Raw genomic sequence first — 82,306 nt, 5'->3', positions numbered from 1 at the left:
CGGCGATCACGTCGATGCCGATGCTGGCTTCCAGCTCTGGCTCAGGCTCAGGCTCAGGTTCTGGTTCTGGCTCTGGTTCAGGCTCTGGTTCAGGCTCTGGCTCTGGCTCTGGCTCAGGCTCTGGTTCAGGCTCTGGTTCAGGCTCTGGTTCAGGCTCTGGTTCTGGCTCTGGTTCTGGCTCTGGCTCTGGCTCTGGTTCTGGCTCTGGTTCTGGTTCTGGCTCAGGCTCAGGTTCTGGTTCTGGCTCTGGTTCCGGTTCAGGCTCTGGCTCAGGCTCTGGTTCCGGTTCTGGTTCAGGCTCTGGTTCTGGCTCAGGTTCTGGTTCTGGCTCCGGTTCTGGCTCAGGCTCTGGCTCAGGCTCAGGCTCTGGTTCAGGCTCTGGTTCAGGCTCTGGTTCAGGCTCTGGTTCTGGCTCAGGTTCTGGTTCTGGCTCAGGCTCTGGCTCAGGCTCTGGCTCAGGCTCAGGCTCTGGTTCAGGCTCTGGTTCAGGCTCTGGTTCAGGCTCTGGCTCTGGCTCTGGCTCTGGCTCTGGCTCTGGCTCTGGCTCAGGTTCTGGCTCAGGTTCTGGCTCTGGTTCTGGCTCTGGTTCTGGCTCAGGCTCTGGCTCTGGCTCTGGCTCTGGCTCTGGCTCTGGCTCTGGCTCTGGCTCTGGCTCTGGCTCTGGCTCTGGTTCTGGCTCTGGTTCTGGCTCAGGCTCTGGCTCTGGCTCTGGCTCTGGCTCTGGCTCTGGCTCTGGCTCTGGCTCTGGCTCTGGCTCTGGCTCTGTACCAGTTTCAGTTGAGTCCTCCTCAACTGCTGCAAAATCAGGGATAAAGGTTTCGGTATTTAATGTAGTATCTGCCGTAATGTCGGTGCTGTAACCTGCATCAGGCAAAACTTCATTGCCATCACGAGTCAGCGTACTGGCACTGCTACTGCCATCCGTTGGGTTTTCACCTGCCGCGGCAGCTGGGATTAGACTGATATCTTGCTCAGATAAGAGCGCTTGCTGAATGGCTTCAATTTCAGCGGCTAAACCAGGATCAAGCGATGGCTCCTGAGGTTGCTGCCACGCAAGCAGCGACTCACCATTGATGGAGGCACCTTCCTCATAGAATAATTGAGCATCAACAGGGATCTGCTGACCGAGCGACAAAAGCTCCAAATCTCCATTTGGCTGCTTAAGCCAGACATTACCGCTAACAGAGACAACAACAACCGGTTCGACGGTAATCAACTGCTTTAACATATAAATTCCTTTTTACTACTGCACTGCCGCACTGCATATCGGCAAATTGTGCGATAAAATGGCGATAAAATCAACAAGGCTGTCATAAGCTATTTTAGTTTAGCTGCTATGAATAACCTTAGCGGAAGTCATGAGCCCCTAAAGAAATAGTGCTAAAGCTTTGATTTTGATGAACCAAGACGATTGGTTGTCAAAGTACCGCGCACGGTCTGCGGATAATCAGGCGCCAACTGCCACTTGGGCCGGATTGGGGTCAGTGGCAGTTCTCGTTTTCGTGCCACCAGCAAGTAACTGCTGCCAAAAGCTTTGGCAAGCAAAGTCCGCCAACGACTGGCAGAAGGGACATTACCCAGCAAACTGGAGGCATAAAAACGCTGCTCATCAACCACTTCAAAGCCAAGCAAATACAACCAGTCTTTCAAGCGGGACAAGGTAAAAAAGCGACCATTCCACGGCGCCTTATGCCTGACCCAGGGGTTGAGCTTCATCAAGCCAGCCAGACTTACCGGATTAAAGCCGCTCAGCAGCAGATAACCATCGGAGCGCAACACCCGGTGTACTTCACGCATCAGATGATGGGGATCACTGCAAAATTCATGCGCATGACACAACAAGACGGCATCCACACTCAAATCAAGCAACGGCAAAGCATCGGAGTTGGCTTTCAGCTGGCACTGGCTTGCCTTGATCCCCAGGTGAATATGATGCTTAATAGGACTGGACTGGGTGTCAAGCTGACAACTGAGATCCCCGACCTTTAACAAGTAGTAGCCGAAAATTTGAGGCCACCAGGCAGCCAATTTCGACTCCGTCGCCGCACAGAGTGCCTCCCCTTGCGGGATTTGTTGCCAACTAGCTGGCCCCTTGCGGTTGCGGGCACTTAAGGCGGGTTTCATCTGTGCTTGTTCCCTGAGCGGCATTCGACTTCACATGAGTATACCAGATGAACGCAGAGAATCTGACCATCAGCCCTATCCCCATCTTTCAGGACAATTACATCTGGTGTCTGACTCGGCCCAGTCAGGCCGCCATGGCCGTGGTTGACCCTGGCGATGCAGCCGCGGTGATTGATTTTGCCACCAGCAATGCAAAAACGCTGAGCACCATTCTGATCACGCATCATCATTGGGATCACACCGACGGCATTGCCATCCTGAAACAAAAGTTTCCCGAGGCGAGGGTAATTGGCCCGGCTTATGAAGCAGCAAAAATTGAAGGCCTGACCGAATTGGTTGAGGATGATGACAGCATTGTACTGCCCGAACTGGAGCTTGAACTGCAAGTTTTGCATGTCCCAGGTCACACCCTCGGTCACATTGCTTATTATCAGGCTCCCAGGCTATTTTGTGGCGATACCTTATTTAGCGCAGGTTGTGGCCGTTTATTTGAAGGCAGCCCCGAGCAGATGCATCAGTCGTTGCAACGGCTGGCACAATTACCGGATGACACCGAAATCTACTGCACCCACGAGTACACCCTGGCCAACCTGGCTTTTGCTCGCGAAGTAGAGCCGACCAACCAAGCCGTAATCGCCGCACAGGCAGAGTGCAGACAACGACGCAACAATCAGTTGCCAACACTACCAAGCACCTTGCTGCATGAAAAAGCCATCAATCCATTTTTACGCTGCCAAGAGCCTGAGTTGCAAACCAAATACGGTACCGAGAGTACTGAAGCGACCTTTGCAGCACTGCGCAGCGCTAAAGACCAGTTTATACCCAAGTGACCTCAAGATGCAGGCTTCAGCGGGAGATAAAAGCGCTTTAGGCAAGGCAGATGTTGGAAGCTTTGGTGGTTCCAAATCGACAACAGCTAACGCGGCATAAAGCGCTTTTAGCCCCGCCCTGCGGGAGCCTCTGGGCGCTTCCACTGCGGTGTTACCCTGGCTAGCAAGGTGGTCGACATTGCGTCGCCAGGGTGCCTTGCATTGAAAGCGCCCAAAGGCTCTGAAACTCGCACCTTGAGGTTACTTGGGTATAAATCCTGACTTGCAATCAAATGCTAACGAGGTAACATGCTCTCTGGTTAAAAAAATGACAGGATCTTTGCATGAAAGTACGCGTTCTCACCTTGGTTGCCTCGACCTTCTTAGCCGGTTGTGCCACGACCAACTCGCTAACCACTGAGACAGAACCAGTCCGTGAAACGCCCTCGGCTACCAAAGAGCAAGCCGCCAATGCAGAGCTGATCGCAGCCAGCTTACTTCAGCTGAAAACAACAGCAAAGGACAACAAACCAACCCCGCTCGATCCCACCAAGGTCGATGATGTCTGGCAGCGTATTCAGTTGCAACTGACGTTTGAAGTGCCTCAGCACCGCGCTATTGCCGAGCAGCGTAACTTTTTTGCCCGCAACCAAACCTATTTGGACCGAGTCGCTACTCGGGCTGAGCCTTACCTTTATTACATTGTGCAGCAGTTGGAAGAGCGGAACATGCCACTTGAGCTGGCCTTGCTGCCCATTGTCGAAAGCGCATTCGATCCCTTCGCCTATTCGCATGCCCGGGCTTCAGGACTTTGGCAATTTATGCCTGCCACCGGTCAGCGCTTCGGGTTGCAGCAAAACTTTTGGTACGATGGGCGCCGTGATGTCATCGAGTCAACCCGAGCGGCGCTGGATTATCTGCAATTTTTACACGACCGGCTGGAAGGCGACTGGCTAAATGCTATTGCAGCATACAACTCAGGTGAAGGCCGGGTACTCAGAGCCATCCGGCACAACAAAAGTCGCAACCTGCCAACCGATTTCTGGTCACTGCAGTTACCTCGTGAAACCACTGCTTATGTGCCCAAATTACTGGCATTAGTCGACCTTGTGCGGCAGCCTGAGACCTATGGCATCGCCTGGCAAGCAATCCCTAATCAGCCGCAAATTGGCATTGTCGATATTGGCCGACAAATTGACCTGGCCGTTGCTGCCGATCTGGCAGGCTTAACTCTGAATGAACTGCATGCACTGAATCCGGCTTTTAATCAATGGGCAACCGATCCCGATGGCAACCACCGGCTGGTGCTGCCACTGGACAACAAACCTCAGTTTCGGGAGCAACTGGCAAAGACCCCAACCGACCAATGGTTGAGCTGGCAACGCCACACCGTGGTCCGCGGAGATACACTGGGCGCCATTGCCAGACGTTACCAAACATCGGTAGCCGCCATACAGCGTCTTAATGACATTAACGGTCATACCATTCGTGTTGGCCAGCATCTGCTGGTCCCGGTATCGGCCAAGAATGCCGACGCTTACCAGCTTAGCCAGCCTGGCCGAGTGGCCCAAGCTCAGCAACGCACCCCAGCGGAACAACGGGTTCACTACACGGTCAAAGCAGGAGATACTTTGTGGGATATCAGCCGGGCGCATCAGGTCTCGGTAGCCAACCTGGCACGCTGGAATGGCATGACCGCCCGGGATCCCATTCGACCAGGCCAGCAGTTGGTGATTGTACAAAGTCAAGGCAACACGGTCCCAACCGCCTCTCAAGGCGTGACCCGTACCATCAATTACCGGGTCCGTCGTGGTGATTCACTGTCCCGTATCGCCCAACGTTATCGGGTTCGGGTAGCCGATATTTTGGAATGGAACCAGCTGAGCCTTGACCAACACTTGCAGCCTGGCCAACAATTACGTCTGCTGGTAGATGTCACTCAGTCCTGATAGGAGGACTCCATGAGAGTCTGGCTCATTGCACTGCTACTGTTCAGCACCCATGCCCTGGCACAGTTTGATGTGACCGGCTCGGGGATTGCGTATCTGAAAGATGGCAGTCACCAGACCTTTGATTTTGGTTTTACCTACACCCGCAAAGACGGCCAAAATGTGTTTATTGTCGGCCGTCAGTCGGTCAATGTGCCTTCCGTTCCCCAGCTCTACTCCGTCGCATTGGTACTGCATCACGAGCAGTTTGTCTGGGCGACGGATTTTATTAATCAGCCCTTGATTGGTTTTGAATTGATCATCGGCAAGCATCAAGTCAAGCTGTATCAGGAAGATGGCCTGGCTGCGCCGGGCAGCTACGTCATTGAAATTGATGGGGTGCGCCATCAGTTTGTCCGCGGTAGAAACATTGGACAACTCGACTTTAACCTGAACGATCAAGGACTCGAGAGCATCACCCCACGCGGTTTATTACGGCCTGGCCGTTGAAGGAAAAGGACTAACGCTCGTCCTGCAGCTGCAGCCTAGGAATAGAGCCCCAAAGCACGCAAAGCAGTGGGGCCAGCCAATGAAACCACCAGTGAAATGAAATGCTGTATCCCTGCCACCAAGAGACGCCAACCGCCAGCCACTGCAGAGCAATGCCAGCAACACCGATAAAAAACAAGCTTCGGTTTAGCCAGCGCTTTGGAAAGCGCGGGATCCAGTTACTGTGCATCCGGCTGTGCTTCCGGGGCGGCTTGCTGAAAAGCGTCCAGCTGGTTGCAATGCTGGTAAATGGCCATCATCACGGGGTAAGGCGACATATCCAACTGAAAACGCAGTGCATTGTAAACCTGCGGCACCAGGCAAAGATCGGCCAGTGATACCTTGTCACCGATACAAAACTTCCCTGCAGTCTCAGCCAGGCGCTGTTCCAACGCCTGAAAGCCCATCGCCAGCCAATGATGGATCCACTCGGTTTTTTGTTGTTCCGACAGCCCAAGCGGCCCGGTCAAATACTGCAACACCCGTAGGTTATTGAGCGGATGAATATCGCAGGCAATATCCAGGGCCAAAGCCCGAACCTGAGCAGCTTGAGCAGCATCCGCAGGCAGTAATGCGGGTTCAGGGTAACGGGCATCCAGGTACTCCAGAATCGCCAACGACTGGTTGAGCGTGAGTTCTTCATCGACCAAGGTAGGTACCAGCTCGGCCGGGTTCAAAGCCTGATAGGCTGCCTGGTGCTGTTCGCCACCGTTTTTCACCAAATGTACCGGGATCGATTGGTAATCCACCCCTTTTAAAGCCAGAGCAATACGAACCCGATAAGCCGCCGAAGAGCGCCAATAACCATAAAGCTTCATTGTATTTCCTTCATGCAAAAGAGCTGCCGAAGCAGCTCTTTGATTGGATGGACACTGCCAGGCGCTTAGCCCTGATAGCGATACTCTACCACCTGCTGGTCGATGGTGCCAAAGATACTTTGGCCCTGAGCATCCTGCATTTCGATGCGAATGCGATCACCAAACTTCATAAAGCTGGTACTCGGCTTGCCGTCGCGAATGGTTTCAATCATTCGAATTTCGGCAATGCAGCTGTAGCCAACACCACCCTCGGAAATCGCCGTACCATAATCGGTGCCTTGCTTGTTCGATACCGTGCCCGAACCAATAATGGTACCCGCACAGAGTGGACGGGTTCTGGCGGCATGGGCAATCAACTGACCAAAGTCGAATGTCATATCCACGCCGGCATTTGGCTTTCCGAACGCCACGCCATTGTAGGTGGACAACAGAGGCAAATGCAGTTTGGCATCCTGCCAGACGCCTTCGAGCTCATCCAGTGTCACCGCCACCGGGCTAAAGCTGGACGATGGTTTGGACTGGTAAAAGCCGAAACCTTTGCCAAGTTCATTGGGGATCAAACCACGCAAAGACACATCGTTCACCAACATCACCAAACGAATACGTTCACGGGCATGCTCGGCGGGAATTCCCATCGCAACATCGTCGGTAATGACCGCCACTTCACCTTCAAAATCGATGCCGTACTCTTCACTGGCCACTGGAATAGGCGCATGAGGTGGCAAGAACGCATCCGAACCCCCTTGGTACATCAGCGGATCCGTCCAGAAGCTGGGTGGCATTTCCGCATTGCGGGCTTTACGCACCAGCTCAACATGATTGACATAAGCACTGCCATCAGCCCAGTGGTAAGCACGGGGCAGTGGCGATGCGCACTGCGTCTGGTCAAATGGCTGGCTGCCCGCTGCAGTACCGGCATTCAACGCCTGATAGACTTCTTCGGCCTGAGGTGCTTTTTCCGACCAGGCATCCAGCAGCTGTTGCAAGGTGGTCGCGATTTGCGGGATAGCGACACAGCAGGTTAAATCACGGCTTACCAGCACCAGCTGACCATCACGGCCAGCGGTATTTAATGTTGCAAATTTCATCAATAATCCTTTGTCATACGCCTTAACGGCTGCTCAATAGCTTACTTCACCTGCCAGCTGTTGACGTAGGCCGGGTTTTCGGTACCCAAAGCCGCCTCGCCAATTTCCAGCGCATCGCGGGTATCCAGCATCACCGCCACTTCGTCGGTGAACTTTTTGCGGTACTCCTGCCCAGCCTGAAAGGCTTTCGGATGCGGGCCATGGGTAAAACCGGCCGGATGGAAAGTCACCATGCCTTTTTCGATGTTATCGCGGCTGAAGAAATCGCCGGCATGGTAAAACAGCACTTCATCGTAGTCATCGTTGTTGTGGTAGAAAGGTACTTTCAGTGCCCCCGGATCACTTTCAATCGGCCGAGGCACAAAGGTACAAACCACAAAGCGCTGTGCTACAAAAGTGGTGTGCGCCGAAGGTGGCAAATGGTAGCGATGGCTCATCAATGGGCGAATATCGCGCCAGTTGATCCGCATCACCGCCAAATCACCGTGCCAGCCCACCGCATCGAGTGGGTTGTAGGGGTAGGTCACTACCGAGGTCTGGCCATGACGCTTGATCTGCACCTGCCAGCTTTCTTCTGAGTACTGGGCTTTGAAGGCCTCGTTGATTTTCGGCGTATCCAGCATCGCTGGGTCGAAAATCGCATGATTTCCTACCAGACCTTTTTCAGGCAACTGGTAAGAGTCGTTGGTGGCTTCAATCATCAGCAACAACATGGGGCTTTTGGGCTCCAACCGCCACATGGTACTGCGTGGAATCACCACGTAATCGCCTTCGACAATTTCCAAATGACCGTAATCGCAGTACAAGTCAGCACTGCCCTCGTGCACAAACAACAGCTCATCACCGTCGGCATTACGCACCAGATACGGCATCGTATCATTCAGACGCCAGGTACGCATTTTGCAGTGCGCATTGTGCAGCAATAAGGGCACTTGCCAGGGCGATTCCACCTGGTTTTCACTCAGTTGGTTTAAATCAAACAGGCGGGGACGCAAAGGCCCCTGCCAATCGCTCCAGCCGGTCGGGGCATGGCGATGATGGAAATGCGTTGCCGGACCAAAAAAACCACTCCGGCCGGTTTCGCGTTCATAGATCGCTTGTTCCGGAAAGTCAGCGTGCGCCTGACGCGACACATCGCCCTCCCGCAGCGGAAATGAGGCCCATTTACGCATCGGCTAACACCCCACGTTGGATTTGATCTTCTTCGATGGACTCGAACAAGGCTTTAAAGTTGCCCTCACCAAAGCCTTCGTTGCCCTTACGCTGAATAATTTCAAAGAACACCGGGCCAATCACAGTTTTGGTAAAAATTTGCAGCAAAATGCCATCTTTCATCGGCGCACCATCGATCAGGATCCGCAGCTCACGCAATTGGTCCAAGTCTTCCGTGTGCCCTTCAACCCGGCTATCCACTTTGGCGTAGTAGGTATCTGGCGTTGGCATAAAGTCCATGCCCCGCTCGCGCAGTGTCCGAACCGTCTGATAAATATCTTCGGTGGTCAGAGCAATGTGTTGAATGCCTTCGCCATTGTACTCACGCAAAAACTCTTCGATTTGCGACTTGTCGTCGGACGACTCGTTGATTGGAATACGAATTTTGCCGCAAGGCGCCGTCATGGCACGGGACACCAGGCCTGTCAGCTTGCCTTCGATATCAAAGTAACGAATTTCACGGAAGTTACCGATTTTCTCATAGAAACCGGACCAGACATTCATATTGCCACGCATGACGTTGTGCGTTAAATGATCCAGCACTTCCAGACCCACTCCGTGCTTTGACATCTCGGTTTGCCAGTTGTCGTAGTACTTAAAGTCGATGTCGTACACCGAAGAGGCACCGTAGCGATCAACAAAATACAGCAGGCTACTGCCAATGCCATATACCGCAGGGATATTCAGCTCCATCGGACCAATTTGGTTTTTGTACTCTTTGGCACCATTGGCCAACGCATGCTGCAAGGCTTTGGCTGCATCTTGCACTCGAAACGCCATGGCACAGACGCTGGGGCCATGCTTACGGGCAAACTCTTCTGCCTGAGAATTCGGCTGCGCATTGATGATAAAGTTGATATCGCCTTGCTTGTACAACCAGGCCTCTTTTGAGCGGTGCTTCGCTACTTCGGTAAAGCCCAGGCCATGAAACAGATCCTTCAGCTTTTGGATACCTTCCGCATCGGCCGCGGTGTACTCAACAAACTCAAAGCCATCTGTTCCCAAAGGGTTAATCACATCTTGCATACGACATCTCCACGTTCTGATTATAGGCTTGGGGGCAGTGGCCTTTGTCATTAAGGCGGCTGCCAAATCCCATTTGGCGCTATCTTGCTTTAGTTTGACCCAGTTGAACATCCACCGTCATTTTCCAGCGGATTTCAGCTTCAAGCAAAAACCGTAAACAATTCAGTACAAAGAACCGCTATTGGAAGGTCTATACAAGAGAAAGCCAGCAGCCGGACGCAGCTGCTGGGCTGGAGTATCGTTTTACGCACAAAGTGGCATTAAATTTTTACAGTCTTGCGATTAATGCCGTAATCTCGCAGTTTATTCGCCACTGCTGTATGGCTAAGCCCCAGTTTTTTAGCCAATTGCCGCGAACTTGGGTAGGCTGGGTAAAGTTTACGCAGCAAGCTGGCCTCAAAGCGTTTGACGGCCTCGTCCAGGGTGCCATCAAACTCCTGCTCCAGATAACCAAAGTCGCTGGTAAAGCTGGGCAGTTGCAAATGCTCTTTATCCAGTTGGTAGCCCTCAAGCAGGGTGACCGCACGGTACAGCGCGTTTTCCAGCTGACGCACATTGCCCGGCCAGGGGTAACTTTGCAGAAACTGCACGCAACTCTCACTGAACCTGGGCGCTTTTCGCCCAAGACGAGCCGCAAAGCGCGCCACAAAGTGCTCGCTTAGGGGCACAATGTCTTGTTTGCGCTCACGCAGCGCAGGCAAGGCCAGCGTAAAGACATTCAAGCGGTAGTACAGATCTTCACGGAACTTGCCTTCCTGCACCATGGCAGGCAAATCTTTTTGGGTGGTGCAAATCACCCGTACATCCACTCTGACTTCGTTTTCATCGGCAACCCGGCGAAACGACCCATCCTGCAAAAACCGCAGCAATTTGGTTTGCAACTCCCGCGACATCTCGCCGACTTCGTCCAGAAACACACTGCCGCCATTGGCTTGCTCAAAAATACCTTTTTTGCCTTGGGTGGAGCCGACAAAGGCATTGGGTCCATAGCCAAACAACTCCGACTCGGCCACATTGTCTGGCATCGAAGCGCAGTTTACGGCCAAGAAAGGTTTCCCTGCCCGGCTACCCGCAGCATGACAAGCCCGTGCCAGCAGCTCTTTGCCAGTACCGGTTTCGCCGGTGATCAGCAAGGGGCCATCCAGCAGCGCCATCTTCTTTGCTTCACGAATGACTTTGCGCATTTGCGGGCTATGCGCCTGCAAGGTTTGAAAGCTTTCCTGATTGCCTTTATTAAAGGCCAGCATGTGCTGGCCCAGCCGGCTTTCGGATTTCAGGTTGATGACCGCCCCGGCCAGGACTTCATGGCCGTTTTCATCTGGCACCATCACCGGCAGTAAATCGGCAATAAATGGCTTGCCCTGAATTTCAACCCGGCGGGTCTGCGCCAACACATCATCACTTTCCAGCCAGCGCATAAAATTAAAGCCCTTTACCAGCCCCGGCAATGGCTCGCCCTCTATCGCCTTGCGTTCCACTTCCAGGGCTTCTAAGGCGGCATCATTAATCACACTGACCACAGCTTTGGTATCAATACCGATAATGCCATCAGGCAAGGTTTTCAGTAAGGTAGTCAGTTCATTCTGATGGCGCTCCGAGGGCATAAAGGCTGTGGTTTTCACATCACTCACGCCGGTAATACGGCGAATTTTGGCCATCAACTCCTGAAATTGCTCGAAATGAATACTGGGAAAAGAAACGAACATCCGGCCTGTGGCGCCGTCGACTTCAATGCCGCGCAAGTCCAGTTGATAGCTCACCAAGATATTTAAGATTTCCTGAGCAATGCCCAGTCTGTCCTGACAATGTATTTCTAGCCGCATAGCAATGGCGTACCTCACACTCTGTTCATGCCTGCATCATACGCGAAATGGCTCAAGCTAGACCAGTTCTTTTGTAAAGAATTATGAACGAATTGCTATAACTCATTGCATTTGCCATAGTAGCAAGTACCCCTATCAGTACCGGAACGCTATGGAAGCCAATATTTTTACGCAAGTTTTTCTGCCAATTGCGCTGATTGTCATCATGCTGGGCATGGGATTGTCACTGAAACCAGTACACTTTACCCAGTTATGGCAAACACCAAAACTCGTCCTGACCGGGCTTTTCATGCAAATGCTGGCCATTCCAGCCTTGGCCTTTCTGTTGGCGTACCTGCTGCAACTGCCACCAGAGCTGGCCGTTGGTTTAGTATTGATCGCGGCCTGTCCGGGCGGTCCAACCTCCAATCTAATCGCCCATCTGGCGCATGCCGATACCGCTCTATCCATTAGTCTGACCGCGATTAGCAGCTTGCTGGTGATCCTGAGCCTACCGCTGATGGTTAATCTGGCTTCCTCACTTTTTCTGGGCGAAGAGCAGTACGTTGCACTTTCGGTGCCACGCACTGTGTTGCAATTGCTGGTCATCATTGTGCTACCGGTTTCATTAGGCATGTGGCTACGCGCCCGCTGGCCAGCTCTATCAAGGCGCTGCCAGCAACCGTTCAAATGGCTGTCGTCTTTCTTCTTAGTGGCTGCGGTTGTTGGTGCTTTGTTGCAGGTGCTCAATCAATTGCTGGGCTTTTTTATCGCCATTGGCATCGCGGCTCTGCTGCTGAACGCTTTGAGCATGCTGGCAGGCTATCTGGCGGCACGCAGCATCGGTTGTCACGGCCCTCAGGTGCGCTCTCTTACCATCGAGGTGGGCATTCAAAATGGAACCCTTGGCATTGCCATTGCGACATCACCACTGCTGTTAAACAACAGTACCATGGCAATTCCATCGGCAGTTTACAGCCTGATTATGTTTGCTTCAGGTGCCCTGATGATCGGTTGGGGGCTTCGAAAAAAACAGCCATAAAAAAGCCCGGAGTAGCCGGGCTTTTGCAACAACATCGCCTGTTAACCTTTAAGCGGCAAAAGCGCGATCAATCAACAAATGCAGGTAGTTGTAATGATTGCGGCTGCTTTCTGCTGCCCGGCGCGGTGCCGATAAGCTGCGAATAGCACGCAGTTGAGCTACGGCTGCCGCCTGACTCAGATGATCGTAGTCGGAATCATCCTCCAGCCCGGCTATGGCAATCAATCGATTGACGTATTCGACCTGCAAGTTCTGACTCAAGCTGGTTAAATCGCCCTGGAAAATACCCGTTGTTAAATCCGCCAGCATCTCGGTCAAGCTGTATTCATTGCCATAAAGCGCGGTATCGGTCATGCGCTGCAAAACCTGAGGATGCAACAGGTGATCCAACACATTGCGCTGCATCGTCAAGATCATCCGATGAGGCTGTGGATCTTCGTTGTTGCCCCAATGGTTGAAGCCACGGCGCTGCGCTTGCATGTAGGACAACACGGGCTGCATGCTTTGCAAAGTATCTGGCGCGAACACAAACTGATTCAATGCCTGCATGGCTTCACGCTGAGTTGCTCTTGGTACTGGGGTGTAAGGACGTACGCTGTCATGTTGCCCAACAAAGTCACGCTCTACATAAACACCACCAACAAAGCGGCTGACCACATTGGCCTGACCTGCGTACTGACCAAACAGCATATTGGCACTGGTAAAAACCCGTTGATGCGATTGATCAGCCATGCGCCCTTTTTCCAGCAACTGGGTAAACTCGTAATTGACCCGCTGCCAACGATCTTTGGCATAAGCAATCGGCTCTGAAGTCATGGCACCAATCATCACCCTTGGGTCAATGTGCCGTCCCGCTGCCCGCATATCGTCGGCATCATTACCAAAAGCCAGCTCTGGCTGGTGTGAACGACTTAAGATGGCACTCAGGCGGGCTTCTTCCGCTTCAGCATCGGCCAGGGCCGGTGAGTAGCCATACTCGATGGCCCAAATATCGTAAGGGCCTGGCTTATAACTGTAGAAATCACCTTGCGTAACGCCGACAGGTGCAATGTTCACCGGGTTGTAGTCCATTACAGAGCCGGACAAGACCCCTTGGGTCAGGGAAGCATCATGCACCTGCTGATTGCCCCACAATCCGTGCGACCGCATGTTGTGATTCAAACCCAGGGTATGACCAACCTCATGCATGATCAAATGGCGCAAGGCTTGCGACAAGATAGGATCCTCAGCAATGTTGTCGTACATCCGCTCATCGGAAGCCAGACGTGCCATCAGGTGGCCCATTTGCACTTTGTGTCCAAAGCTGCAATGCATCTGCAGCTCTTCGCCCTGACCAGCCTCTTTCAGCGCTGCACTGCCAGAGAACAACTCACCTAAAGTCCAACGATTGGATAAAAAGACAAACTCCAGCATGATGTTGGAGCTGATGATTTCGCCTGTTTTCGGGTTTGCCAAAGAAGGGCCATAGCCACCGAAAGGTGGGCGTGGTGATGAGGTCCAGCGCAGCACATTGTAATTGACGTCACCTGCATCCCAGTCCGCATCATCCGGCTGCTCTTTCACCACGATGGCATTCTTAAAACCAGCTGCTTCAAAAGCAATGTTCCAGTCTTCAACTCCTTGCCGGATGGTATCGCGCCACTCATGAGGCGTGGTATTTTCAATCCACCAGACAATGGGTTCAACCGGCTCGGACAAGGCTGCGCTTGGATCTTTTTTCACCAGATTCCAGCGATTAATCACATCGCCCCACGGCGTCCACTCCGGGTTGGTCATTTGATCAAATTGCTGTGTGAAGTAGCCCACTCTGGGATCATCTCGCCGAGGCTGGTAGCCATTGTCCGGCATGGCAATGAAGGAGTGCTGCAGACTGATGGTGATGGTACGCGGATCGGTAATGGCTGGAGAGCCCATCACCACAGGTTCATCGTTCGTGAACACATAATCCACCACCACGTCCATATTGCGCTCATAAAGGCGCTCGCGCGCTATCCGCGAACGGTCGCTATTCAAGTTCCCCAGCGAAAAACGTGGCCCGGTTTGATTCGGATTCGCCCAAGGCGTGATCCGGTGCAGAGCCTGACTTTTAAATAAAGGGTCGGCTTTGACTAAAATTCGGCCATTGTCATCAGCTTCAATATCCAGCACAGCCAGCAGAGCTTCGCTTCGATTGGCCTGGGCAGCACGACTCAGTGGATTGTTGGGATCAAACACAAAGCGTGGATTCCAGCTCACCACTTCAATTTTGTTAAAATGCCGCCGAAACTCTATCAGGCGTGTCTGGCGAAAATTGCCACGAAAATGCCCGGCCTCTACCACCCCATCCATGGTCTGGGCATGGTAAATAAAAGGTGTGTTGAGCTGAGATTCGTCCAACGATAAGTGGGTGGCACCTGTTTTCATGTCCCGGTAAAAATTAAACAGGCCTTGTTGCGCCTTCAGCTCTGCGACCAGCTCAGTGTAGCCTTTCTCCGCTTTATCATCGTCATTGCTGTCGGCCAGTGCCTGAGGAAGCATCAAGCTGGTAGCAATCAGGCTGGCCAGGGCACAGCGGCGGAAGGTGCGAAAAGGGGTTCTAGTCATGTTGTTAAGTCCATTAAAAACAATCACAATTCAAAAGTTAAAAGATCACTTTTCCCGACATTAATTGAAATAGCAGGGTTCAGCATACAAAAGTGATTTTCGAAGATAAGACGTTAAGCTGCAAGCAGAAAATTGTTAGTATGGCTGCAGAGGCCTTTAAGTACGAAAAAACCGCAGACATTTAGCCTGCGGTTTGCTTGCATTACTCAGCCAATAAGGCGTCCGTTTTGGCGGCACAAATGAAGTCGTTTTTATGTAAGCCTTTAATGGAGTGTGACCACCAGGTGACGGTCAGCTTGCCCCACTCCAACAACAAGGCCGGATGATGGCCTTCAGCTTCCGCCAATTCAGCCACTTTGTTGTGAAACGCCCAGGCTGATCTGAAGTTTTTAAATTTGTAGCTGCGCTCCAGTTGCAGGATGCCGTCCCGTACTACCGGAGTCCAGTCCGGGATTTGCCGCATTAATACCGGCAATTCATCGTCGGAAACTTTAGGCGCATCGGCACGACATGCCTCACATTTTAAGGTGGTTAATTCTGACATGCAGTCCTCTCTAACTTGCTTGTTTTTGTTTAGGCGGAAACTTGGGAGCATGCAAACCAAGCGCTTTGGCTTGTTGCACCAGTGTCATCAAATCCAGCTGTGCAATATCGAACAAATCGTGGATGTGGTTGATGGTAAAATAAATGGGCTGCATGATGTCAATGCGATACGGCGTTCTTAGCACATCCACCACATCAAGCGGCTTGCGCTCAGGCGTATCCGACTCCAGTGCATAAATGGTTTCACCCGGAGACGATAAAATACCACCGCCGTATATCCGCAGTCCGTCCGGCGTTTGCAGCAAACCAAACTCAATGGTAAACCAGTACAGTCTGGCCAAATACACTCGATCTTCTTTGCTGGCAGCCAAGCCAAGTTTGCCGTAAATGTGGGTGAACTCGGCAAAATCCGGATTGGTTAGCATGGCGCAATGGCCAAAAATTTCATGAAAAATATCCGGCTCTTGCAGATAATCGAACTCTTCGCGCGAACGAATAAAGGTCGCTACCGGAAAGCGCTTGTTGGCCAACAGCTCAAAGAAGCGATCAAAACTGATCAAAGCCGGCACTTCGGCACACTCCCAGCCGGTGGACGCCCGCAGCACCTGGCTCACTTCTTCCAGTTGCGGAATGCGATCGGTCGGCAATTGCAGCTTTTCCAGGCCAGCCATGTACTCATCGCAGGCTTTGCCTTCGATGCAGCTTAGCTGACGGCTAATCAGCTCGTGCCAGATTTGATTTTCTTCGTCCGTCCAGGCAATCACACCATGCTCGTCGGACTGCTTCGAAACATAGTTGCTTGACTTACTCATATAGACCCTGTTGTATGTATTTATAGCGGGAACATGCCCTGGTAACTGGGACTCATGCTAGTCGAAATGCGTTCGACTGTTAATCGGTCAGCCGCAACTTGCCTCGCTTAAAATCGTAAAGATACCATTACACCGACTGCCGTGGGCTATGGCTTTCGTTAGCTGGCCCGAAGTTGGTGCTGCTGCATCGCGGTCAAAGCCTGCTCCAGATCGGCCACAATGTCCTCGACCTGTTCCAGCCCTACCGAAACCCGAATCAAGCCATCACCGATGCCTGCCATCGCCCGCTCTTCGGGGGTATAAGGACTGTGCGTCATCGACGCCGGGTGTTGAATCAGCGACTCGGCATCGCCCAAGCTTACCGCCAGACTCAGCAACTGGCATTGATTAATGAAAAAACGGCCATCGTCCAAACTGCCATGCAGTTCAAATGCCAGCACACCACCCGCGGCTTTCATTTGCTTGCCTATAAAACGATGGCCCGGGTGATCGGCCAAACCTGGGTAATAGACCCGGGCAATGGCCGGATGCTGCTGCAGGAACTCAGCAACCCGCTGCGCATTCTGACAGTGACGCTCCATCCGCACCGCCAGGGTTTTCATGCCGCGGATAATCAACCAGGCATCGTGCGGGCTGATGGTGCCGCCAATATCCTTTAAGATGGTTAATTTGATCTGCTCAATCTTCTCGCTGCTGGATACCACCAGGCCTGCCACCACATCACCGTGGCCATTGAGGTACTTGGTGGCGCTGTGAATCACCACATCGATGCCAAAGTCCGCAGGACGCTGCAATAACGGGGTTAAGAAGGTGTTGTCAATCACCGAGATCAGCCCATGCTCTCGGGCAAAGCTTGCCAGAAACTCCAGGTCGAGCACCACCAGATTGGGATTTATCGGGGTCTCAGCAAAGAGCAACTTGGTGTTGGGTCGCAGCGCCGCTTGCACCGCCTGATGATCCGTCATATCGACAAAGCTGACGTCGATACCAAAACGGGCAAACTGATGGCTAAAGAGTGCAAAGCTGCAGCCATAGACCGCCTTGCTGCAAATCATATGATCGCCTTGCTGCAAGAAGCTTAAGGTCGCAGCCGACACCGCTGCCATCCCGGTTGCGGTGGCTGCGCCATCCTCCATCCCTTCCAACGCAGCAATTTTCAACTCCAGCTCACGGGTGGTTGGGTTGCCCAAACGGGTATAAATGTAGCCTGCCTCCTCTCCGGCAAAGCGCGCCGCGCCTTGCTCAGCATTATCAAAAATAAAAGTAGAGGTTTGGTACAAGGGGGTCGCCAGACTGCCATGCTCGTTTGAGGTCTTGCCTGCATGAATGCAAAGGGTGGCGGCGGATTTGGAGATACTGCGCATAAGTTTAATTCAGTGCCAGGTAAAAATGAATGCATTACAGATAGCAGAATTTAACCGGATTGGAAGCAAGCCAGACGGCTTGCTGTCCGTTACGCGACAGCAAGCCTTAGATCATAGTGTCAAGCTAAGTTCACAGCTTGTTGAACTCGCGATTCAACTGAAAGGTACTGGAGGTAACATGACGCTCGATATCACGCAACCGCAGCTCCAGGCTGTTAAACTTATGACTCAAATGCTGCAGGGCTTGCTTGGGTGGCTCACCTTTTTGCCAAACCTGTGTTTTCACCTCGACACTGTCGTCCCCCTGCCCGTTCGATACAGCGCCAAAACTGGCTTCATGCTTTGATTTTTTTTCCAGCACTATCCATCCAGCAAAATACAACACCAACACAAAGGATCCCATCCCAAGAAAAAGTGCTGCCAACGTAATGATTCGAACCAGCCAGTTTTCAATGCCAAAGTAATCGGCCACTCCGGCACAGACACCGGCAATTTTGCCATTGCGATCATCACGCAATAAGGGTTTCCGAACACTAGTCATGACGCTGTCTCCAACGAGGGCTTTCGGCATCCAGAATCGCTTCCAGCGTTTTAATGCGCTCAGCCATTTTATCCGCTTTCCGGGCCAGCTCATTGAGCTGGCCTAATTCCTGCTCGGTCAGTCCCTGGCCGATTTTATTTTTGCTGCGGTAATGCATGATGACCCACAGTGGTGCCACAAAGATCATAAATAAGATCATTGGCACAAAAATCATTTCATTAATTCCCATCACAGGCTCCTAGCACACTTAATTCGTTTTCTTACCGCTCTGACTGGCAACCCGAGCTTTCAAAGCGGCCAGCTCATTGTCGATTTTGTCCTGCGCTGCCAGTTCAGCAAACTCGTCTTTCAGGGTCTTTTTGCCCAAGTCAAACGATTCAACCTGAGCTTCCATTGAGTCAATTTTTTGCTCATAGCGTTCAAACTTGTGCATCGCATCATTCAGTTTGTCGCTGTGCAGGGTCTTTTTAACATCCAACCGGCTGGCAACCGTTTTCTGCCGCATTAACATCGATTTTTGCCGCGCCTTGGCATCGGCAAGCTTTTCTTGCAACTGCCCGACTTCATGCTGCAGCTTGCTGATGTGTTCGTCCAGCTGTGCAATATCGGCTTCCACGCTACTGACCTGTTCGGCAGCCTTCTCACGCTCTACCAAAGCCGCCCGAGCCAGATCTTCCCGCTCTTTGGACAATGCCAACTCCGCCTTAGTTTGCCAGTCGTTGACTTCATCGCTCAGACGATTCAGTGCACGCTGCAATTCCTTTTTCTCAGCAATGGTTTTGGCAGATGAAGAGCGAACCTCAACCAGGGTGTCTTCCATTTCCTGAATAATCAACCGAACCATTTTTTCCGGATCTTCAGCTTTGTCCAGCAAAGCATTTAAATTTGAATTTACAATATCGGTAAAGCGACTGAAAATACCCATGGTGATAACCTCATACAGTAATTGGGATACACTCTAATTCATTCACAATCCTTGCCACTTTTTTGATTATTGTAACCCTTTGATTTGTTTTTATTTTTAAATAGTTCAAAAAGAGCTTTGGCCTGGCTCTATAATGAAATACACTATTATTTGGTCATTTTCACTAAAGTCTTCTTATGGGCAGAGCACAACAACAAGACAATCTCATCGGCCAGTCCAACAGCTTTCTAACGGTGCTGGAGCAAGTGTCGCAAGCGGCCCCGCTGAATAAACCTGTCCTGATCATCGGTGAGCGCGGCACCGGCAAAGAGCTGATAGCTGCCAGGCTGCACTTTTTATCTCAACGCTGGGATCAAAACTACCTGACATTGAACTGCGCTGCTTTGAATGAAAACCTGCTGGAAAGTGAGCTCTTTGGCCATGAGGCCGGAGCTTTCACCGGCGCCAGCAAGCGTCATGAAGGGCGTTTCGAGCGGGCCAATGGCGGTACCTTGTTTTTGGATGAGCTGGCCAACACACCCAGCCTGGTGCAAGAAAAGCTACTTCGCGTTATCGAGTATGGCGAGTTTGAGCGAGTCGGCGGCAGCCGTCCGGTCCGGGTCGATGTCCGACTGGTTTGTGCCACCAACGAAGACTTACCTGCATTAGCCGAGCAAGGCGAGTTTCGTGCCGACTTACTGGATCGGCTGGCATTCGATGTGATTACCCTGCCGCCGATGCGCGAGCGACGGGAAGACATCTTGCTGCTGGCCGAGCATTTCGCCATCAATATGGCGCGGGAATTGGAATTCGAACTCTTCAGTGGTTTCAGCGAAAAAGCCAAGCGCACCTTACTGGATTACGACTGGCCCGGAAATGTCCGGGAGCTCAAAAATGTGGTGGAGCGCAGTGTTTACCGCACCAACAACCCCTATGTGCCGGTGCACGACATACTGTTGGATCCGTTTGAATCCCCTTTCCGCCCGCAGCAACGGGTGAAAACGCGCGATCGTCAACCGGCCAGCCTGCCACAATCAGCAAGGGCCCAAGCAAATGACACAGCCTCCGAGCCTCAGGTGCAGGCTGTCCCCGCTATTAAGCCAGACCAGCCGGTCGACTTTAAAGCCCTGTCGCAGCAGTTTGAAGTGGATTTGTTGAAACAAGCCCTGGCAGCCTGCCAGTTTAATCAGAAAAAGACAGCAGAGAGTCTTGGCTTAACCTATCATCAGTTGCGTGGCTACATGAAAAAATACCAGTTACTGGATAGCCAACAGGATGCGCATGCTGAAGCTAAGCCTTAAAAACGCTCCTCTCATCAGTCTACTTTGCTGGCTCGGCACCGGTTGCCAGCCAGAGATGCCGGCTGAAGTTCGTTCCGGTCTGGTCTACTGCAGTGAAGGGGCACCGGAAACATTTAATCCTCAGTTGGTGACTTCCGGCACCACCATTGATGCCACCAGCCGTCAACTGTTCGACCGGCTGCTCGATATCGATCCAATCAGTGGTGACTTTGTTCCGGCGCTCGCAACGCATTGGGAGGTGCGGGAAGACGGTTTAAGTTACACCTTCTATCTTCGGCCTGGAGTTCAGTTTCATACCACCGATTACTTTCGACCCAGCCGACCACTGCGCGCCAGCGACGTGCGTTTTAGCTTTGAACGGATCATGCAAATCGAGCACCCTTTTCACCGGATAGGCGGTGGTGATTATCCCTATTTTCAAACTGTCGACTGGGGCAACCGGGTCAGCCGTATTGCCACACCGGCCGAAGATCAGGTGGTGTTTTACCTGCGTCAGCGCGATAGCTCTTTTTTATCCAACCTGGCCACCGACTTTGCCGTGATTCATTCAGCAGAATACGCCGAGCAGTTGCTGCAGCAGCATCAACCTCAACGACTGGACAGTCACCCCATTGGCACTGGGCCTTTTCGCTTTCGTGAGTACCGCAAAGATGGCTTTATCCGTTACTACCGGCACAACGACTACTGGGGAACTCCGAGCCAATTGGAGCAGCTGGTGATTGACATCGAGCCCAACAACGCCAAACGGATGGCCCGCTTGCTAACGCACGAATGCGACATCATCGCCTATCCTCGGATGTCGGAGCTCGAGCTGATTAGCCAGCGACCAGACATTAAAGTTCAGCAACAAAGCAGCCTGAATGTGGGCTTCTGGGCTTTTAACACCAGTCGGCCACCTTTTAATGATGCCCGGGTAAGGCGCGCCCTGGCGATGGCTATCAACCGGGATGCTATTTTGCAATCCGTTTATTTTGAGCAGGCACAAAACGCCAGCACCTTATTGCCGCCAAGATCCTGGGGCCATCACCCAGAAATTGCACTCCCCTCCTATGACCCGGACGCAGCGCGACAGCTGTTATCGGAGGCGGGCTTTCCTTACGGTTTTGCCATGACCATCTGGGCCATGCCAGTCCAGCGTTTGTACAATCCAAATGCCACCCGTATGGCAGAAATGATGCAGGCCGATTTGGCCCGTATTGGCGTCAGAGCCACGATTGTGAGCCTGGAGTGGAATGCTTTTCGTCGTCAATTGCGACTTGGCGAACACGACTCTGTCCTGCTGGGCTGGAATGCCGACAATACCGATCCGGACAACTTCTTCCGGCCTTTGCTCAGTTGCAATGGTGTAGAAAGCGGCACCAATCGTGCTATGTGGTGCGATCCCGCTTTTGATGCCTTGCTTGGTCAGGCCTTACTCACCGATGACCGATCCATACGTCGTAGCTACTATTGGGCAGCCCAGGAATACCTGGCAGAGCACTTGCCACTGCTGCCACTGGCCCATGGCAAACGCTTCCAAGCCATCAATGCCCGGGTGGGAGGTATCACCATGAACCCCTATGGCGGCATTGATCTCTCCGGAGCTTTTTTACGTCAGCCTGAGGGCGCTCCATGATCTGGCACTATTTGATCCGCCGTTTATTTTTGCTGTCCTTTGTTTTTTTTGCCTTGACGTGTTTTGCTTTCAGTCTGGGCTACTTGTTTCCGGGCGATCCTCTGGTCAACTTCAGCGGCATTAGCCAACCCGATGATGAACTGTTGCCAATACTGGTGCAACAATACCGTTTGGAGCAGGGCTATTTGCAGCAATACCTGGCATTTTTACAACGCATCTTGCAGGGCGATTGGGGCTTATCCCTGGCCAGTCAGCAACCGGTGTTGCACGAAATTATCCGGGTGTTTCCTGCAACTCTGGAGTTGGTAAGCTACGCCCTGTTTATTTCATTTGTGCTGGGCGTGCCCCTCGGGCTGATCGCCGCCATTAAGGCAAATCACTGGACCGGCCGCGCCATCTCCAGCATTGCTTTGCTGGGCTATTCGCTGCCAATATTCTGGTGGGCTTTGTTGATGATCATGCTGTTCAGCATCGGTCTTGGTTGGCTGCCAACCTCAGGCCGGATCAGTGTGCTGTACGAAATCCCCGTGACAACCGGCTTTATGCTGCCGGATATTCTGATGTCTGGCCAAACCTATTGGCAGGCCGCACTGCAGGATGCCATCCGCCATTTGTGGCTTCCCGCTTTTGTGCTGGCGACCTACCCGACAACGGTGATGATTCGCTTTACCCGCGACGCCATGTTGTCCGTCTGGCAACAAAGCTACATTAAAACCGCCAGAGCCAAAGGCCTGAGCCGCAGTCAGGTACTGTACCGACATGGCCTGCGCAATGCCATGCTGCCAGTACTGCGCCAGCTGGGTTTGCAATTTAGCACCCTGGTCACTCTGGCCATGATCACTGAACTGATTTTTTCCTGGCCTGGCATTGGTTTATGGCTGCTTGATAGCATCAACCAACGCAACTACCCTGCGATCCAGGGGGGACTGCTGGTCATATCCAGTCTGGTGATTCTGGTGAATATTCTGCTGGATATTCTCTACACCCTGCTCAACCCACTAGCAAGGAAGCAGGTCCATGGCTAAGTTTCAATGGTTGCAACAAAAAGATGAGCTTGGGCCACTGAGTCAGCTCTGGCATAGCTTTCGGCAACAGCATGCTGCGGTGCTGGGTTTAATTCTGTTTGGCTTTTTTGCCTTAATCGCGGTATTTGGCCCACTGATCACGCCTTATGATCCTTACCTTCAAAACCCCGATGCAGTGCTGCTTCCTCCCTCCTGGGATGATGCCGGTGATGTCCGCTACCTGCTTGGCACCGACGATCTGGGTCGGGACCAGTTTTCCCGTTTAATCAAGGGTGCCAGTTACACCTTTGGCATTGCGTTCATGACGGCTCTGGGGGCTTTGCTGCTTGGCTTCCTGCTGGGAGTACTGGCAGGCATGAGCAAAGGGTTTAGAGCCAGTGCCTTTAATCATGTGCTGGATCTGGCTCTCACCATCCCGTCCTTGTTGCTGGCCATTATCATTGTTGCCATTTTAGGGCCTGGTTTAGTCAATACCATTTGGGCCATTATGCTGGCGCTGCTGCCTCAGTTTGTCCATGGGATCCGCAACAGCATCTTGCAACAGCTGGAGCAGGACTATGTCATTGCCTACCGGCTGGATGGCGCCAATAACTGGCAAATTTTACGCTATGTGATTCTTCCCAATACCTGGGAGCAGCTGACCGTACTCTTTAGTATGGCACTCTCGACCGCCATTCTGGACATCGCGGCTTTGGGCTTTCTCGGTTTAGGGGCCCAATCGCCGGCGGCCGAATGGGGGCTGATGGTGGCTGAAGCGCTGGATTTAATCTATTTATCTCCCTGGAGCATCGCGCTGCCAGGCTTGCTGATTTTTGTGGCCGTGCTAAGCGTCAATCTGGTGTCAGATGGCCTTAGAACCGCCATGCGTAAACGACAGGAAAGCTGATGGTACTGTTGGATATTCGAAATCTGACGCTGGAGTTGGAAACCAGTCAGGGGTTGATCCGCGCCGTTGACCGGGTCAGTCTCAGCCTGCGGGAAGGTGAAATCCGAGGCCTGGTCGGCGAATCCGGCTCGGGCAAAAGCCTGATTGCCAAAGCCATCGTTGCGGTGTTAAATCAACGCTGGCGCATTAAAGCCGACCGCTTTCACTGGCGCGGTGAGGATTTGTTGCAACTGCCTTTTGATCAGCAGCGCCGTATCATTGGCCGTGATATTGCCATGATTTATCAAGAGCCCAGCAAATGCCTGGATCCGACCGCAACCATCGCCGAGCAATTGCATGAATCCATACCGACCGATGGCTTGCCGGGAAACTGGTGGAGCAAGGGACGGCACAAGCGCAAAAAAGCCATCGCTTTGCTGCACAAGGTAGGGATCAAAGAGCACCAGGCCGTGCTGGACAGCTACCCTTACCAGTTATCGGAGGGGGTCTGCCAGAAGGTGATGATCGCCATGGCCATTGCCAAGAGCCCTAAACTCTTGATTGCCGATGAACCGACCACAGCACTGGAAGCCTCGACCCAGGCGCAGCTGTTCCGCTTAATGGGCAGTCTAAACCAGTTAAAAGGCATGTCAGTCTTGCTAATCAGCAATGAGCTCGATAGCATCGCCCGGTACACCCACCGTTTGTCGGTGCTGTATTGTGGTCAACTGGTAGAATCCGGCGATACAGCCAGAGTACTGGCGCAGCCTCTGCACCCTTATACCGATGCACTGATTAAAAGTGTACCTGAGTTTCAACCGGACTTGCCGCCGAAAAAACCGCTGTTTGCATTGCCCGGCAGCATCCCGACCCTACAGCATTTACCCGTCGGCTGTCGACTTGGCCCTCGTTGTCCCAATGCCCGTAAAGAGTGTGTTCATACCCCGGTATTAGAACGCAAACAGCACCACTATTTCAGCTGCCATTTCCCATTGCAGTACAAGGAGTCACGATGAGCCAGTTGCTGCAAGTGGTCGATTTGTGTAAGAGTTACCGCAAACAACTGGGATTGTTTCGTCAAACCCGCGTTCAGGCATTGGATCACATCAATTTTACGCTAAGCGCTGGCCAGACATTGGCCGTGGTGGGTGAAACCGGTTCGGGCAAAAGCACCCTGGCCAAGCTGCTGGTTGGCATTGAGCAACCGGATGATGGCGAAATACGTTTAAGTGGCCAGGCAGTGACCTTGTCCAACTACCGCAAATACAACCATGTGATCCGCTACATGTTTCAAGATGCCGAACGGGCATTAAACCCCAGCCAAAAAGTAGGCGCCATGCTGGATGACGTGCTGCGATTTAGCACCGTGCTCGATCGTCAGCAGCGGCAACAACGCATTTTGCAAAGCTTGCAGCAAACCGGCTTGTTGGATGAGCACATCAACTTCTTCCCGCATATGTTTTCCGCCGGCCAGTTGCAACGGGTAGCGCTGGCCCGAGCGTTGATTCTGGAGCCGAAAATTTTAATTCTGGACGAAGCTCTGACCGTGTTGGATCCGACCGTACGGGCACAAATTGTCAATTTGCTGCTTGAGCTGCAGCAGCAACAGGGCTTGTCTTACTTGCTGATCAGCAAGAACCTGCGGTTGGTACGGCACATCAGCGATCATTGTCTGGTACTGCAGGATGGACGGGTGGTGGAAGAAGGGCCGACCGAGCAACTGCTCGATCGGCCGCAACATCCTCATACCCGCAAGTTGATGGGATTAAGTTAGTGCTCTAATCCGCTTCGTTGTAGGTTTCAAGGTTGGTCGCCATGGCCATGGCGGCATTGCGGGTCTTAGCACCGTCACTGCGCTGCTGGTCCAGGCGGTTCAGGTAGTCTTGATCGATGTCGTTGGTCACATAAACGCCATCAAACACCGAGGTCTCAAAACGCTTGATGTCCGGATTGACCGAGCGTACAGCCGCAATCAAATCCTCAATGGACTGGAAAATTAAGCCATCAGCGCCGATGTTCTGGCAAATGCTGTCAACATCGTGGCCATGTGCAATCAGTTCGTTGGCCGATGGCATATCGATGCCATAGACATTTGGGAAGCGGACTTCAGGAGCGGCAGAAGCAAAGTACACCTTTTTCGCACCCGCATCTCTGGCCATTTCGATGATTTGCTCGGAGGTAGTACCACGCACAATGGAGTCATCCACCAGCAGCACATTCTTGCCTTTAAACTCCTGCTGAATGGCATTGAGTTTGCGACGGACGGATTTTTTGCGTTCGACCTGGCCCGGCATAATAAAGGTACGGCCTATGTAGCGGTTTTTCACAAAGCCCTGCCGGTAAGGCAAACCAAGCTCATGCGCAATTTGTAAGGCTGCATCATTGCTGGTTTCAGGAATTGGGATCACCACATCGATGTCCAAATGAGCCCATTCCCGTTTGATTTTTTCACCAAGCTTGGTGCCCATCGCAACCCGGGACGCATAGACGGAAATGTTGTCAATGGTCGAGTCCGGGCGGGCAAAGTAAACGTACTCAAAAATACAAGGGCTGTAGCCTGGGTTCTCTGCACATTGCTGCGTGAACAACTCACCCGACTCGGTGATGTACACCGCTTCCCCCGGATAAACATCCCGCATCACGGTAAAGCCATCGGTATCCAGCGCAACACTTTCCGATGCCACCATGTACTCGGTCCCGGCCTCAGTTTCACGCTTACCAATCACCAATGGCCGGATGCCATTGGGATCGCGAAAGGCCACCAGACCATGACCAATGATCAAAGAAACCACGGCATAACCGCCCCGCACCTTGCGGTGAACTGCGGCTACGGCCTTGAACACATCCTCGTTACTGAGCAATAAGGTGTTGCTTTGCGCCAGCTCGTGGGCAAACACATTGAGCAGAATTTCAGAATCAGAAGTGGTATTGATATGACGACGAGCACGGCGGAAAATCTCTTCGGTCAGCTGCTCCGAGTTGGTCAGGTTGCCATTGTGCGCTAAGGCAATACCAAAGGGACTATTGACGTAAAACGGCTGCGCCTCAGCGGTACTGGATGAGCCCGCCGTCGGGTAACGTACATGGCCAATGCCGATATTGCCGGACAAGCGCAGCATATGGCGAGTGTGAAAGACATCTTTGACCAGGCCATCGGCTTTTCGAAGCCGCAGGGTGTTGTTATCCACCGTTACAATGCCGGCGGCATCCTGCCCCCGGTGTTGCAACACCGTCAGGCCGTCGTACAATGCCTGATTGACCGGATACTTACCAACAATACCAACAATACCACACATGGAATTTTCCTCGCCTGAGACTTAAGGCTGTTGCATAAAACTCGAATGATTCTGCAAATAGTCGAAGAACCACTCAATGATAAAACGAAATTCAGGGATCAGCAGGGACTGTTGCCACCAGTCGGTGTTGGCTGCGGCGGTGAAGGCATCGACAAAAAACAACACAGCACTCACCAGCAGCACCCCACGCAGGGCACCAAAAATTAAACCGAGTAGGCGGTCTGTGCCCGATAAACCGGTGGACTGCACCAGTTTGCTGATCAAGAAATTGACCAAAGCACCTAAAATCAACGCACAGACAAAAAGAATAGCAATGGCCAGCGCATTACGCAGCAGCTCATCGTCCAGGCTGGTAAAGTACGCCGCCAGATAGGGGTAATAATAACTGGCAATAAAAAAGGCAAGGATCCAGACCAGCAGCGAGACGGCTTCTTTGACAAAACCGCGCACCAGACTAATCACCGTAGAGAGCGCGATGATTGCCAAAATGACAAAATCAATCCAAACCATGAAAATCCAAAGGATGTCTGATCACGGCGCGCATTCTACCAAAGTCACCTGCCCTTGCCTAATTATTTTCCAGCGGCTGGTAACTGGTCACCACCAAACGGTCATCCCGGGCGATGGTTTTTAACTCGTCCAGCCGTTGCTCCAGTGCGTCACGCCGCAGATCAGGCCCAACAAAGACACTGGTCAGAACTAGGCCCTGGCTGTTGGTCACCTGACGGGTGTAGGTCCGAAAGCCTGCGGCACCCAAACGCTGTACCAAGTCTTCCGCATTCTGTGCCCGGCCAAAACTGCCCACCCGCACCGTCCAGGCCCGCTCTGTCAAAGCCGAAGTAGGCAAGTCATCGGAAGATGCCGTATTCTCCGCAACCGGTCTAGTGACCTCGGTTGCCTCATCGCCGACCGTCACCTGAGCGTAGGCTTGTGATGGCAGCGTCTCGCTGCCATCAGACGGGGTGCTATCGGACACAGCTTCTGCATCGCTGGGGACCTTATCCACTTCGGGGGCTGTTAATGCATTATCGCGTCTGGCCTGCAGCGCAGCGCTGTCCAGCAACTGTTGCTCCTGCACGCCCTGAAACTCCGGCCTGGCCGGGATCTGCTCAAAATCATCTTTCAGTACCTGCTTCTCGCCATCCAGCAGATCCGGTAAAAACACCACAGCCGCAATCATCAGAATGCAGGCGCCCAATAGACGCTGTTTAAAAGCTCGTGTCATCTTACCTCCGGTTGGGCAGTGCTCTGTTCCAGTACCGCTGACACAGTAACAAAAGAGCCGAATACCAGCAATAAATCATCGGCCGCCAAGGACGCTAAGCTCTGGCGGTAGCCGGTCGCCACATCCGGGCAACGGAAAACCCTGGCCGTCGCAGGCAAAATCTGCTGCAGCATGGTGGCATCGGCACCACGGGGAGCAGGCAGCGGAGACAGCACCCAGTGATCGACCCACGGCAACAAGGCATCCAGCGCGCCGGTCTGAACTTTATCCTTCATCATGCCACAAAGCGCAATGACCCGCCGGTAACCAGGCCGCAGTTGCGCCAGGCGATCAGCCAAATACGCAATGGACTGAGGATTGTGCGCGACATCCAGCAACACAGCAGGATCTTGTTGCAGCAATTGCATCCGACCCGGCAAGCTGACACTGGCCAGGGCACGGCGCAGCAATGCCTCGTTCGGCAGACGCTGCAACTGCTGCAAAGCCATCAGTGCTGTGGCCGCATTTTGCAGCGGCACCGGCAACAGTGGCAAGCCATGAAAAGCCAGGGTCTCACACTGCCAGTCCCAGCCATCCTGCTGGCACTGCCAGCGGTAAGCACTGCCAGCTCGCAGCAATGGAGCCTGTAGCCGCTCAGCGACGTCAAGCACGCTGGCAGGCAAGGCTTGCTCGGCCACCACTGCCACCTTGCCCGGTCGAAAAATACCGGCTTTTTCCCGGCCAATGGCTTCGCGATCTGGCCCCAGCCAATCCTGATGGTCCAGGTCGATGGTGGTCAGAATACTGAGATCCGGCTCGACAATGTTGGTTGCATCCAAACGCCCACCTAAACCGACTTCAATCAAGGCAAAATCGGGTTCCTGAGTTTTGATTAGATAAAAAGCGGCTAGCGTGGTGAATTCAAAATAGGTCAGTTCAATGTCAGCGCGCAATTGCTCAATAAAGCGCAGTGCTTCAACCCAGGCGCTGTCCGGTGCATCGCTGCCATTGATGCGCAAGCGCTCGTTAAAACGCAGCAAGTGCGGTGAGCTGTAGACAGCAACGGTGAAGTCCTGAGCCAGCAACAGCTGCTCCATGCAACATGCCGTGGTGCCTTTGCCATTGGTGCCCGCAATCAGCACCACCTTGCCAGGCAGTCGGGAAAGCTCAGCCCGATCGGCGACCTGACGGACACGATCCAGGCCCAACTCAATCTGATGCTGCGGATGCTGTTGCTCTATAAAGCGAAGCCAATCGTCCAGGCTTTGGCACGATTGGCTGGTAAGGGAGGTTAAGGTGCTCATAAATCCCTGAGCAGTTGGGTTACTCCTGGTCGGGAGTTGGCAACTGCATAAATTTAGCCACAAGTCGGGCAATTGTATCGCGCATTTGGCGGCGGTCAACAATCATGTCAATGGCACCATGATCCAGCAGGAACTCGCTGCGCTGGAAGCCCTCAGGCAATTTTTCCCGCACGGTTTGTTCAATCACGCGGGGACCGGCAAAACCAATCAATGCCTTGGGTTCACCAATATTGATATCACCCAGCATCGCCAAACTGGCGGAAACACCGCCCATGGTCGGATCGGTCAGCACGGATACATAAGGCAAGCCCTGCTCGCTCAGCTTTGCCAGTGCCGCGCTGGTTTTTGCCATCTGCATTAACGACAGCAAAGCCTCTTGCATCCGGGCACCACCACTGGCAGAGAAACAAATGTACGGGACGCGATGCTCAATGGCGTATTCCACACCTTTGACAAATTTAGCGCCAACCACCGATGCCATCGAGCCGCCCATAAAGTTAAATTCGAAAGCAGAGGCCACCACTGGCATGCCTTTTAACTGACCGTGCATCACCAGCATGGCGTCTTTCTCATTGGTGTCTTTTTGTGCGGCAGTGATGCGGTCTTTGTAGCGCTTGCTGTCTTTAAACTTCAGCAGATCCTGCGGCTCAAGATCAGCCGCCAGCTCAGTAGCGGTATTGGCATCAAGAAACATGGTCAGACGATCACGAGCGCTGACCCGCATGTGGTGATCGCACTTCGGACACACCCCCAGCTGCCGATCCAGATCCGCCTTGTACAGTACGGCATCGCAGGCGGTACACTTGGTCCATACGCCCTCAGGAATATTGCGGCGTGCAGAGGTCGAAGTTCGGGGAAGGATCTTTTCTAACCAACTCATATCGATTCCTATCGGCTTTCGGCTTTAAACCACAAAGCCTTACTTATTTGAGGTTAAATGCACCGAAATTCAGAAAAACGGTGGCTATTAAAGCATAAAAACGGCGCATGTTAATATAAAAAACTGGTCTTAGTAGTCAGTCCAGTTGAGCCGGTAGAAACAATGGACCTGGCGCACTAACCGGCAAGGCATACTCTGCCGGGTAGTCTACCGCGACCAGATAAAGACCGCCAGCTTTGGCCGTTGCCGCCGCCTGATTCCGGTCTTTAGCTGCCAGCAATGCCGCCATCCAGTCCACCGGCTGCCGTCCCATGCCAATCTCAAGCAAAGAGCCGGTAATGTTCCGCACCATATGATGCACAAAGGCATTGGCCTTGATATCCAGCACCACAAAATCGCCCAAACGTTGCACTTTCAGATGGTGCACGAAACGATTGGGGCTTTTTGACTGGCATTGAATGGCTCGAAAAGCACTGAAATCGTGCTCGCCCAGCAAGCATTGTCCGGCCTGATGCATCAAGCCAGCATCCAGCGGCTGATGATAATGGCTGAGGCCGGCTTGCAAAATCGCCGGTCGGTACGACTGATTTAAAATAATGTAGCGGTAGCGCCTGGCCGTGGCTGAAAAGCGGGCATGAAAATCATCCGGCACTTGCTGTGCCCAGCGCACTGCAATGCCCGCAGGCAAATGGCTGTTGGTCCCCATGATCCAGCCTTTAGCCGAGCGCTCGGCTTGAGTATCAAAATGCACCACCTGACCCGTTGCATGGACACCGGCATCAGTTCGGCCAGCACACTGGGTCAGGATGGGCTCGTTGGCGACTTTGGACAATGCCTGTTCCAGGTGCTGTTGCACACTGGGGACCTCTTGTTGCCGCTGCCAACCGTAAAAGGCAGAGCCATCGTATTCAATGCCTAGGGCTATTCGCATGCCATTCTCTTACCGATAAAGAAAACCAGGTCGGATCCAGGATCCGACCTGGTTCAGGACGAAGTCAGCTAAGTATACCAAGCTGTGGCGTTGCTGCCCAGAGGCGCGGCTTCGAAGTCCAGGCTAGCTTCCAGATTGCAACTGTCTGACCGAGTCTTTAATCGCATCCGGCGCGTCGGAGTTCAGCACTTCTTTAATCAGTTGGTCGGCACTGTCGTGGTCGTCGATTTCCAGATAAGCCCGGATCAAGTCCAGTTGAGCACCATAGGTGTCGTGTTCTTCATCCAGGCCACTCTGCTCTAACACCTGTTGGTAGTCATCATCCAGCTCAAAACCTAAATCCAGCTCACTGTCGCTGTCGGCGCGAGCGCTGGCTTTCTCCAACAATTGGTCGATATCCTGAAAGTCATCATCCGATAGGTCGGCTGCTTGCTCCTCACTGACAGCGGTCGCTGCCGAAGCCTCTGACTCGCTTTGATTGGCCACGCGCTCCGCCATTTGCTCGAGTTCAGACAGCAAATCATCAAAATCGGCTTCATTCTCATTGCCGACCAATTGCTCTTCCGGCTCATCGGCCAGCAGTTCTGCCTCGTCCTGCTCATCCAGTAAGCTGTCGTCAAAGACATCTTCTGCAGCCTTAGCAGACTCAACCGCTTGCTCTGGTTGCAATGCTCCGTCCTCGCCCGCCAGAGGATCCTGTTCTGCCTGCTCATCGTTATCCGAACGCTTATCGGATGGCAAATCCGCAGACTCCGCTAGCTCATTAGCAACTTCATCGGCCAACTGGACCTCAGGCTCCGATGCATCCTCATCGCTCTGCTCCATGTCGTCGTCACTATCCTGGCTTAGAACATCACCGTCGATGGCATCATCAAGCTCCAGCTCCGGATAGCTATCAAGAACCTCACTCGGATTTTCAACTGAGCGGCTTGCAGCACTGGGTGGACTAACTGACTCGTCATCCTGCTCTGACAGATTGGGAGCCTCACTCTCATCAGCCATGGCATCGGCCGGGAAGTCATCCTCCAACTCGGCGAAGTCTTCCAGGTACTCGGCTTCGGTGGCTGCCTCACGCTCCAACGCCTGCTCTTCGGAAAGCGGCGCTTCCTGCTCGCTCAACACCAAATCCTCGTCCAGCGGCTCGGTGAGCATCGCTTCCATCAGTTCGGGATCTGGCTCTGGTTCTGCTTCAAGTCCGGCCTCAGGTTCTGCTTCGAGCTCAGCTTCAGGCTCTACTGCAAGCTCAGCTTCAGGCTCTCCTTCCAGCTCTGCTTCAGGCTCTGCCTCCAGCTCTGCCTCCAGCTCAGCTTCAGGTTCTGCTTCCAACTCTGGTTCGGGCTCTGCTTCCAGCTCAGCTTCAGGCTCTGCTTCAAGCTCTGCCTCCAGCTCAGTTTCAGATTCTGGCTCTACTGCATCCACTTCGGTCAGCTCATCCATGTCAGCAAGGGCCGTTTCAGCCGGTTCCTGCAAGGTTTCCTCCACCAAACTTTCGGCAAAGGCATCCAACTCAGAGCTGTCAAATTGAGCAGCTTCATCCGGGTCCAGCTCGGTTTCATTGCTCTCAGCAGCCAGATTGCTGTCCTCAGCGACTTGATCCAACAGTGCATCCGCAAAATCTTCGGGGTCCTCTGTATCGCTAAGCTCCGCTTGCTCAGGAATATCGTCTTCTGGGATATCCAGTTCAATTTCTTCGAGCAGTTCATCGTCAAAATCGTTGGCAACGGCTGCGCTTTGCTCAGTGTCGTCATCGGCTTCATTAAACAAAGAATCCAAATCGGTGCCCGACAAAATATTATCCGGATCAAACTCGGCTGCCGTTTCCGTATTGTCATCCTGATCAACATCGGCCAGCAAATCATCATCTGGCAAGGCATCGTTGTCGGTTAAGGCATCATCCGCCAGCAACGAATCGTCATCCAGCAGAGCATCATCGAGCAAATCATCCTCATCAAGCGCATCACTGTCACTGCCAACACTGCTGTCATCCAACAATATATCGTCATCAAGCAAGTCATCGCTTAAATCGACCGGAGTGTCATCCACGTCGTCATTGAAGGCATCATCCAGCAAGGAGTCATCCAGACTAAATAAGGAATCATCAACATCCATGTTGTCATCCACCTCGGGCAGTGGTGACTGATAGCCCGCTGTCGCTAAAGGCTCTGAGGTGGCTGCTTGAATGGTTTCCTGCGCTTTTTTACTGCGTCGTTTAATCCAGAGTAAAAAGCCAAGCAAAATACCTAAAGCAGGCACAGAAGCGGCCAGGGCCCAGAACACCGGACTGGTAAGCAGACGCTGGGCAAAGCCACTTTGCTGCGCAGCTTCTATCTGCTCGGCCTGTTGCAGCGCCATCCACTCGGCTTGCATGCGCACCATCTGCTCCAGCTCACGCTGCAAGGCATTGTCTTCTTCCATCTGAGCTTTCAGCGCATCGAGCTGCTGCTGCACGGCATCCAGTGTCTCTTTCAGCCCCTGGTTCTCCACCATGATGCCTTCGACCAGTAACATCGACTCACCAAAACGATGCCGTAGTTGCTGCAGTTGTTGTTGCTGTTCTTGCTCCAGTTGAGCCAATTGCTCTTGCAGCGCCTGGCTGGCAGCCGCGGTCGCCGGCTGTGCTTCTGGAGTTTGAGTTGGCGGAGTGCGGCGAGCCCAGCTTTGGTCATCGGCACTGGATTTTTGCCGGGCTTCCGCTGGATCGACCGCGCGAATTTCCCGCAATGAGGGTACATCCAGCATGGCGCCGGTACGAAGATGATTGAAATTATTATCCAGAAAAGCGTGCGGGTTTTTCAGGTAAATGGCATACATCACCTGATACATGTCGGCCCCTTCGGGTCGCACCTGTTGAGCCAGACGCCACAGGGTATCGGTTGGGGTGATGGGGCCTAACTGTTGCACCCGGCTTTGTTGATCCAGTGCTCTGGGCCCCCGAATGCTGGTACTGCTATCCGCCGCTGCCGCCAACGCCGGAAAATTGACAAGACAAATTAGAAAAAATAGTCGCCAGAGCTGCATGTATGCTTCCTAATCCAACCGGTACTCACCGGAAACCGCCAGGGAACAGCAGTTCCCCGACCGCAATGGTCTGATGGCCATCGCTTACTGAATCGTTCAGACAGAATTTACATCAATTCTATGCAAACAACATTCCATCTTGTCTTTATACCCAAGTGACCTCAAGATGCGAGTTTCAGAGCCTTTGGGCGTTTTCAATGCAAGGCACACTGGCGACGCAATGTCGACCACCTTGCTAGCCAGGGTAACACCGCAGTGGAAGCGCCCAGAGGCTCCCGCAGGGCGGGGCTAAAAGCGCTTTATGCCGCGTTAGCTGTTGTCGATTTGGAACCACCAAAGCTTCCAACAACTGCCTTGCCTAAAGCGCTTTTATCTCCCGCTGAAGCCTGCATCTTGAGGTCACTTGGGTATAACGGCACTATAAAGCAGAACTTAAATCACTGCCAGTCGAGGGCGCTCATCCCAGACAAAAAACAAAGCCGACCCAGGGCCGGCTTTTATACCTAAGTATATGGATAAAACACCGAAGCTCGCAGGGCCAGGCGCTAAACTTTGTGATTACAGATAATCCCGAATCAAATGCTCCGCAATTTGGATGCTGTTGGTGGCAGCCCCCTTACGAATGTTATCGGCCACTACCCAAAGATTTAACCCGAGCTCATGCGATAAATCTTTTCGGACCCGTCCAACAAAGACCTCATCATGCCCGGCAGCATGGCTGACCTGAGTTGGGAAGTCTTCATTCTGCTCCAGCAACACCACGCCAGGGGCATTGGCCAACAGGGCTTTGGCCTGCTCAGCATCCAGCGGTTGTCGGGTCTCAATGTGTACCGCTTCAGCATGGCCGTAAAAAGCCGGTACCCGTACTGCTGTGGCATTGACCGCAATGCTGTCGTCACCAAAAATTTTCTGGGTTTCCCAGTGCATCTTCATTTCTTCTTTGGTGTAGTCGTTGTCTAAAAAGACATCGATTTGCGGGATCACATTAAACGCAATTTGACGACTAAACTGACCTTTTTCTTCAATCGGACGGCCATTCATCAATTGCGCAGTTTCATGCGCCAGCGCTTCCACGGCTTGTTGGCCGGCGCCACTGACCGACTGATAGGTGGCGACATTGATCCGGCTGATGCCTACCGCATCGTAGATCGGCTTTAAGGCCACCAGCATCTGAATGGTGGAGCAATTCGGGTTGGCAATGATGTTGCGGTTGCGAAAATCGGCTAAAGCCGCGGCATTGACTTCCGGCACCACCAATGGAATGTCGGCCTCATAACGGTAATGCGAGGTATTGTCGATCACCACACAGCCCGCATCGGCGGCTTTGGGTGCATACAAAGCTGACACACTGCCACCGGCGGAAAACAAACCAATTTGAGCCTGGGTCCAGTCAAAGCTTTCGACATCCAACACCTTTACTTTTTTGCCGCGAAAATTAACCGTGTTGCCAGCAGATCGGCTGCTGGCCAAAGGGAATAACTGATTGACCGGAAAGTCACGCTGTTCCAGTAATTCGATTAAGTGCTGACCAACCAGGCCGGTTGCACCCAGGACGGCAACATTGTACTGCTGAGCCATGGCATTTTTCCTCTTCGTTAGGGGCGGCTAAAACCAGTTTGATACAGCCAGTCGGGCACGGCGGTACCTCGCAACTGCAAGGAGCTGCACTCGCGCCGGGCCGGGTAATGCTTTCTGAGCCAGTCAAACCCTTGCTTTTGAATGTGATGACGAAACAAAGCGTCATCGCGTCGCACATCATATACCAATCTGAACAGGTTTTGGACATCTGGAAGCCCAAAATTTTCGGTTATTTGCAACGATTGAATGGCTGGTTGCGGGCAAAAGTCGCTTAACTGGTACACCGCTGGTCGTTGCAGCTGCTGACAAAGCTGCTGATACAGCATTTCGGTGCCCCTGGCCTTGCCTTCGATGCTATGGCCAGCAATGTGAGCCGTAGCGATATCCAGGTAGGGCAACAGCGGCAATAAAATGGTCGGTTCCTGCTCCCAGACATCCAGCACCAGCGGGCGGCGGTGCCCAGCCTCCGCCTCGGCCAATAAAGCCTGGTTGTCAAACACCGCACCGCGGCAGGCATTGATTAACGCGCAGTCCGGCTTGATTTGTTGCAATCGTTCGGCATTGACTAAGTGCCGGGTGGCATTATCACCGCTTTGGCAAAGGGGCACATGGAAACTAAGTACATCGGCTTGCTGCAACAAGACCTCCAGTGGCTGATGGGCAAAATCCGGCTCCTGCCTGGCACGCAGCGGATCGCACAACAACACCTGACAACCCATCAGCTGCAACAGCTCGGCCAATGGCTGGCCAATATTGCCCACCCCAACGATACCAATCGTTTTGTCCTGAAGCTGCCACTGATAACGCTCTGTCAAATGAAACAAACTGCTCAGCACATACTCCACCACAGCCCTGGCATTGCATCCGGGCGCATTGTGGAAGGCGATACCAGCCCGCTGCACATAGTCCTTATCGACATGATCGGTGCCAATGGTGGCTGTCCCTATGAAGCGCAGTGATCTGGCCTTTGCCAGTAACGCTGGATCCACCCGGGTGATAGATCGAACCAGCAGGACATCGGCATCGGCAAGCTGCTCAGGCTGCAGTTTACGGCCAGAAAACAGCCGAACCTCCCCAAAGTCGGCAAAGAATTGCCGGGCATAGGGCATGTAGTCGTCGGCATAAATGATCACGGAAAGGCGCTCCTGACACAATGAAACAATAGACAAAATGAAACAATGAAAAACAAAAAACCACCGACTAGCGGTGGTTTTATACCCATATAGGGTCACCGACGGTTATTCTAACCCTGGTAGCGTTTCATCACCAGAGTAGCATTGGTGCCACCAAAGCCGAAGCTGTTCGACATTACGGTGTTCAGCTCCCGCTCTGTCGTTTCAGTGATGATATTCAGGCCCGCGGCCGCTTCATCCAGTTGCTCGATATTGATGGACGGTGCCACAAACTGATGCTTTAACATCAGCAGGGAGTAAATCGCTTCATGCACGCCAGCGGCGCCCAGCGCATGGCCGGTCATGGCCTTGGTGGCACTGATGGCCGGAGACTGGCCGGCGAACACTTCCTGAATCGCCGCCAACTCTTTGACATCGCCTACCGGCGTGCTGGTACCATGGGTATTGAGGTAGTCGACCGGACCATCCAGCTGCTGCATCGCCATTTGCATGCAGCGCACTGCGCCCTCTCCGCTTGGGGCTACCATATCAAAGCCATCCGAGGTGGCGCCGTAACCGACGACTTCGGCAATGATGTTAGCACCACGGGCCAGCGCGTGCTCCAGCTCTTCCACCACCACCATACCACCACCACCGCTGATGACAAAACCATCGCGATTGGCATCGTAGGTACGGGATGCTTTGTCCGGGGTTTCATTGTACTTGGTCGACAGAGCGCCCATGGCATCAAACTCCATCGCTAGGGTCCAGTGCAGCTCTTCACCGCCACCGGCAAAGACCACATCCTGTTTGCCCAACTGGATCAATTCGACCGCATGGCCGATGCAATGCGCACTGGTAGCACAGGCCGAGCTGATGGAATAATTCACCCCTTTAATTTTAAAAGGCGTCGCCAAACAGGCCGAACAAGTACTGGCCATGGTTTTCGGCACCGCATAAGGCCCTACCCGCTTGACGCCTTTTTCCCGCAGGATATCCGCCGCTTCCACCTGGGTTTTCGAGGAAGCGCCACCGGAGCCTGCCACCAGCCCAATACGCGGATCGGAAATTTGCTCAGCAGTGAAACCAGCATCGGCCATGGCTTCTTGCATCGCAAGATAAGCATAGGCGGACGCATCGGCCATAAAACGCATGGCTTTGCGATCAATCAAACTGGCAGGATCAATTTTCAGGTTGCCCCAGACCTGAGAACGTAATCCCAGGTCGGCAAACTCTTGCGAGAAGGTAATGCCTGAACGACCAGCTTTAAGCGATGCCAATACTTCCTGCTGATTGTTGCCAATGCTGGACACAATGCCCATGCCGGTGATAACGGCTCTTTTCATGGTTTACTCCTGTTTCGGTACTCGCAGTACCGACCCTGATTGCACTATAATTGCTGGCTATTCTACGAATTTTTGCCGGTCAAGTGGTCCGCTTTCAGCGAACACCTGTACACTGACCGCTATTTTGTCGCCTTGCCAGCAAAACTACAAGCCCATTTTGCTTGAGATACGCAGTCAGAGGTAGGCTATCAGAGGTAAAATGAAGGCTGTACAACACGCTAGAGTTCATTTTAATGAGCAAGGCACACCGGTTGCCGAGCAATTCGATGACGTTTATTTTTCCAACGACGGCGGTTTGGCAGAAACCGACTACGTGTTTTTACAGCACAACGGCCTACCGGATCGCTGGCAGCAGCACCCAGCCGCATTTTTTCACATTGCCGAAACCGGTTTTGGTACCGGCAGCAACTTCCTGCTGACCTGGCTGCGCTTTCGCCAATTCCGCCAGCAGACACCGAAGGCTTCCTGCCAGCGGCTGTACTTCACCAGTTTTGAAAAATTCCCGCTAAACTTGGCAGATTTAAGCCATGCCCTTGCGGCATTGCCTGAATTGACCGTTCTGGCGCAGGCACTGCTTGCACAGTACCCGGCACCAACACCTGGTTGTCATCGGCTGGTGTTTGATGAAGGGACTGTGGTGCTGGATCTCTGGCTGGGCGATGTGCTCGAAAACCTGCCGCAGCGCGACGCCCGAGTTGCCGTCGATGCCTGGTTTCTGGACGGCTTTGCTCCCAGCAAAAACCCGGATATGTGGCAAGAAGCCTTGTTCGTCGAATTAACGCGCCACAGCACCACAGGCACCACGGTGGCCACCTTCACCGCAGCCGGCATCGTCAAACGGGGTTTGCTTGCCGCGGGCTTTGAGGTGCAAAAAGTGAAAGGATTTGGTCGCAAGCGTGACATGTTGACCGCCCGCTTTGCTGGTCAAGCTTCAGAGACTCAAGCACAACCGACCCAAGCTAAAGATACGGCCGCTGCCGCTGAATTCAGCATTGTCGGTGGTGGCATCGCCGCCATTTGTTTAACTCTGGCTTTGCTACAAAAAGGAGCCCGGGTGCAGCTCTTTTGTGCCGATGCGCAATTGGGATTAGGGGCGTCCAAAAATCGCCAGGGCGCCCTTTATCCAAATCTGCATGCAGAAATGACGCTGCCCAGCCTGATTCAGGCCAGCTGTTTTGGCTTCTCACGCGCCTTTTTTACCCGCTGGCAGTCTTGCTTGGACTTTCCGTTGGATTGGTGTGGCGTGCTGCACCAGGCCTGCACTTCGCAGCTGCAAAACCGGCTGCAGAAATTGGCGCAGCACTGGCCTGCGGCCTTGGTGCAACCGCTTGATGCCGACAGCGCCAGTCGCTGTGCCGGGCTATCGCTGCCGTTTGATGCTATTTGGTACCCCAATGCTGGCTGGCTTAGCCCACAGCAGTTTTGCCAGACGGCAGCAGCCTGGTTGACGGAGCAACCAGGCTGTCGTATTCATTACCACTGGCCGGTCGAGCGGCTGGAAAAAAACGCAACTGGTTGGCTACTGCACAGCAGCAAGCATCCGACACAGCAGGTCGACCAACTGATTATCGCTGCAGGCGCGCAAAGCAATGCCTTGCTGCCGGAGGCGCCCTTACCACTGCGGGGGATCCGCGGCCAGGTCAGTTATGTTGAGTCTGCATCACTGAGTGCTCTTAAAACCGTGCTGTGTCATAAAGGCTACATCACACCAGCCTGGCAAGGGTTGCAGGCCCTTGGGGCGACGTTTGACCGAAGCCGCAGCACCGATGAATGGCTAGCGGCTGATGATGCCGCCAATCTGGAGCTGGCCCAGCAGAGTCTAGAGCAACCTGGTTGGCTCCAAGGGCTATCGGTAGTGGAGTCCAGAGCTGGCGTCCGGGCCACAGTACCAGACCATTTCCCACTGTCAGGCCAATGGCACAAGGCCGACCAAAAGCTGCAGGTACTCACTGGGCTTGGCGCGCGAGGACTGCTGTTTGCACCACTGTTGGCCGAGGCCATGGCCGCAGATTTGCTGAAAGAGCCCAGCCCTTTGCCCAAAAACTGGCAGCAGGCCTTGCATGCCAGCCGTTATCAGAGCTAAGGTAATACAACAGCTGCACTTTTTTAACTGCAGCATCGCTCAGGAGAATTGCCAATGACGAATACTGTGCGCCTGATCCTGGCCGAGGATGACGTTTTTTTATGCCAGCTGCTGCAGCTGCAATGTGAGTCGCTCGGCGCTGAGGTGGTTGCCGTCGCCAATGGCGAGGACGCGGTTCGCCTGGCACTAAGCTATGACTACGATGTGCTGCTGATGGACATTCAAATGCCAGTCTGCGATGGCATTCAGGCCATGACGATGCTGCGTCAGCTCGGTTACGAGCGCCCCATCTACGCCATGTCTGCCGACAAGGTAGACACCACAGGCTTTACTGCTGTGCTGACAAAACCGCTGCAAGAGACAGATTTACGAGCTTTGTTGCAACAACATCAACCCAAAGCACCAACCGAGCTGGTGGTTGCGCCGGAGCTGCGGCAGCAGTTTATAAACAGTCTGACCGACCTGCATCAGCAGATGCAGGCCAGCTTTGAGCAGCAAAACTGGCAGGAGCTGCAACGACTCAGTCATAAGTTAAAAGGCTCAGCCGGCAGTTTTGGCTACCCTGCCATCAGCGAGCAGGCCGATCAACTGCAAGCAGAACTCCAGCATCGTGCCTCCGCCACAGCGATAGAAGCACTTCTCAGACAACTCTTTGCCTTGTTGTCGGAGGTAAACGATGGCTGAGCGCAAAATTCTACTGGTGGATGATGTCGACTATACCCGGCAGCTGCTACGCAATAACATCATGGCGATATGCCAAAGCGGTAAGGTGAAATACAAAAGCTTTACCTTTTTCAACGCCAGCAAGGCCTCGGCAGCCATGGACTTATTCAGCCTGCAATTGCCTGGCATCGTTTTTTTGGATATAGAGCTGCCAGATGCTTCCGGCCTGGAGTTGCTAAAGAAGTTTAAGGCCCTGAAGCCGGATTGCTTTGTGGTGATGGTCAGTGGCGTCAGCACCCTGGATAACGTCAAGCAGAGCATCGCCGATGGTGCCGCCAGCTTTATCGTCAAACCTTTTACCGGCGACAAGATTTTAGCCGCTTTGCGGTTGTACGAACGATACAAGGAAAGCTGATGCAGAAGAAACTGGCAGCTAATCAAGACTGGTGATAAGCTTAAAATGATTTGCCCGACTAGTGGCCACTGTACCCGCTTGATAAACATAGGAAAAATGCATGCGCACTTTCAAGTTACTGCTTAGCCTGAGTCTGCTGATTTTACCGGCATCCATCGCTTTTGCTGCGGTCGATTTCAACCAGTGGCCAAAGCCAGCCGATGCCAGAGAGTTCGCTCGTTTGGATGACAAACTGCCGGCCGTGCTCAGTTACTTTAGTCGTGAAAGCCAACAGCAAATAAAGCAACTCTATCTGGAACAGTTGGGACAACCGCTGACCGAACGTAACCGCTATGGTCAACTTGAACTGCATTACCACAGCAGCGGCCAACACGGCGAACAAGTGCTTCGGATTATTATCTCAGAACAGAGTGACTGGCGTCAGGTCGACTTAATGGTGCAAGCACGCCACGACTAAGGCCGATTCATCTGCACCACCACCCGACGGTTGGTTGCTCTGTCCTGCACCCGTTGGTTCGGCGCCACATTTCGGCGCTGGCCAAAGCCTTCAACTTCAATGCGCTCTTCCGGCAAACCTGCCTGTACAAAAAAGCGTTTTACTTTCTCAGCACGTCGCACCGAAAGCTCTTCATTCATCCAACGCCCGCCCCAGGTGTCGGTATGCCCCTGGATCTGCACCACTTCGATGGCATCGTCGTGCTTCAGGTATTCGGCGATGGCCGCTAAGCGCCGTCTGGATTCCCGGGTTAACTGATCGCCGCCCACTTCATAGCTCAGCACCGTAAAAGCAATGTCATCAAACTGATACGGCAGTAAATTGGCGATGCACTGATTAAACGCCTGATATACAGGTGGAAACTGCACCGGATTCAAACTGGCCACCACCTTGTTATCGGGCCGGTACCAGTCCGAAAAATAAAAAGTCGGCTGATAGCCCCGCTCCAGCTCATGCAACATGGCCCAAGCCGACTCTTTGGGCAAGTCGCCATCAAACTGTTTCAACAGGCGCATATTGGTAATAGCCCGCGGCTGCTCGCCCGGACGCCAGCGCGGTGGTAACGACAGCACTTCGGCCAAATCGTAAGCATCCGGCTGTTGCAGCATTTTTAACTCAAACCACAAATCGCTGGCCTTGCCTGCTTCACTTAAGAATACCGCTTCACCAAAGCCTGGGATAGGATGGCTGATTTCACAGCGCAGAGGGTTGTTGTGCTTTAAATGCCACTCCGACTGCTCCAGAGCGGCAGAATATTGCCGGATATAACTTTGCCCGGCAGACAACAGTGAGCTGCACAGCAGTAAAAACAGCATGAAGGGCCAAGACCGCATAAGGCAAAACCTCTGGAAACCAATCTGACTAAATTGCTAGCAAACACCATGCCGGGACGAGATCTGCCCGTCGTTTTTTGGCATACTAGGTCTTTCATCATAGCAGGCAACTTCATGACACAACCAACTTCTTTGCTGGCACAACGCTTTCGGGGTTACTACCCGGTGGTCATTGATATTGAAACAGCCGGTTTTAATGCCAGCACCGATGCCCTGCTGGAGATTGCCGCCACCTTGGTCACCATGGATGAGCAAGGACAGCTAAAGCCCCTTCAAACCTTGCATTTTCATGTCGATCCTTTTGTGGGTGCCAACATCGAAGCCAGTGCCCTGGCCTTTAATGGCATTGATCCATATCAGCCATTGCGCGGCGCCGTGCCGGAACGTGAAGCCATCACCGAGATTTGCAAAGCCGTGCGCAAAGCACAAAAAGCAGCCGGCTGCCAACGCTCGGTTATCGTGGCGCACAACGCCGCTTTTGATCAAGGCTTCTTCAATGCAGCTTGCCAACGGATCAACTTAAAACGCAATCCCTTCCATCCGTTTGTTTCTTTTGATACCACCAGCCTCTCTGCCCTGGCGCTGGGGCAAACGGTGTTATCCAAAGCCTGCAAAGCAGCGGGCATTGAGTTCAACGACAAAGAAGCACACAGCGCCCTGTACGATACCGAGCGCACTGCCGAGCTTTTTTGCTACATCGTCAATCGCTGGCAGCAATTAGGAGGCTGGCCCCTGACTGCTCCGATCACTGAAAACGAAACAACTTCAGCCTGAGCAAAGCGAAACAGCGGTTTCGTCCAGATTTTTTTTGTGTATGATAAAGCAGTTTTGTCCGACTAAGGTGGAACAGACTGCTCTGAACACACCTTGCAGGGGAACACGGCGCACGCTTACCCCATAAAAATTATAAGGAAACACTATGTCCACACCACAAGCCGCTCCTGCTGAAAAGCAGAGCTTGCTCAATCGCGCGCTCAATGCGATTGAAGTCGTTGGGAACAAACTGCCCGATCCGGCCATTTTATTTGCCCTGTTAATGGTCTTTGTCTGGGTAGCCTCCTGGTTGCTGTCCGGTGTTAGCTTCAACGAAGTCGATCCCAGAACCGGTGAGTCCATTCAAATCGCCAACTTGCTGGCAGGCAGCTCCTTAACCGAGTTTACCTCACGCATGGTCAATACCTTTGTGACCTTTGCCCCCCTGGGCATTGTGCTGGTGGCCATGCTGGGTTTAGGAGTCTCGGAGCACACCGGTTTTATCAACGCTGGTTTGCGCTCCATTTTGAGTGTCACCCCCAAAATGTTGCTGACACCGGTGTTAATTGCCGTTGGTGTCCTAAGCCATGTAGCAGTGGATGCCGGTTATGTGCTGGTTATTCCGTTGGGTGCGGTCATTTTTTACGCCGCGGGTCGCCACCCTCTGGCGGGTATTGCCGCCGCTTTTGCCGGGGTGTCCGGTGGCTTTTCAGCAACCTTCTTTATTCCATCCAGCCTCGACCCAATGCTGGCCGCATTTACCCAGGAGGCCGTCAATTTATCGGCTCATCCAGCCGCTGCCGATCTGGTCATTAATCCACTGAATAATTATTACTTTACCACCGCCTCAACATTCCTTGTGGTGCTTGTCGGCTGGTACCTGACCGATAAAGTAATTGAACCGCGTTTGAAAAACACCGAAGTGGATGCCGATGCCGCCGACTTGCCGGTGATGGATGAATTAACCAAGCGCGAGAAAAAAGGCTTGGCCTGGGCTGCCTTTTCGATGGTAGCGGCTTTCGTCCTGCTGGTTGTCTCTACCCTGCCCGAAGGATCCGCCTGGCGCGCCAGCTCAGGCGAGCTGGCGGTCGCTGCCGCACCGCTCATGCAATCCATTGTGTCGCTGATTTTTATCTTTTTCCTGATACCGGGCGTGGTCTATGGCTATGTCGCCGGGACTGTGCGCAGCCACCGTGATATCGTCGAGGGCATGAGCAAGGCCATGAGCGGCATGGGCTACTACATTGTAATGGCATTCTTCTGTGCTCAATTCATTTATGCCTTTGGCCAGTCCAACCTGGGCGCCTTAATGGCGATTAAAGGAGCCAACTGGTTAAAAGAAATGGCATTCCCAATGGGCTTTACCCTGATTGGCATTGTGTTGCTGACCGGTTTTGTCAACCTGATGGTCGGCTCAGCCTCTGCCAAGTGGGCTTTGATTGGTGCCATTATGGTGCCGATGCTGATGGAACTGGGAGTGTCACCGGATTTAACCCAGGCGGCCTACCGGGTAGGTGATTCCAGCACCAACATCATTACGCCATTGCTGCCTTACTTTCCACTGATCGTGGTATTCTGCCAGAAGTATGTGAAGTCCAGTGGTATTGGCACTCTGATCTCCCTGATGCTGCCCTTTACCGTCGCCTTCCTGATCTGCTGGACAGCCTTCCTGCTGATGTTCTGGGGGCTGAATATCCCACTGGGTATTGGCGCCAGCCATAGCTTTCCAGCCAATTAAGCCCACCTTGCACCACAAAGCCCCATCATTTTTTGATGGGGCTTTTTTTAACCTCATTCCGTGTAAAACAGCATGCAGTGCTATTGCCTAAAAAACGAACTGATATCCTTTAAGAAACCCCGAACGAACAACAATTAACCATTTAGCGCCCACAAATTAAACAACCAATGATTTATGTGTCATATTTTTTAACACGCGAGAAAAGGGAAACCTCTTATCAAAACCTAACTAATTGATTTAAAATGGAAAAATAAATAATTGTTCGCGGCATGATTTTTGCTAATGGTGATAGCTGTTTGTCTGAGATTACCGCACGCTCGTTGTAACTGCCTTACAGCTTCACGGGCTAAGGTTAGAACAACTCTATCAGGCAAACCCTGGACTTGCTGACCCATGGCAAGTGATTTTGTAATTTGATATGGACGTATAATTTATGAAGAAGTTACAAGCTGCATTGTTGGCAGCAGGTCTTATCGCGGCTGGCTCAGCTCAGGCATCCATCATTTCTCACGAGGCCTGGAATGATCACGAAACTACAGACATTGAGCAATCCCTTTCTTTCGCTCAGTTTGATGCATCACTGGGTAGCTTAACTTCTGTTACTCTGAATCTGCTGGGTGAGTCCATCAGCTCTACCATTCTTGAAAACCGTGCAGCCAACGGGCAGACGTTCCGTTACACATCCGAGCTAGAGTTCACCTTCAACCTGGCAGGCCTGGATAACGTCATAGATCTACCGGATCCAGCTTTTACCACCACCTTGGCAACCACCAATGGCTCTACCAGCCTGGGCCATGGCGAATCTCTGGATCTTGGTACCACTGTAGACAATGGCGTTTTTAGCCTGATTCTAACGTCAGCTGCTGATCTGGCTCTTTTTACTGGCGGTGATCACTTTAGCGTGAATTGCAGCACCCTTTCTATTTCAAGCTTCGCTGGCGGTGGCGGCAACATCGACACCAACCAGACAACTACCGGGGCTTGTGGTGCCGAAATCGTATATACGTACTCCACACCCACAGCAGAAGTCTCAGAGCCTTGGAGCCTGTGGTTGTTCGGTGCCGGTCTGTTTAGCTTTGCAGCCATGCGCCGCTTCAGCTAACAGCTGACACCCCACGGCTTAAACCCGCTTCGGCGGGTTTTTCTATACCCTAGTGCTCTTTCCAGTTAATTCCGATGGAATCCGTCATAATTAACTGGAAAGAGCACTGGTTCAACTCTGCATTGCCGAGAATACACTCCATCAGCCGTCTGCTTTTTTTACAACTTCGCCTAACCCCGCCCAAAAAAAATAGATAAGCACTTAATAAACTTAGTATTAATTTAGCGGCATCTTAATTGCATTGATTAATGCAACTTTAGCCCCACAGTTTGATTTGAGGTGTAACATGCGTATCAAAGGATTTGTACGTGCCGCAGCATTGAGCTTATTGCTCACCCCCTGGCTTGCATTAAGCTCAACCATCCAATGTTTTGATGCTGGAGACAGCAGTTTTGCAGGCAATACCAGCAACGCCTGGGTCACCAGCAGCAAACAGTATGGTGCCAACGAAAATGAGTTCGTCAACGAAAACAACACCATCCGGTATGCTGCAGGTTGTTTAGGTGCCTACAGTGGCAACACCAACCCAACCCCGTCGCTGAACCTTGGCTATGCTGGCGATGGCTTATTCAATGGCGCCCTACAAACCGGTGGCCAAGCCGATGAAACCTTAACCAGCGGGTTAAATGAGTGGTGGAAAGATGGTGCATTCAAACCAGAGCTGCAAGGCTTGCAAGATCCCAACAACCCCGTTGATCCGGGCTGGATTTACCTTGGCAAGCAGGAAATGAATGAGTGCTACGACCTAGAGGGTAACAAATCAACCTGTGCTGGAGCCACTGAATACGCCATGATTGGTGGAGAAAACGGCATCAATGCTGGTTTACTGGTGGATTTTGGTATGACTTGTGGAGCGACCGGTTGCAGCTACGGTTCATGGTTTTTAAATCCATTCTTTGATGTCCCGGAAGCGATAGCGCCCATTATTGGCACCAACTACTTTACCCAGTTTGCTTTGGTCTTCAAAAGCGGTACCGACCTAATCACGTACAACTTTACCCTTGATAGCCTGGAGATAGATCCATCCACGGTCGGTTTTGGCCTGCGTCCATATACTTTTACCGGCGGCTTCGACACCAGCTCGGTATTTATGAACTCACAAGGTGTAGGACAAGATATTTCCCACTTTCAAATTTATGCCTTGGATCCAACAGGACCGAACGAGGTGCCTGCTCCTGCTACCTTGGCTATTTTAGCTGTAGGCTTACTGGCACTGCGTTTATACCGTCGCTAAAGTCGGATTTTTTTACAGCCCCATCAAAACCCGCTTCGGCGGGTTTTTCTTTGGGATTGAGCTGCAAATTGATACCATAGCTTCAGGTTTTTTTAGCGATGGCAGGCAATGCGAATTCCACGGATTTTTGTTGATCAACCCTTAAACCTGACAGAGCTCGAGCTGCCCGATGAGGCTGCCGCGCATGTCGGTCGCGTTTTGCGGATGCAAGCAGGTGACGTCCTGCAACTCTTTAATGGCGATGGCCACAACTACCAAGCCAACATTCTTGCCAGCAGCAAAAAATCGGTTCGGGTTGAGATCACTTCGCAGCAGCCTAACCCAACCGAATCCGGGCTTTGGTTGCATCTGGGACAAGTGATTTCGCGGGGCGATCGGATGGACTTTGCCATTCAAAAAGCCGTGGAATTGGGCGTCAGTGCCATCACGCCACTGTTTTCAGAACGCTGCGGTGTTAAGCTGGACGGCGAACGGCTGGAAAAAAAACAGCTGCAATGGCAAAAAATCGTGTACTCTGCCTGTGAGCAATCCGGTCGAAGCATGGTGCCTCAGGTGCTGCCGGCTCAAACATTGCCCTCCTGGCTGGCAGAGCCGACAAAAGATCTCAAGCTCACCTTGCATCCCTGGGCAAAAGACACCATTAAGACATTGGCCCCCTGCAACAAAATCCGGCTGATGATAGGCCCGGAAGGTGGCTTTAGCGACCCGGAAATGACTGCGGCCACTGCTGCTGGCTACCAGGGAATTCAACTTGGTCCCCGGGTCCTTCGTACCGAAACCGCAGCACTCACGGCCATCAGCGCCTTGCAGCTGCAATTTGGCGATCTCGCCTGAGGAAGCTATGACTGCACCCATACTAGGCATCGTGATGGATCCCATTGCGGACATCACCATCAAAAAAGACACCAGCTTTGCCATGCTGCTGGAGGCCCAGCGCCGTGGCTACACCATTCATTACATGGAGATGGCGGACTTGTACCTGCTGGAAGGGCAGGCCCGCGCCAGAAGCCGATTGCTCATGGTCGAAGAGGATCCAACCAACTGGTACCAGTTTGGTCAAGAGCAGGATATTGCGCTGGCTGAGCTGGATGTCGTGCTGATGCGTAAAGATCCCCCCTTTGATACCGAGTACATTTATGCCACCTACATGCTGGAGTTGGCAGAGCAACAAGGCACCCTGATCGTCAACAAGCCGCAGAGCCTGCGCGATGCCAATGAAAAGCTCTATACCAGCTGGTTCAGTGAACTCACCCCCACCACCCTGGTCAGCCGTAACAGCGCACGCCTAAAAGCATTCTGGCAGCAGCATCAGGATGTGATCATTAAACCGCTCGATGGCATGGGTGGCGCTTCGATATTTCGCTTAAAAGCCGATGATCCCAATGTCGGTGTGGTGCTGGAAACACTGACCGCCCACAACAGCCGTTACGCCATGGCACAGACCTTTATTCCCGCCATCAAAGATGGGGATAAACGCATTTTGATGATCAATGGCGAGCCGGTGCCTTATGTGCTGGCCCGGATCCCGGCGCAAGGGGAAACCCGTGGTAACCTGGCGGCCGGTGGTCGGGGCGAAGTCCGACCGCTGAGCGACAGTGACAGAGTCATCGCTGAAGCGGTTGGACCGACCTTGAAAGCCAAAGGCCTGATTTTTGTCGGCCTGGATGTCATTGGTGATAAACTGACTGAAATCAATGTCACCAGCCCAACCTGTGTGCGGGAAATTGAAGCCGAAGCACCGGTGCAAATTACCAGCTTGCTGTTTGACGCCATTGAGCAACAGATTGACAGTCGCAAGCCAGCTTAAGGAGTTCGCCATGAGTAGCTTTGAGCACCACTTTTTAATCGCCATGCCATCCCTGCAGGATCCGTTTTTTCATCGCAGTGTCACTTACATTTGCGAACACAATGACGAAGGTGCCATGGGCATTGTGATCAATCACCCGCTCAAAGCCACCATTGGCGATCTGCTGCAGCAGCTTGATATCGAGTACGATGCCAACAACCCGATTGCCGAGCGTGCGGTGTGCGCCGGTGGCCCGGTGCAGGCCGATCGCGGCTTTGTGCTGCACAGTGCCCAAGCTGGCTACATGAGCAGCATGACACTGGATGATGCGCTGATGATCACCACTTCCAAAGATATCTTGCAGCGCCTGACCACACCGGAAGGCCCGGAAAAATTTCTGCTGGCACTGGGCTACGCCGGCTGGGTTGCAGGTCAGCTGGAACAGGAAATCGCTGACAACTCCTGGCTGGTGATCCCCGCCGATCCCGCCATCATTTTTGATATGGCGCACGCCTACAAATGGGAGGCTGCCACCAAAAAAATGGGCATTGAAGCCTGGCAGCTCACCGGTGATGCAGGGCATGCCTGATGAGCCAGTCCAAACACCGCTCCGTTCTCAGCTTTGACTACGGCACCAAAAGCATTGGCGTTGCCATTGGTCAGGAGTTGACCGGCAGTGCCAGCCTGTTGCCGGCTTTAAAAGCCCGCGATGGGATCCCAGACTGGAGCCAGATAGAAAAGCTACTCAGTGAATGGCAACCGGATCTGCTGCTGGTGGGCCTGCCGCTGAATATGGATGGCACTGAGCAAGACTTTACCGTCCGTACCCGCAAGTTTGCCAACCGGCTGCATGGCCGCTTCGGCTTACCGGTTGAGCTGCACGACGAACGCCTGACCACCGCCGATGCCAGACAGCAGCTGTTTGCCGAAGGCGGTTTTCGCAACCTGAGCAAAGACAAAGTGGACAGCGTCTCGGCGGCGATAATTTTTGAGAGCTGGTATGAAAACAAAGCCTGACAATCCCCTGCTCAAACCCGGTTACTACCAGCATTACAAAGGACACTACTATCAAGTGCTGGACGTTGCACGGCACAGTGAAACCGAAGAATGGCTGGTGATTTACCGGCCTCTTTACGGCGATGGTGGGCTTTGGGCTCGCCCTTTGGCGATGTTTTGTCAGCAAGTCAATATTGAGGGCACTGAACAGCCCCGCTTTCGCTACCTGGGTCAGACGTTGCCAGCCTAGCATTGCAGCAGCTCCATTCATTGACACCGATTCGAATAACCGTTGTTGTCGCAGCAATAAAAACAATGGCTTCCAGCTCCCCACCAAGATCTGTACAAAATACCATCAAAATATCTGATCCAGCGCAAAGCAAAAACGCCATTTTTTGCTATACCTGTTAGTCTCGGTATCAGCGAATCCTACGGCGACATCCATTATGGCAACACAACATCCAAGGTTAAGCTGTGTCATTCTGGCAGGGGGACAAGGCAACCGCCTTCGCCCTCTAACCGCCAGTTGTGCCAAACCCGCCATTGCCTTTGCCGGCCACTACCGGGTGATCGACTTTGTGGTCAGCAACTGCATTAATTCCGAGTGCGATGAAATTTGGGTGCTGGGTCAGTATCAGGTCGATGGCTTGCACCATTACCTGCACCATCAGTGGTCCAAACACCGCTGCCCGGCCGATATGCACCTGGTGAAAACCCGGGATACACAATTGCAAGGCACCGCAGGAGCCATTTACCAGCAGTTGCAGCAACTGGAACACAGCTTAGCGACCCACCTGCTGGTGCTAAGCGCCGACCACGTTTACAAGATGGATTTTCGTCCGATGCTGGAATTTCACCTGGCAAAAGATGCCTGCATGACCCTAGCAGCCATGCCGGTACCACTGACGCTGGCATCGCAGTTTGGGGTATTGGCGATGGATGACCAGCAGCGTCTGACGGCTTTTTACGAGAAACCCTCCATAGAAAAAATCCGCCACCTGGCCGATGCCAATGGCATGGTGCTGGTCTCCATGGGCAATTACTTGTTTAATCGCTCGTGTTTATTTAACGCCTTGCTGGACGATGCTGAGCAGCCATTATCCAGTCATGATTTTGGCAACGACATCATCCCCAATCTGTACCGGCATGAGCCTGTGTACCTTTATGATTTTTCCAGTCACCTGATCCCCGGGGAAACCAAGCCATACTGGCGCGATGTCGGGACCCAGGATGCATTTTTCCAGGCGCATATGGATTTGCTGGGGCCAAACCCGGCAGTCCGGCTGCACAACGAACACTGGCCCATCTTTGGCAAAGAGCCGGTCGCTCCAAGCTATGTCGCCGGCTCTGCACAAAGCAGCATTCAAGGCAGCTTGATCGGTGCCGGTTGTGAGCTCTCAGCGTGCAGCATCCGTCATTCGGTGATTGGCAGCCACTGCCGCATCGAGGCCGGTGCCGAGCTCGAAGACTGTGTGTTGATGGGTCATTGCCATGTTGGGGCAGGCTGTCAATTAAAGCGGGTTCTGCTGACTGAACAGTGTGTGTTGGCACCGAACAGCCACATTGGTTTCAATGCAGGGCTGGATAGTCAAAGCTATCAACGCTTGCCCTCGGGACTGGTGATTGTCAGTGCCGGGCAGCCCGGCGTGCAGCGGTTGGATGCGCTGCACTAAAACAGCTGAGGGCAGCTTAGAGCGGCAGACTAAACGGATGCGTGCTGGCGGTACCACTCGCCCAAAATCAACGCCACAGCCACACTGACATTCAGCGACTCAACCTGGTTGGTTCCGGGGATGCGCAGCAGTTTATCCGCTTGGCGCGCGACATCTTTGGACACTCCGAACATCTCCTCACCAAACACCATCACAGCCTTGGCCGGCAAAGTTGTTTGGTACAGGGACTCGCCCTGGTGACTGGAAGTGCTCATCAGCTGATACCCGGCTTGTCGACATCGCTGCAAGGCTTCGGGCAACTTTTCACAATGCACCGCCTGGACAAACTCAGCCCCTCCGGCTGCGGTACGCACCGCCGAACCGGAATAGAGCGGCTGCGATTCAGGCAACAGCACCGCTTTGATGCCAAAGTGGGCGCAACTGCGCACTATAGCCCCCAGGTTGTGCGGGTTACTAACCCCATCCATCGCCAGGATCAAGTCGCTTGCCACATCCTTTTGCTGGCGAAGGTAACGGTGCAGACTCAGCGACTCGGGCTGCTGCACCAGCATCACCATGCCGCCATGGTGCTGACTGCCAGCCAGTTTATCCAGCTCGGCATCCTCCACCAGGTGGTAGGCTTTTTTGGCTTTGGCCAGATACTTCATCATGACCGCACATTTCGGTGCCTGCTGCGGATTCAGATAGAGCCGGATAATGGCTTCCGGTCGTCTGGCAAACAGCACCTGACAGGCTTTTTCACCATAAATTTTTTGCTCGGCCGCTCTCGGCGATACTACCCGCTCTGGCGCTGCTTTCGCTGTTCTGGCGGCAGCTGGCTGAGAAGGCCGCTTGGCTTTTGGAGAGGCTTGTTTGCTGGATTTATCGGCCCAGGGTTTTGCGCTCTTTGCCCGGTTTGGGCGGGCAGCAGGACGTTTGGAAGAGGGGGCGCCGGACATAAACAACCTTGCGATGCATAAAAAACGGTATTGTAGCAGCTGGCATGACAAAAGAACCAGAACAGAGTATGCTGTTGCCCCTTTTTCTGACGGCGCTTTGTTATGCTTAGTTACCGCCATAGCTTTCATGCAGGCAACTTTGCCGATGTGCTTAAACATCTGGTGCAGATAGCCATTCTGGATTACCTCAAACGCAAAGAGAAGCCGTTTTGTTACCACGACACCCACTCTGGCGCCGGGTTTTACAGCCTTAGCTCTGAGCACGCCAGCAAGACCGGCGAATACCAAAGTGGCATTGGGGTTTTGTTCAACCAGCCTTTGCCGACCGCGCTGGAAGACGGACCGGCCGGTCATTACTTGCGGCTGGTGCAGCACTTAAACGCCGATGGTGAACTGGAGTTTTACCCCGGTTCGCCGTCAATAGCGGCTCAGTTGCTGCGCCCACAGGACTCACTGCAACTGACCGAGCTGCACCCCAGTGACTTCTCGCTGCTGTCACAGCATCTGGCAAAGCGTAAACACTGCCGGATTGAAAAAATGGACGCCTGGGCGGGCATCAAAGCCATGCTGCCACCACTGGCCAGACGCGGCCTGGTGCTGATCGACCCGCCCTATGAACTCAGCCACGAGTACGACGATGTGGTCCAAGGCTTAACCCAAGCCTTAAAACGATTTGCCAATGGCTGCTATGCCATCTGGTATCCGGTGATAGACCGCCGCCATGTCGAACACTTTGTGCAACAAATAGCAGCTTTGCCGGTTAGCAACTTGCTGCGTATTGAGTGGTGCCCCAAAGCCGACAGCGAGGGCTTTGGCATGACCGGCAGTGGCATGCTGGTGATCAACCCGCCCTATCTGCTGGCCGAGCAATGCCGGGCCTTTCTGCCCTGGCTGCAACAGCAATTGGGGGATGCAGGCCCAGCCCAGGTGACTCAATTAATTGCGGAGGCATAAACCCATGCGTATTTTATTGGCACTTTTTGTGTTGCTATTTTCCGGCGCCAGCCTGGCATTCGGCCAGATTGGCCACCGGATGATTTGTGATTTGGCCTATGAACAGTTAAGCCCGGCACAGCAAAGCCGGGTGGATGCCCTGCTGGCACACACAGAGTTCGACAGTTTTGCGCCGGCCTGCGTCTGGGCCGATCGACTGCGTGGACAAGAGCAGTACGACTTCGCACGGCCCCATCATTACGTCAATATTGGCCGGGACGACCAGGTCATTACCATGGAGCACTGCCCGGATTATGGCTGCGTGCTGTCGGCCATCCAGCACCACTTTGCCTTGTTGCAGCAAGACAGCGAATCGGCCAAAGCCGCCGAATCGCTGAAATTTCTCAGCCATTTTGTCGGCGATCTGCACCAGCCACTGCATGTCGGCTACGATTTTGATCGCGGCGGCAACGACACCGGTGTGATCTTTATGGGGGAAGTCCGCAACCTGCACGGCATCTGGGATACCAGCATCCTGCTGCAACTGGGCTTTCGCGATTATCAGGCCAGCATCGACCGGCTACGGCCTCGGCTCAACGACAGCAATCTTCAGCAGTGGCAGCAAGGCGATGTGCTGGACTGGGCCAACGAGTCGGTCCAAATCGTCAAGCAAATCTATGCCGAGCATGTGCCGGGCAAGCATTTGGATGAGCGCTATGCGCTGCGCCACCAGAACACCATTGAAACCCGGCTGCTGCAAGCTGCTGCGAGGCTCGCCTGGTTGCTGCAGCAACTTTGGCCAGAGGCTGAGATCAATTAACCTGCCAAACCAGACCCAAACAATGCCCTGCCCGCCTTGTTTTGCGGGCAATGCAACACCTGCTCAGTAGCCCGAATTGCCAACACCTGCCCCGTTGACGCCAGCTCCAACTCCACCCATTGTGAGCCGTAAGGCTGGATGCTTTGTCCCAGCTGCAATTGAGCCACCAGCTCCTTGCTCAGATTCAATTGCAATTCATCGCACATCGTCAATTGCCAGCTGCTCTCATGCTGCTGCAAAAGCGCCGTTCGGGTATGAATGGCTTGGCCTCGCTGTAACTGTTCTTGCTGACGCTGCCACAGTTGCTGCAACCGATCCTCACGAGCTGCCTGCTGAGTGAGCACCGATCTGGGCTCTGCCAACCGGTGGTACTGCACCTGTCGGTAATCCGAACTTGCCGCCAACTCAATCTGGTAGAAGTCTGAGGTGGGTGACCATGGCATCCAACTGAGCAACAGCAGCATGGCAGCGCAGCCCACCACCAGCTGAGAAAGTTGCCACCAGCTACTCCAGCTGGCAGGCCGCTTGTCCCTGGCTTCGCATTCGGCCAGCAGTTGACGCTTCAAAGCAGCAGGCATCCTATGCTTTTGTTTCGCCTGTTGGTACAACGACTGCATCTCGTCACACTCTGAAGATGTAGGCTTATTCATTGTGCTCTCCCAGGCGCGCTTGCAAAAAACGACGGGCATAGCGCAGCCGGCTTTTCACGGTTTCGTCCAATTCGTTGGTAATACTCGAAATTTGTCCCACCGAAAAGCCCTCCAGCTGCAACATCAATGCCTCACGCTGCAGGAAAGGCAACAGTCGCAATGCCTGCTCAAACCGTTGCTGCCGCGCAACCGGACAAACAGCTAAACCCTGCGACTCTGGGTGTGCTAACTCATCTGGGCAAATCAGTGATTGCCAACGCTGCTGCCGTTTTAATTCATCCAACAAGGCGTTTCGGGCAATACTGAACAGCCAGGTTTTAAAGCGGCTATCTGCCCGGAAACTGTGTCGTTTCTCCATCACTTTCAACCAGGTTTGCTGGCAGATATCCTGCGCCAGAGCTGGATCGGACTGACGCAGAATAAAGTGGTAAAGATCATCACCGCAATGTTGAATCAAACCATCCAGCCATTTCGAGGCACCCGTCTTCTGATAGTGCTGCATCAGTTGATCCGGACATAAGGTGCCAGCCCAGCTCAGGGGGATCGACAGCATAGGCACACTCCTCTTACCAGTCTGTATTTTCAGCTTAGTTGGCATCCAGCGTAAAATCGAGCTGGACCTGGAGATTGGTTTGGCGAACAGCACGGCCATCCACCAGCTTAGGCTGATAGCGCCAGCGCCGCAGAGCGCGCATCGCTTCACGATTAAAGATGGTCGCAGGCTCAGCGGCTATTACTTCGACATCTTGCACCTGGCCGCTTTCATCCACCGAGAAACGCAGTTGCACCCAACCGGAGATCCCTTGTCGTGCCGCCTCAACCGGGTAACGTGGCTCAACCCGTACCATGGGGGTTGCCGCAGCATCGCGAATTCCTAACCCGGACTGAACGACTGGCTCGCTGTGCAACCCATCCAACTGAAGCCGGACTCCCGGCGTCATGTCCAAACCCGTATCAACCGGCTCGCTGCTGAGCGACATCCTTTCAGGCTGCACCAGCTCGGGTGGAGGCGTTAATCTTGGACGTGTAATGGTTGGTGTGTCATCCGGTGTTTGGTAAACCCTGACTGGCGGCACAGGTGTCGGCTCCGGCCGGGCAGCCGTCGGCGCTTTCACCAATTGGTGCATCATCACAAATAAAGCAAAGGTAACAGTGGCAGCCGTTAAAGCGCTACTGACCAGGCGCGTCAGAGGCAAGGTGGACCATGCAGCTGGGTGTGTGCTTTCCATAAACAACTCCTGTATCGTGCTTGTAGTAGTTAGACGATGCAGGAGCTTATGCAGGGTTAAATTTTTTTAGACTATTTATCCAAGGCTCTAACGGATCCAGCCCTGATGAATGCGTTTGAAGGTATCGGTTCCGGCACATTCCAACCACTCAAAAGCCAACATTTCACGATTAATGATCACAGCACCAGCTTGCTGCAGCCGGTTAAGGGCTTGTTGTTTATGGATGGGATCGCGTGAGCCCACCGCATCGTCAACCAGATAAACCTGATAACCGGCTGCAATGCAATCCAAAGCCGTTTGCAGCACACACACATGGGCCTCGGTCCCCAACAGAATCAGCTGTTGGCGCTCCAGTTCAACCAGCCGTTGGCGGACAGCCGTTTCTTTGTAGGCACTGAAATGCATTTTTTCCAGCACCGCATCATCGGGCAACAGCTCCGCCAGGACCGGCACCGTATGGCCTAAACCGGCCGGGTATTGCTCGGTCGCCACAATCGGCACTTCAAGCTGCAGCGCAACTTGCAGCACCCAGGCCGCTGAATTTTCCACCTCACGGCCATCGGCAATGGCCGGTGCCAGCCGCTGCTGAATATCAATCAGCAGCACCAGACTTTGATCGCGGTTTATCAGCATAACGTTCTCCTTGCAGCAAGGCGTTCATCCTGACAAAGTGAGCCGCTTTTTGCCAGCAGACCTTGGTCTAAGAAATCTTTGGGCTTTAACTCTGACCGCGCCACTGGGCAAAGCACTCGGATTCGTCTTTGTCTTTATTCAGCAGCAAGCGGGCCAGTACCTTGTCGGCTTCACCGCTCTCGGCCGCTAAGCCAATCCAGGCTTCAACGTAATCGCCATCGGCAAGTGCCACCGGATACAACTCTTCCCAGCTGTCGTCGGGTGTTTTTAAATCGACAAAACCGCGGCTCAGATGCTGCTGTTGGTACTCGGTATAATCGGCCGCGCTCAGGTTGTCGGAGGCCAGCTCTTCAAAGATATCAAAGGCATGGTCGCACAGCTCATCCAGCGACCACTGTATGTTATCTGACATGATGATGTTCCAAAGAATTTCGCTAACGCTATGATAGCAAGTTTCCCACCAAGACACAGCCTGATACTATAGGCGCATTGTTATTGCTTCGATAAACCCGATGACCTGCACTCAGCCTGACGCCAGCTCTTTGTACCGCTGCCCACTTTGCACAGAGCCGCTTACCCCTGAACCAAGTGAGCCAAGACAAAGTTCCTATCGTTGCGTGAACCGGCATCACTTTGATGTGGCCAAAGAAGGCTACCTCAATCTGTTGCCGGTGCAGCACAAAAACTCGAAACAACCGGGCGACAGCAAAGCCATGTTGCAGCAGCGCCGGCAGTTTTTGCAATCCGGCGCCTATCAACCGCTGGTGCAGTGTCTGGTTGAACAGCTGCAGCATTTAAAGCCCAGCTCGCTGCTGGACTCCGGCTGTGGTGAGGGCTATTACAGCGGTTGCCTGAAGCAAGCGCTGCCCGAGACAGCGATCGCTGGCATGGATATTTCCAAAAGCGCCATTCAACTGGCCGCCAAACGCTACCCAGAGATTGCCTTTAGCGTCGCCAGCGCCAAAGCTCTGCCCTACCAGGATGCCCGCTTTGATGCCATGCTGGTGTTGTGCGCGCCCTTTGAGCTGGATGAAGTCAAACGCTGCCTACGCTCTGGTGGCCAGCTGCTGTTGGTGACCGCCGCCCCAAACCACTTGCTGCAATTTAAACAAGCGATCTATGATAGCGTCCGACTGCACAGCGACCGTATCCCCGAGTTGAATGGCATGCAGCATCAAGATCGTCAGCGTTGTTCTTTTATGCTGGAGCAGCTGGGCGCACCAAGCTGGCTCAGCTTACTGGAGATGACTCCCTTGGGCTGGAAGCTGAATGACGAGCGCAAGCAACAACTTTGTCAGAGCTTGACGCAACTGCAGGTCGATTTCTATATTGATAGCTACCAGTATGGATCCTAATGGTCATCACCATCGTAGTCAGTACCATGCAACGAAACAGGAGCAAGATGTGAGCACCCCCCGTCTTTTAGGCTTTGCCGGAATCTTACCTTTTTACCTGAGCCTGGCTGCGGTATTGATGTGGCCGCAAAGTCAGCTGGCGTTGGTTTCGCTGATTGGCTATGGCGCTGTGATTCTGAGCTTTCTGGGAGCCGTGCATTGGGGCATGGCGATGCAAGAGCCGGATCAGACCCAGGCCGGTCGCAGTTATGTCTTCAGTGTGGTACCGGCGCTGCTGGGCTGGCTGGCCTTTATTTCGCCCTACCAACCGGCGCTGATTGTGCTGGCTGCTGGCTTTGGCTGGGTCTGGTTGCGCGAATACCAAAAACCACCTAGCTTGATGCCGGCCTGGTACCGGCAGCTGCGCGGCGTCCTGACCGCCGCCATCTTGCCGGCACTGATTATTGGCGCTATTTTTAGCGGTTAATCTTCAGAGGTGAGCAGCTCACTCAGCTGCTCGGTTTCTGCCAACTGGATGGCATCAAAGACTCTTGACCAAAAGAAGGTGCTGAGCTCGCTGACAATGTTGCTCTCGGCGTTCAGCAAAATTACCAGCCCCACCTGACGATCACGCGAATAGGCCACATCGGCCCGAAACCCCCGCACCCAGCCACCGTGGTAAACCAGCTCTTCGTCACCAAACTGATACACCCGCCAGCCCAGCGCATAATGCGCATCACGGATAAACTGCCGCCAGTGGCCACGCCTTAGATCCCGCACAGTCCGTACCCGCTTGTCGGTGATGGTGGCCAACACGTGCTCTGGCATCACATCCGGATAATGGCCCAGCTGAGCCATCACCCAATGGCTTAAATCCATTGCACTGGCATTGATACCGGCCGCCGGCGCAAACCGATAATAGGTGGGAAGTACCGTGCTCTGATACCAGCCACCTCGCGCCCTTACATGCGGCATGGCTTTGTTTTCGGTGGCCATAAAAGGCTCCATACCAACCGAAGCGGTTGGCATCTGCAAGGGATCAAAAATAAGCTCCTGCATCAGGGTGGCGTAATCTTTTTGCGTGGTTTGCTGCACTATGGGTTCAATCAAACTAAACAGCACATTTTGATAGCCATAACACTGGCCTGGGGTACACATTGGATCGAGCTGACGAAAGTGCGGCAAAATACGCTCAGGCAGCACATTGGCTTCAATCATGTTGTCGTAGGCATTGGGCATGACACCAGTGGTTTGAGCCAACAAATGCTCGACCTGCAAGGCTTTGCTGTAACGGGCCGAGCGAAACGAAAAGTCCGGCACATAATGGATCACCGGATCATCCCAGTTGAAGTAGCCTTGCTCCGCCAGCACAGCCGCCAAACCAGCGGCAAAGGTTTTGGAAACCGAAGCGATACGAAACAGAGTAAAAGGGTCGACCGGATCGCTGGAGCCACGGGCACGCACTCCCACGCCGCGAATTCTGACGATCTGATTGCCTTCGACAATGGCGTACACCCCACCCGGGATCTGATGCTCCGCCAGCTGCTGCTCAAAATGGCGATCAAAATAGTCCGCCACGTCAGTTACAGGAGCGGCCAACAGCATCGGGCTCAGCAGTGCCAAGCCCAGGCTTGCGATCAGGAGTCTTAGCCTGTGAACCATGGTTTAGGGAAACTCTGCCGTCGCGCGAAACAGCGGCTGGTCATTCATAAAGGGCACTTGCTCGGCGGCATGACATGCCATGCAGGCACCGCGCGCCTGCAAAAAGCTGCGTTCTATGGCTTTGGCATCGCCTGCAGCCAAAGCCTTGGTCAGCTCCGGCCAGGCCGTTTGCAAAAACATCGCCTGTGAATTGGCCGCCCGGCCCGGACGACGGAAATAGCCCAGTTCCATGGCCGCTCCCAGTTTGTCCCAGTGGTAAGACGCCAAAGCGTAGTTGCCATCGACAATGGCATCAAAACTATGCTGATAACGCGCCCCAACTTCGGCCATGGCCCCGGAAAAACCGGCGAACATCTTTTCGATCCGGGCAAAACGTTCTTCATCCGAGTCGGCTTCGAGTAACCACTGGTTGCTGGCTGGCAACTCCGCGCTGTGCAGCGGGCTCAGGCCCAGTAAGCCAATCAGGGTTATCGGATACCACAATGCTTTCATCAGAACCTCCTTCGGTTTTAGTCTCGGATTAAAAGCTGATGCGCTTGTACTGGCGGTACTCTGGCCGCCAGAAGTTGGCTTCGATATTATCCTGCAATTGATTGTCGCTGATTTCAAGTGCCAGCCCTTGCTGTTGGGCTACCTTGCCAACGGCAAAGGCAATGCGCTTGCTCAGCTCCGACAACGCCGTGAGCGATGGCAACAACTCGCCCTGGCCGGTATTGGCAAGTGGCGAGGCCGCAGCCAGAGTTTCGCTGGCCGCCATCAGCATTTCATCGCTAATGCGCCTGGCCTTAACCGCAATCACCCCCAGCCCAATGCCCGGGAAAATATAGCTGTTGTTGCACTGCGCAATGGGGTAGCTGTTGCCCTGATACTGCACCGGTTGAAAGGGACTGCCGGTGGCAATAATCACATCGCCTTCGGTCCAGGCTATCACCTGCTCCGGTGTGGCCTCCACTTGGCGCGACGGATTGCTTAACGGGAAAATGACCGGCGTTTTGCAGCCTTTGTGCATGGCCCGCACCACCTGTTCGCTGAATAGGCCGGGTTGACCAGAGACGCCAATCAGCACCGTAGGCTCGGCGCAGTGCATCACATCCAGTAAGGAGGCAAAGTCGCCGCTGTAATTCCAGCTGCTTAATGCGGCTTTGGATTGCACCAGTTTTTGTTGAAAGTCACGCAAATCGGTCATGCCTTCGCTCAGCAAACCAAAACGATCCACCATGTAAATGCGGCGGCGCGCTTCCTCGTCACTTAAACCTTCTGCCATCATCTGGGTAATGACTTGCTCGGCGATACCACAGCCGGCTGAACCCGCTCCAACAAAGACCACTTTTTGCTCACAAAGCTGCTGCCCTTTGGCCCGGCAAGCCGCCAACAAGGAGCCAACCGTGACAGCCGCTGTGCCCTGAATATCGTCGTTAAAGCAGCAGTAGCGCTCGCGGTAACGCTGCAAAATGGGCATGGCGTTCGGCTGGGCGAAATCTTCAAACTGCACCATCACATCGGGCCAGCGTTTGTACACCGCCTGCATAAACTGTTCGACAAAGGCGTCGTACTCGGCCTGGCCGATGCGCTTGTGGCGGGCCCCCATGTACATCGGGTCCTGCAGTAACTTTTCATTGTTGGTGCCAACATCCAGCACCACGGGCAAGGTATAAGCCGGGCTGATGCCACCACAAGCGGTGTACAGCGACAACTTACCGATGGAAATGCCCATGCCACCAATGCCCTGATCGCCCAGGCCAAGCACCCGCTCCCCATCGGTGACGACAATGACTTTCACCTTGGGTTTGGTGGCATTGCGTAAGATGGCATCCAGCTGATCACGCTCTTCGTACGAGACGAACAAGCCGCGCTTGCTGCGGTAAATATCGGAAAATTTTTCACAGGCATCACCGACCGTGGGGGTGTAGATAATCGGCAACATTTCCGGCAAATGCTCCTGCACCAAACGGAAGAACAGGGTTTCATTTTTATCCTGAATCGCCCGCAGGTAAATGTGCTTGTTGATGGTGTTTTCGAAACTGGCGTATTGCATGTAAGCACGTTTGACTTGCTCTTCAATGCTTTCGTAGCGAGGCGGCAGCAAACCGGTCAGGTTAAAGGCCTCACGCTCTTCTTTACTGAAGGCACTGCCTTTATTGAGCAGCGGCGTTTCCAGCAGAGCCGGGCCGGCATAGGGAATATAGAGCGGACCTTTGGTTCGGGTCGTCATAACTGCAGTTCCTTACCCTGAGAGGGAGCCTGATAGTGGATGGCGGCGAAGTATACCCCATCGCGCCACCAGCGGCCAATCAACAGCAGCAAGCAAAGTGGCAATAACCAGACCAGGGCGCCACCGGATGAGCTCGGACTCGGTGCTACCTGAGGCTGAGGCTGCACGGTAATGGTGACGGTATCGCTGCTGCTGGTACGCAAATCACTGGCAGTCAGTCGGAAGGTTAAGGTCCGGCTTTGCATGAGCGTCGGACTGGTAAAGCTGGTTTGTAAGCTGGTAGCGCTGTTTAACTGCACCGCAGGCCCTCCAATTTGCTCCCATTGGTACTGCAGCATTTCACCATCGGCGTCGCTGGCTGTCCCCTGCAACTGCACCTGGCTGGCTGAAGCCACACTGCGATTGGCTCCGGCACTGACAACCGGTGCCTGATTCGGGCAATCCTGATTCACCGCTAAAAAGTCGATGGCCTGCAGCCACTGGTAATAAGCGCTGTTACGCGGCTCGCATAAACGGGTGTCGCTGTAATTGAAACTGACTAATTGCGTCAATTGAGTCAGACTGCTGGGTAAAGTGCCCTGCACATTGGTCTGCGACAGATCCAGCCAGCGCAACTGGCTCAATTGGCTAAGCGCCGAAGGCAAGCTACCGCCAAAGCTGTTGTCTGCCAGCACCAGCTGTTGCAAATCGCTCAGCTGGCCAAGACTGGCCGGAATGGGACCGGTCAAGCCATTGCCAGCTAGCTCCAGCTGCTGCAATCGACTGGCGGCTTCAATGCTGCTGTGCAGTGCTCCGGTCAGGCTGTTGCCGGTGAAGTCCAGCCTTTCAAGTGCTGGGAAAGCAGCATAGTCCAACACCAAGTCGCCGGTCAGATTGTTGCTGGGAAGCTCCAGGGCCACCAGTTCGCCCTGACGGCAGGTCAGGCCTTGCCAGTCGCAAACATTGGCGTGCTGCAACCAACCGCTGCGGTCAAACCAGCCGGGACCTTCGGTCTGATAAAACAAGGCCACCAGAGCGTCGCAGCTGCGACGAGGGATCCCGGTCACGGCTTGTTCAGAGCAGAAATCCACTTGCTGAACCTCCACCTGAACCGCGCCATCGGGAAACAGCAAGGTAGCAGGGCTGCCATCAAAGTGCCAACGACCACTGTGAATGCCATCACCAGCAAAGGCATCCTCAGCCAAACCCGCATCATTGAGCACAATTGCGTCTTCGCGCTCTGCAATTTCAATTGCAGCCAGCGGCTCCGGCCCAAGGCAATTGATGGCCAATACCCTAATATCGAGCCAGCTGTCCGCGGTCAGGTAGACAATGTCGTTGGAGGGGGCTAGCCGTCGCAGCAGTTGCTGCGAACGGCACTCAAAGGCTCCCTGCTGGCCATCGGATGCCAGCGCCATTCGGCCGGTCATGGTATACCGCTCAACTTTGTCGTCGATGGCACTGGCGCCACCGACCAGCAAATGGTGCTTCAGTCCCTGGGCATCCAGCTCTGGCCGGGCCGCTTTAAGCAGTGCTGCCAGACCTGAGACAACCGGAGCCGCCATCGAGGTACCGGATGAAAACGCATAGGCCGCCTCCTCACTGGCGGCATCTTCCTGAATGTAGGTGCTGAGGATACCGACGCCGGGGGCAGACAAGCTAACATGGCCCCGCCCAAAGTTGCTGAAGCTGGCCAGTTGCCCCTCATCATCATGGGCAGCCACACTGATCACATTGGGCAAATCAAAAGCAGCCGGATAAAAAGGGAGGTTGCTGCCGCTGTTGCCGGCACTGGCGACAAATAAAATACCGGCCTCATGGTGCTTTTGCACCGCCTGGTAAAGCGCCTGTGAAAAGGTTGGCGAGCCCCAGGAGTTGTTGGTCGCGACAATAGGGATGCCATGATTGACTTTTAAATCCAGAATGTAATCCAGGCACTCGATGGCGTCGCTGGTAAACCCTTCCCCCAGTTCATCCAAAAATTTGCAGGGCAAAATTTGCAACTGCCAATTGACGCCGGCAACGCCCTGACCGTTGTTACCGGCGGCGGCAATAATACCGGCGACCAGGGTACCATGGCCGTCAAAGTCCATCGGGTCCGAAGTATTGTTGGCGGTATCAATACCGCGCACATCATCAATGTAGCCATTGCCGCTATCGTCCTGGCCATTTTCCTGTTCCAGCGGGTTGTTCCAGATATTGGCCACCAGATCCGGGTGGTTGTAATCAACACCACTGTCGATAACGGCGACTACCAAATCGGCGCTGCCGGTGGTGCTTGCCCAGGCTTGCTCTGCCTGGATACCCGGTAAGGCTTGCAGGTGCCACTGCTGCGAATAGAGGGAATCATTGGGCTGCTGGGTTTTACGGACTTTGTAATCCAGTTCAACAGCGCGAACCGAGGGCAACGCCAACAACTGGGATTTCAGCTGCACCAGACTTTGCTCCGGCCGCCGGTGCACCACAGCCTTATCGCGCAACTGACTGAAATGCCTGACTTGTTGCGCCACTGGCTGCAAGTTGCTCAGGCGCTTTACCGATTGCAATTGCTGGCTCTGCTCAGTGGCCTGCAAGGTCACAATAAGCCGATCCGGGTGATGCACCGGCTCAGCCAGTACCGGCAAGAGCCCGGTCAAGAGTCCCATGATGGCAAGCGCCCACTTTGTTGTAACCCTCATCATGCACCTCAAACGAACAGCAATAGTTTAAGCATAGTACCAAAGCATGCGACAAAACGATCATTTTTGAGGGTAAAGACTGCAGCTTTACACAACCTTTACGCTGTATGGTATTGGCGCAAAAGGCAAAGCTTTCTATAGTCTGGATACAAACCACATAGCTGGAAAAGGAGAAGTCTGTGCGATATTGGATTGGAGCGGTCGTTGCAGTCGCTGTCATTGCGTTTTTATGGTGGCCATCGTCCTCCAGTGAACGTGTACTGTACCAAACACAGTCGCTAAGTCGCGGCGCCATCGAAAGTGTGGTCAACACCGCAGGGACCACCCGAGCCGTGGTCACCGTCGAGGTAGGCTCGGAGGTCTCCGGTTTGATTACCGCCATCTATGCCGACTTTAACGCCGATGTTGAGCAAGGGCAGTTGATTGCCCGGCTGGATGATCGCACCTTTCAGGCCAGGGTTCGTCAGGCCGAAGCCGATATTCAGATGAGCGAAGCCAATGTCATTCAGCAAGAAGCCAATCTGGTAAAAGCTCAGGCCGAACTGTTGCGGCTGGAGCGGGCCTATCAGCGCCAACTGCAGCTGATGCAGCAAAACCTGACCAATCAGACCGAAGTGGACAATGCGCTGGCCAATTATGAAGTAGCCAAAGCACAAATTCTGGTCAGCCAGGCTCAGCTGCAAAGCGCCAAAGCCCAACTCACCCAGCGCCAGGCGCAATTGGAGCAACACCAACTGGATTTGGATCGCACCCAAATCCGTTCACCGGTCAATGGCACCGTGATTGACCGTCAGGTCGATGTCGGCCAAACCGTGGCCGCCAGTCTATCGGCTCCCACCCTCTTTACCATTGCGCAGGATTTATCGCAGATGCAAATCGAAGCCGATGTCGATGAAGCGGATATTGGCAAAATCGAAGCCGGCCAGCAGGTGCGCTTTCAGGTCGATGCCCACCCAGACCGGCAGTTTCAGGGCGTAGTGTCGCAGGTACGTAAAGCCGCCACCAATGTCGCCAATGTGGTGACTTACAAAGTCATTATTGATGCGCCCAACCGCCAGCAGCTGTTGCTGCCAGGGATGACCGCCAACTTAAACTTTATCATTGGCCAGCAGCAGGATGTGCTGCGCATTCCCAATGCCGCCCTGCGTTTTCGCCCAGCGGGTGCGCAGCAAAGCGGCCAACAGCCGGCCGATCGCACGGCAGAGCTGTTGCGTCAACTGGATTTACCGGCCGATAAAGAACGCCAGGTACGGCGTATGCTGCAGGAGTTTAATCAAAACCTGCAGCAACTTCGCAGCCAGCAGAACAATAATCCCATGAGCAATCCCCGCCAGGCGTTTCAACAAGCTAGGCAAGCGCTGACCAATGAACTGCGACTGGTACTGAGTGAGGAAGAGTTCAGCCGTTATCAGAGCCTGATGGCCGAGCAGCGCCAGCAAACGCAGGGCCGCGGTGAACAAGGCCGCATGGCCGAGGTCTGGGTGCTGAATGCCCGCCAGGAGCCTGAACTGCGCCGGGTGCGGGTGGGTCTTGCCAACGATGAATTTACCGAGCTGCTTTCCGGTGAACTGGGTGAGGAGGAGCAAATCATCGTGCGCGCAGTGAGGGCCGATCGATGAGCCAACCGGTCATTGCAAGCATCGGGCTGACCAAAAGCTACCGCATGGGCTCGCAGCAAGTGCAAGCGCTGGCGGGGGTGGATGTGCAGATTCAGCAAGGTGAGTTTATTGCCGTGATGGGCCCGTCAGGTTCGGGCAAATCAACCTTTATGAATATGCTGGGCTGCCTGGACTCACCGAGCTCCGGGGAAATCCGCATCCAGGGTGAAAACGTCACCCATTTATCCGCCGCCGAGCTGGCCCGCATTCGCAACCGCTACATCGGTTTTGTCTTTCAGCAGTTTAATCTGCTGCCCCGCACTACGGCGCTGGATAACGTGTTGCTGCCACTGTTGTACCGCAAGGATCACGATGGTCATCAGGACTTTGCCATTGAGTGCCTGCGCCGGGTTGGCCTGGCCGAGCGGATGGATCATCACCCGTCCCAGCTGTCCGGTGGTCAGCAGCAACGAGTCGCCATTGCCCGCGCTCTGGTCAATCAGCCCGCTGTGGTGCTGGCCGATGAGCCCACCGGCGCACTGGATACCGAAACCGGTCTGGAAATCATGCAGTTGTTCCAACAACTGAATCAGGAAGGTAAAACCATTGTGCTGGTCACCCATGAGCCTGAGGTGGCTGCCTTTGCCAGCCGACAACTGATCTTCCGCGATGGCCGTGTGCAAAGCGACAAAGCGGTGCAAGCCGCATCTGCCAGCGAGCACCTGGCTTCGTACCGGGCTCAAAAACAACAGGAGGGGCTGGCATGAGTTGGTGGAAGCTGTGTCAGGTCGCTTGGGTCGCGCTGCAAGTCAATTTAATGCGCAGCATTCTGACCATGCTGGGCATTATTATTGGGGTAGCGGCGGTGATCATTATGCTGGCCCTGGGGGCCGGTGCCCAACAGGAAGTCGACCAGCAAATTAAAAACCTGGGCGGCAATGTCTTTGTGGTGTTCGCGCGGGGGCGCGCCAGCTCGGGGGCCCGTGGCGCTACCGGCTCGGTGCAGACCTTAACCGAAATGGATGCCGAGGCCATTGAGCAGCAAATACCGCAGGTCAGTGTGGCAGCCCCAACCATCTGGGCCAATGCGCAAGTGATCTACGGCAACATGAACTGGGCGCCGAGCGTTCGCGGCGTCGATAACCGTATTTTCCCGGCGCAAAACTGGCAACTGGCGCAAGGCCGTGAGTTCTCGGCTGCCGAGCTCAGCAGTGCTGGCCGGGTCGCCATTATTGGTGCCACCGTGCAACGTGAGCTGTTCGGTGCCTCCGATCCGATTGGCCAGACCATCCGGGTCGATCGAACGCCAGTCACCGTAATTGGGGTACTGGATGCCAAGGGTCAAAATACTCAGGGCAACGATCAGGACGATTTAATTTTTATGCCGCTCGATACCGTACGTAAACGCATTGCCGGTATGACGCTCGCCAGCCCCAGAGCAGTTCGCTCCTTGATTGTGCAGGTGGCCGATGAACGCGATATGGAACTGGTAGAGCAAGAGATAGAAGCCCTGCTGCGCCAGCGGATGCGCACCACCGGCAGCGATGCGCCTTTTCAGATCCGCAATTTGTCGGAAATGGTGGAAACCCGTGCCCGCACCATGCAAATTTTTAACGGCCTGTTGGCTGCCGTGGCCTCGGTGTCCTTGCTGGTCGGTGGCATTGGCATTATGAACATCATGCTGGTGTCGGTCACCGAGCGCACCCGCGAAATCGGCCTGCGAATGGCGGTGGGCGCCGAGCCTGGCGATATTCTACGGCAATTTCTGATTGAGGCCATGCTGCTGTGCAGCCTGGGAGGAGCACTCGGCCTGACAATCGCCGTGCTGGTGACCCGCAGCCTGGAAAAGTTCGCAGGCTTTACCGCCGTGATTCAGCCTGAAGTGGTGCTGCTGAGCATCGGCTTCTCAGCGTTGATTGGCATTTTCTTTGGCTACTACCCAGCCCGCAAGGCCTCGCAGCTGCAGCCGATTGATGCCTTGCGGCATGAATAAAGCAAATATACCAAAAGAAGCGTGCAAGTTAAGCACGCTTCCTGGCACGTACATACTGACTCAACTCTATTAAGGCTAAAAACACAGCTAGCGCAACCGTAGACCAAAATTGCATAGGTTCATCTTCCATCGTGGCATACCGACCAACTCGAATGATAACTCTCTCCTGATAAAGCAAAAAAGCAGCAATAGCAGAAGCTAAAATAAAACCCAGTAAATGCATATTCTTAGCAGATAGCATCAACTTTTTTTGCGGTGTCGGCCTCGGCTTTTCCAGCTCTTGCATCACGCGTTGGTATCTTTGCGGAAACGCTTCTTTATCTATGTCCCGGCTTACCTGGAGTAATTCGTCTCGGGTGTAAGTACTGTAGTCTGGCTCTTGCATAGCGGGAGTTTCTCGGTGTGTTACTTCACACTATCTTTTAACCACAAACAAAGATAGGTTTGTTCGAAGTAAAATATCATGGACAAACACTTATCGCCAAACCCATCGCATTAGTCCCATTTCCGAGCGTCGCAGCTTAACCTGCTGCAGATTTTGTGGCATGGTTGCGCAATAACCAAAACAAAACAGCACAACCAACTCAGGAACCTGTTATGACCACCTCTAAAACTCTGCTGGCGCTGGCCGTCAGTGCGCTGCTCGGTGGCGCGCCGCTGCTGGCTGAAGAAGCAAATAACGCTGCAAACGAGGCAAACGAAACCAAAGGCTGGCAAGTCAATCAGCCGATGGGCGAGTTTAAAACCGTTTCCATTTCCACCAGCCAGGGCACCTGGATGAATGTCGATGTCAGCCCGGATGGCAACACCCTGGTGTTTGATTTGCTGGGCGATATTTACACCATGCCGATCAGCGGCGGTAACGCCACAGCGCTGACCAATGACATTGCCTGGAATATGCAGCCACGCTTTAGCCCAGATGGCAACAGCATTGCCTTTACCAGCGATCAGGGCGGTGGCGATAACCTCTGGATCATGGATCTGGATGGCAGCAATGCCCGACAAGTGACCGATGAAAGTTTCCGCTTGCTGAACAGCCCAGCCTGGAGCCCGGATGGTGAGTTTCTGGTCGGTCGCAAGCACTTTACCGGCACCCGCTCCCTAGGTGCTGGCGAAATCTGGCTGTACCACAAAACTGGCGGCAGCGGTGTGATGCTAACCGCCCGCCCCAATCAGCAAAAAGACCTGGGTGAGCCGGCGTTTTCCCCCGATGGCAAGTACGTCTATTATTCGCAGGACGACACCCCGGGCCAAACCTTTCACTACAACAAGGACTCCGAGTCCGGTATCTACAGCATCAAGCGCTTTGAGCTGGAGACCGGCGAAATAGACACCATCATCAGTGGCCGCGGTGGTGCTATCCGGCCAACGCCATCGCATGATGGCCGCTACCTGGCGTACATCAGCCGGCGCGATTTTCAAAGCACCTTGTTTTTGTACGATACCCAAAGCGGTGAACAAATTAAGCTGTACGATGGTTTAGAGCGCGATATGCAGGAAACCTGGGCCATTCATGGTGTCTATCCCACCTTAAGCTGGACCCCGGATAACCGCCACATCGTGTTCTGGGCCGCTGGCAAACTGCATAAACTCGATGTGCGCAGCCGTGAACTGGCGCAGATCCCTTTCCAGGTTGATACCGAAAAGCAAATCCAGACTGCGCTGCGGGTACAACAGGATCTGGATAAAACCAACGTCGATGTGAAGATGCTGCGCTTTGTGCAGGTCTCGCCGGATGGCAAGCGGGCAGTCTTCTCCGCACTTGGCCATTTGTACCTCACCGACATCGACAACCCTCGTCCACGCCGGCTAACCCGCCAAAACGATGAGTTTGAGTTTTACCCGCAGTTTAGCCGCGATGGCCGCCAACTGGTCTACACCAGCTGGAACGATCAGCAGCAAGGCCGGGTTAAGCTGCTGAACCTGCGCAACAATCGTGTCAGCGAGCTGGTGTCTGAGCCCGGCAAATACGTTGAGCCGACCTTTAGCCCGGATGGCCGTACCGTGGTGTATCGCAAAGCCGGCGCTGGCAGTATTTTACCCAGGCAGTGGTCGCTGCATACTGGCTTGTATCAGGTGCCGGTCGGCGGCGGTGAGCCCGAGCTGCTCACCCGTCAGGGCAGCATGCCGATGTTTGGAGCACGCAACGATCGGGTCTACGCCATGGCCAATCGCGGCGGTCCGGCTCTTATCAGCATCGATCTTCGCACCAAAGAAGAGCGGGTGCTGTACACTGCCGCCCATGGCACCGAGTTCCGGCTTTCGCCCAATGGCAACTACCTGGCCTTTACCGATCGCTTTAAGGTTTTTGTCACGCCTTTTGTCGAGCGCGGCAGTGTGATCAACATCAGTGGCCGTGATCGTCAGTTCCCGGTGCATCAACTCTCGGTACGGGCCGGCGAGCACATCAGCTGGAGCGCCGACAGCCAGCACCTGTACTGGACCTTAGGCCCGGAGCTGTACCATGCTTCCATCGCCGGCTTGTTTGATCAGCAACAACCAACCGACTTTGCCGCCGAAAATGGCACTTCGCTGGGCTTTACCGTTCCGGCCGATATCCCACAAGGCAGCGTTGCCTTTGTGGGCGGCCAGGTCATTACCATGAATGGCGATGAAGTGCTGCAAGACGCGGTGGTGCTTATCACCAACAACAAAATTGCCGCTGTCGGCAGCCGCGATGCGGTCAGCATTCCGCGTGGCGCTAAGGTGTTTGATATCACAGGCCAAACCCTGATGCCAGGCCTGTTTGATGCCCATGCTCATGGTGCTCAAGGGGTCAATCAAATCATTCCCCAGCAAAACTGGCTGAACTACGCAGGTCTGACTTTTGGCGTGACCAGCATTCACGACCCATCCAACAACACCCGGGAAATCTTCACCGCCAGTGAAATGCAGCAGGCCGGTCATATTGCCGGGCCGCGTATTTTCTCGACCGGTGCCATTATTTACGGCGCAGAGATCCCAGGCTTTACCTCGCATATCGACAGCCTGGATGACGCCAAGTTTCATCTGGAGCGACTGCAAAAAGTCGGTGCTTTTTCGGTGAAAAGCTACAACCAACCACGGCGTGATCAGCGCCAGCAGGTGATCCAAGCTGCCCGTGAGATGGGCATGATGGTGGTGCCCGAAGGCGGCTCCTTGCTGCAACACAACCTGACCATGCTGGTCGATGGCCACACCACGCTGGAGCATGCCCTGCCCTCGGCCCGGGTGTACGAGGATGTGCTGCAACTGTGGGAAGCCAGCAGCATGGCTTACACCCCGACGTTGAACGTCGCTTATGGCGGCATCTGGGGAGAAAACTACTGGTACGACACCACCGAAGTGTGGCAACACCCTCGGCTCAGCCGTTATGTGCCGATGGACCAGCTGGCACCACGCAGCATGCGGCGGGAAAAAGCCCCTGAGCATCACTACAACCACTTTGCGGTGGTGGAAACGGCCAAGCAAATGTCCGATCGAGGCATCCTTGCCAACATCGGTGCCCATGGCCAGCGCGAAGGTTTAGGCGCCCATTGGGAGATCTGGATGTTTGCCCAGGGCGGCATGACCCCACTGGAAGCCCTGCGCACCGCCACCATCAACCCAGCCATTACCTATGGCATGGATCACCAGCTAGGCAGCATTGAAGTCGGCAAGCTGGCCGATCTGATTGTGATTGATGGCAACCCACTGGAAAACATCCGAGTCAGTGATCGGGTGCGCTACACCATGGTCAACGGCCGCTTGTTCGATGCTGAAAGTATGAACGAAATTGGCCTGCGCGAACGGCCACGCCAGCCGTTTGAGTTTGAACCGAGGAATTAATGTTCACTCACAACACGCTCTTCAAGGCTAGCTTCTGCTGGCCTTTTTCGCATTCATCGCTGTCACATTTTTGCCATAGTCCTGCCAGCAAAAATCGCTATACTGTTGTTTTGAAATAACGAAAGCCCTTGCTGATGTCGGATATCTCCTTTCGTGAAGCCCTCGCCGTCTGGTGGCGTATTGGCCTGCTTAGTTTTGGCGGCCCGGCCGGACAAATTGCGCTGATGCACCGCATTCTGGTGGAAGAAAAACGCTGGGTCGATGAAGACCGTTTTTTGCATGCGCTCAATTACTGCATGATGCTGCCCGGGCCCGAGGCCCAGCAGCTGGCGACCTACATCGGCTGGCTGTTGCATGGCGTGAAAGGCGGCCTGGTGGCCGGTATTTTGTTTATTGTCCCAGGCGCTGTGCTGATTTTGCTGCTTTCCCTGCTCTATGTATTGCTGGGGGATGTATCGCTGGTGCAGGGATTGTTCTTTGGTTTAAAAGCGGCGGTACTGGCCATCGTGCTGCAAGCCTTGTTTCGCATCAGCCAGAAAACGCTGAAAAACCGGCTGGCCTGGGCTCTGGCCATCGGCGGTTTTGTCGCCCTGTTTGCGTTTAACCTGCCGTTTCCACTGGTGGTGCTTGGCGCTGGCTTGGTGGGTTACCTCAGTGCCAGGCTTTCCCCGGCAAGCGCAGCACCTGAACCAGCCCAATCGTTATCGCCCGAGCTTCGCCCCGGCACCAAAACCGCGGCAGTGGGCTGTGCGGCACTTTGGGCCCTGACTGTGTTTGGCCTGTTGTGGCTGCTGGGTGGCGATCAGGTTTTCAGCCAGTTGGCGCTGTTTTTCTCCAAGCTGGCGGTAGTGACCTTTGGTGGTGCCTATGCGGTGCTGGGTTATGTCGCCCAGCAAGGAGTCGAGCACTACGGCTGGTTGCAACCCGGCGAAATGGTCGATGGCCTGGGCCTGGCCGAAACCACGCCCGGCCCGCTCATCCTGGTCACCCAATTTGTTGGTTTTCTGGCCGGTTTTCGTGAGTATGGCCTTGGCGGCGCTGTGCTGGCCGCTATTCTCACCACCTGGGTCACCTTTTTGCCCTGCTTTGTCTGGATCTTTGCCGGAGCACCCTACGTCGAAAAGCTGCGCCATCATCAGGCGCTAGCCAAAGCGCTGGCGGGTATTACCGCCGCTGTAGTGGGCGTGATTGCCAATCTGGCGTTGTGGTTCAGTCTGAATGTGCTCTTTGCCGAGCGCCTGGTTCTGGAAGGCTATGGTCTGCGCTTGCTGCTGCCAGAGTTAGCTAGCATCAACCTCGTCATGCTGGCGCTGACGCTTGTTGCCTGCTTGTTGTTGTTTGGCTTCAAACGTGGGCTTTTTACTCTGCTGGGCAGCTGCGCTTTGCTGGGCATGGGCTGGCAATTGCTGGTTGGTTAAGGTAGCCAGCAGTGGCGCTCGCGCACTTTAGTTACCATACTAATGAAAGTCAAAGCTGAGTACAGGGGGCAAGATGTCACTGCAATCAATGCTGCTACTTTGCTCGCTTTGCCTTGGTGTCTTGCCTCATGCAGCCATTGCCAACGAAAACAGCACACCACTTCGCATACTGACCGAGCACAGCTTCCCGGCCAGTTATCTTAACGATCAAGGAGAGGTGGATGGCGCCACCACCCAACTGATAAGGTTGCTGGCCGCAGAACTTGATGAAGCCATTCACATCGAATTGCTGCCCTGGGCCCGAGCCTTCCATACCGCCACCTCACAGCCACGCACCGCGCTGTATGAAACAGCGCTGAGCGATGAACGATTGCCACTATTTCACTGGGTCGGGCCGTTAAAAGTATACCGGCTCTGGGTATATGGCCGCCAAGATCACATGACTGCTGATAGCAACGCAGACACCTTGAGCCAACTGCATACCGCCTGCGAATATCGTGACTCCATCTATCTGCAGCATCTGCTGCAGTTAGGCTTTATCCCTGAACAACAGTTGGTATTGACGGTACGCAAAGCACAGTGCCGCGATATGTTTTTGCAACAGCGGGTCGATCTGATTATCTGGAATGAATTTTTTGCGGAGCCACTCAAGCAAGAACTGGCAGCACAAGGCACCGAGCTGGTAAAAATCACTCCAATTGACGATGTTGCACTCTATCTGGCGTTTTCATTGGATCACTCTGAGTCCTACATTAAGCGCTGGCAACAGGCACTGGAGCAAAGTTACCGTGATGGCCGGATGCGTGATCTCTACCAGCACGTGTTTCCGGAAGAGCTGATTGACCGGCTCGAACAGCTTGTTGCCGAGCCATCCAGCTTCACTCCCTGAAAGGTTAAACAGTACTACCTTCTGAGCTGGCAGCAGATTATCACCTTTGCATCTTATCTAGAACAAAACGGACTAGCATTTCGTTTTGTGGTAACTGCAGCGCATATTAAACTTAGCTGAATCAAAGCCTATTTTGGAGTTGCTATGCGCGCTATTTTACTGACTGCTGCCCTGCTCGGAGCCCAACTGGCACTGCCACTGCAGGCCAAAGAGCTGCTGAACAGCAGCTACGACATTGCCCGTGAACTGTTTGCCGACATTAATCCGCTGTTTGTGCAGCACTGGCAGCAACAAACCGGCGAAACCCTGACCATCAATCAGTCGCATGGCGGCTCGTCGCGCCAGGCCCAGGCCATTATTCAGGGGCTGCGTGCCGATGTGGTGACTTTTAATCAAAGCACCGACATCGATATTTTGCACCAGCGCGGCAACCTGCTGCCGGAAAACTGGCGTGAGCGCTTGCCAAACAATGCCTCGCCTTACTACTCCACCATGGCGTTTTTAGTACGTAAAGGCAATCCGAAAGGCATTCAAAGCTGGGAAGATTTAACCAAAGAAGGCGTCAGCCTGGTATTTCCAAACCCGAAAACCTCCGGCAATGCCCGTTACACCTATCTGGCAGCCTATGGCGATGCCTTGCAACGCTTTGGCGATGACCGTGAGGCTGCCCGTGCCTGGATGACCGAGTTTTTAGCCCGAGTCGCGGTGTTTGATACCGGCGGCCGCGGTGCGACCACCTCTTTTATTGACCGTAATCTGGGCGATGTCTTGATCACCTTTGAGTCCGAGGTCAACAACATCATCAAGCAATACCCGGATCTGGGTCTTGAGCGCGTGGTGCCGCCGACCAATGTGCTGGCCGAATTTCCGGTGGCCTGGATTGATCGCAATGTCCGTCGCAACGGCACTGAAGCTCAGGCCAAAGCCTATCTGGAGTTTTTGTACAGTGAAGCTGCGCAGCGGCTGCTGGCCAGCTACTATTACCGGGTACATCACGACACGGTGAAAGCCGAAGTGGCCGAGCAATTCCCTACCACCGAGCTGTTTACGGTGGAAGCCGTGTTTGGCAGTTGGGAGCAGGTCAATCGTGAACATTTTGCCAACAATGCCGAGCTGGATCGGCTGCTGGCTGAAGGCCGTCGGCGTCGTTAAGCGGAGTGCGTTGCTAAGATGCTAGGATCTGTGGCGAATCGCAGCAAACGGGTGCTGCCAGGCTTTACCATCAGCCTTGGCAGCAGCTTGTTTTTTATCAGCCTGGTGATTTTATTGCCCATCACCGGTTTGGTGGTGCAAACGGCGCAGCTGAGCTGGGCCGAGTACTGGGCCATCATCAGCGATCCGCGGGTGGTCGCCTCCTACAAAGTCACGGCCTCAGCCGCTCTGGTCGCCAGCATCTTTAATTTGTTCTTTGGCCTGTTGATGGCCTGGATTTTAACCCGCTATCGCTTCCCCGGCCGGGTACTGCTGGATGGGCTGATGGACCTGCCCTTTGCCTTGCCAACGGCCGTTGCCGGCCTGACGCTGGCGGCTATTTTCTCAACTCAGGGCTGGCTCGGCCAGTACCTGGCGCTGTGGGATATCAAGGTGTCTTACACCTGGCTTGGCATTGTGCTGGCGATGATCTTTACCAGTGTGCCCTTTGTGGTGCGCACCGTGCAGCCGGTGCTGGAAGAGTTTGGCCCCGAGTACGAAGAAGCTGCGGCTACCTTAGGCTCCAGCCCCTTTCAGACCTTTTTCCGCATTATTTTGCCGGAAATTAAACCAGCCTTACTGACCGGCACCGCACTGGCCTTTACTCGCAGCTTAGGGGAATTTGGCGCGGTGATTTTTATTGCCGGCAACCTGCCGTGGCAAACCGAAGTCACCTCGCTGATGATTTTTATCCGGCTGCAGGAATTTGACTATGCCGCTGCTGCGGCCATTGCCAGTGTGGTATTACTGGCCTCTTTGCTGCTGCTCTTTATCATCAATGGCATTCAGCAGCGCTACCAGCACATCACCGGGGGGTTAAAGTGAAGCCCGCTAACCAATTGAACAGCCAGCAGCGTTGGCTACGCCCGGTCTTGATTGGCACCGGCGTCACCTTAACGGTCCTGCTGCTGGTGATCCCACTGGTGTTTATTTTTGTCGCCGCCATGTCGGCCGGTTTGGGCGGGCTCTGGCACAACCTGACTGAGCCGGATATGCTGCACGCCATTGGTCTTACCTTGTTTGTTGCTGGCCTGACCGTGCCGATTAATCTGGTGTTTGGCACCCTAATTGCCTGGTGTGTCACCCGTTTTACCTTTCCTGGCCGGCGCTTACTGCTGACGCTGATTGATATTCCTTTTGCAGTCTCGCCAGTGGTGGCCGGCTTGCTGTATTTGCTGCTGTACGGCGCCAACGGGCCTTTTGCCAACCTGCTGGATCAATACGACTTACAACTGATGTTCGCCTGGCCCGGCCTGGTGATGGTGACAGTCTTTGTATCCTGCCCCTTTGTGGTACGGGAGCTGGTGCCTTTGATGTCTACGCTTGGCACCGAGCAGGAAGAAGCCGCCGTGCTGCTCGGCGCCAGCGGCTGGAAGGTGTTCTGGGACATTACCCTGCCCAATATTCGCTGGGCCCTGCTGTATGGTGTGATTCTGACCAATGCCCGCGCTGTCGGTGAGTTTGGCGCCGTGTCGGTGGTATCGGGCACCATTCGCGGCCAGACCAACACCCTGCCGCTGCACATCGAACTGCTGCAGCAGGACTACAACACCGCCGGTGCCTTTATTGCTGCGGCCATTTTGACTCTGATTGCCATCGCCACTTTGGTGGTCAAAGCCTTTTTGCAGTGGAAACTAGCCAGGGAAGAAGCGAGTTAAAAGAAAGCTGTTCAAACAAGCCAGCCAAGCGCTGGCTCAGAGAAACGCTGAGTGCGTGGTTAGATCCCTTCGCCTAAAAACACCTGGCTGTAGCGGGGCTTGATCCAGGCGGTATCGCCCTGTTGTAGGTTGAGAGCCTTGAAGTGCTCTTTCGGCAGTTCAATGTGGATCAGCTGTTGGTCATCTGTCCTAAGCACTTCCAGCCGTGCGCTTGGTCCCACCAGGGTAATCAGATCCAGGGTGACCGCAATACGATCGCTGTGCGCCTCGGTAAAGACATCAATTTCGTGCGGGCGAACATAGGCAAACCCCTGCTGCTCTTCGGCCTGGCTGTGCTCTGGCGATGGGACTTCTTCTGTGCCAATTCGGCTTTTGCCTTGCTGCACCCGGGCCCGAAACAGGTTCACATTGCCCAAAAATTCATAGACAAAAGGATTGGCTGGCTTGTCGTACACCTCATCCGGGCTGCCTTCCTGCTCGATGCGCCCTTTATTCATCACCACAATGCGATCAGCTACTTCCAGCGCTTCTTCCTGATCGTGGGTGACAAAGACACTGGTAATGTGAATTTCATCGTGCAGACGGCGCAGCCAGCGGCGCAGTTCGGCGCGCACTTTGGCATCCAGCGCGCCGAAAGGCTCATCCAGCAGCAAGACTTTGGGCTCTACCGCCAAAGCCCGTGCCAGTGCAATACGCTGGCGCTGACCGCCCGATAACTGGGCCGGGTACCGCTCTGCGGTCCAGCCCAGCTGCACCAGCTCCAGCAGCTCCCGTACTTTTTTATCGATCTCCGCTTTGGTTGGCCGCAGCTTTTTTGGCTTTACCGTTAACCCATAAGCCACGTTGTCAAACACCGTCATGTGCTTAAAGAGCGCATAATGCTGGAATACGAAGCCAACGCCGCGCTCACTGACGTGCTGGCCAGTGATGTCCTGCTCGTTAAAGTGTACCCGGCCGCTATCAGCCTGCTCCAGCCCGGCAATAATCCGCAGCAAAGTGGTTTTGCCAGAGCCGGACGGCCCCAGCAAGGCAGTAAGCTCACCGCTTCGAATGCTGAGATCAAGGTTATCCAGCGCGATAAAATCGCCAAAGCGCTTTTGAATACCTTCAATACGAATGCTCATGCTTACCTCATCAGTGACCCACCCATTCCAACTGCAGCTATGATAGCGGTTGCACTAAAGAAGTAAAAATACTTAAATCCGCTAAATCTATAGCTAAACTGCATATAACTGCTTTAAGTCTAAAGCGGCGCTGTGGCCGCCTGTCACTACGACTGCACTTGCCACACCTTATTCGCCCAACGGCTACTGCCTTGCAGCAGCCGGCTGGTCGCTTCACGTAGCCGAACCAGTGCGTAATAGGTCAGTGGCACCAGCAGCAAACTGGTTAAGGTGGAAAACAGCAGGCCGCCGATAATGGCAATGGCCATTGGGGCGTAGCTTGGGCCATCGCCGGCCAGCTGAGTACCGCCCAGCGCCAGCGGCAACAAACCGAGCACTGTGGTTGAGACTGTCATCAGAATGGGTCTGAGCCGTGCGCTGCAGGCTAAGATGATCACGTCTTTGAGCGCTGTCTCTGGCTGCAATTGCCGCTCCTGATTGATGCGATCGACCAGCACGATGCCGTTATTCACGACGATGCCCATCAGCACCAGCATACCAATCATGCCCATAATGCTCATCGAGGTGCCGGTCAGCAGGAAGGTCCAGAACACCCCGACCAGCGAAAACAGCAAGGAGCCAATCACCGCATTGGGCAGCAGCAAGGACTCAAACAAGGCGGCCATTACAATGTAGATCATCGCTACCGCCAGCAGCATATTGACCAGCATCACCTGCTGCGCTTCATCGTGTCGCTGAAAAGCACCATGAAAAGACCACTGATAACCAGCCGGTAAATCAACTTGCCGCATCAGCTGGCGAATTTGTTGCTGCGCCTGCTCCATGGTAGCGCCATCAGCCAGGCTCATGCTAAGCGCGATGCCGGTTTGACGGTTCAGCCGGCCAATGCGTGATAGCCGTGGCGCTATTTTTAGCTCGGCCAGTTGCTGCAACTGAATGCTGCTACCCGCCTGCACCAGGATGGGCAGAGCTGCCAGCTCGGCCAACGACTGGCTGATGCGCTCATCAAACTGCACCCGCAGCTGCACTTCACCCTGCTGTTCAGTGCGGTAGGTTCGCAGATTGGCACCACGCAGCGCCAGCGCGACCCGCTCGGCCACCAGACTGGCCGGCAAGTCCAGTCGCGCCAGTTCATCTTTGTTCAGCACAATCTGCACCTCCTGCTGGCCCCGCTCCAGATCGGAGCTAACGTTATCAAGCGCAGCCAGGCTGCTGAGCATCGGCTCCAGCATCGCAGCCTGCTCCAGCAAGACCTCAGTGGAAGGGCCGAGCAGATGCAATTGCAAACCGCCCCCGCCGCCGCCGCCAAAACTAAAGGACGGCCGCGAGCGCACCAGCGCCGGCCAGTCGGCCTGAATTTGCTGACGCAACTGGGCCAATGGCATCGGCAAGTCGTCTTTTAACAGAATAATCGAAATGGCGTAGCCGGCCCGGTAATAGCTGTAGACCGACTCAATGTGAAAACGCTGCTGGTTGTCGTACAGGAAGGCTTCCATCTGGCTGACTTCGGCCCGCACTTCTTCCAGGCTGTAATTGCCCTGCACCCGGTAATTCAGAAAGATCCGGCTGTTGTCTTCCATATCGCCATCGCCACTGCCCACCTGACCAAGCGGGATCACAATGCTGCCAAGTACCAGCAAGGCCAACAAACCGGACAGTTTCGGAAAGCGCATCACAGCGCCAAGCAGCCTGGCATAGCGACGTTCACCAAATGCAGATTTGGCACCATCCTGCTCTGGTACTTTCAGCCGGGTGGTTAACAACGGTATTAAACTAAGCGCCAGCACCAGAGAAATACCCAGACACAAGCAGATGGCAATGGCGACATGCTCAAGGAAAATAGTCAGATCCATTTTCTGGCCAATGATGTTGGGTAAAAATACGATGGCAGTAGTGGCGGTACCCGCCAGTACTGCCAGGCTGACCCGGCGCACGCCCCGTTCGGTGGCTGCCCGCACATCCCCCCCTGCAGCGCGCTCACGGAAAATGCTTTCGGTCACCACCACCGCATTATCCACCAGCATGCCAATGGCCAGCATCAGCCCCATCATGCTAAGGATATTTAAGCTATACCCAAGAAAATACATCGCACCCAGTGCCATAATGATGGCGGCAGGCACCGACAGCACTACCACCAAAGTGGTGGCCAGGTGGCGTAAGAATAAGAACAATACCACAAAGGACAAGCCAGCCCCGATGCTGCCGGCCAGCAGCAAATCCCGCAGTGAGGACGTCACGCCCTTGGCCATATCGTCCATCACATAGAGCTGAATGCCGGCAAAAGCCGGATTTTGATCGGCGGCGCGTACCACCGCCATGGCGGCATCGGCCACCTCGACCAGATTGGCACCGGAGTCTTTAAACACATTCATGCCAACGGCATAAGTCTGGTTTAAATGCCGGCCATCCTCGCGTTTTGGTAGCTCCAGCGCCACGGTTGCCACATCGGATAGCTGCAGGCCGGGGCGAATGGGCAGGCGCTCAATTTCGCTCAGCGAGCGAAACTCACCGACCGGCTTGACCAGCATATGCTGCTCCGGGTTTTGCAAACTGCCGGCCGTGATGGCAAAGTTGCTTTGCCGAAGCTGTACCAGTAGCTGCGCCGGATCGACATTGAGCGCATGCAACCGGGCCGGATCGAGCCGGATAATGACCTGGCGTTTATCCACGCCATAGAGCTCGACTTTCGATACCCCAGGCACCCGCTCTAACGGACGCTTGATGTGCTGTTCGAGCAAATCGTAGGCCAGGGCTAAATCCCGCTCACTGGAAATACGCAGCTGGAAAATCGGCATGTCGTCGGTATTAAACTGAAACACGAAGACCCGCTCCAGATCAGCCGGCAACTGGGCGCGTACCGCATCCAGCCGTTCGCGTACTTCCATGTTTTTACTGCGGATAGGCTCGTCCCAGTTAAACATCAGCGAGATATCGGCGCTGTTTTCATTGGAGAAACTGCGCATCTGCTGAATACCTGAGACCGTTGCCAGTGCTTCTTCAATCGGCCGGGTGATCAAGCGCTCGATCTCGGCCGGGGTGGCATTGGGGTATGGCGCCTGAATGTAGATCTCCGGAATGTCGATGCCGGGGAATTTTTCCAGCGGCAACAAACGACTGGCCAGCACGCCAAACAGCAGCAGCGAAATGCACAGCATGAAGACGGTGATG

At 54.0% G+C, this 82,306-nt stretch carries 75 protein-coding genes and 1 pseudogene (1 of these 76 only partly in view); 37 read left to right on the top strand and 39 right to left on the bottom strand.

Features of this window, described 5'->3' with window-relative positions; all coding sequences use genetic code 11:
• Positions 1-1,228: hypothetical protein (locus Q3O59_RS13160; RefSeq protein WP_305946014.1), on the bottom strand; the 1,228-nt coding region annotated here is incomplete at its 3' end.
• Positions 1,229-1,380: 152 nt separating this feature from the next.
• Positions 1,381-2,124 (bottom strand): class I SAM-dependent methyltransferase, encoded by a 744-nt coding sequence (locus tag Q3O59_RS13155; RefSeq protein ID WP_305946013.1) that lies wholly within the window; start codon positions 2,122-2,124, stop codon positions 1,381-1,383.
• Positions 2,125-2,171: 47 nt separating this feature from the next.
• Between Q3O59_RS13155 and gloB the strand changes: the two genes are divergently transcribed.
• The 3 genes from gloB to Q3O59_RS13140 all read left to right on the top strand — a co-directional run bounded on the left by gloB (position 2,172) and on the right by Q3O59_RS13140 (position 5,371).
• Entirely contained in the window at positions 2,172-2,954 is a 783-nt protein-coding gene (gene gloB, locus Q3O59_RS13150; protein WP_305946012.1) for a hydroxyacylglutathione hydrolase, read from the top strand.
• A gap of 323 nt (positions 2,955-3,277) precedes the next feature.
• Positions 3,278-4,882, top strand: coding sequence for a LysM peptidoglycan-binding domain-containing protein (locus Q3O59_RS13145; RefSeq protein ID WP_305946011.1), 1,605 nt, complete (start codon positions 3,278-3,280; stop codon positions 4,880-4,882).
• A gap of 12 nt (positions 4,883-4,894) precedes the next feature.
• On the top strand, positions 4,895-5,371 hold the full coding sequence (locus tag Q3O59_RS13140) for a hypothetical protein (RefSeq protein ID WP_305946010.1): 477 nt from the start codon (positions 4,895-4,897) through the stop codon (positions 5,369-5,371).
• 10 nt (positions 5,372-5,381) lie between these two features.
• On the opposite strand, the gene Q3O59_RS13135 is transcribed toward Q3O59_RS13140, so the two are convergent.
• From Q3O59_RS13135 to tyrR, 6 genes are all read right to left on the bottom strand, one after another.
• Positions 5,382-5,600 (bottom strand): hypothetical protein, encoded by a 219-nt coding sequence (locus Q3O59_RS13135; RefSeq protein ID WP_305946009.1) that lies wholly within the window; start codon positions 5,598-5,600, stop codon positions 5,382-5,384.
• The gene (gene maiA / locus Q3O59_RS13130) at positions 5,590-6,228 is read right to left on the bottom strand and encodes a maleylacetoacetate isomerase (protein ID WP_305946008.1); all 639 of its coding nucleotides are present in this window, start codon (positions 6,226-6,228) and stop codon (positions 5,590-5,592) included. Before maiA ends, Q3O59_RS13135 begins: the two co-directional genes overlap by 11 nt.
• A gap of 65 nt (positions 6,229-6,293) precedes the next feature.
• Positions 6,294-7,316: a fumarylacetoacetate hydrolase family protein gene (locus Q3O59_RS13125; protein ID WP_305946007.1), complete on the bottom strand. Its 1,023-nt coding sequence runs from the start codon at positions 7,314-7,316 to the stop codon at positions 6,294-6,296.
• A gap of 41 nt (positions 7,317-7,357) precedes the next feature.
• A complete protein-coding gene (locus Q3O59_RS13120) occupies positions 7,358-8,488 on the bottom strand; it encodes a homogentisate 1,2-dioxygenase (protein WP_305946006.1) in 1,131 nt (376 codons plus the stop codon).
• Positions 8,481-9,554, bottom strand: coding sequence for a 4-hydroxyphenylpyruvate dioxygenase (gene hppD, locus Q3O59_RS13115; RefSeq protein ID WP_305946005.1), 1,074 nt, complete (start codon positions 9,552-9,554; stop codon positions 8,481-8,483). Before hppD ends, Q3O59_RS13120 begins: the two co-directional genes overlap by 8 nt.
• A 260-nt stretch (positions 9,555-9,814) precedes the next feature.
• The gene (tyrR, locus tag Q3O59_RS13110; RefSeq protein ID WP_305946004.1) at positions 9,815-11,377 is read right to left on the bottom strand and encodes a transcriptional regulator TyrR; all 1,563 of its coding nucleotides are present in this window, start codon (positions 11,375-11,377) and stop codon (positions 9,815-9,817) included.
• 151 nt (positions 11,378-11,528) lie between these two features.
• On the opposite strand from tyrR, the gene Q3O59_RS13105 reads away from it, so the two are divergent.
• Entirely contained in the window at positions 11,529-12,398 is an 870-nt protein-coding gene (locus Q3O59_RS13105) for a bile acid:sodium symporter family protein (RefSeq protein WP_305946003.1), read from the top strand.
• Between the two features lie 48 nt (positions 12,399-12,446).
• Here Q3O59_RS13105 and Q3O59_RS13100 read toward each other — a convergent pair whose 3' ends face one another.
• From Q3O59_RS13100 to pspA, 7 genes and pseudogenes are all read right to left on the bottom strand, one after another.
• The gene (locus Q3O59_RS13100; RefSeq protein WP_305946002.1) at positions 12,447-14,981 is read right to left on the bottom strand and encodes a zinc-dependent metalloprotease; all 2,535 of its coding nucleotides are present in this window, start codon (positions 14,979-14,981) and stop codon (positions 12,447-12,449) included.
• A gap of 202 nt (positions 14,982-15,183) precedes the next feature.
• Positions 15,184-15,525, bottom strand: a complete 342-nt coding sequence (locus tag Q3O59_RS13095) for a 4a-hydroxytetrahydrobiopterin dehydratase (protein ID WP_305946001.1) — start codon at positions 15,523-15,525, stop codon at positions 15,184-15,186.
• 10 nt (positions 15,526-15,535) lie between these two features.
• Positions 15,536-16,366: pseudogene (gene phhA / locus Q3O59_RS13090) on the bottom strand (phenylalanine 4-monooxygenase); the annotation flags it as partial.
• Positions 16,367-16,494: 128 nt separating this feature from the next.
• Positions 16,495-17,700 carry a methionine gamma-lyase gene (gene megL / locus Q3O59_RS13085; protein ID WP_305945999.1) on the bottom strand — a complete coding sequence of 402 codons (1,206 nt, stop codon included), beginning with the start codon at positions 17,698-17,700 and terminating at the stop codon, positions 16,495-16,497.
• Positions 17,701-17,830: 130 nt separating this feature from the next.
• Positions 17,831-18,241: an envelope stress response membrane protein PspC gene (gene pspC / locus Q3O59_RS13080; protein WP_305945998.1), complete on the bottom strand. Its 411-nt coding sequence runs from the start codon at positions 18,239-18,241 to the stop codon at positions 17,831-17,833.
• On the bottom strand, positions 18,234-18,470 hold the full coding sequence (pspB, locus tag Q3O59_RS13075; protein WP_305945997.1) for an envelope stress response membrane protein PspB: 237 nt from the start codon (positions 18,468-18,470) through the stop codon (positions 18,234-18,236). Before pspB ends, pspC begins: the two co-directional genes overlap by 8 nt.
• Positions 18,471-18,488: 18 nt before the next feature.
• Entirely contained in the window at positions 18,489-19,166 is a 678-nt protein-coding gene (gene pspA, locus Q3O59_RS13070) for a phage shock protein PspA (RefSeq protein ID WP_305945996.1), read from the bottom strand.
• Positions 19,167-19,342: 176 nt separating this feature from the next.
• On the opposite strand from pspA, the gene pspF reads away from it, so the two are divergent.
• Genes pspF through Q3O59_RS13040 form a run of 6 tightly spaced genes read left to right on the top strand, consistent with a single transcriptional unit; the run spans position 19,343 to position 25,725 of the window.
• Positions 19,343-20,446 (top strand): phage shock protein operon transcriptional activator, encoded by a 1,104-nt coding sequence (pspF, locus tag Q3O59_RS13065; protein ID WP_305945995.1) that lies wholly within the window; start codon positions 19,343-19,345, stop codon positions 20,444-20,446.
• Positions 20,427-22,061 (top strand): ABC transporter substrate-binding protein, encoded by a 1,635-nt coding sequence (locus Q3O59_RS13060; RefSeq protein ID WP_305945994.1) that lies wholly within the window; start codon positions 20,427-20,429, stop codon positions 22,059-22,061. Before pspF ends, Q3O59_RS13060 begins: the two co-directional genes overlap by 20 nt.
• Positions 22,058-23,086, top strand: coding sequence for an ABC transporter permease (locus Q3O59_RS13055; protein WP_305945993.1), 1,029 nt, complete (start codon positions 22,058-22,060; stop codon positions 23,084-23,086). Before Q3O59_RS13060 ends, Q3O59_RS13055 begins: the two co-directional genes overlap by 4 nt.
• Complete coding sequence (locus Q3O59_RS13050) at positions 23,079-23,972, top strand: ABC transporter permease subunit (RefSeq protein ID WP_228589711.1); 894 nt, start codon at positions 23,079-23,081, stop codon at positions 23,970-23,972. Before Q3O59_RS13055 ends, Q3O59_RS13050 begins: the two co-directional genes overlap by 8 nt.
• Complete coding sequence (locus Q3O59_RS13045) at positions 23,972-24,967, top strand: peptide ABC transporter ATP-binding protein (protein WP_305945992.1); 996 nt, start codon at positions 23,972-23,974, stop codon at positions 24,965-24,967. The genes Q3O59_RS13050 and Q3O59_RS13045 overlap by 1 nt, the downstream gene beginning before the upstream one ends.
• A complete protein-coding gene (locus Q3O59_RS13040; protein WP_305945991.1) occupies positions 24,964-25,725 on the top strand; it encodes an ATP-binding cassette domain-containing protein in 762 nt (253 codons plus the stop codon). Before Q3O59_RS13045 ends, Q3O59_RS13040 begins: the two co-directional genes overlap by 4 nt.
• A gap of 4 nt (positions 25,726-25,729) precedes the next feature.
• On the opposite strand, the gene purF is transcribed toward Q3O59_RS13040, so the two are convergent.
• From purF to fabB, 10 genes are all read right to left on the bottom strand, one after another.
• Positions 25,730-27,247 (bottom strand): amidophosphoribosyltransferase, encoded by a 1,518-nt coding sequence (gene purF / locus Q3O59_RS13035; RefSeq protein ID WP_305945990.1) that lies wholly within the window; start codon positions 27,245-27,247, stop codon positions 25,730-25,732.
• A gap of 21 nt (positions 27,248-27,268) precedes the next feature.
• On the bottom strand, positions 27,269-27,757 hold the full coding sequence (locus Q3O59_RS13030) for a CvpA family protein (protein WP_305945989.1): 489 nt from the start codon (positions 27,755-27,757) through the stop codon (positions 27,269-27,271).
• A 58-nt stretch (positions 27,758-27,815) separates the two neighbouring features.
• Positions 27,816-28,472, bottom strand: a complete 657-nt coding sequence (locus tag Q3O59_RS13025; RefSeq protein WP_305945988.1) for an SPOR domain-containing protein — start codon at positions 28,470-28,472, stop codon at positions 27,816-27,818.
• Positions 28,469-29,755, bottom strand: coding sequence for a bifunctional tetrahydrofolate synthase/dihydrofolate synthase (folC, locus tag Q3O59_RS13020; protein ID WP_305945987.1), 1,287 nt, complete (start codon positions 29,753-29,755; stop codon positions 28,469-28,471). Before folC ends, Q3O59_RS13025 begins: the two co-directional genes overlap by 4 nt.
• Before the next feature lie 19 nt (positions 29,756-29,774).
• Positions 29,775-30,635 (bottom strand): acetyl-CoA carboxylase, carboxyltransferase subunit beta, encoded by an 861-nt coding sequence (gene accD / locus Q3O59_RS13015; protein ID WP_305945986.1) that lies wholly within the window; start codon positions 30,633-30,635, stop codon positions 29,775-29,777.
• 136 nt (positions 30,636-30,771) lie between these two features.
• The gene (gene truA / locus Q3O59_RS13010) at positions 30,772-31,566 is read right to left on the bottom strand and encodes a tRNA pseudouridine(38-40) synthase TruA (RefSeq protein WP_305945985.1); all 795 of its coding nucleotides are present in this window, start codon (positions 31,564-31,566) and stop codon (positions 30,772-30,774) included.
• A 123-nt stretch (positions 31,567-31,689) separates the two neighbouring features.
• Positions 31,690-34,584, bottom strand: a complete 2,895-nt coding sequence (locus Q3O59_RS13005; protein WP_305945984.1) for a FimV/HubP family polar landmark protein — start codon at positions 34,582-34,584, stop codon at positions 31,690-31,692.
• 558 nt (positions 34,585-35,142) lie between these two features.
• Positions 35,143-36,162 carry an aspartate-semialdehyde dehydrogenase gene (locus Q3O59_RS13000; protein ID WP_305945983.1) on the bottom strand — a complete coding sequence of 340 codons (1,020 nt, stop codon included), beginning with the start codon at positions 36,160-36,162 and terminating at the stop codon, positions 35,143-35,145.
• Positions 36,163-36,179: 17 nt separating this feature from the next.
• Positions 36,180-37,295 carry a 4-phosphoerythronate dehydrogenase gene (locus Q3O59_RS12995; protein ID WP_305945982.1) on the bottom strand — a complete coding sequence of 372 codons (1,116 nt, stop codon included), beginning with the start codon at positions 37,293-37,295 and terminating at the stop codon, positions 36,180-36,182.
• A 110-nt stretch (positions 37,296-37,405) separates the two neighbouring features.
• Positions 37,406-38,620, bottom strand: a complete 1,215-nt coding sequence (fabB, locus tag Q3O59_RS12990; RefSeq protein ID WP_228589688.1) for a beta-ketoacyl-ACP synthase I — start codon at positions 38,618-38,620, stop codon at positions 37,406-37,408.
• A 199-nt stretch (positions 38,621-38,819) separates the two neighbouring features.
• Between fabB and mnmC the strand changes: the two genes are divergently transcribed.
• The 4 genes from mnmC to Q3O59_RS12970 all read left to right on the top strand — a co-directional run bounded on the left by mnmC (position 38,820) and on the right by Q3O59_RS12970 (position 42,238).
• A complete protein-coding gene (gene mnmC, locus Q3O59_RS12985; RefSeq protein WP_305945981.1) occupies positions 38,820-40,703 on the top strand; it encodes a bifunctional tRNA (5-methylaminomethyl-2-thiouridine)(34)-methyltransferase MnmC2/FAD-dependent 5-carboxymethylaminomethyl-2-thiouridine(34) oxidoreductase MnmC1 in 1,884 nt (627 codons plus the stop codon).
• 54 nt (positions 40,704-40,757) lie between these two features.
• Entirely contained in the window at positions 40,758-41,387 is a 630-nt protein-coding gene (locus Q3O59_RS12980; protein ID WP_305945980.1) for a response regulator, read from the top strand.
• On the top strand, positions 41,380-41,781 hold the full coding sequence (locus tag Q3O59_RS12975) for a response regulator (RefSeq protein WP_305945979.1): 402 nt from the start codon (positions 41,380-41,382) through the stop codon (positions 41,779-41,781). The genes Q3O59_RS12980 and Q3O59_RS12975 overlap by 8 nt, the downstream gene beginning before the upstream one ends.
• A gap of 100 nt (positions 41,782-41,881) precedes the next feature.
• Entirely contained in the window at positions 41,882-42,238 is a 357-nt protein-coding gene (locus tag Q3O59_RS12970) for a hypothetical protein (protein WP_305945978.1), read from the top strand.
• On the opposite strand, the gene Q3O59_RS12965 is transcribed toward Q3O59_RS12970, so the two are convergent.
• Entirely contained in the window at positions 42,235-43,110 is an 876-nt protein-coding gene (locus tag Q3O59_RS12965) for a flagellar protein MotY (protein WP_305945977.1), read from the bottom strand. The genes Q3O59_RS12970 and Q3O59_RS12965 overlap by 4 nt on opposite strands.
• A 114-nt stretch (positions 43,111-43,224) precedes the next feature.
• Between Q3O59_RS12965 and rnt the strand changes: the two genes are divergently transcribed.
• The 10 genes from rnt to Q3O59_RS12915 all read left to right on the top strand — a co-directional run bounded on the left by rnt (position 43,225) and on the right by Q3O59_RS12915 (position 52,392).
• On the top strand, positions 43,225-43,884 hold the full coding sequence (gene rnt, locus Q3O59_RS12960; RefSeq protein ID WP_305945976.1) for a ribonuclease T: 660 nt from the start codon (positions 43,225-43,227) through the stop codon (positions 43,882-43,884).
• A 145-nt stretch (positions 43,885-44,029) separates the two neighbouring features.
• Positions 44,030-45,601: an AbgT family transporter gene (locus Q3O59_RS12955; RefSeq protein ID WP_305945975.1), complete on the top strand. Its 1,572-nt coding sequence runs from the start codon at positions 44,030-44,032 to the stop codon at positions 45,599-45,601.
• Between the two features lie 433 nt (positions 45,602-46,034).
• The gene (locus Q3O59_RS12950) at positions 46,035-46,703 is read left to right on the top strand and encodes a choice-of-anchor E domain-containing protein (protein ID WP_305945974.1); all 669 of its coding nucleotides are present in this window, start codon (positions 46,035-46,037) and stop codon (positions 46,701-46,703) included.
• Positions 46,704-46,944: 241 nt separating this feature from the next.
• A complete protein-coding gene (locus tag Q3O59_RS12945) occupies positions 46,945-47,937 on the top strand; it encodes a PEP-CTERM sorting domain-containing protein (RefSeq protein WP_305945973.1) in 993 nt (330 codons plus the stop codon).
• Positions 47,938-48,045: 108 nt separating this feature from the next.
• Complete coding sequence (gene rsmE, locus Q3O59_RS12940) at positions 48,046-48,771, top strand: 16S rRNA (uracil(1498)-N(3))-methyltransferase (RefSeq protein ID WP_305945972.1); 726 nt, start codon at positions 48,046-48,048, stop codon at positions 48,769-48,771.
• A 7-nt stretch (positions 48,772-48,778) separates the two neighbouring features.
• Positions 48,779-49,744 (top strand): glutathione synthase, encoded by a 966-nt coding sequence (gshB, locus tag Q3O59_RS12935; RefSeq protein WP_305945971.1) that lies wholly within the window; start codon positions 48,779-48,781, stop codon positions 49,742-49,744.
• Positions 49,745-49,754: 10 nt separating this feature from the next.
• Positions 49,755-50,312: a YqgE/AlgH family protein gene (locus Q3O59_RS12930; protein ID WP_305945970.1), complete on the top strand. Its 558-nt coding sequence runs from the start codon at positions 49,755-49,757 to the stop codon at positions 50,310-50,312.
• A complete protein-coding gene (gene ruvX, locus Q3O59_RS12925) occupies positions 50,312-50,740 on the top strand; it encodes a Holliday junction resolvase RuvX (protein ID WP_305945969.1) in 429 nt (142 codons plus the stop codon). The genes Q3O59_RS12930 and ruvX overlap by 1 nt, the downstream gene beginning before the upstream one ends.
• A complete protein-coding gene (locus tag Q3O59_RS12920) occupies positions 50,724-50,969 on the top strand; it encodes a DUF1653 domain-containing protein (protein ID WP_305945968.1) in 246 nt (81 codons plus the stop codon). Before ruvX ends, Q3O59_RS12920 begins: the two co-directional genes overlap by 17 nt.
• A gap of 196 nt (positions 50,970-51,165) precedes the next feature.
• Positions 51,166-52,392: a sugar phosphate nucleotidyltransferase gene (locus Q3O59_RS12915; protein WP_305945967.1), complete on the top strand. Its 1,227-nt coding sequence runs from the start codon at positions 51,166-51,168 to the stop codon at positions 52,390-52,392.
• A gap of 29 nt (positions 52,393-52,421) precedes the next feature.
• On the opposite strand, the gene Q3O59_RS12910 is transcribed toward Q3O59_RS12915, so the two are convergent.
• Complete coding sequence (locus Q3O59_RS12910) at positions 52,422-53,330, bottom strand: tRNA/rRNA methyltransferase (RefSeq protein WP_305945966.1); 909 nt, start codon at positions 53,328-53,330, stop codon at positions 52,422-52,424.
• A gap of 102 nt (positions 53,331-53,432) precedes the next feature.
• Here Q3O59_RS12910 and Q3O59_RS12905 point away from each other — a divergent pair, with 102 nt between their 5' ends.
• A complete protein-coding gene (locus Q3O59_RS12905) occupies positions 53,433-54,284 on the top strand; it encodes a 23S rRNA (adenine(2030)-N(6))-methyltransferase RlmJ (RefSeq protein WP_305945965.1) in 852 nt (283 codons plus the stop codon).
• Positions 54,285-54,288: 4 nt separating this feature from the next.
• Positions 54,289-55,083, top strand: coding sequence for a S1/P1 nuclease (locus Q3O59_RS12900; RefSeq protein ID WP_305945964.1), 795 nt, complete (start codon positions 54,289-54,291; stop codon positions 55,081-55,083).
• Here the strand turns inward: Q3O59_RS12900 and Q3O59_RS12895 are convergent.
• The 5 genes from Q3O59_RS12895 to Q3O59_RS12875 form a co-directional block, all read right to left on the bottom strand.
• A complete protein-coding gene (locus Q3O59_RS12895) occupies positions 55,080-55,733 on the bottom strand; it encodes a hypothetical protein (protein ID WP_305945963.1) in 654 nt (217 codons plus the stop codon). The two genes, Q3O59_RS12900 and Q3O59_RS12895, sit on opposite strands and share 4 nt — an antisense overlap.
• On the bottom strand, positions 55,726-56,286 hold the full coding sequence (locus tag Q3O59_RS12890) for an RNA polymerase sigma factor (protein ID WP_305945962.1): 561 nt from the start codon (positions 56,284-56,286) through the stop codon (positions 55,726-55,728). Before Q3O59_RS12890 ends, Q3O59_RS12895 begins: the two co-directional genes overlap by 8 nt.
• A 34-nt stretch (positions 56,287-56,320) precedes the next feature.
• Positions 56,321-56,962, bottom strand: a complete 642-nt coding sequence (locus Q3O59_RS12885) for an energy transducer TonB (RefSeq protein ID WP_305945961.1) — start codon at positions 56,960-56,962, stop codon at positions 56,321-56,323.
• 87 nt (positions 56,963-57,049) lie between these two features.
• The gene (locus tag Q3O59_RS12880; RefSeq protein ID WP_305945960.1) at positions 57,050-57,595 is read right to left on the bottom strand and encodes a hydrolase; all 546 of its coding nucleotides are present in this window, start codon (positions 57,593-57,595) and stop codon (positions 57,050-57,052) included.
• An 85-nt stretch (positions 57,596-57,680) separates the two neighbouring features.
• Positions 57,681-58,007 carry a DUF440 family protein gene (locus tag Q3O59_RS12875; RefSeq protein WP_305945959.1) on the bottom strand — a complete coding sequence of 109 codons (327 nt, stop codon included), beginning with the start codon at positions 58,005-58,007 and terminating at the stop codon, positions 57,681-57,683.
• A 100-nt stretch (positions 58,008-58,107) separates the two neighbouring features.
• Here Q3O59_RS12875 and Q3O59_RS12870 point away from each other — a divergent pair, with 100 nt between their 5' ends.
• Both Q3O59_RS12870 and Q3O59_RS12865 read left to right on the top strand, forming a co-directional pair.
• Positions 58,108-58,950, top strand: coding sequence for a putative RNA methyltransferase (locus Q3O59_RS12870; RefSeq protein ID WP_305945958.1), 843 nt, complete (start codon positions 58,108-58,110; stop codon positions 58,948-58,950).
• A gap of 49 nt (positions 58,951-58,999) precedes the next feature.
• The gene (locus Q3O59_RS12865; RefSeq protein ID WP_228592197.1) at positions 59,000-59,416 is read left to right on the top strand and encodes a DUF3429 domain-containing protein; all 417 of its coding nucleotides are present in this window, start codon (positions 59,000-59,002) and stop codon (positions 59,414-59,416) included.
• Here Q3O59_RS12865 and Q3O59_RS12860 read toward each other — a convergent pair.
• From Q3O59_RS12860 to Q3O59_RS12845, 4 genes are all read right to left on the bottom strand, one after another.
• The gene (locus Q3O59_RS12860) at positions 59,413-60,507 is read right to left on the bottom strand and encodes a serine hydrolase domain-containing protein (RefSeq protein WP_305945957.1); all 1,095 of its coding nucleotides are present in this window, start codon (positions 60,505-60,507) and stop codon (positions 59,413-59,415) included. The genes Q3O59_RS12865 and Q3O59_RS12860 overlap by 4 nt on opposite strands.
• Before the next feature lie 87 nt (positions 60,508-60,594).
• Entirely contained in the window at positions 60,595-61,083 is a 489-nt protein-coding gene (locus Q3O59_RS12855) for a hypothetical protein (protein ID WP_305945956.1), read from the bottom strand.
• A 28-nt stretch (positions 61,084-61,111) separates the two neighbouring features.
• The gene (locus tag Q3O59_RS12850) at positions 61,112-62,803 is read right to left on the bottom strand and encodes an NAD-dependent malic enzyme (RefSeq protein ID WP_305945955.1); all 1,692 of its coding nucleotides are present in this window, start codon (positions 62,801-62,803) and stop codon (positions 61,112-61,114) included.
• A complete protein-coding gene (locus tag Q3O59_RS12845) occupies positions 62,800-65,427 on the bottom strand; it encodes a S8 family serine peptidase (RefSeq protein WP_305945954.1) in 2,628 nt (875 codons plus the stop codon). Before Q3O59_RS12845 ends, Q3O59_RS12850 begins: the two co-directional genes overlap by 4 nt.
• 212 nt (positions 65,428-65,639) lie before the next feature.
• On the opposite strand from Q3O59_RS12845, the gene Q3O59_RS12840 reads away from it, so the two are divergent.
• The 3 genes from Q3O59_RS12840 to Q3O59_RS12830 are packed head-to-tail and all read left to right on the top strand — an operon-like array spanning position 65,640 to position 69,051.
• Positions 65,640-67,079 (top strand): efflux RND transporter periplasmic adaptor subunit, encoded by a 1,440-nt coding sequence (locus Q3O59_RS12840; protein WP_305945953.1) that lies wholly within the window; start codon positions 65,640-65,642, stop codon positions 67,077-67,079.
• Complete coding sequence (locus Q3O59_RS12835; RefSeq protein ID WP_305945952.1) at positions 67,076-67,825, top strand: ABC transporter ATP-binding protein; 750 nt, start codon at positions 67,076-67,078, stop codon at positions 67,823-67,825. Before Q3O59_RS12840 ends, Q3O59_RS12835 begins: the two co-directional genes overlap by 4 nt.
• Complete coding sequence (locus Q3O59_RS12830) at positions 67,822-69,051, top strand: ABC transporter permease (RefSeq protein ID WP_305945951.1); 1,230 nt, start codon at positions 67,822-67,824, stop codon at positions 69,049-69,051. Before Q3O59_RS12835 ends, Q3O59_RS12830 begins: the two co-directional genes overlap by 4 nt.
• Positions 69,052-69,079: 28 nt before the next feature.
• Here the strand turns inward: Q3O59_RS12830 and Q3O59_RS12825 are convergent, their stop codons facing one another.
• A complete protein-coding gene (locus tag Q3O59_RS12825; protein WP_305945950.1) occupies positions 69,080-69,436 on the bottom strand; it encodes a hypothetical protein in 357 nt (118 codons plus the stop codon).
• A gap of 212 nt (positions 69,437-69,648) precedes the next feature.
• On the opposite strand from Q3O59_RS12825, the gene Q3O59_RS12820 reads away from it, so the two are divergent.
• From Q3O59_RS12820 to cysW, 6 genes are all read left to right on the top strand, one after another.
• On the top strand, positions 69,649-72,858 hold the full coding sequence (locus Q3O59_RS12820) for an amidohydrolase family protein (protein ID WP_305945949.1): 3,210 nt from the start codon (positions 69,649-69,651) through the stop codon (positions 72,856-72,858).
• A 134-nt stretch (positions 72,859-72,992) separates the two neighbouring features.
• Positions 72,993-74,276, top strand: a complete 1,284-nt coding sequence (gene chrA / locus Q3O59_RS12815; protein WP_305945948.1) for a chromate efflux transporter — start codon at positions 72,993-72,995, stop codon at positions 74,274-74,276.
• Positions 74,277-74,349: 73 nt separating this feature from the next.
• Complete coding sequence (locus tag Q3O59_RS12810; RefSeq protein WP_305945947.1) at positions 74,350-75,165, top strand: substrate-binding periplasmic protein; 816 nt, start codon at positions 74,350-74,352, stop codon at positions 75,163-75,165.
• Between the two features lie 144 nt (positions 75,166-75,309).
• Positions 75,310-76,317 carry a thiosulfate ABC transporter substrate-binding protein CysP gene (gene cysP, locus Q3O59_RS12805; protein WP_305945946.1) on the top strand — a complete coding sequence of 336 codons (1,008 nt, stop codon included), beginning with the start codon at positions 75,310-75,312 and terminating at the stop codon, positions 76,315-76,317.
• An 18-nt stretch (positions 76,318-76,335) separates the two neighbouring features.
• The gene (cysT, locus tag Q3O59_RS12800) at positions 76,336-77,181 is read left to right on the top strand and encodes a sulfate/thiosulfate ABC transporter permease CysT (protein WP_305945945.1); all 846 of its coding nucleotides are present in this window, start codon (positions 76,336-76,338) and stop codon (positions 77,179-77,181) included.
• The gene (gene cysW / locus Q3O59_RS12795) at positions 77,178-78,014 is read left to right on the top strand and encodes a sulfate/thiosulfate ABC transporter permease CysW (RefSeq protein WP_305945944.1); all 837 of its coding nucleotides are present in this window, start codon (positions 77,178-77,180) and stop codon (positions 78,012-78,014) included. Before cysT ends, cysW begins: the two co-directional genes overlap by 4 nt.
• 59 nt (positions 78,015-78,073) lie before the next feature.
• On the opposite strand, the gene Q3O59_RS12790 is transcribed toward cysW, so the two are convergent.
• Positions 78,074-79,138 carry a sulfate/molybdate ABC transporter ATP-binding protein gene (locus Q3O59_RS12790; RefSeq protein WP_305945943.1) on the bottom strand — a complete coding sequence of 355 codons (1,065 nt, stop codon included), beginning with the start codon at positions 79,136-79,138 and terminating at the stop codon, positions 78,074-78,076.
• A gap of 146 nt (positions 79,139-79,284) precedes the next feature.
• Positions 79,285-82,306 carry the 3' portion of an efflux RND transporter permease subunit gene (locus Q3O59_RS12785; RefSeq protein WP_305945942.1) on the bottom strand. Its footprint extends 47 nt past the window's final position, so 3,022 of the gene's 3,069 nt are visible here — the last part of the coding sequence; its start codon lies beyond the right edge, outside the window; it ends in the stop codon at positions 79,285-79,287.

This window comes from Alkalimonas delamerensis (genome assembly GCF_030717955.1).
Lineage (GTDB): Bacteria > Pseudomonadota > Gammaproteobacteria > Enterobacterales > Alteromonadaceae > Alkalimonas > Alkalimonas delamerensis.
The sequence above is the reverse complement of the archived record's forward strand: the minus strand, read 5'-3'. Positions and strand labels throughout refer to the sequence as shown.

Bases quoted from the DNA above. Each gene is read 5' to 3' on its own strand.
- Q3O59_RS13155 (WP_305946013.1), bottom strand. From the start codon at position 2,124: ATGAAACCCGCCTTAAGTGCCCGCAACCGCAAGGGGCCAGCTAGTTGG.
- gloB (WP_305946012.1), top strand. From the start codon at position 2,172: ATGAACGCAGAGAATCTGACCATCAGCCCTATCCCCATCTTTCAGGAC.
- Q3O59_RS13145 (WP_305946011.1), top strand. From the start codon at position 3,278: ATGAAAGTACGCGTTCTCACCTTGGTTGCCTCGACCTTCTTAGCCGGT.
- Q3O59_RS13140 (WP_305946010.1), top strand. From the start codon at position 4,895: ATGAGAGTCTGGCTCATTGCACTGCTACTGTTCAGCACCCATGCCCTG.
- Q3O59_RS13135 (WP_305946009.1), bottom strand. From the start codon at position 5,600: ATGCACAGTAACTGGATCCCGCGCTTTCCAAAGCGCTGGCTAAACCGA.
- maiA (WP_305946008.1), bottom strand. From the start codon at position 6,228: ATGAAGCTTTATGGTTATTGGCGCTCTTCGGCGGCTTATCGGGTTCGT.
- Q3O59_RS13125 (WP_305946007.1), bottom strand. From the start codon at position 7,316: ATGAAATTTGCAACATTAAATACCGCTGGCCGTGATGGTCAGCTGGTG.
- Q3O59_RS13120 (WP_305946006.1), bottom strand. From the start codon at position 8,488: ATGCGTAAATGGGCCTCATTTCCGCTGCGGGAGGGCGATGTGTCGCGT.
- hppD (WP_305946005.1), bottom strand. From the start codon at position 9,554: ATGCAAGATGTGATTAACCCTTTGGGAACAGATGGCTTTGAGTTTGTT.
- tyrR (WP_305946004.1), bottom strand. From the start codon at position 11,377: ATGCGGCTAGAAATACATTGTCAGGACAGACTGGGCATTGCTCAGGAA.
- Q3O59_RS13105 (WP_305946003.1), top strand. From the start codon at position 11,529: ATGGAAGCCAATATTTTTACGCAAGTTTTTCTGCCAATTGCGCTGATT.
- Q3O59_RS13100 (WP_305946002.1), bottom strand. From the start codon at position 14,981: ATGACTAGAACCCCTTTTCGCACCTTCCGCCGCTGTGCCCTGGCCAGC.
- Q3O59_RS13095 (WP_305946001.1), bottom strand. From the start codon at position 15,525: ATGTCAGAATTAACCACCTTAAAATGTGAGGCATGTCGTGCCGATGCG.
- megL (WP_305945999.1), bottom strand. From the start codon at position 17,700: ATGCGCAGTATCTCCAAATCCGCCGCCACCCTTTGCATTCATGCAGGC.
- pspC (WP_305945998.1), bottom strand. From the start codon at position 18,241: ATGACTAGTGTTCGGAAACCCTTATTGCGTGATGATCGCAATGGCAAA.
- pspB (WP_305945997.1), bottom strand. From the start codon at position 18,470: ATGGGAATTAATGAAATGATTTTTGTGCCAATGATCTTATTTATGATC.
- pspA (WP_305945996.1), bottom strand. From the start codon at position 19,166: ATGGGTATTTTCAGTCGCTTTACCGATATTGTAAATTCAAATTTAAAT.
- pspF (WP_305945995.1), top strand. From the start codon at position 19,343: ATGGGCAGAGCACAACAACAAGACAATCTCATCGGCCAGTCCAACAGC.
- Q3O59_RS13060 (WP_305945994.1), top strand. From the start codon at position 20,427: ATGCTGAAGCTAAGCCTTAAAAACGCTCCTCTCATCAGTCTACTTTGC.
- Q3O59_RS13055 (WP_305945993.1), top strand. From the start codon at position 22,058: ATGATCTGGCACTATTTGATCCGCCGTTTATTTTTGCTGTCCTTTGTT.
- Q3O59_RS13050 (WP_228589711.1), top strand. From the start codon at position 23,079: ATGGCTAAGTTTCAATGGTTGCAACAAAAAGATGAGCTTGGGCCACTG.
- Q3O59_RS13045 (WP_305945992.1), top strand. From the start codon at position 23,972: ATGGTACTGTTGGATATTCGAAATCTGACGCTGGAGTTGGAAACCAGT.
- Q3O59_RS13040 (WP_305945991.1), top strand. From the start codon at position 24,964: ATGAGCCAGTTGCTGCAAGTGGTCGATTTGTGTAAGAGTTACCGCAAA.
- purF (WP_305945990.1), bottom strand. From the start codon at position 27,247: ATGTGTGGTATTGTTGGTATTGTTGGTAAGTATCCGGTCAATCAGGCA.
- Q3O59_RS13030 (WP_305945989.1), bottom strand. From the start codon at position 27,757: ATGGTTTGGATTGATTTTGTCATTTTGGCAATCATCGCGCTCTCTACG.
- Q3O59_RS13025 (WP_305945988.1), bottom strand. From the start codon at position 28,472: ATGACACGAGCTTTTAAACAGCGTCTATTGGGCGCCTGCATTCTGATG.
- folC (WP_305945987.1), bottom strand. From the start codon at position 29,755: ATGAGCACCTTAACCTCCCTTACCAGCCAATCGTGCCAAAGCCTGGAC.
- accD (WP_305945986.1), bottom strand. From the start codon at position 30,635: ATGAGTTGGTTAGAAAAGATCCTTCCCCGAACTTCGACCTCTGCACGC.
- truA (WP_305945985.1), bottom strand. From the start codon at position 31,566: ATGCGAATAGCCCTAGGCATTGAATACGATGGCTCTGCCTTTTACGGT.
- Q3O59_RS13005 (WP_305945984.1), bottom strand. From the start codon at position 34,584: ATGCAGCTCTGGCGACTATTTTTTCTAATTTGTCTTGTCAATTTTCCG.
- Q3O59_RS13000 (WP_305945983.1), bottom strand. From the start codon at position 36,162: ATGGCTCAGCAGTACAATGTTGCCGTCCTGGGTGCAACCGGCCTGGTT.
- fabB (WP_228589688.1), bottom strand. From the start codon at position 38,620: ATGAAAAGAGCCGTTATCACCGGCATGGGCATTGTGTCCAGCATTGGC.
- mnmC (WP_305945981.1), top strand. From the start codon at position 38,820: ATGAAGGCTGTACAACACGCTAGAGTTCATTTTAATGAGCAAGGCACA.
- Q3O59_RS12980 (WP_305945980.1), top strand. From the start codon at position 40,758: ATGACGAATACTGTGCGCCTGATCCTGGCCGAGGATGACGTTTTTTTA.
- Q3O59_RS12975 (WP_305945979.1), top strand. From the start codon at position 41,380: ATGGCTGAGCGCAAAATTCTACTGGTGGATGATGTCGACTATACCCGG.
- Q3O59_RS12970 (WP_305945978.1), top strand. From the start codon at position 41,882: ATGCGCACTTTCAAGTTACTGCTTAGCCTGAGTCTGCTGATTTTACCG.
- Q3O59_RS12965 (WP_305945977.1), bottom strand. From the start codon at position 43,110: ATGCGGTCTTGGCCCTTCATGCTGTTTTTACTGCTGTGCAGCTCACTG.
- rnt (WP_305945976.1), top strand. From the start codon at position 43,225: ATGACACAACCAACTTCTTTGCTGGCACAACGCTTTCGGGGTTACTAC.
- Q3O59_RS12955 (WP_305945975.1), top strand. From the start codon at position 44,030: ATGTCCACACCACAAGCCGCTCCTGCTGAAAAGCAGAGCTTGCTCAAT.
- Q3O59_RS12950 (WP_305945974.1), top strand. From the start codon at position 46,035: ATGAAGAAGTTACAAGCTGCATTGTTGGCAGCAGGTCTTATCGCGGCT.
- rsmE (WP_305945972.1), top strand. From the start codon at position 48,046: ATGCGAATTCCACGGATTTTTGTTGATCAACCCTTAAACCTGACAGAG.
- gshB (WP_305945971.1), top strand. From the start codon at position 48,779: ATGACTGCACCCATACTAGGCATCGTGATGGATCCCATTGCGGACATC.
- Q3O59_RS12930 (WP_305945970.1), top strand. From the start codon at position 49,755: ATGAGTAGCTTTGAGCACCACTTTTTAATCGCCATGCCATCCCTGCAG.
- ruvX (WP_305945969.1), top strand. From the start codon at position 50,312: ATGAGCCAGTCCAAACACCGCTCCGTTCTCAGCTTTGACTACGGCACC.
- Q3O59_RS12920 (WP_305945968.1), top strand. From the start codon at position 50,724: ATGAAAACAAAGCCTGACAATCCCCTGCTCAAACCCGGTTACTACCAG.
- Q3O59_RS12915 (WP_305945967.1), top strand. From the start codon at position 51,166: ATGGCAACACAACATCCAAGGTTAAGCTGTGTCATTCTGGCAGGGGGA.
- Q3O59_RS12910 (WP_305945966.1), bottom strand. From the start codon at position 53,330: ATGTCCGGCGCCCCCTCTTCCAAACGTCCTGCTGCCCGCCCAAACCGG.
- Q3O59_RS12905 (WP_305945965.1), top strand. From the start codon at position 53,433: ATGCTTAGTTACCGCCATAGCTTTCATGCAGGCAACTTTGCCGATGTG.
- Q3O59_RS12900 (WP_305945964.1), top strand. From the start codon at position 54,289: ATGCGTATTTTATTGGCACTTTTTGTGTTGCTATTTTCCGGCGCCAGC.
- Q3O59_RS12895 (WP_305945963.1), bottom strand. From the start codon at position 55,733: ATGAATAAGCCTACATCTTCAGAGTGTGACGAGATGCAGTCGTTGTAC.
- Q3O59_RS12890 (WP_305945962.1), bottom strand. From the start codon at position 56,286: ATGCTGTCGATCCCCCTGAGCTGGGCTGGCACCTTATGTCCGGATCAA.
- Q3O59_RS12885 (WP_305945961.1), bottom strand. From the start codon at position 56,962: ATGGAAAGCACACACCCAGCTGCATGGTCCACCTTGCCTCTGACGCGC.
- Q3O59_RS12880 (WP_305945960.1), bottom strand. From the start codon at position 57,595: ATGCTGATAAACCGCGATCAAAGTCTGGTGCTGCTGATTGATATTCAG.
- Q3O59_RS12875 (WP_305945959.1), bottom strand. From the start codon at position 58,007: ATGTCAGATAACATACAGTGGTCGCTGGATGAGCTGTGCGACCATGCC.
- Q3O59_RS12870 (WP_305945958.1), top strand. From the start codon at position 58,108: ATGACCTGCACTCAGCCTGACGCCAGCTCTTTGTACCGCTGCCCACTT.
- Q3O59_RS12855 (WP_305945956.1), bottom strand. From the start codon at position 61,083: ATGAAAGCATTGTGGTATCCGATAACCCTGATTGGCTTACTGGGCCTG.
- Q3O59_RS12850 (WP_305945955.1), bottom strand. From the start codon at position 62,803: ATGACGACCCGAACCAAAGGTCCGCTCTATATTCCCTATGCCGGCCCG.
- Q3O59_RS12845 (WP_305945954.1), bottom strand. From the start codon at position 65,427: ATGGGACTCTTGACCGGGCTCTTGCCGGTACTGGCTGAGCCGGTGCAT.
- Q3O59_RS12835 (WP_305945952.1), top strand. From the start codon at position 67,076: ATGAGCCAACCGGTCATTGCAAGCATCGGGCTGACCAAAAGCTACCGC.
- Q3O59_RS12830 (WP_305945951.1), top strand. From the start codon at position 67,822: ATGAGTTGGTGGAAGCTGTGTCAGGTCGCTTGGGTCGCGCTGCAAGTC.
- Q3O59_RS12825 (WP_305945950.1), bottom strand. From the start codon at position 69,436: ATGCAAGAGCCAGACTACAGTACTTACACCCGAGACGAATTACTCCAG.
- Q3O59_RS12820 (WP_305945949.1), top strand. From the start codon at position 69,649: ATGACCACCTCTAAAACTCTGCTGGCGCTGGCCGTCAGTGCGCTGCTC.
- chrA (WP_305945948.1), top strand. From the start codon at position 72,993: ATGTCGGATATCTCCTTTCGTGAAGCCCTCGCCGTCTGGTGGCGTATT.
- Q3O59_RS12810 (WP_305945947.1), top strand. From the start codon at position 74,350: ATGTCACTGCAATCAATGCTGCTACTTTGCTCGCTTTGCCTTGGTGTC.
- cysP (WP_305945946.1), top strand. From the start codon at position 75,310: ATGCGCGCTATTTTACTGACTGCTGCCCTGCTCGGAGCCCAACTGGCA.
- cysT (WP_305945945.1), top strand. From the start codon at position 76,336: ATGCTAGGATCTGTGGCGAATCGCAGCAAACGGGTGCTGCCAGGCTTT.
- Q3O59_RS12790 (WP_305945943.1), bottom strand. From the start codon at position 79,138: ATGAGCATTCGTATTGAAGGTATTCAAAAGCGCTTTGGCGATTTTATC.